The 90,651-nt window shown below is 68.3% G+C and carries 77 protein-coding genes, 2 tRNA genes and 1 riboswitch; of the genes, 22 read left to right on the top strand and 57 right to left on the bottom strand.

Annotated elements, in window-relative coordinates:
• The first annotated feature begins 163 nt into the window (after window positions 1–163).
• From A9976_RS03515 to A9976_RS03505, 3 genes are all read left to right on the top strand, one after another.
• Window positions 164–661, top strand: coding sequence for a hypothetical protein (locus A9976_RS03515; protein WP_183017831.1), 498 nt, complete (start codon window positions 164–166; stop codon window positions 659–661).
• 55 nt (window positions 662–716) lie between these two features.
• The gene (locus A9976_RS03510; protein ID WP_183017830.1) at window positions 717–863 is read left to right on the top strand and encodes a hypothetical protein; all 147 of its coding nucleotides are present in this window, start codon (window positions 717–719) and stop codon (window positions 861–863) included.
• Window positions 864–984: 121 nt separating this feature from the next.
• A complete protein-coding gene (locus A9976_RS03505) occupies window positions 985–2,439 on the top strand; it encodes a SulP family inorganic anion transporter (RefSeq protein WP_409049529.1) in 1,455 nt (484 codons plus the stop codon).
• Between the two features lie 30 nt (window positions 2,440–2,469).
• On the opposite strand, the gene paaE is transcribed toward A9976_RS03505, so the two are convergent.
• The 9 genes from paaE to A9976_RS03460 form a co-directional block, all read right to left on the bottom strand.
• On the bottom strand, window positions 2,470–3,567 hold the full coding sequence (gene paaE / locus A9976_RS03500) for a 1,2-phenylacetyl-CoA epoxidase subunit PaaE (RefSeq protein WP_183017828.1): 1,098 nt from the start codon (window positions 3,565–3,567) through the stop codon (window positions 2,470–2,472).
• Window positions 3,564–4,133, bottom strand: a complete 570-nt coding sequence (gene paaD / locus A9976_RS03495) for a 1,2-phenylacetyl-CoA epoxidase subunit PaaD (protein WP_047218903.1) — start codon at window positions 4,131–4,133, stop codon at window positions 3,564–3,566. The genes paaE and paaD overlap by 4 nt, the downstream gene beginning before the upstream one ends.
• Complete coding sequence (gene paaC / locus A9976_RS03490) at window positions 4,133–4,915, bottom strand: 1,2-phenylacetyl-CoA epoxidase subunit PaaC (protein WP_183017827.1); 783 nt, start codon at window positions 4,913–4,915, stop codon at window positions 4,133–4,135. Before paaC ends, paaD begins: the two co-directional genes overlap by 1 nt.
• A 13-nt stretch (window positions 4,916–4,928) precedes the next feature.
• Entirely contained in the window at window positions 4,929–5,234 is a 306-nt protein-coding gene (paaB, locus tag A9976_RS03485; RefSeq protein ID WP_012202743.1) for a 1,2-phenylacetyl-CoA epoxidase subunit PaaB, read from the bottom strand.
• Window positions 5,231–6,253 carry a 1,2-phenylacetyl-CoA epoxidase subunit PaaA gene (gene paaA / locus A9976_RS03480; protein ID WP_183017826.1) on the bottom strand — a complete coding sequence of 341 codons (1,023 nt, stop codon included), beginning with the start codon at window positions 6,251–6,253 and terminating at the stop codon, window positions 5,231–5,233. The genes paaB and paaA overlap by 4 nt, the downstream gene beginning before the upstream one ends.
• 45 nt (window positions 6,254–6,298) lie before the next feature.
• Window positions 6,299–7,615, bottom strand: coding sequence for a phenylacetate--CoA ligase PaaK (paaK, locus tag A9976_RS03475; RefSeq protein WP_183017825.1), 1,317 nt, complete (start codon window positions 7,613–7,615; stop codon window positions 6,299–6,301).
• A gap of 11 nt (window positions 7,616–7,626) precedes the next feature.
• Entirely contained in the window at window positions 7,627–8,094 is a 468-nt protein-coding gene (gene paaI, locus A9976_RS03470) for a hydroxyphenylacetyl-CoA thioesterase PaaI (protein WP_183017824.1), read from the bottom strand.
• An 11-nt stretch (window positions 8,095–8,105) separates the two neighbouring features.
• Window positions 8,106–8,888 carry an enoyl-CoA hydratase-related protein gene (locus A9976_RS03465; RefSeq protein ID WP_013800319.1) on the bottom strand — a complete coding sequence of 261 codons (783 nt, stop codon included), beginning with the start codon at window positions 8,886–8,888 and terminating at the stop codon, window positions 8,106–8,108.
• 253 nt (window positions 8,889–9,141) lie between these two features.
• Window positions 9,142–10,131, bottom strand: a complete 990-nt coding sequence (locus tag A9976_RS03460; RefSeq protein WP_183017823.1) for a tripartite tricarboxylate transporter substrate-binding protein — start codon at window positions 10,129–10,131, stop codon at window positions 9,142–9,144.
• Between the two features lie 177 nt (window positions 10,132–10,308).
• Here A9976_RS03460 and hemE point away from each other — a divergent pair, with 177 nt between their 5' ends.
• Window positions 10,309–11,421: a uroporphyrinogen decarboxylase gene (hemE, locus tag A9976_RS03455; RefSeq protein WP_183017822.1), complete on the top strand. Its 1,113-nt coding sequence runs from the start codon at window positions 10,309–10,311 to the stop codon at window positions 11,419–11,421.
• Window positions 11,422–11,454: 33 nt separating this feature from the next.
• Here hemE and A9976_RS03450 read toward each other — a convergent pair whose 3' ends face one another.
• Window positions 11,455–12,282, bottom strand: a complete 828-nt coding sequence (locus tag A9976_RS03450) for a hypothetical protein (protein ID WP_183017821.1) — start codon at window positions 12,280–12,282, stop codon at window positions 11,455–11,457.
• A gap of 747 nt (window positions 12,283–13,029) precedes the next feature.
• On the opposite strand from A9976_RS03450, the gene priA reads away from it, so the two are divergent.
• Window positions 13,030–15,201, top strand: a complete 2,172-nt coding sequence (gene priA / locus A9976_RS03445; protein WP_183017820.1) for a primosomal protein N' — start codon at window positions 13,030–13,032, stop codon at window positions 15,199–15,201.
• A 222-nt stretch (window positions 15,202–15,423) separates the two neighbouring features.
• Window positions 15,424–16,560, top strand: coding sequence for an asparaginase (locus A9976_RS03440; RefSeq protein WP_183017819.1), 1,137 nt, complete (start codon window positions 15,424–15,426; stop codon window positions 16,558–16,560).
• 198 nt (window positions 16,561–16,758) lie between these two features.
• Here A9976_RS03440 and A9976_RS03435 read toward each other — a convergent pair whose 3' ends face one another.
• From A9976_RS03435 to A9976_RS03395, 9 genes are all read right to left on the bottom strand, one after another.
• Window positions 16,759–17,622 (bottom strand): ChbG/HpnK family deacetylase, encoded by an 864-nt coding sequence (locus A9976_RS03435; RefSeq protein ID WP_183017818.1) that lies wholly within the window; start codon window positions 17,620–17,622, stop codon window positions 16,759–16,761.
• Entirely contained in the window at window positions 17,619–18,041 is a 423-nt protein-coding gene (locus tag A9976_RS03430) for a GtrA family protein (RefSeq protein ID WP_012202494.1), read from the bottom strand. The genes A9976_RS03435 and A9976_RS03430 overlap by 4 nt, the downstream gene beginning before the upstream one ends.
• A 2-nt stretch (window positions 18,042–18,043) precedes the next feature.
• On the bottom strand, window positions 18,044–19,048 hold the full coding sequence (locus A9976_RS03425) for a glycosyltransferase family 2 protein (RefSeq protein WP_183017817.1): 1,005 nt from the start codon (window positions 19,046–19,048) through the stop codon (window positions 18,044–18,046).
• Window positions 19,045–20,667: a glycosyltransferase family 39 protein gene (locus A9976_RS03420; RefSeq protein ID WP_183017816.1), complete on the bottom strand. Its 1,623-nt coding sequence runs from the start codon at window positions 20,665–20,667 to the stop codon at window positions 19,045–19,047. Before A9976_RS03420 ends, A9976_RS03425 begins: the two co-directional genes overlap by 4 nt.
• Before the next feature lie 58 nt (window positions 20,668–20,725).
• Entirely contained in the window at window positions 20,726–21,676 is a 951-nt protein-coding gene (locus A9976_RS03415) for an AEC family transporter (RefSeq protein ID WP_012202491.1), read from the bottom strand.
• A 207-nt stretch (window positions 21,677–21,883) separates the two neighbouring features.
• Window positions 21,884–22,243, bottom strand: coding sequence for a hypothetical protein (locus tag A9976_RS03410; RefSeq protein WP_183017815.1), 360 nt, complete (start codon window positions 22,241–22,243; stop codon window positions 21,884–21,886).
• An 88-nt stretch (window positions 22,244–22,331) separates the two neighbouring features.
• Window positions 22,332–22,733 carry a roadblock/LC7 domain-containing protein gene (locus A9976_RS03405; protein WP_183017814.1) on the bottom strand — a complete coding sequence of 134 codons (402 nt, stop codon included), beginning with the start codon at window positions 22,731–22,733 and terminating at the stop codon, window positions 22,332–22,334.
• Entirely contained in the window at window positions 22,730–23,293 is a 564-nt protein-coding gene (locus A9976_RS03400; protein WP_183017813.1) for an ATP/GTP-binding protein, read from the bottom strand. Before A9976_RS03400 ends, A9976_RS03405 begins: the two co-directional genes overlap by 4 nt.
• Window positions 23,290–24,036, bottom strand: coding sequence for a hypothetical protein (locus A9976_RS03395; protein WP_183017812.1), 747 nt, complete (start codon window positions 24,034–24,036; stop codon window positions 23,290–23,292). Before A9976_RS03395 ends, A9976_RS03400 begins: the two co-directional genes overlap by 4 nt.
• Window positions 24,037–24,320: 284 nt before the next feature.
• On the opposite strand from A9976_RS03395, the gene A9976_RS03390 reads away from it, so the two are divergent.
• The 4 genes from A9976_RS03390 to A9976_RS03375 all read left to right on the top strand — a co-directional run bounded on the left by A9976_RS03390 (window position 24,321) and on the right by A9976_RS03375 (window position 28,799).
• Window positions 24,321–26,390, top strand: coding sequence for an ATP-dependent helicase (locus A9976_RS03390; RefSeq protein ID WP_043780446.1), 2,070 nt, complete (start codon window positions 24,321–24,323; stop codon window positions 26,388–26,390).
• A 17-nt stretch (window positions 26,391–26,407) separates the two neighbouring features.
• A complete protein-coding gene (locus A9976_RS03385; protein ID WP_183017811.1) occupies window positions 26,408–26,896 on the top strand; it encodes a hypothetical protein in 489 nt (162 codons plus the stop codon).
• 70 nt (window positions 26,897–26,966) lie between these two features.
• A complete protein-coding gene (locus A9976_RS03380; protein WP_183017810.1) occupies window positions 26,967–28,187 on the top strand; it encodes a phospholipase A in 1,221 nt (406 codons plus the stop codon).
• Between the two features lie 168 nt (window positions 28,188–28,355).
• A complete protein-coding gene (locus A9976_RS03375; RefSeq protein WP_183017809.1) occupies window positions 28,356–28,799 on the top strand; it encodes a hypothetical protein in 444 nt (147 codons plus the stop codon).
• Between the two features lie 23 nt (window positions 28,800–28,822).
• Here the strand turns inward: A9976_RS03375 and A9976_RS03370 are convergent, their stop codons facing one another.
• The gene (locus A9976_RS03370) at window positions 28,823–29,293 is read right to left on the bottom strand and encodes a universal stress protein (RefSeq protein WP_183017808.1); all 471 of its coding nucleotides are present in this window, start codon (window positions 29,291–29,293) and stop codon (window positions 28,823–28,825) included.
• Between the two features lie 138 nt (window positions 29,294–29,431).
• Here A9976_RS03370 and tgt point away from each other — a divergent pair, with 138 nt between their 5' ends.
• The gene (gene tgt / locus A9976_RS03365; RefSeq protein ID WP_012202481.1) at window positions 29,432–30,604 is read left to right on the top strand and encodes a tRNA guanosine(34) transglycosylase Tgt; all 1,173 of its coding nucleotides are present in this window, start codon (window positions 29,432–29,434) and stop codon (window positions 30,602–30,604) included.
• Window positions 30,605–30,667: 63 nt separating this feature from the next.
• Here tgt and A9976_RS03360 read toward each other — a convergent pair whose 3' ends face one another.
• Window positions 30,668–31,618, bottom strand: a complete 951-nt coding sequence (locus A9976_RS03360) for a LysR family transcriptional regulator (protein ID WP_183017807.1) — start codon at window positions 31,616–31,618, stop codon at window positions 30,668–30,670.
• A 111-nt stretch (window positions 31,619–31,729) separates the two neighbouring features.
• Between A9976_RS03360 and A9976_RS03355 the strand changes: the two genes are divergently transcribed.
• Both A9976_RS03355 and A9976_RS03350 read left to right on the top strand, forming a co-directional pair.
• The gene (locus A9976_RS03355) at window positions 31,730–32,860 is read left to right on the top strand and encodes an aryl-sulfate sulfotransferase (RefSeq protein WP_183017806.1); all 1,131 of its coding nucleotides are present in this window, start codon (window positions 31,730–31,732) and stop codon (window positions 32,858–32,860) included.
• Complete coding sequence (locus A9976_RS03350; protein WP_183017805.1) at window positions 32,857–33,855, top strand: tripartite tricarboxylate transporter substrate binding protein; 999 nt, start codon at window positions 32,857–32,859, stop codon at window positions 33,853–33,855. Before A9976_RS03355 ends, A9976_RS03350 begins: the two co-directional genes overlap by 4 nt.
• Before the next feature lie 76 nt (window positions 33,856–33,931).
• On the opposite strand, the gene A9976_RS03345 is transcribed toward A9976_RS03350, so the two are convergent.
• The 7 genes from A9976_RS03345 to A9976_RS03315 form a co-directional block, all read right to left on the bottom strand.
• A complete protein-coding gene (locus A9976_RS03345) occupies window positions 33,932–34,624 on the bottom strand; it encodes a hypothetical protein (RefSeq protein WP_259649092.1) in 693 nt (230 codons plus the stop codon).
• A 209-nt stretch (window positions 34,625–34,833) separates the two neighbouring features.
• Window positions 34,834–35,964, bottom strand: coding sequence for a diguanylate cyclase (locus A9976_RS03340; RefSeq protein WP_232245702.1), 1,131 nt, complete (start codon window positions 35,962–35,964; stop codon window positions 34,834–34,836).
• 160 nt (window positions 35,965–36,124) lie between these two features.
• Window positions 36,125–37,339 (bottom strand): GGDEF domain-containing protein, encoded by a 1,215-nt coding sequence (locus A9976_RS03335; protein ID WP_183017802.1) that lies wholly within the window; start codon window positions 37,337–37,339, stop codon window positions 36,125–36,127.
• A 157-nt stretch (window positions 37,340–37,496) separates the two neighbouring features.
• On the bottom strand, window positions 37,497–38,630 hold the full coding sequence (locus A9976_RS03330) for a zinc ribbon domain-containing protein (RefSeq protein ID WP_183017801.1): 1,134 nt from the start codon (window positions 38,628–38,630) through the stop codon (window positions 37,497–37,499).
• Window positions 38,631–38,697: 67 nt separating this feature from the next.
• Complete coding sequence (locus tag A9976_RS03325) at window positions 38,698–39,516, bottom strand: DUF2145 domain-containing protein (RefSeq protein WP_183017800.1); 819 nt, start codon at window positions 39,514–39,516, stop codon at window positions 38,698–38,700.
• An 8-nt stretch (window positions 39,517–39,524) separates the two neighbouring features.
• On the bottom strand, window positions 39,525–39,995 hold the full coding sequence (locus A9976_RS03320; protein ID WP_013800299.1) for a hypothetical protein: 471 nt from the start codon (window positions 39,993–39,995) through the stop codon (window positions 39,525–39,527).
• 37 nt (window positions 39,996–40,032) lie between these two features.
• Entirely contained in the window at window positions 40,033–40,506 is a 474-nt protein-coding gene (locus A9976_RS03315; protein ID WP_183017799.1) for a YiaA/YiaB family inner membrane protein, read from the bottom strand.
• Window positions 40,507–40,816: 310 nt separating this feature from the next.
• Here A9976_RS03315 and A9976_RS03310 point away from each other — a divergent pair, with 310 nt between their 5' ends.
• Window positions 40,817–42,001: a trans-acting enoyl reductase family protein gene (locus A9976_RS03310; RefSeq protein ID WP_183017798.1), complete on the top strand. Its 1,185-nt coding sequence runs from the start codon at window positions 40,817–40,819 to the stop codon at window positions 41,999–42,001.
• Here the strand turns inward: A9976_RS03310 and A9976_RS03305 are convergent.
• Window positions 41,998–43,962: an MFS transporter gene (locus A9976_RS03305; RefSeq protein ID WP_183017797.1), complete on the bottom strand. Its 1,965-nt coding sequence runs from the start codon at window positions 43,960–43,962 to the stop codon at window positions 41,998–42,000. The genes A9976_RS03310 and A9976_RS03305 overlap by 4 nt on opposite strands.
• 11 nt (window positions 43,963–43,973) lie before the next feature.
• Window positions 43,974–44,798 (bottom strand): hypothetical protein, encoded by an 825-nt coding sequence (locus tag A9976_RS03300; protein WP_183017796.1) that lies wholly within the window; start codon window positions 44,796–44,798, stop codon window positions 43,974–43,976.
• Window positions 44,799–44,912: 114 nt separating this feature from the next.
• On the opposite strand from A9976_RS03300, the gene A9976_RS03295 reads away from it, so the two are divergent.
• The 5 genes from A9976_RS03295 (at window position 44,913) to A9976_RS03275 (ending at window position 50,107) form a co-directional block, all read left to right on the top strand.
• On the top strand, window positions 44,913–45,653 hold the full coding sequence (locus A9976_RS03295; RefSeq protein WP_012202467.1) for a helix-turn-helix transcriptional regulator: 741 nt from the start codon (window positions 44,913–44,915) through the stop codon (window positions 45,651–45,653).
• 182 nt (window positions 45,654–45,835) lie between these two features.
• Complete coding sequence (locus A9976_RS03290; protein ID WP_183017795.1) at window positions 45,836–46,219, top strand: YXWGXW repeat-containing protein; 384 nt, start codon at window positions 45,836–45,838, stop codon at window positions 46,217–46,219.
• A gap of 162 nt (window positions 46,220–46,381) precedes the next feature.
• The gene (locus A9976_RS03285) at window positions 46,382–47,392 is read left to right on the top strand and encodes a tripartite tricarboxylate transporter substrate binding protein (protein WP_183017794.1); all 1,011 of its coding nucleotides are present in this window, start codon (window positions 46,382–46,384) and stop codon (window positions 47,390–47,392) included.
• Between the two features lie 65 nt (window positions 47,393–47,457).
• Window positions 47,458–48,939, top strand: coding sequence for a SidA/IucD/PvdA family monooxygenase (locus tag A9976_RS03280; RefSeq protein WP_183017793.1), 1,482 nt, complete (start codon window positions 47,458–47,460; stop codon window positions 48,937–48,939).
• A 7-nt stretch (window positions 48,940–48,946) separates the two neighbouring features.
• Window positions 48,947–50,107: a peroxidase-related enzyme gene (locus A9976_RS03275; RefSeq protein WP_012202463.1), complete on the top strand. Its 1,161-nt coding sequence runs from the start codon at window positions 48,947–48,949 to the stop codon at window positions 50,105–50,107.
• Window positions 50,108–50,259: 152 nt separating this feature from the next.
• Here A9976_RS03275 and A9976_RS03270 read toward each other — a convergent pair whose 3' ends face one another.
• Entirely contained in the window at window positions 50,260–52,878 is a 2,619-nt protein-coding gene (locus A9976_RS03270) for a sulfite reductase flavoprotein subunit alpha (protein ID WP_183017792.1), read from the bottom strand.
• A gap of 374 nt (window positions 52,879–53,252) precedes the next feature.
• Window positions 53,253–53,363: riboswitch (glycine riboswitch) on the top strand.
• 92 nt (window positions 53,364–53,455) lie between these two features.
• Here A9976_RS03270 and A9976_RS03265 point away from each other — a divergent pair.
• Entirely contained in the window at window positions 53,456–54,787 is a 1,332-nt protein-coding gene (locus A9976_RS03265) for a D-amino acid dehydrogenase (RefSeq protein WP_183017791.1), read from the top strand.
• A gap of 41 nt (window positions 54,788–54,828) precedes the next feature.
• Here A9976_RS03265 and A9976_RS03260 read toward each other — a convergent pair whose 3' ends face one another.
• The 4 genes from A9976_RS03260 to A9976_RS03245 all read right to left on the bottom strand — a co-directional run bounded on the left by A9976_RS03260 (window position 54,829) and on the right by A9976_RS03245 (window position 58,231).
• Window positions 54,829–56,064: an FIST N-terminal domain-containing protein gene (locus A9976_RS03260; protein ID WP_183017790.1), complete on the bottom strand. Its 1,236-nt coding sequence runs from the start codon at window positions 56,062–56,064 to the stop codon at window positions 54,829–54,831.
• A gap of 98 nt (window positions 56,065–56,162) precedes the next feature.
• Window positions 56,163–57,119, bottom strand: coding sequence for a PhaM family polyhydroxyalkanoate granule multifunctional regulatory protein (locus A9976_RS03255; protein WP_183017789.1), 957 nt, complete (start codon window positions 57,117–57,119; stop codon window positions 56,163–56,165).
• Window positions 57,120–57,261: 142 nt separating this feature from the next.
• Window positions 57,262–57,774 carry a copper chaperone PCu(A)C gene (locus A9976_RS03250; RefSeq protein WP_013800288.1) on the bottom strand — a complete coding sequence of 171 codons (513 nt, stop codon included), beginning with the start codon at window positions 57,772–57,774 and terminating at the stop codon, window positions 57,262–57,264.
• Window positions 57,775–57,871: 97 nt separating this feature from the next.
• A complete protein-coding gene (locus A9976_RS03245; RefSeq protein WP_183017788.1) occupies window positions 57,872–58,231 on the bottom strand; it encodes a hypothetical protein in 360 nt (119 codons plus the stop codon).
• A 119-nt stretch (window positions 58,232–58,350) separates the two neighbouring features.
• On the opposite strand from A9976_RS03245, the gene A9976_RS03240 reads away from it, so the two are divergent.
• Window positions 58,351–59,013, top strand: coding sequence for a glutathione S-transferase family protein (locus A9976_RS03240; protein ID WP_183017787.1), 663 nt, complete (start codon window positions 58,351–58,353; stop codon window positions 59,011–59,013).
• Window positions 59,014–59,031: 18 nt separating this feature from the next.
• Here the strand turns inward: A9976_RS03240 and recD are convergent, their stop codons facing one another.
• The 6 genes from recD to A9976_RS03210 all read right to left on the bottom strand — a co-directional run bounded on the left by recD (window position 59,032) and on the right by A9976_RS03210 (window position 70,742).
• Window positions 59,032–61,206, bottom strand: coding sequence for an exodeoxyribonuclease V subunit alpha (recD, locus tag A9976_RS03235; RefSeq protein WP_183017786.1), 2,175 nt, complete (start codon window positions 61,204–61,206; stop codon window positions 59,032–59,034).
• The gene (gene recB, locus A9976_RS03230; protein ID WP_183017785.1) at window positions 61,203–65,030 is read right to left on the bottom strand and encodes an exodeoxyribonuclease V subunit beta; all 3,828 of its coding nucleotides are present in this window, start codon (window positions 65,028–65,030) and stop codon (window positions 61,203–61,205) included. The genes recD and recB overlap by 4 nt, the downstream gene beginning before the upstream one ends.
• Complete coding sequence (gene recC, locus A9976_RS03225; RefSeq protein WP_183017784.1) at window positions 65,027–68,551, bottom strand: exodeoxyribonuclease V subunit gamma; 3,525 nt, start codon at window positions 68,549–68,551, stop codon at window positions 65,027–65,029. The genes recB and recC overlap by 4 nt, the downstream gene beginning before the upstream one ends.
• Before the next feature lie 70 nt (window positions 68,552–68,621).
• On the bottom strand, window positions 68,622–69,074 hold the full coding sequence (locus tag A9976_RS03220; protein WP_183017783.1) for a CopD family copper resistance protein: 453 nt from the start codon (window positions 69,072–69,074) through the stop codon (window positions 68,622–68,624).
• A complete protein-coding gene (locus tag A9976_RS03215; RefSeq protein ID WP_183017782.1) occupies window positions 69,071–69,535 on the bottom strand; it encodes an Rrf2 family transcriptional regulator in 465 nt (154 codons plus the stop codon). The genes A9976_RS03220 and A9976_RS03215 overlap by 4 nt, the downstream gene beginning before the upstream one ends.
• Window positions 69,536–69,548: 13 nt before the next feature.
• On the bottom strand, window positions 69,549–70,742 hold the full coding sequence (locus A9976_RS03210) for an NnrS family protein (protein ID WP_183017781.1): 1,194 nt from the start codon (window positions 70,740–70,742) through the stop codon (window positions 69,549–69,551).
• Between the two features lie 121 nt (window positions 70,743–70,863).
• On the opposite strand from A9976_RS03210, the gene A9976_RS03205 reads away from it, so the two are divergent.
• Window positions 70,864–71,199: a cupin domain-containing protein gene (locus tag A9976_RS03205; RefSeq protein ID WP_065346883.1), complete on the top strand. Its 336-nt coding sequence runs from the start codon at window positions 70,864–70,866 to the stop codon at window positions 71,197–71,199.
• Between the two features lie 108 nt (window positions 71,200–71,307).
• On the opposite strand, the gene A9976_RS03200 is transcribed toward A9976_RS03205, so the two are convergent.
• The 16 genes from A9976_RS03200 to tuf all read right to left on the bottom strand — a co-directional run.
• A tRNA-Phe gene (locus A9976_RS03200) sits at window positions 71,308–71,383 on the bottom strand.
• Window positions 71,384–71,449: 66 nt separating this feature from the next.
• Window positions 71,450–72,121, bottom strand: a complete 672-nt coding sequence (locus A9976_RS03195; protein WP_183017780.1) for a response regulator — start codon at window positions 72,119–72,121, stop codon at window positions 71,450–71,452.
• 39 nt (window positions 72,122–72,160) lie between these two features.
• Window positions 72,161–74,503, bottom strand: a complete 2,343-nt coding sequence (locus A9976_RS03190; RefSeq protein ID WP_183017779.1) for an ATP-binding protein — start codon at window positions 74,501–74,503, stop codon at window positions 72,161–72,163.
• Window positions 74,500–75,183: a DUF4390 domain-containing protein gene (locus A9976_RS03185; RefSeq protein ID WP_259649090.1), complete on the bottom strand. Its 684-nt coding sequence runs from the start codon at window positions 75,181–75,183 to the stop codon at window positions 74,500–74,502. The genes A9976_RS03190 and A9976_RS03185 overlap by 4 nt, the downstream gene beginning before the upstream one ends.
• A complete protein-coding gene (gene rsmB, locus A9976_RS03180; protein WP_183017778.1) occupies window positions 75,128–76,507 on the bottom strand; it encodes a 16S rRNA (cytosine(967)-C(5))-methyltransferase RsmB in 1,380 nt (459 codons plus the stop codon). Before rsmB ends, A9976_RS03185 begins: the two co-directional genes overlap by 56 nt.
• Window positions 76,504–77,133, bottom strand: a complete 630-nt coding sequence (locus tag A9976_RS03175; protein ID WP_183017777.1) for a LemA protein — start codon at window positions 77,131–77,133, stop codon at window positions 76,504–76,506. Before A9976_RS03175 ends, rsmB begins: the two co-directional genes overlap by 4 nt.
• A gap of 135 nt (window positions 77,134–77,268) precedes the next feature.
• Window positions 77,269–81,498 (bottom strand): DNA-directed RNA polymerase subunit beta', encoded by a 4,230-nt coding sequence (gene rpoC / locus A9976_RS03170; protein WP_183017776.1) that lies wholly within the window; start codon window positions 81,496–81,498, stop codon window positions 77,269–77,271.
• Between the two features lie 23 nt (window positions 81,499–81,521).
• Window positions 81,522–85,634 (bottom strand): DNA-directed RNA polymerase subunit beta, encoded by a 4,113-nt coding sequence (rpoB, locus tag A9976_RS03165; RefSeq protein WP_183017775.1) that lies wholly within the window; start codon window positions 85,632–85,634, stop codon window positions 81,522–81,524.
• A gap of 276 nt (window positions 85,635–85,910) precedes the next feature.
• A complete protein-coding gene (rplL, locus tag A9976_RS03160) occupies window positions 85,911–86,288 on the bottom strand; it encodes a 50S ribosomal protein L7/L12 (protein WP_012202441.1) in 378 nt (125 codons plus the stop codon).
• A gap of 37 nt (window positions 86,289–86,325) precedes the next feature.
• On the bottom strand, window positions 86,326–86,853 hold the full coding sequence (gene rplJ / locus A9976_RS03155; RefSeq protein WP_012202440.1) for a 50S ribosomal protein L10: 528 nt from the start codon (window positions 86,851–86,853) through the stop codon (window positions 86,326–86,328).
• Window positions 86,854–87,079: 226 nt separating this feature from the next.
• Window positions 87,080–87,775, bottom strand: a complete 696-nt coding sequence (rplA, locus tag A9976_RS03150; protein ID WP_013800271.1) for a 50S ribosomal protein L1 — start codon at window positions 87,773–87,775, stop codon at window positions 87,080–87,082.
• Complete coding sequence (gene rplK / locus A9976_RS03145) at window positions 87,776–88,207, bottom strand: 50S ribosomal protein L11 (RefSeq protein ID WP_012202438.1); 432 nt, start codon at window positions 88,205–88,207, stop codon at window positions 87,776–87,778.
• Window positions 88,208–88,347: 140 nt separating this feature from the next.
• Window positions 88,348–88,932 carry a transcription termination/antitermination protein NusG gene (nusG, locus tag A9976_RS03140; protein ID WP_012202437.1) on the bottom strand — a complete coding sequence of 195 codons (585 nt, stop codon included), beginning with the start codon at window positions 88,930–88,932 and terminating at the stop codon, window positions 88,348–88,350.
• Window positions 88,932–89,315 (bottom strand): preprotein translocase subunit SecE, encoded by a 384-nt coding sequence (gene secE, locus A9976_RS03135; RefSeq protein WP_012202436.1) that lies wholly within the window; start codon window positions 89,313–89,315, stop codon window positions 88,932–88,934. Before secE ends, nusG begins: the two co-directional genes overlap by 1 nt.
• A gap of 86 nt (window positions 89,316–89,401) precedes the next feature.
• Window positions 89,402–89,477, bottom strand: a tRNA-Trp gene (locus A9976_RS03130).
• A gap of 9 nt (window positions 89,478–89,486) precedes the next feature.
• On the bottom strand, window positions 89,487–90,651 hold a 1,165-nt coding region (gene tuf / locus A9976_RS03125; RefSeq protein ID WP_220808491.1), incomplete at its 5' end, for an elongation factor Tu.

Below are 90,651 nucleotides of genomic sequence, written 5' to 3'. Positions count from 1 at the left end.
CTCCCTCGCCCATGGCACCCCCGCCCCAGCGCGCGGCCTCGGGCTTTGACGACATGGATGACGACATTCCGTTCTGATCCGGACCATCAAGGTTCCTGAGCATCCAGACCCGCTTTCCCCGGAAAGCGGGTTTTGTTTTTCCAGGCGCCCGACGACAAATCCCATGCCCCTGCCGCGTGCCAGAACCCTGTTGTGGAGTCTTGTCCTGTGCCTGCCGCTGGCCGCGTTCGGCTGGCTGGCTGCAGCCCTCTGCCTGATCTCGCAGGAGGACTACACGCCCGAGCCCGGCAGCTTCACCTACTACATAGGCATCTCGTCCCTGGTGCGCCATGCGCCGCTGGTGGGCGCGCTGGGCAAGGCGGAGTACTTCGGCACCGTGGGCGACGGCAGCAAGCCGCCACACGGCCTGGTGTCCTATGACGTGGAGTTCGCAAGCATTGGCCCCGCCACGCACGCCTTCGATGCCTACCTGCTCGGCAAAGGCTATTCCCGGACTGCGGACGACGAAACGCCCGGCCCCTCCTACGGCATGGGGCGGCGCGTTCGCCATGCCAGGTACGCGGCGGCTTCGGGCGAAGTCGTCTACGTGGAAGTGGTGCAGGCCTCATCGGCCGAGCAAGGCCCTGTGCGCTACCGCGCCACCATGGCGCACTACGACTGATTGCGGCCAGGTGCCTGTCCCGCGATGGGCAGCACCGCCCCGTACAATCGCGGCCGTGATGTCAGTCCACCGGCACCGTCAACCAGGGGCTCGCCATGCGCGCAGCCGCGATGCCGCACGCCTTCACAGCTTCACGCTGGCCCGCATCGCGCGCGGCTCGCAGAGCCGGCGCTCGGGCTGCACCCGCCTGGCGCCGCCGTAGCACGGTCGAACAGCAAAAGCCGCCAGGTTTCGGGCATCTCCCGACGCCCGGCATGTTCATTCCCGTCTACAAAACCCTGCCCCGCCCTGTCAAACGCAGCGCGGCGGGGCCGGCCATTTCCATGTCGAAGCATCCCCATCCCTTTCGCGCCGAGTGGGCGCCCAGCATTCCGCGCGAGCTCATGGCCGGCGCCGTGGCCACCTTTGCGCTGATCCCCGAGGTCATCGCCTTCTCCTTCGTGGCCGGGGTCAATCCCGCCGTCGGGCTGTTCGCCTCCTTCATCATCAGCATCGTCATCGCCTTCACGGGCGCGCGCCCGGCCATGGTGTCGGCGGCAGCGGGCTCGGTCGCCCTGGTGGCGGCGCCGCTGGTGCATGCGCATGGCGTGCAGTACCTTTTTGCGGCCGGCATTCTTGCGGGAGCCGTGCAGATCCTGTTCGGCGTGCTGCGCCTGGGCGTGCTGATGCGCTATGTGTCGGGCTCGGTGCGCACGGGCTTCGTCAATGCGCTGGCCATCCTGATCTTCTCGGCCCAGATGCCGCACCTGATCGGCGCCAATGCCGCCACCTGGGCCATGGTGGGCGCCGGCCTGCTGATCATCTACGGCCTGCCCCGGCTGACCACGGCCGTGCCCTCGCCCCTGGTCTGCATCGTGGTGCTGACGGTGGCGGCGCATTGGCTGGACCTGCCCCTGAAGACGGTCGCCGACCTGGGCCTGCTGCCGGACGGCCTGCCCGGCTTCGGGCTGCCGCAGGTGCCGTGGTCGCTGCAGACGCTGCGCCTGATCGCCCTGCCCGCGCTGGCGATCGCCATGGTGGGATTGCTGGAGTCCATGATGACGGCCAGCGTGGTCGATGAACTCACGGACACGCCCAGCTCCAAGAACCGCGAGTGCAGCGGCATCGGCGTGGCCAACATCGCGGCCAGCCTGTTCGGCGGCATTGCCGGCTGCGCCATGATCGGCCAGACCGTGGGCAATGTGCGCTACGGCGGCCGGGGCCGGCTGTCCACGCTGTTCGCGGGCGCCTTCCTGCTGATCCTGATGGTGCTGCTCAAGCCCTGGGTGTCGCAGGTGCCGGTGGCGGCGCTGGTGGCCATCATGGTGATGGTGTCGGCCTCCACGCTGGACTGGGGCTCGGCGCGCGCCCTGCTCAGGCATCCCAAGCTGTCCAGCGCCGTCATGCTGGCCACCGTGGTGGTCACCGTCGCCACGGACAACCTGGCAGCCGGCGTGGGCGTCGGCGTGCTGCTCAGCGGGGTGTTCTTCACCTTCAAGGTCTCAAGGCTGCTGTCCGTCGAGAAGACGCAGGACGATGCGGGCCTGACCTACCGCGTCTCGGGCCAGGTCTTCTTCGCCTCGGCCGACCTGCTGGTCGATGCCTTCGACGTGCGGGACATCGAAGGCCGGCCGGTGCGCATCGAGCTGACCGACGCCCATTTCTGGGACATCACGGCCGTCAATGCGCTGGACAAGGTCTGCCAGCGCCTGCGCAAGCACGGCAGCACGGTCGAGGTGACGGGCCTGAACGAGCACGGCCGGGCACTGGTGTCGCGGCTGGATATCGGCATCGAGTAGGCCCGCGGCCATCACCGGGCGGGACGGCCCTCACCGCTCATCGAACGACAGCACCACGCGCTCGGTCAGCGGATGCGCCTGGCAGGTCAGGACAAAGCCGCAGGCGACCTCGTTCTTGTCGAGGGCGAAGTTGCGCTCCATGCGCACCTCGCCCTCGACCACCTTGGCGCGGCAGGTGCCGCAGACGCCCGAGGTGCAGGAATAAGGCACTTCCAGCCCGGCCGAGGAGGCCGCGTCCAGGATGCTGGCCTGGCCGCGCGTGAAGGGGACTTCGCGCGAGAGGCCGTCGCGCACCAGGGTGATGCGGGCGGTGGCGGCGTCGCCGGGCTGGGCCTCGTGCACCACGGCGCCCACCGTGCCCTGGCCTGCGGCCGGCAGGGCCACGCCGAAGCGCTCGATGTGGATGCGCTCCTCGGCCACGCCGGCGGCCAGCAGGGCGGCCTCGGCCTCGTCGTTCATCTGGAAGGGTCCGCAGATGTAGACATGGTCGATGTGCGCGGCCGGCACCACGCCCTGCAGGAATTCGGCGATCTTGGCACGGTCCATCACGCCCATGTTCAGCGGCAGGTCGGTGTGTTCGTCCGAGAACACATGCTGCAGCGACAGCCGCGACATGTAGCGGTTCTTGAGGTCCTCGATCTCCTCCTTGAACATGGTGGACTGCAGCTGGCGGTTGCCGTAGATCAGCGTGAAGCGACTGGCGGGCTCGCGCGCCAGCACGGTCTTCATGATGGACAGGATGGGCGTGATGCCGCTGCCGCCGGCGATGCCCACATGGTGGCGCGCGGCCCCGGGCTCGATGGGCACGAAGAAGCGGCCCTGGGGCGCCATGACCTGCAGCGTGTCGCCGGGGCGCAGATGCTCGTTGATCCAGTTGGAGAACTGGCCGCCGCGCACCTTGCGCACGCCCACGCGCAGCTCGCCGTCATCCACGCCCGCGCAGATGGAGTAGCTGCGGCGCAGGTCCTGGCCGTCGATCTGGTGGCGCAGCGTCAGGTACTGGCCCTGGGTGAAGCCGAAGACCTCGCGCAGCGCGGGCGGCACGTCGAAGGAGACGACCACGGCCTCGGCCGTGTCGGGCGCAATGCTGCGCACGCGCAGCGGGTGGAACATCGTGGTCGTGGTCATATCGGCTTGAAGTGTTCGAAGGGTTCGCGGCAGTCCAGGCAGCGGTGCAGGGCCTTGCAGGCCGTGGCGCCGAAGGCCGACAGCCGTTCGGTGTGCACGCTGCCGCAGTGCGGGCAGGCAACGGGCTCGGGCACGGCAATGCCCTGGCGGCGGCGCACCAGGCGGATGGGCGAAGTGCCCTCCGGCAGGCCGGCATCGCCGCAGCGCCCGGGCGGCGCGATGCCGTACTCGCGCAGCTTGCGCCGGCCGTCGTCGCTGATCCAGTCCGTGGTCCAGGCCGGGGCGCGGCGCAGCACGGCGCGCGCGGGGCCCAGGCCTGCGGCCTCGATGGCGTCGAGCACGCTGCGCTCGATGACCTCGGTGGCGGGGCAGCCCGAGTAGGTGGGCGTGAGCACGATCTCCATGCCCTGGCCTTCGGGCAGGGCATGGACCTCGCGCACGATGCCCAGCTCGCAGACCGAGATCACGGGCACCTCGGGATCGGGCACGTCCTGCAGCGCGGCCCAGGCCAGGCGCTCGCGCTCGGCCGAGGCGGATGTGACGGCCACAAGCCGTGCGGCAGCCATCACCACACCCCGCCCGGATAGGCGCGCTGCAGGTGCTGCATCTCGGCCAGGATGAAGCCCATGTGCTCGCTGTGCACGCCGTTGCGGCCCGTGCTGCGGAAGGCGGATTCGGCCGGCATGTCCAGCGTGGCCTCCTGCAGCAGGGCGGCCATCTCGGCCTGCCAGGGCTCGCGCAGCTCGGACCAGGACGGGCCCAGGCCGCTGGCGCGCGCGGCGGCGTCCGTGGCGTCGTCGGTGAACAGTTCGGCCGCATAGCGCCACAGCTGGGCCAGCGCCGCCTCCATGCGCTGGCGCGATTCCTCGGTGCCGTCGCCCAGGCGCACCACCCAGTCGCCCGCGTGCTGCTCGTGGTAGCGCGCCTCCTTGAGTGCCTTGGCGGCGATGGCGGCCAGCTCGGCGTCGCTGGAGTGCACCAGCCGCTCCCACATCAGGCGCAGCCAGGTGGCGGCCATGGCGTTGCGCAGCACGGTGAAGGCGAAGTCGCCGCGCGGCAGCTCGGCCAGCGTGGCGTTGAAGTAGTCGCGCTCGTCGCGCAGAAAGGCCAACTGGTCCTCGTCGTGCGCGCGGCCTTCGAGCTGGCCGGCGCGGGTCAGCAGCGCGCGCGCCTGGCCGACCAGGTCCAGCGCCATGTTGGTCATGGCGATGTCCTCTTCGAGGATGGGCGCGTGGCCGCACCACTGGCCCAGGCGCTGGGCCAGGATCAGGCAGGTATCGCCCAGGCGCAGCAGGTACTGCACCTCGGGGCGGGCGTCGATGGAGATGGAGGAGGCGGAGGCGTTCATGGCAGCTCCCCGCTCACATGTGGTCCACCGAGGGCGGCAGCTGGTAGAAGGTCGGGTGGCGGTAGACCTTGTCCTGGGCCGGGTCGAAGAACATGTCCTTGTCGCCGGGGTCGCTGGCCACGATCTGGTCCGAGCGCACCACCCAGACGCTCACGCCCTCCTGGCGCCGCGTGTAGACGTCGCGCGCCATCTGCAGCGCCATCTGCGGGTCGGCCGCATGCAGGCTGCCGCAGTGCTTGTGGTCCAGGCCGGCCTTGCTGCGGACGAAGACTTCCCACAGCGGCCATTCGTTGGTGATGTTCTGTTCGACGGCGGTCATGCGGCCTCCTTGCGGGTCTGGTTTCTCTGTGTCTGCTTGCGGGCATGGGCCAGGGCGGCCTCGCGCACCCAGGCGCCTTCGTCCCAGGCCTTGACGCGGGCGCCCAGGCGCTCGCGGTTGCAGGGGCCGTCTCCGGCGATCACGCGCCAGAACTCGTCCCAGTCGATGGGGCCGTGGTCATGGGCCTGGCGCGCCTCGTTCCATTTCAGGTCGGGGTCGGGCAGGGTGACGCCCAGCACCTTGGCCTGGTCCACCGTGGCGTCGATGAACTTCTGGCGCAGCGCGTCGTTGGAGATGCGCTTGATGCCCCAGCGCATGGACTGCGCGCTGTTGGGCGACTGGTCGTCGGGCGGGCCGAACATCATGATGGACGGCCACCACCAGCGGTTGACGGCGTCCTGCACCATGGCCCTCTGCGCCTCGGTGCCCTGCTGCATCATGGTCAGCAGCGCCTCGTAGCCCTGGCGCTGGTGAAAGCTCTCCTCGCGGCAGATGCGCACCATGGCGCGCGCGTAGGGCGCATAGGAGCAGCGGCAGATGGGCACCTGGTTCATGATGGCCGCGCCGTCCACCAGCCAGCCGATGGTGCCCATGTCGGCCCAGGTCAGCGTGGGGTAGTTGAAGATGGAGCTGTACTTGGCCTTGCCCGTGTGCAGCGCGTGCAGCATCTGGTCGCGGCTGCTGCCCAGGGTCTCGGCGGCGGCGTAGAGGTACAGGCCATGGCCGCCCTCGTCCTGCACCTTGGCCAGCAGGATGGCCTTGCGCTTGAGCGTGGGCGCGCGGCTGATCCAGTTGCCCTCGGGCAGCATGCCGACGATCTCGCTGTGCGCATGCTGGCTGATCTGGCGCAGCAGCGTCTTGCGGTAGTTGTCGGGCATCCAGTCCTTGGCCTCGATGAATTCGCCGGCATCGATGCGCTCGTCAAAGCGCTGCTGCAGGCGCATTTCGTCGGCCGAGCGCACGGCCTTGCCGCCATCGCCCGCTTCCTTGCCCATGGTGTCCATGGCCTGGGTATACATGTGCGATCTCCTTCAGTGAAATGGTTGACGACGGCCGGCGGTGCCTCAACGCGGCCGCTTGTCGTACACGCGCCGGGCCTTGCCGGTCTGCGTGCGCTCGATGGTGTCGGGATCGAAGACGCGCACCGCCGTGGAAATGCCCACCAGGGTCTTGATGCGCTGCTGCACCCACTGCGCGATCTCGCCGCGCTCGGCATCGCCCAGGCCGCGCCGCTGCGGCTGCAGCTCACAGTGCACCTCGACGGTGTCCAGCAGGCCTTCACGGCTGATGTGCATCTGGTACAGGCCCGTGAGGCTGGCATTGGCCAGCACGATTTCCTCGATCTGGGTCGGAAAGACGTTGACGCCGCGGATGATCATCATGTCGTCGCTGCGACCCACGATCTTGCCCATGCGCCGGAAGCTGCGCGAAGTCGGCGCCAGCAGCCGCGTCAAATCCCGCGTGCGGTAACGAATGATGGGCATGGCTTCCTTGGACAGCGACGTGAAGACCAGCTCGCCCTCGCTGCCGTCGGGCAGCACCTCGCCCGTGTCCGGGTCGATGATCTCCGGGTAGAAATGGTCCTCCCAGATCACCGGCCCGTCCTTGCTCTCCACGCATTCGCTGGCCACGCCCGGGCCCATGACCTCCGACAGGCCGTAGATGTCCACGGCATCCAGCCCCGCCTTGCCCTCGATCTCGCGGCGCATGGCCTCGGTCCAGGGCTCGGCGCCGAAGATGCCGATCTTCAAGGAGCTTGCGCGCGGGTCCATCCCCTGGCGCTGCATCTCCTCCACGATCACCTGCATGTAGCTGGGCGTGACCATGATGATGTCGGGCCGGAAGTCCTGGATCAGCTGCACCTGCTTTTCGGTCTGCCCGCCCGACATGGGCACCACCGTGCAGCCCGCGCGCTCGGCTCCGTAGTGCGCGCCCAGCCCGCCCGTGAACAGGCCGTAGCCGTAGGCCACATGCACCATGTCGCCGGGCCGCCCGCCCGCCGCGCGGATGGAGCGCGCCACCAGGTTCGCCCAGTTGTCGATGTCATTCAACGTGTAGCCCACGACCGTGGGCTTGCCCGTGGTGCCCGAGGAGGCATGCACGCGCGCCACCTTCTGGCGCGGCACGGCAAACATGCCGAACGGGTAGTTCTCGCGCAGGTCCTTCTTGGTGGTGAAGGGAAAGCGGGCCAGGTCGGACAGCGTGCGCAGATCGGACGGATGCACGCCCTTTTCGTCGAAGGCGCGGCGGTAGTGGGGCACGTTGTCGTAGGCATGCTGCAGCGACCAGCGCAGGCGCAGCAGCTGCAGCGAGGCGATCTCGTCGCGGCTGGCGGTTTCGAGGGGGTCGAGTTCGCCGGGGGCGGGGCGCTGCAGGGACATGGCGGACCTCTTCAGGCGGGCTCTGCCAGGCCGGGCACGGTGGGCCGGCCCTTGAAGCTGTGCGAGCGGCCACGGAACAGCGCGATCACTTCCTGGCGCTGGTTGATGACCTGCACGTCATAGACGCCGGTGCGGCCTGCGCGCGAGACTTCGCGGGCCTGGGCCGTGAGCACGTCGCCGGGCCGGCCGGGCGCGACGAAGTCCACGCTCAGGCCCGAGGCCACCGTCATCTCGTTGCGTGCATTGCAGGCATAGGCAAAGGCCGTGTCGGCCAGCGCCGTGATGAAGCCGCCGTGGCAGATGTCGAAGCCGTTGAGCATGTCGTCGCGCACGGCCATCTCCATGCACGCCGCGCCGGGGGCGATGTCCGTGATGCGCAGGCCCAGGCCTTGCGCTGCGCGGTCGCGCGCCAGCATGCCGTCGCGCACCTGTTCGGCCAGGCGCTGTGCGGCTTCGTCCGGGGTGTGGGTGTCTTGCATGGCGCCGCTCCTCAACGATCCGAGAACACGGCAGCCCGCTTGCCCAGGAAGGCGGCCACGCCCTCCTGGTAGTCGTGGGCCGCGCCCAGCTGGCCCTGCTGGCGCGCCTCGCGCGTGAGCGCATGTTCGTAGTCCAGCAGCTGGGCCGAGTCCATGGCCTCCCGCGTGCGCGCCAGGGCCCGCACGGGCATGGCGGCCAGGCGCTGGGCCAGGGCCTGGGCCTCGCTGCGCAAATCGGCATCCTCCACGCAGCGCCAGATCAGGCCGATGCGTTCGGCCTCGGCCGCAGGCAGCTTGTCGCCCAGCAAGGCCAGCCCCAGGGCGCGCGCACGGCCCACCAGGCGCGGCAGCAGCCAGGTGCCGCCGCAGTCGGGCACCAGGCCGATCTTGGCAAAGGCCTGGATGAAGCTGGCCGAACGCGCTGCCAGTACCAGGTCGCAGGCCAGCGCGATATTGGCGCCAGCACCTGCGGCCACGCCATTGACGGCGGCCACCACGGGCACGGGCATGGACTTGAGCCGCAGGCACAGCGGCTGGTAGCGGCGCTCGATCAGGTCGCCCAGGTTCTGGTCGGGCGCGGCCTCGGGGTCGGACAGATCCTGGCCCGCGCAAAAGCCGCGCCCCGCGCCCGTGAGCACCACGCAGCGCACCGAGGCGTCGCCGGCGGCCTGCTCCAGGGCCGAAAGCAGCTGCTCGTGCAGTTGCGCGTTGAAGCTGTTGAGCGCGTCGGGGCGGTTCAGCACCAGGGTGCGGACGGCGTCGTGCTGCTCAACCAGAACCAGCGATGGGGGCATGAAAGTCTCCGTGGCCTGTCTGCCGTCTTTATGCGGCAGATCAAACATAATTTACCGAATGGTCGGTAAATGTTAGTCGCCAGACCCTTGCCACGACAAGCGCCCAGGCACCGAGGAAACCCTAGGCCCCATGAAAAATGACCCCCACGCTGCCCTTGCTGCGCAAGGTCCGCTGCCCCCCGAGGGGGCGTTTTTCATCTTGGGGCGGCCCGGCGATGAAAAAAGGCCCGCACGGGCCATTTTTCTTGAAGATTCAGGGCTTGAAACCCGAGCGCTGCACCACCGGCGTCCACTGCGCGCGGTAGGCCTTGAGCATCTCGGCCGTCTGCGCGCTGCTGCTGGAGACCGGGGTCAGCCGGCTGGCCTCGAATTTCTGGCGCGTGTCCGGCTCCTTCATGATCTCCTGCACCATGCGCGACAGGCGCTCGGCAATGTCGGGCGCCATGCTCTGCGGCGCGAACAAGGTGTTCCAGCCCATGCCCGACAGGTTCAGCCCCGATTCCTTGAGCGTGGGAATGTCCGGCGCCATGGTGCTGCGGCGCTCGCCCGACACGGCCAGCACGCGGATCTTGCCGGCCTCGTGCTGGGGCAGCAGCACGTCGAAGGTGTCGATGGCCAGCGGCACCTGGCCGCCCACCAGGTCGGTCAGCAGCGGGGCCGAGCCCTTGTAGCCCACGGTTTCGGTCTGCACCTTGGCGGCCTCGCCCAGCATCAGCGAGAAGAAGTGCGGCAGGCTGCCCGTGGCCGGCACGCCCACGTTGGCCTGCTGCGGATTGGCGCGCAGCCAGGCCAGCAGGTGCGACAGCTGCCTGACGGGCACGGCACTGGCCACGGCCACGCCGAATTCATAGCGGTTGACCTCGCTGACCGGGCGGAAGTCCTTGTCGGGGTCGTAGCCCGAGTCGGGGAACACCAGGGGCGCCACCAGCATCACCGCCGGGTTGGCCAGCAGCAGCGCGGGCTGTGAGGCCGGCGCGTTCTTCACATACTGGGCCGACAGGCGGCCGCCCGCGCCGGGCTTGTTCTCCACCACCACGGGCGAGCCCACGCGCGCCTGCAGCTTGTCGGCCACGATGCGCGCCACGCGGTCGGTGGCGCCGCCGGGCGGGTAGCCCACGACGATGCGCAGCGGCGCCTTGCCCGGAAACAGCGGCTCGGCCGCCGTGGCGCTTCCAGCCAGCCAGCTGGTGGCCGAAACAGCCGGGGCCAGGGCCAGGATCTGGGTCAGGGTTCTTCGCTGCATCGCAAACTCTCTCCTTGCATGGACGGATTCCCGTGCGGAACGCACGCCGCACAATGTAGCGGCCAGCCAAAGCCCGCAGCGGCCCTGGTTGACAAGGGTTAACCCGAGGCAAGACGCCCTGCGCTGCTCGGGCATCGCGACAGCCCGGCGAAGCCGTCTCGGCGACAATCGCCCACCATGAGCTTCGCCCCCCTGACCAACGACACCTTCCTGCGCGCCTGCCGGCGCCAGGCCACCGACTACACGCCGCTGTGGCTGATGCGCCAGGCGGGCCGCTATCTCCCTGAATACAAGGCCACGCGCGCCCGGGCCGGCAGCTTCATGGGCCTGGCCACCAACGTGGACTACGCCACCGAGGTCACGCTGCAGCCTCTGGAGCGCTTCCCGCTGGACGCGGCCATCCTGTTCTCCGACATCCTGACCGTGCCCGACGCCATGGGACTGGGCCTGTCCTTTGCCGAAGGCGAAGGCCCGCGCTTCGCCAAGGTGGTGCGCGACGAGGCCGCCGTGGCCGAGCTGGCCGTGCCCGACATGGACAAGCTGCGCTATGTGTTCGACGCCGTGACCAGCATCCGCCGCGCGCTCGATGGCCGCGTGCCGCTGATCGGTTTCTCGGGCAGCCCCTGGACCCTGGCCTGCTACATGGTCGAGGGCAAGGGCAGCGACGACTACCGCCTGGTCAAGAGCCTGATGTATGCGCGCCCCGACCTGATGCACCGCATCCTGTCCGTCAACGCCGACAGCGTGGCCGCCTACCTCAACGCCCAGATCGACGCGGGCGCCCAGGCCGTGATGGTGTTCGACAGCTGGGGCGGCGTGCTGGCCGACGGCGCCTTCCAGGAATTCAGCCTGGCCTACACGAAGCGCGTGCTGGCCGGACTCAAGCGCACGGGCGTCGATGGGCAGGACGTGCCGCGCATCGTCTTCACCAAGGGCGGCGGCATCTGGCTGCCCGACATGAAGGACCTGGACTGCGAGGTGCTGGGCCTGGACTGGACGGCCAACCTGGCCCGCGCCCGCGCCATCGTCGGCGGCGAGGTGGGCGGACCCGGCAAGGCGCTGCAGGGCAATATCGATCCGAATGTGCTGTTCGCTCCTCCCGAGCGCATTGCCGAGCAGGTCGGCACCGTACTGGCCAGCTTCGGCAAGCCCCATGCCGACCGCAGCACCACGGGCCCCACGCACATCTTCAACCTGGGCCACGGCATCAGCCAGTTCACCCCGCCCGAGCATGTGGCGGCCCTGGTCGAGGCCGTGCACAGCCAGTCGCGCGCGCTGCGCCAGCCCTGAGCACGGGGCCGTCCAGGACCGCTGAGGCCTCTTCTAGTCGCGCCGGCCTTCACGCGGACGGCGGCGCGCGAAGAAAGCCCCCAGTGCACCCATGGCGGTGCCGGCGAGCAACAGCCCTGCACCGTCAAGCGCAGGCACTGGTGCGGGCCCCGCGCCGGACGGCACCGGCGGCTGTACGGCACATCGGTGCGAGAGGCTGATGTCGTCGAGGGCCAGGTCGGCACCCAAACCGCTGGTATTGAGCGCTTCGCGCAAGCGTATGCCCTGGCTGGCTCCGGTGGCCTTGAAGCTGAAGCTCACCTGCTGCCAGGGAAGGTCTGGCGCATCGTTGTCGGTGACATTGGCCAGCACGGGACTGGCCTGCTGCGCCACGGCCCCCGCCGCATCCAGCAATTCCACCGTCATCCGTGGCGAGTTCACATGGTAGGCACTGGCCAGCCACAGGCTCACCGTGTACTCCTGCCCGATGGTCAGGTTCGTCAATTGATTGGAGTACATCACCGCCCGGCTGCCGTTGGCGATGATGTCGAACAGCAGAAAGTAGCCATCGCGCGGCGCCCGGCCCATGGAACTGTGGTCGCCGCCCTGACTGGGCCACCACCCTGCGCGGGCCGCGTTCGGAGTCACGGCCTGCCACCACTCGCCGACGGCGCCCGGGTTGACCTGCCCTATGCCGGCCGCACCGGGCATGTGGATGCTGCCGCGGCCTCCATGGGCCGAGGCGCTGGAGAAGTCCAGCGTCGAGGTGCCGCATGGCTCCGCAGCGATCTGCGCCTGTGAAAGAGTGCTCCCGAAGCACAGCACCCACGCGGCCCAACGGGCCGGACGGTTCCAGGGGCGTATCGATTGCCTTCGTTGCATGTGTATTCCCCTCCAGTGGGATGCCTGGGAGGGAAGACGTCGACGCGCCCGTCCGATCCTTCCCGGTTACCGCCTTGTCGCTGGCCACGATGGGCAGCCAAGTCTTTCTGGAAGGGATGCTAATCTTAATAGTCAAAATAAATCTCCAATCAAAATCAATTGACATTAATTAACAGACAACATCGAAGGCTGACGAAAACAGGGGTGGCATGCCAAGTTGCCCACAGGAATGCCCATGCGCCTGTCCACTGTGGCGGCCGGCTGTCAAAAACGCCCGAATCCAGACGAAAGGCGCGGCGCACTGCGGCTTGACAGATGCCCACAAACCATCTTATGCACAGGAGCGCCAGGGCGTCGGCGGCTCCGCCTCACTTGTCGCCCGCTCTCTAATTTCGGCGACATATAGATATAAGTCTTTGTTTTTGAAGAAATTTTTTGATAGCACCACTTGCAGTAAAACCACGGCAACAAGGCCTCCAAACAGAGGGACTGCTGATAGCGCCGGATAATCCCCACAAAGTTATCCACAGAAATTGGTGATCTACCCAGAAACCCGTATCCAGCCGCCGCCACATCTGGTGTAAAGCTCCATATCAGGGCTCGGCATACCCCCGGCGGCGCCGGTACGGATGTGCAGCGCCGGCGCACCGGCGCGGCCGAAAGGCTTATGCTTGACGGCTTTGCCGCAGGCACCCGGGCGCGCACCGCACCTTGCGCCGGCCCGGGTCACCCGCCTTTTTCCCTCGCATGTCCCTCCCCCCGCATACCGTCCATGTCGCCGTGCACACGCCGGCACACAGCGCCGTTGGCGAGCTGCTGAGCTATGCCAGCGGGCAGCCGCTGGAGCCCGGCACCCTGGTGCGCGTGCCACTGGGTCGCCGGGATCTGCTGGGCGTGGTCTGGGATGCGCCGCCCCGCCCCCCCGCCATGCCCGAAGGCGTGGAGCTGCGCCCCATCGGCGCCGTGCTGCAGGGCATTGCGCCGCTGCCGCCCGCCTGGCGCCGGCTGGTGGCCTTCGCCGCCTACTACTACCAGCGCAGCGTGGGCGAAATCGCCGTGACGGCCCTGCCCCCGCAACTGCGCGAGATGACGGCCGAGCAGCTGGCGCGCCGGCTCAGGCCGTCCAAGGCCGCAACGAAGAAAGCGGCCAAGGCGGAACAGGCGCCTGGCACCGCGCCTGCATCGGCCCCGGCCGCCGCAGATATTCCCCCCATCGTCCTCAGCGCAGAGCAGGCCGACGTCTTCACGCAGATCGCCGCCCACCCCGGCCCCTTTCTGCTCTTCGGCAGCACGGGCAGCGGCAAGACCGAGGTCTATCTGAGAGCCACCCAGGCCGCGCTGGATGCCGACCCCGGCGCCCAGGTGCTGGTGATGGTGCCCGAGATCAACCTCACGCCCCAGCTGGAGCAGCGCTTCACGGAGCGCTTCGCGCCGCAGTACGGCGCCGCCTGCGTGGTCAGCATGCACAGCGCAATGACCAACCCCCAGCGGCTCAAGAGCTGGCTGGCCGCGCACACCGGCGTGGCGCGCATCGTGCTGGGCACGCGCATGTCGGTCTTCGCCAGCCTGCCGGGCCTGTCGCTCATCGTGGTGGACGAGGAGCACGACGCCAGCTACAAGCAGCAGGAAGGCGCACGCTACTCGGCGCGCGACCTGGCCATCTGGCGCGCGCGCGATACCGGCGCCAAGGTCATCCTGGGCAGTGCCACGCCATCGCTGGAGAGCTGGCATGCCAGCCGCCCGCCCAATGCCGACGAGCCGCAGGGCGGCCGCTACCTGCGCCTGCACATGCCCAGCCGCATCGGCGCGGCCGCCCTGCCGCGCGTGCGCCTGGTGGACATGGGCCAGCAGCCGCGCAAGGCCGTGTTCTCGCCGCCGCTGATCGATGCCATCACCGAGCGCGTGCAACGCGGCGAGCAAAGCCTGGTGCTGCTCAACCGCCGCGGCTTCGCGCCCGTGCTGTTCTGTGCCGACTGCGGCTGGAAAAGCGACTGCCCGCACTGCAGCGCCCACCAGGTCTTCCACAAGGCCGACCGTACGCTGCGCTGCCACCACTGCGGCTACACCCAGCGCGTGCCCATGGCATGCCCCGGCTGCGGCAATCCCGACATCCTGCCGCTGGGCAAGGGCACGGAGCAGCTGGAAGAGGAACTGGCCCGCCTGCTGCGCAATGTGCAACGCCCCGACCGCGAGCCGGCCCGCGTGGCGCGCATCGATGCCGACACCACGCGCGCCAAGGGCGCGCTGGAGGAGCAGCTGGCGCAGATGCATTCGGGCGACATCGATGTGCTCGTGGGCACGCAGATGGTGGCCAAGGGCCATGACTTCCGGCGCATCACCCTGGTAGCCGCCGTGCAGCCCGACAGCGCCCTGTTCTCCAGCGACTACCGAGCGCCCGAGCGCCTGTTCAGCCTGCTGATGCAGGCCGCCGGCCGCGCGGGGCGCGACGCGCAGTACGTGGCCGACCAGGCCAGCCATCCGGAGATGTGGATACAGACCCATGATCCGGCCAACCCCGTCTACACGGCGCTGCGCGCCCACGACTACACGGCCTTCGCGGCACGCCAGTTGCGCGAGCGGCGCGATGCCGGCATGCCGCCCTTCGCCTTCCAGGCCATCGTGCGCGCCGACGCGCGCACCCAGGAAGCCGCCCAGGCCTTCCTGGCCGCTGCGGCCGAGGCCGCCCGCCAGGCCGGCCTGCCCCATGTGGACGATGTCTTTCTCTACCCGCCCATTCCCATGTCCGTGCAGCGCGTGGCCAATGTGGAGCGCGCGCAGATGCTGATCGAGTCGGCCCAGCGGCCCGCCCTGCTGCGCTTTCTCTGGGCCTGGCAGGCGCACCTGCACTGGATCAGGGCACAGCCCGGGCACCGCGCCCTGGTGCGCTGGCTGGTGGACGTGGACCCGCTGGCCATCTGAGCGTGGCACGGCCCCGGAACAGCTCCAGAGAATCTCAAGCCTTTCAGGCCTTTGGCGCAATCCCGTAAAGCGTTCACCGCTCCTTTTTCGGAAGCGCTTTTAGCGCATTCGCTGAGCAGCTCCCATCGGGATTTGCGCTGATGCAGGCGGGGCATGTTTATTGCATCGTGCCGCATTCAGCCCACAAGGCTGGATCATTCAATGCCTTTCCAGGAGCGATACATGCCGTTCACCCCCTTCCGTATGACCTTGATGGCCGTCGCGCTTGCGCTGGCAGGCTGCGCGTCTCAACCCGGCGCCAGCCAGGCCCCCGCAGCCGCTGCGCCCGCCACGGCGACCGCCCCTGCACCCGCTCCCGCCGCCCAGGCCGGCAAGCCCAACGTGGTCGTCCTGGCCACGGGCGGCACCATTGCCGGCGCGGGTGCCAGCGCCGTCAACAGCGCCACCTACACGGCCGCCAAGGTGCCCGTGGACAAGCTGCTGGCCGGCCTGCCCGAGCTGAGCAACCTCGCCAACGTGTCCGGCGAGCAGGTCTTCCAGATCGCCTCCGAAAGCTTCACCAACAAGGAACTGCTGACGCTGGCCCGCCGCGTCAACGAGCTGGCCAAGCAACCCGGCGTGGACGGCATCGTCGTGACCCACGGCACGGACACGCTGGAGGAAACCGGCTACTTCCTGAACCTGGTGGTGCCCACCGACAAGCCCATCGTCATGGTCGGCTCCATGCGCCCCGGCACGGCCATCTCGGCCGACGGCGCGCTGAACCTGCTGGGCGCCGTGGCCACGGCCGCGTCCAAGGACTCGGCGGGCAAGGGCGTGCTGGTCAGCATGAACGACAACATCGACTCCGCGCGCGATGTCGCCAAGCTCACCAACATCAAGACCAATGCATTCGCCAGCCAGTGGGGCCCGCTGGGCATGGTGGTCGAGGGCAAGACCTACTGGTTCCGCGCCCCCGTCAAGCGCCACACCAAGGGCAGCGAGTTCAACATCGAGCAGATCACCGACCTGCCCGCCGTGGACATCGTCTATGGCTACGGCAACGTGCCCGCCACGGCCATCGACGCGCTGGGCAAGGCCGGCGTCAAGGCCATCGTGCATGCAGGCACGGGCAATGGCTCGGTGGCCGACCGCATCGTGCCCAAGCTCAATGAACTGCGCCAAAAGGGCGTGGTCATCGTGCGCAGCTCGCGCGTGCCGGCCGGCTTCGTGCTGCGCAATGCCGAGCAGCCCGATGACAAGTACGACTGGGTCGTCGCCCATGACCTGAACCCGCAGAAGGCGCGCCTGCTGGCCGCCGTGGCCCTGACCAAGACGCAGGACACGAAGCAGCTGCAGCGCATCTTCTGGGAATACTGATAGGCACCCCCTGAGGCGCTTGCGCGCCTTCCCCCCGTGGCACGGCGCCTCTCTACCCGCTTCGCGGGGGAGGGGGACGACAGCCTCGCTGCGGGGCGGCCCTTGCTTGCTGTCCCTTGCTTTGGGCCTCGTCGGTTTTTTGCGCTGCGCCCACATGGCCCGGTCCATTTTTGGCCGGGCCTTTTCTATTGCCGCTTCTTAGTTCGATGTGAACAGCGGGGTCAGGGGGCCTTGGGCGATGTGGCAGTGCGCCTGTTCGAGGGCCTGGGCGAAGGCGTCGGAGCGCAGGTAGGCGTATTCGACGGCGCGCTGGGCGCCTATGGCGTCGCCCTGGACGGGGCCGGTGGCGGGGTGGCACATCATGAGGCTGCCGGGCTGCAGCTGCGCCAGCCATTGGGCCATGTGGCGACCATAGCCTTCGGGCGTAGGCTGGTCGAAGGCGTAGACGCCGCCGAAGCCGTGGTTGAGCGGAACGCCCTGGCGGCGCAGGCGGCGGGTGGTGGTCCAGCCGCCCAGCAGGGCGATGATGGCGGCCTTGGGGTCGCGCCAGAGCTGGCCGGCCGGGGTGGTGGAGCGGACCCAGGGCAGGTCGTCGGCGTTGTCGCCATAGCGCTGGCGCAATTCCTGCACCAGCGCGGCGCGCACGCCGGGGAGCTGGTGCACGTGCTGGTGGCCGTCGATGAAGTCGGGAGCCATGCCCAGCGCGTCCTCGAAGGCGTCGAGCTGGCGGCGCCAGGCGTCGCGCATGGCGCCGCCGCCGAGTGCGCCGGCATAGGAGCGCGCAATCACGGCACCGATGCCGGCGACTGGCTGCAGGCCGTGGCCCTCGGTCAGGTTGAAGTGCAGGCCCAGCGACAGGCGCGGGCGCAGCGCAGGCAGGCGCCTGGCGGCCTGCCTCCAGTGCGGCGAGGTGGTCATGCAGCTGGTGGCCGACAGCCGGCCCTGCAGCGTGAGCTGCTCCACGGCTTCATCGACCAGGGGGTGCAGCGCATAGTCGTCGGCGCACAGGACGACGGTTCTGGCCAAGGCCTTCTCTCCGTTTTTGGCAGGTAGGGTGTTCATGAGGATTCCTTGCGGCCGGGGGCCGCAAAGGCCCAGAACTTGGCGAAGACGAAGGTGCCCACCGCCACCAGCACCAGCACCAGGGCCAGGCTCCAGAAATAGTGCCAGTGCAGCCAGTGCAGGGCCACCCAGTACAGCAGCTCGTTGGCCACGAAAGAGGCGCAGGCCACGGCGAAGTACTTGCCGGCCACGGCCCAGCCTTGCGCCCCGGCCTGCACGAAGGTGAACAGCGCGTGGCCGTTGTAGCTGACCACGAAGGCCACGAGAAAGGCCAGCACGTTGGCATGCAGCGGCGCCATGCCCACCCGTTGCACCAGCAGGGCGACCACGGCCAGGTGCGTGGCGGCCGCGCAGCCCCCTACCAGCACGAACTGCAGCGCCTGCGGCAGGCGGCGCAGCTGTGCGATCACATCGTGCATGGCTAGTCCCGTGGCGCCAGCGGGCTGCGGTCTTCGTCGCGCGCCAGCAGGTAGGTGGGGCGGCGCTTGACCTCGTCGTAGATGCGGCCGATGTACTCTCCCAGGATGCCGATGGACATCAGCTGCACGCCCGAAAACAGCATGATGCTGGCCGCCAGCGTGGGCCAGCCGTCCAGCGGGTTGCCGAAGATCAGCGTCTCCATGGTGATCCACAGGCCGTAGAGCAGGGCTGCCAGCGAGATGATCCCGCCCACCACGCTCCACACGCGCAGCGGCAAGGTGGTGAACGAGGTCAGTCCCAGCAGGGCCAGCGAGCCCAGGCGCCGGAAATTGAAGCTGGACGCGCCGGCCGTGCGGTCGGCTGGCACGAACGGCAGGGCCGCGGCCTTGAAGCCCACCCAGGCGTACAGGCCCTTCATGAAGCGGTGGCTCTCGGGCAGGGCCTTGAGCGCGTCGGCCACGCAGCGGTCCAGCCAGCGGAAGTCGCCGGCATTGGGCGGGATCTTCACCAGGTTGCCGGCATTCATGAGCCGGTAGAACAGGTTGGTGCCCACGCGCTTGGCGCCGCTTTCGGCGCCCCGGTCGGCGATCACGCCATAGACCATGTCATAGCCGGACTGCCACAGCTCGCACATCTGGGGCAGCATCTGCAGCGGATGCTGGAAGTCGGCGTCGATCAGCACCACGGCGTTGCCGCGCGCGTGGTCTATGCCTGCCGACAGCGCCGCCTCCTTGCCGAAGTTGCGCGACAGCGCCAGATAGCGCACGGGCAGTTCCTGGGCCATGCGCAGCGCGATCTCGTGCGTGGCGTCACGGCTGCCGTCGTTGACGACGATCAGCTCGTAGTCGGGCGTCAGCGTGCGCACCGTCGCGTCCAGGGCGCGCAGGAACGCCTCCAGGTTGCCCTCTTCATTGTGGGCTGGCACCACGCAGCTCAGCCGCAGCGGGGGGCGCGGCAGCATCCCCTTGGGAGCGGCCGGAGCAATGTCAGCATGCAATTCGGTCATAGGCCAGCATTGTCAGCGGGCTGGCTGCCCGCGCGCGGCAACACGTCAAAAACCGCATAGGCATAGGGACCGGGCCGAGGAAAACGCCAGCCCGAGCGTTGCACCGTAAGCACACGCGCCTCCTGCGGCAGGCCCAGCTTCGCCAGCCAGGCCTGCGCCTGCTGCTCGCAATCGCGCGATTTCGCGGTCGGGCCGGCCTCGCTGGCCACCGGGCCGCGCGGACACAGCAGCAGCCCGGGCTGCTGGCGCCAGTCCGGCAGCGCCAGCACGCGCGCATATTCGCTGTCGGGCAGGCCGGGAATGGTGCGCAGATGGGGCTGGGCATAGAAAGACAGCATGGCGTTTTCCGCCCAGTCGCCGCCCACCCACTGCAGCGGCTGCTGGGGGTGGCGCTGGTTCCAGGACAGCACGATGGCCTGCGCCGCATCGGCCGCAGGGCGGTAGTAGTCGGAGCCGCTCTTGCGCGCATTGCCCCAGCCCACGGCCAGCCCTATCACCAGCACCACGGCCATGCTCGGCCACCAGGAGCGGCGCAGCGCGGCCAGCGCGGCCTGCGTCACGGCAGGCGCCTCGGCATCCAGGTTGCGCAGCCACAGCAGCACGAAGGCATAGCCGATGGGAATGGCCCAGGGCGTGGACAGCTCCACCACGCCGGTGGCGCCAAAGCCCAGCGTCGCCAGCCAGGGCATGAGGGCCAGCCAGAACAGCGTGTCGCCGCGCCCCTGCCAGCACCAGCTGCGGCGCAGGAAACGCGCACTCCAGCGCAGCCAGCCGCCGCCTTGCTGGCGGGCCTGCATGAAGCCATACACCAGGCACACGGCCAGCCAGGCCGGCAGCCAGTAGAAGATGGGCGCCAGCGCAAAGCGCAGCACATAGCCCCACACCACCTGCCCGCCGCCCTGGTCCATGGCATAGCCCAGCGTCACCCACTGGTGGTGGGCAATCCAGGCCAGATGCGGCGCCAGCGCCAGGCCAAAGGCGGCCAGTGCCACGTAGGGCCGGGGTGTGAGCAGCCACTGGCGCCCTTCACGCACCAGGAAGATCGGCAGCAGGAAGCCGGCCAGGAACACGCCGCTGTAGTACTTGCTGAGCATGCAGGCGGCCGACACCACGCCCAGGGCCACGCTGAAGGCCACGCCGCGCGCGCCCTTTTCCTGCCAGCTGGCCAGCAGCAGGGCTGCCGCCCAGGGCCACAGGGACAGCAGCTGGCTGTTGGCGTTGAACTTGCCGGCCAGCGTCGTATACGGAAAGCACCACAGCAACAGGGCCGCGCCCAGCGGCGCCAGGCGCGCCAGCCCCAGGCGCCTGCCCAGCACGTAGACGCCCCAGATGCCCACGCCCACATTGGCATAGGACAGCAGGCGATAAAAGCCGTCGTTTTGCGGGAACACCATGAACCACAGGCCGACCACCCAGGCGAAGAACGGCGGATGCTTGTGCGTGCCCAGCTGCAGCGGCTGGGCCCAGGCATAGTTCTCCAGCATGTCGTGGTAGCCGTCCAGATTGCCATTGGCCAGCCAGGACACCAGGGCCCAGAGCAGGCAGGCCAGCGTCACCATCCACAGCAGGGCCGCGCCCGAGGGAGTGCCTGCCGGGGCAGCAGAGGAAGAGGATTTCATGCGATCCCGCCGGGGTGGTGAAAAAACATGGGCGCGATTGTAGAGAGCGCCGGGTCTCTCAGGTCATCAGCGCCACGGCGCCCGAGAAGCTCAGGAAGGCCAGCACCGTGGACACCAGGATGATGCGGGCCACGCGCCCGCCGTGCGCCCCGAAGCGCTCGGTCAGCAGCGAGACATTGCTGGCGCTGGGCAGCGCGGCCAGCAACACCAGGGCCACGAAGGCCTCCTCACCGAGCGGCAGGCCCAGCGCCATGGCAGCACGGGCCACGGCCCAGACCAGCAGCGGGTGGACCAGCAGCTTGGCCAGCGCAATGGGCACGTAGTCGCGCGCAGCCACGCGCTCGTGGCTGTTCATCTGCGAGCGCGCCAGCACGGCGCCAATGGTGAACAACGCCACGGGCGAGGCCGCACCCGCCAGCATGGCCACGGTGCGGTCGATGGGACCGGGCAGCGTCCAGCCTGCCGCCGAGGCCACGCCACCCAGCACGATGGCCCAGGGCATGGGATTGGCGGCCATGCCGGCAAACGCCCTGCGCAGCGCCACGGACACGCCATGCCCGCCCGGCAGCCCCAGGCGCGACAGCGCAATGCACAGCGAGGTGGTCACCACCATGTCGATGGCCATGGTGACGATGACCGGCCCGGCCGCACGCTCGCCCAGCAGCGCCACCAGCATGGGCACACCCATGAAGCCGGTGTTGGGAAAGGCCGCCACCAGCGCGCCAAAGGCCGCATCGTTCCAGCCCACGCGCCGCACGGTCAGCGCCACGGTGGCGCCCACCATCAGCAGCGCGCACAGCAGGTAGACCACGGAGACGCCCACGTCCAGCAGCTGGGCAATCGGCGTCTGCGCGCCAAAGCGGAACAGCATGCAGGGCAGCGCGAAATACAGCACGAAGGCGTTGAGCCCCGGTATCGCCGCCTGCGGCAGCACGCCACGCCAGGTGGCCGCAAAGCCGCAGGCCACAAGCGCGAAGAAGGGAAAGGTGATCAGCAGGACGGACAGCACGCGGCGATTCTGGCAGCAAGCCGGTGCCGCTGCTGCATGCCCGTGGCACCCCGGAGACGCAGGGCGAAAAATAGCCACCACGCTCCCATTGCCCCGCAAGGTCCGCCGCCTCCAGGGGGGGCCGCTTTTTGCCTCTGGGCGGCCCGGCGACAAAAAAAAACCTGCCGCAATGCGCTTGCGGCAGGCTGGAGCTCGGGGCGCGCGCGCTTACAGCGCCAGTTCCTTCTCGATGTCCTGCACCTTGCGGCGGGCCAGCGCCAGGTTGGAGCGGCTCTTGTCCAGCACCAGGTAGAAGAACACGCCTTCATGCGAGGCCACGGGCCGGATGATGTGGTACTGGTGCGTCAGGGTGATCAGGATGTCGTCGATGGCATCGTCGAGCTTGAGCATGCGCATGGTCTTGAGCTTGGCGCGCACCACCTCGGTGTTGCCGGCGGCGGCAAGCTCCATGTCGAGGCCGGAGCCCGCGCTGCCCATGAGCATGCCGCTGGTGCTGTCCACCAGGGCCGCGCACAGAGCGCCATCGACGCCCAGCAGGCTGTTCAGAGAATCATGTATCGAAGCCATATGCCACCTTTTTTGAAATCAAGGGTGGGCGGGACGGAGGATCCGCCACGCCCGTTCCTCGGGGAAGAAAAATGCATAGCGGACAGGATCAGGTACCGGCCATTTCGGAGGCCAGTTCGCCAGCCGCCCACAGCGCGCGCCCCAGCAAGGCGCTCTGGTCGACCACCATGCACAGGATGGCCGGATGGCTGCCGCCCACGGCCTGGAACAGCACCGTGCCCAGTTCGGTCTCGAAGGTCAGGCGCCGGCAGGACTTGTGGCCGATCTCGGTGGCCACGGCCCTGGCCATGGCCATGAGCGAGCCCGCCATGGCCGACAGGCGCTCCGTCGGCAGTTCGCTCCTGACCCGCAGGGAAGTGATTTCGAAGCCGTCAGGCGTGCACAGCAAGGCGATGTGCACGCCCTCCAGGGGCGCCACCACGCGGCGGAGCACATCGTTGCCAGCTTCGATCAGAGAGGGAGGAATCCGGGGAAGCGTTGGTGTCTTCATGCCTGACTTTGCAAGGAAAGCAAGGAAACGAGCACCCCCAGCGCATCCAGCAACTGCTGCCGGTCACGGGGGTCCGCCTGGATGACAGGCACTATACCGTGGCCTCTGTCCGCCAAGGCGCTGCTGAATGCTTCCTGCTGTTGCTCGCTGGCATCGCGGCAACTGACCACCACCACCAGGGGCTCGGATTCCAGGGAGGCGATCTCGGCCAGGCACCGCGCCGCGTAGTCCAGTGCCTGGGCATCGCCGACATCCACCATCAGCAGCACGCCCACCGAGGCATTGAGCACCCAGCGGCGCACGAAGTCGAAGCGTTCCTGCCCCGGGCTGCCCACCAGTTGCAGCCGCTCTCCCCCGCCCAGGTCGATCTGGCCGAACTCGGCACCCACCGTGGTGAATTCCTTGGAATGGGCGGCCTGGTCCAGATTGGGCACATCCGCCGCCGCCATCAACGCGCCACACAGGCTGCGCAGCGCCGTGGTCTTGCCTATGCCCATGGGCCCCACCAGGCTCACCCGTACCAACCCCGCAGCAGGCTGCGCGCTCATCCACAGGCTCATGCCACTCCTCCACGCCGTATCCAGCCGGCCAGCTTCTGCACCCACTGGCGCGGCAGCCCGGCCACCGTGGCAGGCGCCTGTGCGCGGCCGCGGCCCAGCGGCGGGAGATCGTCTTCGCGCGCAGGCCGCAGGCTGCACTCCAGCAGGCTGCGCAGCCGGGGGTGGCGCAGCAGTTGGGCCACGGCGCTGGCCTGCATGCCGCTGTGCTCGCACAGCAGGGCCACTTCCATGGGGCCACGGCACAGCATGGCCAGGGCCCTCAGGCATTCGGAGCTGTTCCACGGCGCTGGCAGCGCCACCCAGGCCTTGAGCTGGAAGCGGTAGCGGCAGTCCTCGTCCTGCTGGGACAACTCGTCCAGCGCACGCGCCAGGGTCTGGGAGGACGCCACCTGCTGGCGCACCGTCCAGTCCATGAGGAAGACCGCCGCCCGGTCCAGCATGTCGATCAGGTCGGACAGCGTGAAGTCCAAGTCCAGGTAGGTGGCCCATCGCTGGGGCGTGCGCCCCAGGTGCTGGCCCTGGGGCACGCCGCCCACATAGACCACGCAGGGCATCCACACGGCGGCTTCGGGCACGGGCAGGCTGCCATCGACGACCAGCACCTGGGCGCTGACCAGAGGCACCTGGCGCCAGCCCCGCAGCGACTTGCGCGAGGCCACGGAGAACAATGCCTCGAAGCGCTGCCTGAGTACGGGGGACCACAGTTCGGCAGCCAGGCCGATCTCCTCCTTCGCTCGAGTCATCTTCACCACCTCACCGGAGAGAAACGGGACATAGGAAAAACGTATTCACCACGGAAATTCCATTGGCTCACGCTAATATTGTCGATAGTTTTTACACATTGCTCACAAAAAACAATGTGAATTTTTATTCCGATGGTGTTAGGCCACACATCCGTGCACCGGCCCCTCACAGGGATTGGTAGCCGTTTTCCAGGGGTGCTTACATATGGCAGGGCGGCCCCGGTGCCCGAAGCGGTATGCTCCCGCTTCCCTCACTTTCACGCCTTTCCCCGCGCAACGCATCCATGTCCGCAGGACTCAATCTGGCCCAGCTCCAGGCCGTCCACTACACCGAAGGCCCCTGCCTGGTCCTGGCCGGCGCGGGCTCGGGCAAGACACGCGTGATCACGCACAAGATCGGGCGCCTGATCGAGATGGGCATGGCGCCGCGCCGCATCGCCGCCATCACCTTCACCAACAAGGCCGCGGCCGAAATGCGCGAGCGCGCGGCCGGCCTCATCGGCCGGCAGGCCAAGGACGTGCTGGTCTGCACCTTCCACGCCCTGGGCGTGCGCATGGTGCGCGAGGACGGCCATGTGCTGGGCCTCAAGCCCCAGTTCAGCATCCTGGACGCCGACGACGTGACGGGCATCCTCAAGGACTGCTCGGGCGGCACCACCGACCTGGCCACGGCACGCCAGTGGCAGTGGACCATCAGCAACTGGAAGAACGCCGGCTGGGACAGCCGCAAGGCCCTGGCCATGGCCCAGGACGACAACGAGCGCAGCACGGCGCTGATCATGCAGCGCTACGAAGAGCGCCTGACCGCCTACCAGAGCGTGGACTTCGACGATCTGATCGGCATGCCCATGCGCCTGCTCAAGAACCATATCGAGGTGCGCGAGAAATGGCAGCGCCTGCTGGGCCACGTGCTGGTGGACGAATACCAGGACACCAACGCCACGCAGTACGAACTGCTCAAGATGCTGGTGGGCAGCCGCGCCCACTTCACTGCCGTGGGCGACGACGACCAGAGCATCTACGGCTGGCGCGGCGCCACGCTGGACAACCTCAAGAAGCTGCCGGTGGAGTTCCCGCAGCTCAAGGTGATCAAGCTGGAGCAGAACTACCGCTCCACCTCGGCCATCCTGCGCGCTGCCAACAACGTCATCCAGCCCAACCCCAAGCTCTATCCGAAGACACTGTTCTCGGAGCTGGGCGAGGGCGAGCCCGTGCGCATCGTGGACTGCGACACCGAGGAGCACGAGGCCGAGCGCGCCGTCGCCCGCATCCAGAGCCTGCGCGCGGCCAGCAACCCGCCGCCGGACTGGAAGGATTTCGCCATCCTCTACCGCGCCAACCACCAGGCCAAGCCCTTCGAGAAGGCACTGCGCAAGGCCAGCATTCCCTACAAGGTCTCGGGCGGCACCAGCTTCTTCGACCGCGCCGAGATCAAGGACCTGTGCGCCTGGTTCCGGCTGTGGATCAACAACGACGACGACCCCGCCTTCCTGCGCGCCATCGGCACGCCCAGGCGCGGCATAGGCCACACCACGCTGGGCAAGCTGGGCGAGTTTTCCTCGCAGCACAAGCTCAGCATGTTCGGCGCCCTGTTCGCCCACATGCTGGAAGCGGCCCTGCCCAAGAAGGCGCATGACAGCCTGCTGGAGTTCGGCCGCTACATCAACGACCTCGAATACCGCGCCCGCCACACGCTGGGCGCCGAGCAGTCGCGCGGCTTCATGCTCGACTGGCTCAAGGAGATTGGCTACGAGCAGTACCTCTACGACAGCGAGGACAGCGAATCGGTCGCCGCCGCGCGCTGGAGCAACGTGCTGGAGTTCTGCGACTGGATGGCCCAGCGCGCCGGCGGCCAGATCGAGGATGCGGCGGGCACGACCACGCACACCGAGGTCAAGAGCCTGCTGGAAGTGGCGCGCAACATCGCCCTGCTGTCCACCATCAGCGAGCGCGAGAAGGAGCAGGACATGGTCATCCTGTCCACCCTGCACGCCTCCAAGGGCCTGGAATGGCCGCATGTGATGCTGGTCGGCGTGACCGAGGGCATGCTGCCCTTCAAGCTCGACGACGACAACGGCCGCCAGCAGAAGGTCAGCGACGAAACCGCCCAGCGCCTGCAGGAAGAGCGCCGCCTCATGTACGTGGGCATCACGCGCGCCCGGCGATCGCTGGCCGTGAGCTGGACCAAGCGCCGCAAGAAGGGGCGCGAGATGGTCTCCACCCTGCCCAGCCGCTTCATCAAGGAAATGGGCCTGGACGCCGCCACCTCGCGCGAGGACCCGCGCGAGAAGCTGCGCCAGCTGCGCGCCGAGTTCGCGCTCAAGGCGCAGCAGTCCACGCCCGCCGACTCCTGATCCCAGAAAGACACCGCATGCGTTTTTACCGCCCCGCTCTCAGCCTGGCGCTGGTGGCCGCGACCGCCGCCTGCTCCAGCACGGCCCTGCAGACCACCGTCCCGGCCACTGCTCAGGCCTCGCCCAAGGCCGCCCGCGCTGCCGCCACCCTGCCACACGCCCCATGCCCCGGGGACGAGGAGATGAAGGACAGCCAGCTGCAGGGCGAATGGACGGGAACCGTAGAAGGCCAGTCCCAGCCCGTGCGCCTGCAGCTGGGACCGCACCCCCAGTGGAAGGGCAACGTCAAGGGCACGATCGCGCGCGGCGCAGACACCCGGCCCATGGTCGGCGACGTGGCCGATGACCACATCACGCTGGAAGAAAGCGCCGACGGCAAGCGCATCACCGCCACCTGGCTGGGCGATGTCGTCGAAGGCAGCTGCGCCCGCGAGATCCGCGGCAACTTCATCGAGGGCGACGATGCGGCGCCCCGGCCCTTCGTGCTGCGCAAGCTGGCACCCTGAATGGCCTTGGCCTGCACGCAAGCCCTCTTTCCCTCCCCTTTTTCGCTCTCCCCTTCACTGGACCCAAGCCATGACGACTCCTACACACCTGGATCGCCGCAAGCGCCTGCGCCGCACGCCGAACACCCTGCAGTGGGCCCTGGCCATGGGGCTGGGCGCCACGCCCTGGCTCGGCGCCCAGGCGCAGGCCGCGCCCCGCCCCCTGTCCGAGGACGCATGGCGCCAGTGCGCCGCCACCACGGACAACCAGTCCCGCCTGGCCTGCTTCGACACCTGGGCACAGCAGCAGCAGCCGCTGACCGCGCCGCCGGCCACCGGCTGGAGTGCTCCGGCCGCCAGCGCTGCAGCCGATCCTGGCGCCCTGCCCGCGCCCGCGCCCGTGGTGACGGCCGACAGCGGCCAGGGCCTGGCCCTGCCCACCACCCCCACCAACGGCGGCTGCCGCGACCCGCGCTACAGCGAACTGTCGCGCTACTTCGAACTGGAACCGGGCAGCGACTGCGGCACCTTCAGCTTCCGCGGCTACCGGCCCATGTCCGTGTCCGTGGTGACGGCCGACCATGTCAACCGGCAGCCCACCACGCCAGGCAAGGATCCTGCGCAGTCGCAGCCCTACAAGACCGAGGAAATGCGCGTGCAGCTGTCGGTGCGCACCAAGGTCGCCCAGGGCCTGCTGACCAGCAGCACCTCGGCGGGCAAGGACTCGCTGTGGGTCGGCTACACCCAGCAGTCGTACTGGCAGCTGTTCAGCCCCGCCATCTCGCGGCCCTTCCGCAACACGGACCACGAGCCCGAGATCTTCTACGTCTACCCCACCGATGCCCGGCTGCCCTTCGGCTGGCGCTGGCGCTACAGCGGCGTGGGCCTGGTGCACCAGTCCAACGGCCAGAGCGATCCGCTGTCGCGCAGCTGGAACCGCTGGTATCTGATGACCGGCTTCGAGCTGGACAACCGCTGGCAGCTGCACGCCAAGGCCTGGCAGCGCATCCGCGAAAGCGCCGAGCACGACGACAACCCGCGCATCCAGGACTACATAGGCCGGGGCGAGGTGAAACTGGGCTGGAACGTCAATCCGCAGAACTATCTGGGCTTCACGGCACGCGGCTCGCTGGGCCAGGGGCGCGGCTCCGGCCGCATCGAATGGCTGCGCACCCTAGGCGAAGGATGGAACGGTGGCAAGAGCAATTTGCGCCTGCATGTCCAGCTTTTCAGCGGATACGGTGACAGCCTGATCGATTACAACTACAAGCGCACCGTGCTCAGCGTGGGCTTCAGTCTTCTGGACTTCTAGAAGACCGGCCTCGCGGGGCACGCTTTGCCGCTTGCCCTTCGCGGGGAAGCCCCCGCCCCGCCGGCTGCATTGCCAGCGGCCGGGGCCATGCGTCAGAATGCACCGATGCCCCGGGCCTTTTCAGGCAGGCCCGGAAACCCGCCCCAGAACGAACCGCGGAGGTCCGCCATGGATTTGCAATACCAGCTCAAGGCCGGCAGCTACTGCCTGTACGACATGCGCGAGACGCCCAGTGCCATCACGGGCGAGCGCCGCTGCCGGCTCAGGACCGAGCTGGTGGCCATTGCCTTCGACCTGGTCACGGGCCAGGTCCATGAGCATGGCTCGCCCACGCGCATCCATGCCTGGGCGCTGTGCATGCGCAGGCGGCTGCGCGCGGCCGGCGACTGGGACCAGGCCGACAGCATCGTCGTGGTCTCCGGCCCCCTGCCGGTGGACGAGATCAACAAATGCCTGGGCATACGCGGCTACTGCCGCCGCATGTTCCAGCGCCTGGCCAGCCTGCCGCACGGCAAGCTGCAACCCCACGCGCATGCGCACGCTCATGGTGCCTACGGCGCCCATGCGGGCCGGCACCAGTCCCATCAGGGCCAGCAACGGCGGGCCGCCTGAAAGCCCGCGCTCGCGGAACCACCTCACTCGGGACCGAGGTCCTCTTCCCCCTCTTCATCGCGCGGCTCGGCATGCTTGACGATGGTCACCGGCAGCCGGCTGTTGCGCGCCACCTCGCGCGAGACCGAGCCGATCAGCACGCGCCGCAGGCCGCCCTGGCCCAGTGCGCCGATGATGATCTGCTCGCAGCCCGTGCTCTCGGCAATGTCGGCCAGCGCGGCGGCGGGCTCGCCCAGGCCGATCTCCACCTCGTAGGAAATGCCGGCCGCCCGCACCAGGGCCACGGCCGGCGCCACCAGGTGCATGCCGGCGTCCACGCTGGCGGCGGCGATCATGTCCGAGTCCTGCGTGGCCAGCTCGAACAGCGAGGCCTCCTGCTGCACATGGGCCAGCACGAAATGGGCCTGCAAACCCTGGCGCACCAGCGAAATCGCGTGGTGCACGGCGTCCAGCGAGGGCTCGGACCCATCGACGGCAATCATGATCTTCAGCATGCGGACCTCCTTCTTCTGATGAATGGCGAATCACGGTCCGTTCCAGTGTAGACCCCGCCAGGCCATGCCGGACTGGCGCGGGGGGCAGTCCCGGCCCGTCCCACACGCTCACGCGGCCATCTGGGACAATGGAGGGCTATGCTGCAATTCGACCTGCTCAAGACCGATCCCTCCAGCCACGCACGCCGCGGCCAGCTCACGCTCAACCACGGCGTGGTGCAGACACCCATCTTCATGCCCGTGGGCACCTATGGCACCGTCAAGGGCGTGATGCCGCGCAGCCTGCAGGAGATGGGCGCGCAGATCATCCTGGGCAATACCTTCCACCTGTGGATGCGCCCGGGGCTGGACATCATGCAGAGCTTCGGCGGCCTGCACGGCTTCGAGAAGTGGGACAAGCCCATCCTCACCGACTCGGGCGGATTCCAGGTCTGGAGCCTGGGCGCCATGCGCAAGATCACCGAGGAAGGCGTGCACTTCGCCAGCCCGGTCAACGGCGACAAGCTGTTCATGTCGCCCGAAGTCAGCATGCAGATCCAGACCGTGCTGAACTCGGACATCGTCATGCAGCTGGACGAATGCACGCCCTACGAGACCAACGGCCACAAGACCACCGAGGCCGAGGCACGCAAGAGCATGGAGATGAGCCGCCGCTGGGCCAAGCGCTCCAGCGACGAGTTCCAGCGCCTGGGCAACCCCAATGCGCTGTTCGGCATCGTGCAGGGCGGCATGTACGAGAACCTGCGCGAGGAATCGCTGCAGGCCCTGGTCGAGATGGACTTCCCCGGCTACGCCGTGGGCGGCGTCTCGGTGGGCGAGCCCAAGGACGAAATGCTGGCCATCATGGCCCACACGCCCCACCGCCTGCCGGCCCACAAGCCGCGCTACCTGATGGGCGTGGGCACGCCCGAGGACCTGGTGCAGGGCGTGGCCGACGGCGTGGACATGTTCGACTGCGTCATGCCCACGCGCAATGCGCGCAACGGCACCATCTTCACGCGCTATGGCGACCTGAAGATCCGCAATGCGCGCCACAAGACCGACCACCAGCCGCTGGACCCCAGCTGCACCTGCCATGCCTGCGCAGGCACCAGCGGCGTGAGCTGGGAGCAAGGCGGGCGCGACGGCTTCTCGCGCGCCTACCTGCACCACCTGGACCGCTGCGGCGAGATGCTGGGCCCCATGCTCACCACCATCCACAACCTGCACTACTACCTGAACCTGATGCAGGAAGTGCGCAATGCGCTGGAGGCGGGCAACTTCACTGAAATGCGCGCACGCTTCAAGGCCGAGCGCGCCCGGGGCGTCTGACGCCCCGCAGCCGATCGTTCAGGTCACTCAGGTGGCCAGGGTCGCTCAGGTCGCCAGGGTCGCTCAGGTCGCCAGGTCCTTGAGCGACCAGGATACGCCGGTCTCGAAGCCGGCGCGCATCTCGTCGGCCACGCGCTCCAGCTCGTCCAGAAACAGCCGCATGGCGGCTGCCTTGGTGTAGCCGATGCGCTGGTACAGGCAGCCGGGCAACTGCGCACCTGCGTCGTGCAGGGGCCGCCAGAGCAGGCGGCCGGCCGCCACATCCTCGGCCACGTTGTCGGGCACCAGGAATCCCAGGGCCGTGCTGCCGGCCACCAGGCGCCGCACCATGGGCACGGAGCTGGTCTCCACCAGCGGCCGCTGCTGGTGCAGGGCCGCGCTGTCCATCTGCTCCAGCATGCTGCGCAGCTCCATGCCCGGCGCCATCAGGATCAGCGGATAGTCCACGCAATCGCGCAGACGCAGCAGGCGCGGCTCGGTGGCCAGCGGATGGCCGGGGGCCATCACCGCGCCCAGCGGCTGGGGCCAGGCGCGCACCTCCTGCACGCCGGGCGGCGGCGGGCGGCGCAGGCAATAGGCCACATCGATCTCGCCCTGCGCCACGCCGCGCAGCAATTCTTCGCCCGTGCCCGATCGCACGCTGAAGGTGATGCCCGGATAGCGCCCGTGCAGGCTGGCGATCACCAGCGGCAGCAGGTACTCGGCCGTGGCATGGGACACGCCCACGCGCACATGGCCCCGGCGCAGGGCGCGCAGGTCCTCCACCTGGACCAGCGCGTTGTCGAAGTCACGCTGGCTGCGCCGCACGGCCGCCAGCATCAGCTCCCCGGCCGTTGTCAGCTGCATGCCGCGCGGCAGGCGGTCGAACAGCGGCACGCCGACCTGGGCCTCCAGATTGAGGATTTGCTGGTTCACGGCGGCCGCCGTCAGGTGCAGCGTGACGGCGGCCTTGCGCACCGAGCCACGACGCGCCACCTCGTCAAAACAGCGAAAGGCCTGGGAGATCGCGGGCATGGCGCGGAGTGTAAATTTTTATCTGACACCTCATCCAAAACAAACAGCTATTCCTGACGCTTGCGACTGCCTAGAGTGGCACTCATTCCCGGCCTCCCTTGAAAGCAGCCCATGGCAAGCACCGTAGACCAAGTCACCCAGCGCCGACGCGGCGTCGGACTCATCGCCCACGACACCGCCCTCTCGGCCGGCGGCTACACCCTGATCGCGCCGCAGACGGCCGACGGCCATGTCTACCTGGTGGACATCGAAGGCCGCGTGGTCCATGAATGGAAGCTGCCCGTGCGCGCGGGCCGGCACGCCGTGATCCTGCCCAACGGCAACCTGGGCTACAACGGCAACCACCCACGCTCGCCCGATCGCTATGCGCCGTGGTCCATGTGGCATGGCGGTGATTTCTACGAGGTCACGCCGCAGGGCGAGATCGTCTGGCGCCACGAGGACCCGGACCACCACCATGACGCGCAGTGGCTGCCCGACGGCCACCTGCTCTATGCCGCCTGCGCACCCGTGCCTGCGGGCTTTGCCGAGCGCGTGCCCGGCGGCACCGCGCACGGGCCCGGCGAAACGATGTACGGCGACGTGATCCGCGAAGTGGACCGCAGCGGCCGCCTGGTCTGGGAGTGGAAGGCCTGGGAGCACCTGGCGCCCGAGGACTTCCCGATTCACCCGGGCTTCGGCCGCTACCACTGGCCGCTGGTCAACGGCCTGGGCACGAGGGCCGACGGCAGCGTGCTCATGAGCCTGCGCACCACCTCCGGCATCATCGCCGTGGACAAGGCCAGCGGCGCGGTGACGCTGCACATTCCGCCCTCCGTGGTCTCGCACCAGCATGCGCCCGTGGCGCTGGACAACGGCCATATCCTGGCCTTCGACAATGGCAACTTCCGCGAAGGCGCCCACGTGGCCTTCTCGCGCGTGGTCGAGATCGATCCTGCCGATCACCGCGTGGTCTGGAGCTACCAGGACGAGATGGTCAACGCCTTCTACACCGCCTTCATGGGCAATGCCCAGCGCCTGTGGAACGGCAACACCCACATCACCGAATCGGCCACAGGCCGGCTCTTCGAAGTCACGCCAGCGGGGGAAGTGGTCTGGGAATACATCCTGCCCTGGTTCGCCGAGTACCCCGATGCCGCGGCACGCCGCACCGGCCCCGGGCGGCTCAACAGCGTGTTCCAGACCTGGCGCTACCACGCGGACCAGCTGCCCTGGCTGGGCGCCGCCGGGAGGCTGGCATGAGCCTCAACCGCAGGCAACTGGCGGCCTGGATGCTGGGCACGCCCTGGCTGTCACCGGCAGCCCGGGCGTCCACGGCTGCCGCCGACGCCTGGCCTGGCCAGCCGCTGACCGTGGTCGTGCCCTTTTCGCCGGGTGGCAGCGTGGACGTGGCCGCGCGCCTGGTCATGCCGCGCCTGGCGGAGCGGCTGCGCCAACCCGTGGTCATAGAAAACACCGTGGGCGCCTCGGGCACCATCGCCACCCAGCGGGTGATCAAGGCCCGGCCGGACGGGCATACCGCGCTGTTCGGCGTGGCCAGCTGCGTGCTCATCGCGCCGCTGGTGTCGCCAGAGCGCTTCCGGTATGACGGCCTCAGGGAACTGCTGCCCGTGGCGCCCGTGGCCTCTTCGGCCTTCGTGCTGGCAGGCCGCCCCGACCTGCCGGCCACCACGGCGGCCGAGCTGGTGCAGCTGTCGCGCCAGCAGCCGGGCCGGCTGACCGTGGGCACCGATGGCGTGGGCACCAGCCTGCACCTGACCGCAGAAATGCTCCAGCAACAGGCCGGCCTGTCTTGGACGCATGTGCCCTACAAATCCGGCCCGCAGGCGCTGACCGAGCTGGCGGGCGGGCAGATCGACCTGGCCGTGCTGCCCGTGGCCCTGGTCCAATCCTTCGTGCGCGAGGGCAAGCTGCGTGGCCTGGGGGTGACTTCGCGCCAGCGGGCCGCCACCTTGCCGCACACTCCCAGCCTGTCGGACACGGCGGTCTGGCAGGCGTTCGATGTCGAAGCCTGGCAAGGCCTGCTGCTGCCGGCCCGCACCGATGCCCGCATTGCCGAGCGCCTGGCCCGCGAGACCGCCGCCGTGCTGGCCGAGCCGGATCTGGTGCGCAAGCTCGCCGAGGCCGGCTTCAAGCCCATGGCCATGGAGCAAGGCCGGTTCATTGCCCACCTGGAGCGGGAGAGAAAGCTGCTGGAGGCCACGGTGCAGGCTGCCCGCATCCACGGCACGGGCTGATGCGGCCGGCGTGGCCGCGGTGCAGCGCCGGTGCGGCCCCGGTGCCGCTGATACCGCTGGAGCAGCCGGCCAGGCCCTACTGCATGGAGCCGGGCACGGAAAATGAGAAGCGAGCCATCTGCACCAGGGTCCGGCCCCGGGTCAACAGGTAGGAATGCGAGGGGGACAGCGCGCGCGGATGCAGCCTGAAGAAGGCCTTGCCGCCCCAGCGCTGGCCAACCATCTCGAACTCCGAGCCTTCCAGGCGGCAGCCCACCTGCAGGCCGGGCGCAGGCTCATGGGTGAGGGAAGACAGCTGCGACAGGCGCAGCATCGCATCGGGCTCGGGCAACACGGTGCTTTCGGCACTGCCATCGACATGCTCCACATGCACGGACCGGCCCGCCAGGGCATTGCGCGGATAAACAATCTCCAGCCCCGCCCGTCCACCGTGCAGGCCGTGCTGAAAGCCCCCTTCAACGCCGCCCCGGGCGCGCGCCCAGGCCGTGAAATCCAAACCACGCGCCGAACCCACGATGCGCACGCGCCAGGCCAGGCCCAGGCCCTCGCAGTCCACCGCCGTTTCGTAGGAAACCTCGAAGCGGCCGGATTCCTCGCGCAGGCTCAGCTCGCCGTTGCCCTGCACGCACCGGTCCGCCTGCTCATCACGCACCACAAAGGCAAGAGAGCGCAGGATCTCCACGCCCCCGTAGCGGACCCTGCGCAGGCCGCCATCGGCCAGTTCAGCGCTGAGCGGGCCGGCCTGCAGCTGGCGGTTGCTGGACGACAAATGCCCGTTCCAGCCTTGCACGGAGCCCGCGATGCCGGTGGTGGCCGCAGGCCCGTTTGCAGCGATGTTTCCGGCAATGACCCCGGAAGTTTCAGCGATCCATTGATCCATATGCGCACCCCAAGCCCGTCCTGGGCATGGGTGCCGATGCTATGGACGATCGATGCGGATGAATAACGATGTTTTCTGGCACTCGTCGTGAGCTGCACTCACAAGCCGTCAGGCCGGCGAGCCGCTCGCCGTGCCTGTTGCGGCTCCAGCACGGTGCAGTTGCGGCCCTGGGCCTTGCCACGGTACAGCGCAGCATCGGCACGGGCAATGGTCGCCTCCACCGACTCCCCTGCGCGGTACTGCGCGGCACCCAGCGTGCAGGTGACGCGGGCGCCCTCGCCCAGGGTCTGCGCCCACGGGGCTTCGGCAATGCGCAGGCGCAGGCGCTCCAGCAGTTCGCTGGCCTGGGCCAGGTCGGTGTCGGGCAGAACCAGCAGGAATTCCTCACCGCCATAGCGGCCCACTCCATCGGCGCTGCGCAGCTGCGACTTCAGCAGCGTGCCGAAGGCGCGCAGCACGCGGTCGCCGCCCTCGTGGCCGAAGCTGTCGTTGATGCGCTTGAAGTGGTCTATGTCCAGCAGCGCCACGCACAGCACCGTGCCACGGTCGTGGGCGGCGGTGCGCACCTCGTGCAGACGCTCGATCACGCCCCGGCGGTTGCTGACGCCGGTCAGGTCGTCATGGCGCAGCAGGGCCTCGATCTGTGCCAGCGCCGTGGCCAGCTTGTCATTGGCGATGCCCAGCCGGTACTGCATGCTGCGAAAGAAGGTGGCCTGCACGCTGCAGCGCACCACGGCACCGAGCACCACGCCGAAGGCCAGCAACTGGCCTGCAGCCGTATCCGTGGTCATGCGCATCAATGGCCCACGCCAGAGAATGATGGCCGCCACGGCGATGAGCGTGCCTATCCAGGTCAGCCAGAAGCTGGTGCGGCTGCGCGCGAGGAAACCGTCGGCGCTGAAGGCGATCAGCATCACCATGGACTGGAACGCCAGCGCAGGCGCGGCCATGACCATGCCCAGCACGCCGATGATGGACACCAGCTGGTGCGTGAGGAACATGCCGGGATCGCGCAGCCTGTGGCACCAGTCGCTGGCATAGGCCCAGGTGATGAAGCCCATGCCCGCCGCCACCCACAGGCCATAGCCCAGCACCACGGCCCAGGGCGCATAGCCGGCCCAGGCATGGCCCAGGAACAGCAACAGCGCATAGATATGGCTGACCAGCACGGAGATGTGCAGTTGCCAGGTGCGGCGTTTCCAGCGCTCCAGGTGCAGCGCTTCGTCCACCAACGGCGACGCCGGCTTCGGCCCCCACAGGAGACGGTCCGGGAAATTCCGAGAAATGGAGGAAAGCACGGGCATGCGATGAAGCGCGGCGGGCCGGCGGCCCTCATGGGCGCCCATTGTGACCGCATCCGGGAAATCCCGGGGATTGCATCCTTCTCGCCTAGGAAGTCCGCGGCGGCCGCACGTCCTCGGCCACCACGATCTGGTTGCGCCCGCAGGCGCGGCCGTGCGCGAGGGCCGCTTCGGCACGCTGCACCAGCCGCTCCGAGGTTTCGCCCGCCTGGAACTCCGCCACGGCCAGGGTCAGGGTCAGCGGGTCCTTGTCGGGGTCGGGTATGGGCTTCTCGCTCCAGTGCTGCTGGCGCACGCCCTCGCGCACGCGCTGCAGCGCCCAGACGGCCTGGACGGAGGCGGTATCCGGCATCACCAGCATGAAGGTGTCATCACGGTAGCGGCCTATGCCGTCCACCGTGCGCAGGTGCGTGACCAGCAGGCCGCTGAGCATGAGCAGCACCCGGTCCTGCAGCGATGGCCCCTTGTGCGCCGGGTGCACGCCCACGCGCTCCACCCAGGGGTCCAGTTCCAGCAGCACCACGCAAAACGGTTCGGGCTTGCGCGCATGGCGCTCGCGCAGGCCATCGACGACATCCATCAATCGCGAGTAATTGGCCACGCCGGTCAGCGTGTCGCGCCCCGTGGGCAGTTGCAGCGCGCCCACGCGGGTCTGCAGCTGCTGCACATCGTCGGCCAGCTGGCCGCAGTAGCTGGACAGCTGCGCCAGTTCCTCGGTGTACTGGCGCTGCATGCGGCTCAGTGCCTGCCACAGGGCCAGCGCATGCACGGCCAGCGGCAGCAGCACGCTGGCCAGCCACAGAATGCGCACGGCGACCGAGCCGGGTGCCATCTGCGGCATGGGCCTGGCCACCACCACGGCACAGAGCATGGCCAGCATGGCGCACAGCAGCACGATCTGGCCCGCAGGCAAGTGCAGCGCCTGCTCGCGCTCGCCATCCCAGGGCAGCCAGGCGACGGCGGCCAGCCACAGCAGGGCAGAGGCCCAGGCCAGGGAGGGCTGCCAGGCCGCCAGCAGCAAGGCCATCGTGGCCTGTATCCAGCCGTGGCCGCGCAGCGTCCGGGTCAGCGGCAGGCCGGCTGCATGGCAGCGCCAGACCCAGGCCATGCCGACCAGGGCCGACAGCGCGGCATAGGCCGCCCAGGCTTTCCATGAAGAAGGGCCGGCCAGCACATGGCCGGCCAGCAGGGCAGCCCCCACGGCCCAGGCCGCCAGGGGAAGAAGATGGGCGGACGCGCCGGCCGGTGGGTGGGCGGGTTGCTCCGGCGTGTGTTGTGGGGGATCCGGCAGCTGGCGTGACATGGCATCCTCGCTGAAGACATCTGCGCCCCGGCCGAGCGCGCAAGCCATGGTGTACCACAACCCCGCGCAGCTTCAAGGGTCTTGCCGGCCCCGGCCGACACCGCCACGGCCGCCGCCAGGGCCGCTTCAGGCGGGGGTCAGGCGGGCTCAGCCAGACTCAACCCGGTGCCGGCCCGGCCTCCTGCACGGGAGGCACGGGAGGCACGGCAGGCGCAGCAGACGTGGAAGGCAGCACGGCTCCCGGCTTCCTGCGGTTGCCATCGGCCTGCGTGCCGCAGCTGTGGCAAAAGTGCACAAAGGCGCTCTTGCGGGTATTGCAACTGCCGCAGCGGTCGAACAGGCCTATGCCGCAGTGGGGGCAGAAATCGATGGCGCCGTCCTTCAGGTCCACGGGGCGCTCGCAGCCCGGGCATAAGCCCTTGGCCAGGCGGGCCAGGGCCACGTCGTAGCCCAGTTCCTGGCGCCGCTGCGTCTCGGGCAGTGACTCCTGCTGCTTTTGCCGCTCCAGGTAGCGGTTCAGGCCCAGGATGGCAGCGCGCCCCAGCAGCACCGTCACCACGATGCCGACCACATAGCGCACGTAGCCCCCGTAGTCGGGCAGGTAGGGCACGAGTTCGACGAAGAAGGCGAACAGCGCAAAGAAGATGAAGCCCCAGACAAAGGGCCACCAGGTGCTCTTGCGTTGCTTTGCGAACAGCCAGCCGGCCACCAGCAGCAGGGGCAGGGTCAGCGCCAGGCGGTAGAGGAAGACGCGCAGCTCGATGGCGCGCATCTCCTTGCGCCAGGCCTCCATGGCACCGTCGCGCAGGCCGTCCCACTGGCGGTTGGCCGCGTCCAGGCGCTGGCGTGCCTGCAGGCTGGCGTCCTGCAGCCGCTCCACGGAGGCGCGTGCGGTGTTCTCTTCCTGCTTGATGGCATCCAGCGCCTGGGTGCGCGACAGCAGCTCGCTGTCCTGCTCGGGCCGGGCCGTGGCGCGGCGCGTGGCCACCCAGTTGTCGAAGGTCTCGCGCGCCGAGCGGTAGCGCGACTGCGCGGCCTGGTACTTGAGGCGTGCGTTCTGCAGCGCCGTTTCCGCCTTGTCGTGATCGGCATCGGCGGCCTTGATCTCGGCCTTGACGGGCTCGGCCGCGGCGGGCGCGATGAAGTCCTCCACCGTGCGCGGCGACTCGACCTGGGGCAGATCCCCCACCACCAGGCCGCCCAGGCCGATGAGGAAGGACGCGAACACCACCGCCACCAGCCACAGGCCTCGGCGGAACCATTTCTCGGGCAGACGCAAGGCCTTGCTCATGGGGAAACTCCTGTTTCAGTGTCCTGCGGCCAAGGAAGACCGCAGGCGGATGAAGAGCCGGCCCGGCTCAGGGCAGGACACGCACCGGACCCGCCAGCTGGCTGCGCTGCAGCCACTGCGTCACCGATTCCACGGTCACGGTCTCTATGCGGCTGGCATAGCGCTTGTCGTTGGGATGGTCGTCGAAGGCGATGTTGGCAGCCGTCACGCGCCCGCCCAGCCGCGACAGCGCGCGAATCACCAGCACGCCAGGCTCGTAGCCCTTGAACTGCAGCCAGGCCTGGGCCTGCTCGCGCCGCTGCACCGTGGCCGGCTCCATGGCGGCGGCCAGGGTTTCGGTGGCCCACTGGTTGGACTGCTGGTAGCGCTGGCCCCAGGCATAGCTGACCATGCTGTAGGGCTCGTGCTGCAGGCGCAGCACGGTCTGGGGCTGGGTCAGAAAGGTCCACAGCGCCTGCTGCACGGCGGGCGTGGGCACCTGAACGCCGGCCTCGTAGCGCCACAGGTCGTCCAGAAAGAACTCGCCCAGGCCCTGGCGGTAGACATGGCCGCCGGCCGTGCCGCATTCGTTGAGCTTGTGCGCCACGCGCCAAGGGCCTTCGGGGGTCCTGTAGGCCCAGCCGTAGTGCGAGTAGTGCAGGTCGTACTTGCCCAGGTCCTGGCCCACGCGCGCCAGCAGCACGACGCGGGTGCCGTTCTTCGCATATTCGGCGTCCAGCGCCTGGGATGTGCGCTGGGCCAGGTCCAGCCCCTTTTGCAGGGACTGGGGGGTGAGGGGCTTGTCCTCGCAGCTGCGCCCTGCATGGGCCGTGCCCAGCGCGGCGGCCAGCAGCAGCACCAGGCAGGCGGAACGGGCCAGCGGGGAAAGGGAGAGAGACGGTTTCATGGCGGGCATCACAGGCGTTCGTTGTGCAGCAGGGCCTTGCCCATCTCGTTGGGAATGAAGGCCAGCACCTTGCCAGCCGCCGAGATGACAACGCCTGCGCCAATCACGCTGCAGGTCAGCACCGTGCCCACGGCATAGGCCGAGGCGGAGGCGCCCCGCCCCACCACTTCCACGCTGGCCTGGGCGCCGTCGGAGGCGCGCTCCAGCAGGTAGACCGTGCCCGTGGCCGAGGCCTGCACCGCCTTCACGGTCAGCACCGCGCCGCCCACCGACAGCGCGGCCGGCAAGGCCACCACGGCGCCAGCGGCCGTCGAAGCCACCGAAGCCGTGCCCACCACGGAGGCCACGGGCAGCATGGACAGCGCCACCGAGGCCTCGCTTTGCGCATGGGCAGGCGCCATGGCCAGGGCTGCGCACAGCGCGCCAGCGGCCAGCAGGGCACGCGGCAGGCGCGCGAAAACGGATTGGTTGACCATCATTGCTTGGACTCCTGGAAATGCGGGGAAGGGGTGGACATCACTCGGCATCGGCCGGTTGCGCGGCCTCGCGGCGGCCCTGCATGCGGGCCTGCGCCAGGTCGGCCTCGTGGCGGTCGCGCAGCATCTTGGCCAGCGTGAAGGCGGTGGTGATGAGATAGAGCCAGCTCACGCCCAGGAAGGCCTTGTAGGTCACGTTGATATCCATGCTCAGCAGGCCCCAGCCGGTCAGCGCCATGGACACGGCAAAGCCGCCCCACACCACCAGCTTCCACATGGGCGTGTCGCCTGCGCTGCGGCTGCCGCCCTCGTTGTCCCGCACGAACTTGGCCAGCACGAAGGCGGCCGAGAGGCAGAACACATAGCCCATCACCATGAAGGCCTGCTCCAGCTGCTCGCCGGGCAGCCAGGCCAGGCCGATGGCGCACAGCGAGACCGCAATGCCGAACGACACCCACACCTGCAGTTGCCAGGCCCGGGTATCACGCTGAACGACGATGGGAGAAGAGGACATTTGCCGAGGTGCCCCTCAAGGGCGTTGGTTGAACACGGGACGCATGGTGCCCAGACGTAACTTGCGTGTCTGCATTCAACCGTAACAGTGGCCAGGCGCAGGCCATCGAGTATCTTAAAACGGTACTTTTCAAGTTTTTGACTGTTGTTTACTCCCCAAAAAGTTCCTGCATGCGACACCAGCACACAGGACATCGGGCACGGCACCTGGGCGACAGGAGCCCTGCGGCGCGCCACAGACAATGCGCCCAACCCGGCTGCAGTGCAGCGGGCAATCGCACGTTCGCCACGCTGATTGATGGAGATCTCCCATGACCAAACCCTTCGACCTCGTCGTCCACGGCGCCACCGGCTTCACGGGCCGGCTGGTGGTGGAGTACCTTCTCAGGCGCTACCCCGCAGGCAGCGGCCTGCGCTGGGCCATGGGCGGGCGCAATGCCGCCAAGCTCGCGGCCGTGCGCGACGAGCTGGGCGCGCCTGCCGATACCCCGCTGGTGGTGACCGACACCGGCAATCCCGCCAGCCTGCAGGCGCTGATGGAGCAGACCCGCCTGGTGCTGACCACGGTGGGCCCCTACCAGCTCTACGGAAACGAACTCGTGGCCGCCTGCGCCAGCGCCGGCGTGGACTATGTGGACCTGTGCGGCGAGCCAGCGTGGATGCGCCAGATGATCGATGCCCACGAGGCCGCAGCCAAGGCAAGCGGCGCGCGCATCGTGTTCTCCTGCGGCTTCGATTCCATTCCCTTCGACCTGGGCGTATTCATGCTGCAGCGAGAGATGCAGGCCCGCTTCGGCCAGCCCGCCCAGCGCGTGCGGGGCCGGGTGCGCAAGATGAAGGGCACGTTCTCGGGCGGCACGGCGGCCAGCCTCAAGGCCACCATGGCGGCGGCCGCCGCCCAGCCGGGCGTGCTGGAGCTGCTGCGCAATCCGTTCTCGCTCACGCCGGGCTTCGAGGGCCCGCGCCAACCCTCCGGCAGCAAGCCCATGGTGGACGAGGTGCTGGGCCTGTGGGTGGCACCCTTCGTGATGGCGGCCATCAACACGCGCAACGTGCACCGCTCCAACTTTCTGCTGGGCCATGCCTATGGCGCCGACTTTGTCTACGACGAGATGATGGTCACAGGCGCGGGCGAAAAGGGCGAGGCCCTGGCCAACGCCGTGGCGGCCGACAAGTCGCTGGGCGCAGACGACGGCCCCAAGCCTGGCGAGGGGCCATCGCGCGAAGAGCGTGAATCGGGCTTCTACGACGTGCTCTTCATCGGCGCCGATGCAGCGGGAAACAGCCTGCGCGTGGGCGTCAAGGGCGACCGCGATCCGGGCTACGGCTCCACGTCCAAGATGATCACCGAGGCAGCCGTCTGCCTGCTGCAGGACGCCCCGGACACGCCCGGCGGCATCTGGACCACGGCGCCCGCCATGGGCAACGCGCTCATCGCCAGGCTCAAGGCCAATGCCGGCCTGAGCTTCACGGTAGAGGAACAGAACCCCTCTTAAGCCGCCAGCAGCCGCTGCACACGCTCGCGCAGCAGCGCGGGCTGCACCTCGGCCTGGGCCATGGGCTGGCCCACGTTCAGGCCCACACGGTTGAACAGGCCACGGCGGAAGGGCCGCACCATGGCGCCGCCCTGCTCGATACGGCTGAAGTACGAACCCCAGAGATTGGTCAGCGCCATGGGGACCACGGGCACCTGCAGGCCATCGGCCTGGGCACGCTCGATGATCTTCATGATGCCGCCTCGGAACTCCTGCAGCTGCCCGTCGCGCGTGATGCCGCCCTCGGGGAAGATGGCCAGTAGGTCGCCCTCGCGCAGCACCTGGGCGGCGCGCTCGAACGCAGCCTCGTAGGTGGCGGGATCTTCCTTCTGGGGCGCGACGGGGATGGCCTTGGCCAGGCGGAACAGCCAGCCCAGCACGGGCACGCGGAAGATGCGGTGGTCCATCAGAAAGTAGATGGGCCGGGGGCTGGCGGCCATGAGCAGCACGGCATCGACAAAGCTCACATGGTTGCAGGCCAGGATGGCCGCGCCGGTGGCAGGAATGTGCTCGTCGCCCTGCACCTTGAAGCGGTAGACGAAGCGCGAGGCCACCCAGGCCACGAAGCGCAGCAGGTACTCGGGCACCAGCAAAAAGATGTAGGCCGCCACCACGGCATTGGCAATGCCCGTGATCAGGAATACCTGGGGAATGCTGAAGCCCGCCGCCAGCAGCGCGCCGGCCAGCACGCTGGAGGCGATCATGAACAGCGCGTTGAGAATGTTGTTGGCCGCGATGATGCGCGCGCGGTGCGTGGGCTGGCTGCGCATCTGGATCAGCGCGTACATGGGCACGCTGTAGATGCCGGCCGACAGGGCCAGCATGCCCAGGTCGGCCATCACACGCCAGTGCGCGGGCTGGGCAAAGAAGGCACCCACGCCCATCAGCTCGGAAGCCGGCAGCGCGCGCGAGGCAAAGAACAGGTCCACGGCGAACACGCTCATGCCGATGGCGCCCAGCGGCACCAGGCCGATCTCCACATGGCGGCGGCTGAACACCTCGCACAGCAGCGAGCCCGTGCCGATACCCACAGAGAACACCACCAGCAGCAGCGAGGCCACATGCTCGTCGCCATGCAGCACCTCCTTGGCAAAGCTGGGGAACTGGGCGAGGAACACGGCGCCGAAGAACCACATCCAGCTGATGCCCAGCAGCGAGCGGAACACGGCGGGCTGCTCGCGGGCCAACTGCAGGTTGCGCCAGGTTTCGGTGAAGGGGTTCCAGTTGATGACCAGGTGCGGATCGGTGGCCGGTGCATTGGGGATGAACTGCGCAAAGATCCGCCCGATCACCGCCAGCGCCAGGCAGGCCACGGCCACCTGCATATGGCCCACCTCGGGCACGGCCACCAGCAGGCCGCCTGCCACGTTGCCCAGCAAGATGGCCACGAAGGTGCCCATCTCCACCATGCCGTTGCCGCCCGTCAGCTCGCGCTCGCTGAGCACCTGGGGCAGGTAGGCGAATTTCACGGGGCCGAACAGCGTGGAGTGCAGGCCCATCAGGAAGACGCAGCCCAGCAGCAAAGGCACATTGGCCTGGATGAAGCCCCAGGCGGCCAGCGCCATGATGGCGATCTCCAGGTTCTTGACCAGGCGGAACATGCGCGTCTTGTCCCACTTGTCCGTCAGCTGGCCCGAGGTGGCCGAGAACAGCAGGAACGGCAGGATGAACAACGCCCCGATCACCAGCCCCGCCATGGCCGAAGGCAGCCAGGAGACGCTGAGCTGGTAGGTCACCATCACGGTGAGCGCGAACTTGAACAGGTTGTCGTTGGCCGCCCCCGAGAACTGGGTCCAGAAGAACGGCGCAAAGCGCCGCTGGCCCAGCAGGGCGAACTGGTTGGGGTGCTCGTGCGCGGCCGATGGCACGGCGCCGGCCGTTGCGGCGGGGGCAGACGGGCTGCCGGTCTCTTGCTGGAACATCTTGTCTTCCCTCAACGGTTGGTGGCGCTGCCGTGGCCGCACGCATCGGCGCACATTGTGCCCGTACTGCCCATGCGCGCCGTGCCGGCCGCACGCAGCGCGGTGATCACGGGCAGGGCGGCGGCCGCCGCCACCACATGCTTGAGGCTGTGGCCGGACACCAGCCCGGCCGTGGCCTCGAAGACGGCCGCATCGCCCCACTCCAGCAGCTTGGCCGCGCCATACCAGGCGATCACCACGCCCAGGCGCAGCGCCAGCGCGCCATGGCGCGGCGCCACGCAGGCCAGGCCCAGCACCGCCAGCATGCCGCCGCCCTGCACCAGCGCCCAGGGCAGCAGGTTGCCGCCATGCAGCCAGACCAGCACCGAGGCCACGGCGGCGACCAGCATGGCCACCGCGGCGCGCACGGCCACGCGGTCGGCAATGCGCGATTGCAGCGCCAGCCCCAGCATGCCGGCAAAGGCCATGGACATGCCCAGCCGGTCGCCGGCCAGGGTGGCATCGTGGGGTGCCCAGTGGTAGACGGACGAGCCTATGGCCGAACACGCCAGCCCCGTGAAGAACAGCGCGGCCAGCCAGCGCAGGGCCGGCGCCAGCGCCTGGCTACGCCGGTCCAGCAGCAGGCGCGCGCCCGCCACGGCGGCCCAGGCAAAGCCCAGGTTGCTGAGCACATCCAGCGCATGGGGCAGCGCCCCCCAGGTACGCTGATCGGCAAACGCGTGAAAGTCCTGCGGCTGCGGCACGGCGGGGCCAAGCCAGGCGGCCAGCAGCAGCAGGGCAGCGCCCCAGTACAGCGCGCGCAGGGCGGCGGCCGGTGAAATCGATGTGGATGGCATGTGTTGCTCCTCGTGGAAAGTGGGGCGGAGTGTGGCGAGACACCGGCCCTTCAGGCATCGTTTTTCTGCACCCGCCGCGCAAACCAGCACCTCGGGTATCGATAATCGCTACCCATGAGCACCACTGCCGACCTCGTCATCGCCCTCAAGAAGGAACTCAAGGCCGCCCAGATGACCTATGCGGACCTGGCGCGCGCCCTGGGCATGGCCGAGTCCAGCGTCAAGCGCATGCTGGCCAAGGGCGACATGCCGCTGTCGCGCATCGATGCCATCTGCCGCGCGCTGAGCCTGGACTTCGCCGACCTGGCCCGCCGCGTGGCCGACAGCCAGCCGCTGCTGCAGGAGATGACGCCCGAGCAGGAGAACGCCGTGGTCGCCGACCGCAAGCTGCTGCTGATGGCCATCTGCGTGCTCAGCCAGTGGACGCTGGAGCAGATCGTGGCCACCTACCGCATGACCGAGGCCGAAGGCATCCGCTACCTGGCCCAGCTGGACCGCATCGGCATCATCGAGCTGCGCCCCGGCAACCGCTACCGGCTGCGCCTGGCCAAGACCTTCCGCTGGCGCGCGCGCGGGCCGGTGATGGAGTACTTCCGCGAGAACGCCGTGCTCGACTACTTCGGCGGCGGCTTCGACCAGCCGGGCGAAGGCATGCTGATGGTGCACGGCTCCATCGGCCGGCATCTGGCGCCCAGCTTCGTGGAACGCATACAGCGGCTGGCCCATGACTTTTCCCAGCAGCACCTGCAGGACCAGCGCCTGCCGCCCGGCCAGCGCGAGGGCTACACCCTGGTGCTGGCCATGCGCAGCTGGGAATTCACGGCGTTCACGGCGCTTCGAAGAGGCACTGTCTGACGGCGGCTGCAGGACGGCAGCCTGCGCTGCAGCGCCTGGCAACAAGGCTTCACCAAGGCGATACACAAGATTGCAAGACTTCGCGGCGCGGCAACCCGGGATTGACGATGGACCTGCACCATGCAGTCATGGATTCCTTTCACCAGGACTCCAGCCCGATGAACCAAGGACAAGGAGCCGCCATGATTTCCCTTCGCACACCGCTGATCGCCGCCACCCTGGCCCTGGCCGGATGGGCCGGGACCGCGCAGGCCCAGGCCAACGTGACCTATGCGGCGCCGGGCGCCGCCATCTCGGTCCAGTTCGGCGCGCCGCCTCCCATGCGCTACGAGGCCGTTCCGGCACCGCGCCGCGGCTATGTCTGGGCACCCGGCTACTGGCGCCCGCAGGGCCACCGCCATGCCTGGGTGGCCGGCCACTGGGTCAAGGCGCGTCCCGGCTATGTGTACCGCCAGCCCGTGTGGTCGCAGCACGGTGGCCGCTGGGGCTACGCACCCGGCCGCTGGGACCGCGACGGCGTGCCGGACCGCCATGACCGCCGCCCCAACAACCCCTACCGCCATTGATGGGCGCTTGCGCCCGGCATGAAGCCCGCCCCATCGGCGGGCTTTTTGCTGGCAGCGCCGGGCATGCCCACACTGGCTTCATACCAACATATGCATATAAAAGTGGCTCATTAAGTTCCCAGGAAAATATGGGAATTGATTCACCGGATACCCCTGCACACCATGCGCCCCTCGCTTTTCCGCTCCTGGATTCCCGCCGCCGCCGCCGCGGCCCTGGCCGTCTTCGGCTCCACCGCAGCGGTGGCAGCCGATTCGGCGGCTTCGTGGCCGCACCAGCCCGTGACCATGATCCTGGGCTTCCCGGCAGGCTCGGGCGTGGACGTGATCGCGCGCGGCGTGCAGGAGCCACTGTCCCAGCGCCTGGGCCAGCCCCTGATCATTGACTACAAGTCGGGTGCGGCCGGCAACATCGCCAGCGAGATCGTGGCGCGCGCCAAGCCGGACGGCTACACGCTGGCCTTCGGCACGGCCGCCACGCACGGCAGCAATGCCGCGCTGTACAAGAAGCTGCCCTTCGATGTGGAAACCGACTTCGTGCCGGTGGCGCCGCTGATCGATGTGTCCAACGTGCTGACCATCAATCCCAACGTGATCAACGTCAAGAACCTCAAGGAGTTCGTGGACGAGATCAAGGCCAACCCCGGCAAGTACAACTACGCCTCCACCGGCAACGGCGCAGGCACGCACATGGCCTTTGCCGAGTTCAATGCGCGCCTGGGCCTGAACATGGTCCACGTGCCCTACAAGGGTGGCCCCGAGGCCATCACCTCGGTGCTGCGCGGCGAGACCTGCTGCATCATGAACCAGGTCCAGACCGTGCTGCCTCACTACAAGAGCGGCAAGGTGCGCCTGCTGGGCGTGACCACGGCCAAGCCCGTGGAAGTCATCAAGGAAGTGCCCACCATCGCCTCCAGCGGCCTGGCCGGCACCAAGGGCTTCGACAGCTCGATCTGGTTCGGCATCTTCGCGCCCAAGGGCACGGACCCGGCCATCGTGGCCAAGCTCGGCCAGGCCGTGCGCGAGGTGCTGGAGCTGCCCGAGGTGCGTGCACGCTTCGAGTCCCAGGGCAATGCCATCCGCATCGAGACGCCCGAGCAGTTCAAGAAAACCGTGCACAGCGACCGCCTGAAGTGGGCACAGGTGGTCAAAGACGCGAAAATCAGCATCGATTGATGCCGTGCGCGCCCGCAGGCCCTGCCCCGCTGGCGCGCCTTTCCTCGTGAGTTCCTGGTGAGTCTATGTCCCTGACCGAACCGGCAGCCCCGGCCCCTGCGGGCCTGGCTGCCCTTGAAGAACGCCTGCGCGACGACCTCGTCGCCCTGGGCTGGCCTGCCAAGGCCTGGATCCCTCCCTCCACCCGCGACGGCCAGCCCGTGCACGATGTCCTGGTCATCGGCGCCGGCCAGGCCGGCCTGGCCCTGTCGGCCGCGCTGTCCCAGCTGGGCATCGCGGCCGTTTTGCTGGACAAGGCCCCGCTGGACTTCGAAGGCCCCTGGGCCACGACGGCGCGCATGGAAACCCTGCGCTCGCCCAAGGAGCTGACCGGCCCCGCGCTGGGCCTGCCCTCGCTGACCTTCCGCGCCTGGTTCATCGCCCAATGGGGCCGCGAAGCCTGGGCCGCGCTGGACAAGATCCCGCGCCTGCAATGGATGGACTACCTGCGCTGGTACCGCCGCGTGATGCGCTGCGACGTGCGCAACGGCCACCAGGTCACGGCCATCCGCCCGCAGGCCGACGGCACGGTCGAGGTCGATGTGACGGCCGATGGCGCCTCGCGCACCTGGCTGGCACGCCGCGTGGTGCTGGCCACGGGCCGCGACGGCCTGGGCGGCCCGCAGATCCCCGCCTTCATGCAGGGCGTGGACCGCAGCCGCTGGGCGCATTCCTCCGACGTGCTCGACTACGGCCGCCTGGCCGGCCTGCATGTGGGCGTGGTGGGCGCGGGCTCGTCGGCCATGGACAGCGCGGCCACCGCGCTGGAGAACGGCGCCGCCAGCGTGGACCTGCTGGTGCGCCGCAGCGACCTGCCACGCATCAACAAATCCAAGGGCTCGGGCACGCCCGGCCTCACGCACGGCCAGTTCCTGCTGCCCGACACCTGGAAATGGCGCATACGCCACTACATCAACGTGCAGCAGGTGCCACCTCCGCACGGCAGCACGCTGCGCGTCTCGCGCCATGCCAACGCCCACTTCAACCTGGGCTGCGCCGTGCAGAAGGTGGAGCAGGACGGAGACCGGCTGCGCGTGGACACGCCGCGCGGCGTGTTCGTGCTGGACTTCCTGATCGTCTCCACCGGCTTTGCCATCGACTGGCGCCAGCGCCCCGAGTTCGCCGACCTGGCGCCCCATGTGCGCATCTGGAGCGACCGCTTCGTGCCCGAGGCGGGTGCCGAGGACCAGGAGCTGTCGGACTCGCCCGACCTGGGCCCGCTGTTCGAGTTCCAGGAAAAGACGCCCGGCGCCCTGCCCGGCCTGGACCATGTGCACTGCTTTTGCTATCCGGCCGCGCTGTCGCACGGCACGGTGTCGGGCGATATCCCCGCCATCAGCGACGGCGCGCGCAAGCTGGCCCAGGGCCTGGCCTCGCTGTTCTACCGCGAGGACCTGGAACACCACTACGCCCAGCTGCAGTCCTATTCCGAGCCTGAGCTCGACGGCAGCGAATGGACGCCCGCCGACCCCGAAGCCCGCGTGCGGGCCCTGGCAGACAAGACCTGAGATACCCATGACCACCGCCAACGACACCATCGACCGCCTGGCCGGCCTGACCGACCAGTCCCCCGTTTTCGCCACGCGCCGCCAGCGCGACAAGGTGGCCATTGCCACCCAGGCCTGCGAGGACCTGCTGCTGGGCGACGGCCTGGCCGACAGCCTGTCGCGCGCCGAGCGCCTGGTGCTGGCCAGCGAGCAATGCCGCGTCAGCGGCGTGCAGGCCCTGGCCGATGAATACCGCCAGCGTGCCGAATCCCTGGGCGATGCCCTGACGCCCGCGCTGCGCACCGTGCTGGCCCAGCCCGGCGCCCAGACCGGCAATGCGCGCCTTGATGCGGCCCTGCACTTTGTGCGCACCCTGGCCCTGCACCCGGCCGAGAGCGACCGCGCCGCGCTGCTGGCCATGCCCGAGTCCGGCCTGTCCATCGACGACACTGTGCTGGTGGCCCAGCTGGTGGGCTTCATCGCCTACCAATTGCGCCTGTTCGCGGGCGTGCAGGCCATGGACGCGCTGGGCGGCCAGGCCAGCGCACCGGCTGCCGAAGCCGCCGCCGCACCCTTCGTGCACCCCGCCAACCTGCCGCCACCGGGCGAGCCGCTGCGCCGCAACGGCTACACCAGCGAGACGCTGGACTGGACGTCCTGGCTGCCCGTGCTCGACCCCGCCACGGCCACGGCCGAGCAGCAGGCCGTGCTGGACCTGAGCCACCCCAAGGCGCGCACGTCGGACTTCTACCTGCTGCTGGCCCGCCAGCCGCGCGTGCTGTCGGAGCGCTCGCAGGCCTTCAACGCCATCATGTATGCACCCGGCGGCCTGTCGCGCGCCGAGCGCGAGGTGGCGGCCACGGCCGTCTCGCGCTCCAACGGCTGCGTGTACTGCGCATCGGTCCACGCCCAACGCTTCGAGCAGCTGGCCAAGCGCAACGATGTCATGGCCCAGATGTTCGATGACCCCGACACGGCCGGCACCAATGCGCGCGAACGCGCCATCATCCAGTCCTCGCTGGCCCTGACGCGCGCGCCCGGCAGCTTTGGCGCAGCCCAGCTGCAGCCGCTGCGCGATGCCGGCCTCACCGACCAGGAAATCCTGGACATGCTGCATTCGGCCGCGCTGTTCGGCTGGGCGAACCGGTTGATGCTCAATCTCGGCAAGGAGAGGTACATCACCCCCTGAGGCGCTTACGCGCCTTCCCCCGTATGCACGGCGCCCTCTCTCGCTACGCGGGAGGGGGACGACACTCTCGCGGCGGGGCGGCCCTTGCTAGGTGTCCCTGACTTGGGCCGCGCCAGTTTCATGCGCTGTGCATTAAGACGCGGCGCTTCACCTCAGTACACATCCCTGCGGTAACGGCCTTCGACGATCAGGTCTTCGACGGCGGTAGTGCCCAGGATGTCGGCCAGCGCGGCATCGACGCCTGCGGCCATGCCGTCGGCGCTGCCGCAGACGTAGAGCACGGCGCCGTCGGCGATCCAGTCGCGCAGGGGTTCGGCGGCTTCGCGCAGGGCGTCCTGCACGTAGCGGCGCCGGGCCTGGTCGCGGGAGTAGATGAAGTCGGCGCGCTGCAGCTTGCCTGCGGCCAGCCAACCGGAGACCTCGGCCTCGCAGTACCCGTCATGGGCCCGCTGACGTTCGCCGAACAGCAGCCAGTTGCGGTGGCGGCCTGCGTGCATGCGCGCCAGCAGGTGGCCGCGCAGGCCGGCATAGCCGGAGCCGTTGCCGATGAAGATGGCCGGCGCATCGGGCTCGGCACCTGCCTCGTCGCGCGGCTCGAAGGCGCGGTTTTCCACCAGTCTCATGGCCACGGACGTGCCCTGGGCCGCATGCGCCGTCAGCCAGCCCGACGCCACGCCCAGGCCGCCGTCATGGCGGGCCTGGCGCACCAGCAGCCGCACATGGCCGTCCTGCGGCAGCGAGGCGACCGAGTAGCTGCGCGGCAGCAGCGGCAGCAGCGCATCGGCCACGGCCTGGGGCGCGGTGCCGGGGGCGATGTCGCCCGGGGCCGGCAGCACGCTGGCGGCCAGTGCCTCGCCCAGCATGCAGCTCTGCTGGCGCCATTGCACGGGGGCCGAGCCGTCGCATTCCTGGGCAGCCAGCCAGGCCTGCACGGTGGCTGCGCCATGGCGTGGCAGCACCTCGGCCAGCGCACCAGCCCGCCACAGCGGGGCCACGCCTTCGGGCGGTGCCAAGTCCAGCACATAAAGCCCTGCGCCCTGGCTGCCCGCGTTGCACAGGCTGCGCGCCTGCAGCGGCCAGGCAGCAAAGGCCGTGGCGTCGGCAAGCGGCTCCGCCGAAGACGCAGGCAGGGCATCGCACACGGGCAGCACGGCGCCGAAATGCCCTGCCAGCGCCTGCTGCCAGGCATGCCAGGCCTGGGGTTCCTCGCCATCCATCTCGATCAGCGGAAACACGGGCTGCGCGCCCAGGCGGCGCAGTTGGTGGTCCAGCGCATGGCCAAAGCCGCAGAAGGCCGCGTACTGCCGGTCGCCCAGCGCCAGCAGGCCGTATTGCAGATGCGGCAGGGCCGAGCCCGAGGCCGCGCCCAGCAGGCGCGCAAAGCGGCGCGCGGCATCCGGCGGATCACCTTCGCCGAAGGTGCTGGCCACGAAGAGCACGCGCCGATGGTGGCGCAGCTGCTCGGCATCCAGCCTCGCCACGGATTGCAGGCTGGCCGCCATGCCTGCGCCGCGCAGCACAGCCACGGTGGCCACGGCCAGGTGCTCGGCACGGCCGGCCTGGCTGGCGAAGGCGACCAGCACGGTGTCCTGGCCCGCAGGCGCGGACGGTGGCGGGTCCTCCAGCAGCGCCTGGCGCTCCTTGGCCAGGGCGCGCGCCTTGCGCCGGCGGTCCAGGTAGAGCATCCAGCCCGTGATGGCGAACAGGGGCATGATCAGCGAGGCCAGCGTCATGAAGATGCGCCCCGGCATGCCGAAATAGGTGCCCATGTGCAGCGGGTAGATGGCGCCCACGGCGCGGCGGCCCGTGGGCAGGTCGGCATAGCGCTCGTCGCGCTGCACGGCGCCGTCGGGCAGCAAGGCCATCTGGTTGCGCGCGCGCTCATGGGCGGCGTCGGCATCCAGCCAGCTGATCTGCAGGGGCTGGCCCGCACGCTCGGGCAGACGCAGCTGGGCGAACTGCCAGCCATGGGCGATGCGCTCGAAGGCGGCCCAGCCGGGCGCGATGTCGATGGGCTGCTGCACGCCAGCCGGCTCAGGCCGGCCGCCACCGGGTTTCGAGGACGGCGCCGCGGGAGCGGCCACGCGCGGCGGCACGCCGGCCCAGCCGTCCACCGTGCTGCGCACCACGCCAAAGGCCCAGTACATGCCAGTGCAGGTGAACACCACATAGGCCACCAGGGCCCAGGTGCCCGCCACCGAGTGCAGGCCCCAGAGGAAGGAGCGGCCCTTGAGCGCCGGGTCGAAGCTCAGCCAGGTGCGCCATGACAGCGGCCGGCGCGGCCAGCGCAGGTACAGGCCCGACAGCGACAGCATCAGCAACAGGCCGGCCAGCGTGCCCGTGATGGGCTTGCCGTCATCGCGCGACAGCAGCAGCCAGCGGTGCAGGCGCTCCACCCATTCGAAGAACTCCGTGCCGTGCTGCTCAGGCAGCTGCGCGCCCGTGTAGGGATCGACAAAGACCGTCTGGCCCCGGCGCTGGCCGGCCGGCGGCTTGAAGGCCACCTGGGCCGAGCGGCCGGGCTCGGCAAAGACGGTGATGCGCTGGACCACGCGCTGCTCGCCGGCCTCGCGCAGCGCCTGCGCAATCTGTGGCGGCGCCAGCGGCGCGGCATCGCGCGCGGGCACGGTTGCCGTGCCGGGGTTCATCCAGCCCAGGATTTCCTCGTGGAAGGAGAACACCGCGCCCGACAGCCCGATGACGATGAGCACCGTGCCGGCCGTGATGCCGAAGAACCAGTGCAGCTGGAACCAGATTTTCTTGAAAGTCATGGGGGCGGACGAAGGCAGTCAGATGTCCATCGGTGCGCAACGGAGCATCAGTACGGAGCGGTGCATGGGAGGCGGGCAGAGGGTAGCTGGCAGCAGGCAGTGGTCGTGCATGGCGGCCGTTCGCCAGCCCCGGGCGGCGTCGGCCGGGGCCAGGGAGGGAGGGCGCCATCAGCGCGAAATTCTAAATTGTTCTCATTTACCGCATGTTGCGCGCAGGCGATGGCCCGCAGACCGACCTGGGGTTTACGCCTAGCGGCAGCAGCACGGGCCGCCCCCTAGAATCGCCATCTGCAGGAGAGCAGGCGGGCGCCACGGTGCCGGCCTCACCGAAGGCGCAAACTCCCATACACGCTCAGGTTCCGTACTGCAAACTCATCATGCCGTCTGGAGAGCCGCCGCGCGCAAGGCGCGGCGCACCGAAGGAGCAAGCCCCGTCCCCATGGACGGCGGTGAATCTCTCAGGTACCAAGGACAGGGGGAGCGGCAGCTGCGTCACGACGGACGCCGGCTGCTTGCTATTGAATCCATAGCTACCAGCTTCCGCGTGACCGGCACATGCCTTTGAAAGGGCATTGTCATGCGCGTCATCGTTCTCGGAGCCGGCCTGATCGGCACCGCCTCGGCCTACTATCTGCAATCCCTGGGTCACGAAGTGACCGTCATAGACCGCCAGGCTGCGCCCGGCGCCGAAACCAGCTTTGCCAACGGCGGGCAGATCTCGGTCAGCCATGCGGAGCCCTGGGCCAACCCAGGCGCACCGCTGAAGCTGCTCGGTTGGCTGGGCCGGCAGGACGCACCGCTGCTGTTTCGCCTGCGTGCCGACATGCGCCAGTGGCTCTGGGGCCTGTCCTTCCTGCGCAACTGCACGCCCGCGCGCACGCGCCACAACATCCAGCAGATCGTGCGCCTGGGCACCTACAGCCGCGAGGCGCTGCAGCAGCTGCGGTCGGACACCGGCATCCAGTACGAGCAGCGCATGCAAGGCATCCTGCACTTCTACACGAACGCCCGCGAGTTCGAGGGCGCGCTCAAGCCCACCGAGCAGATGCAGGCCCTGGGCTGCGACCGCCGCCTGATCGATGCCGACGAAGCCGTGCGCCTGGAGCCGGCCCTGGCCCATGTGCGCGGGCAGATAGCGGGCGCCACCTTTACGGCCGAGGATGAATCGGGCGACGCCAACCTCTTCACACGCGAGCTGGCGCGCATCGCTGCCGCCACAGGCGTGCAATTCCGCCATAGCCACCATGTGACGGCGCTGCGCACCACGGGCGCGGGCGCCAGCCGCCATATCGACCATGTGGAGATGACCAATGCCGAGGGCCGCTACGAACGCATCCAGGCAGACGCCTATGTGCTGGCCATGGGCTCGTTCAGCCCGCTGCTGGCCCAGCCGCTGGGGCTGCGCCTGCCCATCTATCCGGCCAAGGGCTACTCCGTGACCCTGCCGGTACTGGACCCCGCCAAGGCCTATCAGGTCAGTCTCACGGACGACGAGTTCAAGCTGGTGTTCTCGCGCTATACGGGCGCTCAGGGCGACCGGCTGCGCATCGCGGGCACGGCGGAGTTCAACGGCTACGACCGCAACCTGGACCCCGTGCGCTGCGAGGCCATCGTGCGGCGGGTGCAGCAGCTGTTCCCCGGCGCCGGCGATGCCGAACGCGCGCAATTTTGGAGCGGCCTGCGCCCCGCCACGCCCAGCAATGTGCCGCTGATCGGACGCTCGCCCATCGCCAACCTGTTCCTGAACACCGGCCACGGCACGCTGGGCTGGACCCATGCCTGCGGCTCCGGCATGGCGCTCGCCGACCTGGTCAGCGGCAGACAGCCGGCCGTGGATTTCGATTTTCTGGGAGCTGCAGTCATGGACCCGGATCGCAGCGCAGGCACGGTGCGCCCGCGCGCGGTCTGAGGTGCAGACGGTGTGTACCGTGTGTACGGCGTGTACGACGCCTAAGCAGTGAACACCGTCAACACTCCGGCGAAGCGGTGCAGGCGGGCGTCCATGATCTCGGCTTCGGCGACGAAGCCGATCAATGGCACATCGCCCAGTGCGTGGCGCAGGGTGCGCAACTCGGCATCGGGTCCGCCGAACAGGCCACCGCCGCGCCCCCGGCAACTGATGTAGATGGCGCCCCGGATGCGGGGCTGTGCCTCGCCTTCCGGAACTGGTTCTTCAGGCTCCGCCGCATCGCGCAATGCGGCGCCCAGTTGCAGCAGTTCCTGGCGCGCCACCTGGGCCTGGCGGCGGCAGAAGATCACCGAGTGCCCGGCCTCCACGGCCGAGGACAGGGCCACGCCCTGGCGCAGCGGGTCCAGGCCGACCAGGGTCAGTACCTGGGCCTCTTCGGTCAACACGCCGTGGGCCAGGCCCCGGCCCGGCGGCGCAATGGCCGCCAGCGTGGTGCGTACCGTGGTCAGCGCGGGCTGCCAGTCGCTGCCTTCCAGCTCCACGCCCAGCAGTTGCAGCAGGCGCTGCAGGGCCGGATCGCCATCGAGCCCGGTGACCAGGGCGCCACGCGCCTCGGTGATCTCCAGCCCCTCGCCCAGCGGCACACAGCCCTGGGCCATGCCCGTGAAGCAGGGCACGCCCGCACCGAAGGCCACGCCTGAAAAGCCTCCGCTAAAAATGCCGCGCGCATCCGCATGCTGCGCATGCAGGTCCTCGGTACGGCAGGCGATCTGCACGCCCTCCACGCCATCGTCCCCGTCATCGCCCACGCCGCCGAACAGCAGGCCGGACTCGGTGCGCTCGGACAGCTCGTACAGCAGCTCGGCCAGCTCGGGCTGGCCACCTCCGGCATGGACCAGGGCCGAATGGGCCGTGAAGCCGGCCTCGCCGCCAGGCGCATGCAGGGGCGCCAGGCCCGAATACAGGCGGTAGTGGGCAGCCGGTACATCGAGCAGCATCACCGCGAGTGCGGAGCCGGACAGGTATTCATGCGACATGGCCAGTACGCCGCCGGCCGAGCAGCCGGCCCAGTCCGCCACATGGGGCAGGGCCCTGGCCAGATGCTGCAGCAGCGGCCGTGCGCAGGCGGCATGCGCATGGGACAGATACACCAGTCCCAGACGGGGCCGCTGCGCGTGGCCGGGCCCGGCCATCTGCGAGCGCAGTTGCTGCAGCACCGCGTCGGCCGCGGTACGCCAGTCGGAATGGCTGGCATGGCCTACAGGAAACAACGACATACCAACCTTCCTTCTAGCCCTGCCAGCGCCCGGCTTGCGGGGGGCACGGGCCTAGAGCGTGTTATGCACTAGACCATCCATGGGTGCCACCGTCCCGCTCAGCGCGGTGGCCGACTCTTGACCGGCGCCTTGCCTGCGGCCGGAGCCTTGGCTGCTGTCTTTGCGCTGGTCTTTGCCGCCGTCTTCCTGGCCGCTGCCTTGGCTGGCGCCTTGGAGGGAGCCTTGGCTGGTGCTTTCGCAGGCGCCTTGGCGGCCTCGACCGGAGCCTTGCCCGCCGGTGCAGCCGCCGCCTTGCCTGCCTGCGCAGCAAAGGCGCCCGCCTGGGCCGTCATGCGGTCCATGGCGGCCTTGGCGATGTCGCCGGCCATGCCGGTGGCGCGCTGTGCGGCAGCCACGGCCTCGGGGGCCATGGGTTCGGCCATGGCCTTGGCGGCGATCTGCTGGAATTGCTGGGTCAGTGCGCCCCACCATTGCATGGCCTGGCCCATGGCGGCGGCCTGGGCCGGCCCATCCTTGGGCGCAGAAGCCCCAGGGCCGGAGGCCTTGCCGCCGGCATCCGCGGATGCAGCGGCCGCGGCAGCAGCAGGCGGCTCGGCAGGGGGCTGTGCGGGCGCGGCCTGCGGCTTTTCCTGCTTGCCGGCCTTGCCGGCGGAGGACATGGGCCAGTCCGAGTGGTCGGACTGCCCCGCGCTGGCGGTGCCTTTGCCCGCAGTGGCAGCAGCGGTTGCGGCCGCAGCGGCGGGGAACTGGAAGGCCTGCGCCAGTTCGCCCATGCTGACGTTCATGCCCTGCAGGGTGGACAGCGTCATGCGCTGCACTTCCAGGGCCTGGATGGTGGCGGCCAGCGCCTTGCCGTTCTGGTCGAGCCAGAACTGCACGGCCTTGAGTTCGGTGATGCGCTTGTCCACCTCTTCGATGCTCACCGTGGGCGCCACCCATTCGGGCAGTCGCCCCAGGGGCCGGGCGGTGGCCGATCCTGCGCTCTGGGCCAGGCCCTGCAGGAAGTCGAAACCGGGGATGAACTTGCCGAAACCGAAGGAGGACGCGTCACTCATGGCAGCACTCGCTAGGACTGGGTTGGAAGAGCATGCCGGCGAAGGATGCCGGCCATGCTCCCAGCTTAACCCAGGCACACGCCAAGTCCACGGCAAGTCATGCGCATGCGGCTGCGCACAAACCCGGTGCAATGGCGCTGGCTCAGTGCGAATGGCCGGCGTGGCCGCCGCCGTGGCCCGCTGCCGGGGCAGCCGCCGCGCCGGGCGCCATCGCGCGCACGGGGACCTGCAGGCTCAGGCGCGAGGTCTCTCCCTTGGCGTCCTTGAACACCAGGGTGATGGGCACCTGGCTGTCCTTGAGCAGCGGGCTCTTGAGCTGCTGCAGCATGACGTGGTAGCCGCCGGGCTTCAGATCCACGGCCACGCCCTTGGGCAGGTCCAGGCCGTCGATGGCGCGCATGCGCATCACATCGCCTTCCATCTTCATTTCATGCACCTCGGCCACGCCGGCTGCGGGCGATTCCACGCCCACCAGGCGCAGCGGCTCCTCGGCCGTCAGGCGCATGAAGGCGCCCGTGGCCTGCTGGCCCGGCACGCTGGCACGCGCCCAGGCGGCGTCGGCCTTGACATGGGCGGCATCGGCATGGGCATGGGCCAGGCCCATGGACAGGGAGGCGGCGATAAGGAAAGGGGTGGTCCATTGACGCAGTGTCATCACGGTTTCTCCAGAAATTTCAATTCATTGCAGCACGGTCTTCGTGCATTGCAAAAAGGGTTGGCCAGGCGAAAGAGGCAGGGATTGAATCCGGGAGTCACCGGGGCGGTGCGCGGGCCTGGGGCAAGGCCGGCATGGCCACGCTGTGGACGGAGGCCGGGTACGCCAGTGGCTGCGCATCTGCCGCCAGCGGCGCCGGGACCGCCATGCACAGGCCCGGCGGCGGCGCCAGCGGGGGCAGGCACAGCGGGCAGTCGATGCCGTGGCTGCCGGCCAGGGCATTGTCCTGACCGGCCGGCGAGGGCACCCAGACCGATTCGCCAGCGGCCGAGCACAGGCGCTCCCAGCCCGAGGCGCGCGCCAGCGGCGCAAACGCCGATGCCAGCGCCACGCACAGCCACAGCCCCAGCACCCAGCGGGCGCAGGCAGCCAAGGTGGAGGGCAGGCGAAGCGGCATGGCGCCATTCTAGGGGTCTGCCCCAGTCGTCATCTCCGGGACCGCGCCATGCCCTGCCCGCCCCTACCATCGCAGGCGCGCACCCTCGCCTTCACCACAAACAACCCAAGGAGACACCCATGCTCACCCTGTGCGGATTCGCGGCCAGCAACTACTACAACAAGGTCAAGCTGGCCCTGCTGGAAAAGCAGCTGCCCTTCAACGAGGAACTGGACTGGCTGGGCGAGACCGACACGGCGCTGTCGCCGCTGGGCAAGGTGCCGTACCTGCGCATCGACGACGGCCGTGGCCTGTGCGAATCGGCCGCCATGGTCGAGTACGTGGAGACGCTGTCGCCCTCGCCGGCCCTGCTGCCGGCCGACGCCTTCGAGGCCGCCAAGGTGCGCGAGCTGTGCGTGTACCTGGACCTGCACCTGGAACTGGTGGCGCGCATCCTCTACCCGCAGGCCTTCTTCGGCGGCCAGGTCAGCGACTCCACCAGGGAGCGCACGCTGGCCCAGCTCGACAAGAACGTGGCGGCCTTCGCCAGACTGGCGCGTTTTTCCCCCTTTGTGGCAGGCGACAGCTTCACGCTGGCCGACTGCTGCGCCATCGTCCACCTGCCCCTGGTCAGCGCGGCCAGCAAGATCGTTGGCGGCCGCGACGTGCTGGCCGACCTGCCCGTGCGCGAGTACCTGGCACGCATGGCCGAGCGGCCCACGGTGCAGCAGGTCAATGCCGACCGCAAGACCAATACGGCGCTGATGATGTCCCGCTACGCCAGCGACAAGACCCCGGCCTGAGCCACCGCCCTGTCCGCCTCATTCCTGCAGCCAGCGCAGCAGCCCGCTGGCGCGCTGCGTGGGGCTGCCAACGGCCGAGGCCAGCAGGCCAGGCACCTCGGAGAACAGTGAGAAGGCCTGGCGGGCGCGCGTGATGCCGGTGTAGACCAGCTCGCGCCCCAGCACGCTGCCGCCGCGCGAGGGCAGCACCAGGGCCGTGTGCTCGAACTCCGAGCCCTGGCTTTTGTGCACCGTCATGGCAAAGGCAGTCTCCACATGGGCCATGCGGCTGACGCCGACCGAGCGCAGTTCGTCGCCCTGCAGGAAGTAGACGCGCAGCAGTGGCCCTGGCTGCCCCTGGTGCACTCCCGGCAGCGCAATGCCGATGTCGCCGTTGAACACGCCCAGCTGCGCATCGTTGCGCGTGACCATGACGGGCCGGCCCGCATACCATTCGCCGCCGCGGCGGATCACGCCCTGCGCATCCAGGGCCTGTTCCACCGCCCGGTTGAGGCCGGACACGCCCCAGTCCCCCTCGCGCACGGCGCACAGCAGCCGGAAGCGCTCGAAGGCCTGCAACACATCGACCACCCAGGCCCGGTGCACACCCGGGTCGGCACAGGCCGCATCCGGCCGGCCCTGCAGGGCCTGGGCATAGAGGGCATAGCTGGCCAGGCCGCCGCGCCCGCGCACGGCCAGTTCGGTCACGGCCTGCACGCCGCCGCCCTGGCGTTCCCAGAGTTCGGAGTGCGTACCGCCTTGCGTGCCGGCATCGAGCAAGGCCTGGGCCTGCGCGGCGTGGCCGGCATTCACGGCACGTGCCAGCTGGCCGATGGGGCCGCCGAAGCGCCGACTTTCGCGCAGCATGACGGTGTGTTGCGCCAGCGCAGGCGCACGGTCGCCTGCCGGCGCCGCGAACTGCGGCGGCAGCTGCTGGCCCGCCACGCGCAGCGCGTAGTCCAGCGTGTCGGGCAGATAGCGCCCGGCCTGGGCATCGCGGCACAGGTCCCCCAGCACGGCGCCCGCCTCCACCGAGGCCAGCTGGTCCTTGTCGCCCAGCAGCACCAGGCGGGCGCCGGCCGGCAGCGCCTCCAGCAGCGCCGCCATCATCTCCAGGTGGACCATGGAGGCCTCATCGACGATGAGCACGTCCACGTCCAGTTGCCGGCCCGCATGGAATCCCCAGTGCCGCGTATCGGGACGCGCGCCCAGCATGGAGTGCAGGGTGCGGGCCGCACCCATGCGCTGCACCAGGGCGGCCAGGTCGATCTCGCCCGCCATGCTTCCCTGCAGCTGCAGCAAGGCCCCGTCGATCGATTGCTTCAGGCGCGCGGCGGCCTTGCCCGTGGGAGCGGCCAGGGCCACGCGCAACTGGCTGGCATCGGATGCCGTGGCAAACAGCAGGGCCAGCAGCCGTGCGGCGGTATAGGTCTTGCCGGTGCCGGGGCCGCCCGTGATCACCGACAGCCGGCCGCGCAGCGCCAGGGCGCAGGCCAGCTTCTGCCAGTCCACGGTGCCGCCGTCCGCCGCAGGCGGAAACAGCTGGTCCAGCCAGCGCCGGGCCTGGGCTTCGTCCAGTGGTTGTCCCGCCACGGCCTGTGCCGCCGTGCGCTGGATGACGTGGGTGGCCACGGCGCGCTCGTAGCCCCAGTAGCGGCGCAGGTACAGCAGCGGCGCGGGGCCGTCGGCACCGGCCAGCACCAGGGGCTGGCCGAGGTCTTCGCCGCCCTCCCGCCCATCTACCGGCTCCCCGTGCTTGCCATGCACCACGCGCACCACGGCGCTGGCGCTCAACGCCGCAATCCAGCCGGACAGGTGCGCGGGCAGCATCTGCCACAGGGCCTGCTGCGCGGGCAGCGCCTCGGCCGGCCAGGCCAGCACGTCGTTGGGGTTGCCGGCCAGCGGCGCCAGGGGCAGGCAGCTGTGGCCGCGCCCTTCCATCTGCGCCAGCAGCGCGGCCGCCACCAGCAAGGCGGGCCCGGCCTGCGCATCCTGCCCGGCGACGAAGGAGGCCAGCGCCGCATCCAGCCGGCGCAGCAGGCCCGCGTCGGCCCAGCGGCGCAGCAGGGCCAGCACCTCGTCGGTGCCCGGCGATGCTTCGCTCGGCGATACGTCGCCCGGCGATACGTCGCCCGGCGGTTTGCCGCCCAGCCGTTCATCGAACAGGTCCAGCGTGTCCGTATCGACGGTGCGCGAACGGGGGCGTGGGCTCATGGCAGTTCCTCCGCGTTGGCGCGGCCAGGACCGAGCAGTTCATCGAGCGCATCAAGCAAAGGCAGCTCGGGCGCCATGGCATGCATGCCGCCGGCCGGGCCATCGATGCCGCGCAGAAAGTAGTACAGCGCGCCGCCCAGCTGGTGCTGCGGCTCGTAGGCGGCGCCCAGCCGGCTGCGCAGCAGCCGGTGCAGGGCCAGCAGGTAGAGGGCGGCCTGGACGTCGTAGCGGTGGTGGAGCATGGCACGTGCCAGGGCTTCCTGGCCGTAGGCGGCACCGTCCGGCCCCAGGTGGTTGCTTTTGTAGTCGAGCACCCAGTAGCGGCCCTCGTGGCAGAACACCAGGTCGGCAAAGCCCATCAGCATGCCGTGCAGCGAGCGCTGGGGCAGCGCGGGCCGCTCCTGCCCCGGCAGGATGAAGCGCCGGCACAGCTGGTCGATGCGCTCGGCCGGCAGTTGGCGGGCGGGCAGCCAGAATTCCATCTCGGACAGTTGCGGGCCCAGCGTGGCCAGCGTGACATCGAGTGGCGCCAGCGGCTGGTGGACCACGGCCGTGAGCCAGGCCAGCAGGTCGCGCGCCTGTTCGCCGCGGCCCGCACGCTCGCAGCGGCGCACCAGGCGATCGGCGAGCGCACCCTGCCCGTCCACGGGCAGTGCAAAGTCTTCACCGCCCAGCCATTCGAGCTGGTCGTGCACGAAGTTGCCGACCACGGGCCCGCGCAGAAAGCGGTGCCAGACCGCAGGCCCGCCGGCCGGTCCATCCTGCAGGGGCTGCAGGCCCGCCAGGCCGGCGATGTCCGCCCGTTCCGGCGATGGGGGCGGCTCCAGCGCCTGCTCATCCTCGGCCGGGCGCTGCACGGCCACGGGTAGCACGGGCAGGCTGGGCGCGGCCATGGCGCGCACCAGGGCCGAGAAGCTGCCGATGCCCCAGCGGGTGTCGAAGCGCGCGTCGTAGGCCGGGGCATCGTGCAGCGGGGTGGCGCCGGCCGGGGGCTGCCAGCGCGTGCGCTGCAGCGGCCCGGCGTCCAGGTCGCGCCAGGCCATGTGCGGGTCTTCGCCGCACAGCTGCTGCAGGCCGTCGTGCCAGCCCTGGGCCGAGCGCGGCTCGGTGCCGCCCAGCAGGTAGCCGGCTGCGCCCTGCTCGTTCACGCAGGCCTTGCCGTTGCCGCGCTTGAGCGGGGCCAGGCCCAGCCACAGCGCATGGCGCGGGCGGGTAAGCGCCACGTAGAACAGGCGCAGGTCCTCGCGCAGCCGCTCGCGGTCGGCCTGGGCCAGATCCTCGTCACTGAAGTCCAGCAGCAGCCTGCGGGCCGGGGCGGCATCGTCTTCCCCCCCATCCTGCGCGGACAGGGTCAGGAAGGGCGTCCTGGCCCGCTCCATGGGGCGGAAGCTGCCTGCAAACGGCAGGCAGACCAGCGGGTACTCCAGGCCCTTGCTCTTGTGCACGGTGACGATCTTGACCAGATCGGCGTCGCTTTCCAGCCGCACCACCTGTTCTTCGCTGCCGCTGCCCGGCGCCTCGATCTGCGTGGCGAGCCAGCGGATCAGGGCCTGCTCTCCCTCCAGCTGGGCGCTGGCGGTCTGCAGCAACTCGGCCAGGTGCAGGTAGTTGGTCAGGCGCCGCTCGCCGCCCAGGGCCGGGTCCTGCAGCCAGCGTGCGGGCAGGTCCAGGCGGTACAGGGTCTGGCGCAGCATGGCCAGCACGCCCAGGCGCAGCCAGATGCCGTGCAGCTCGCGCATTTGCTCGCTGCGTGCGTCAAAGGCTTCTTCGTCGGCGGCCAGCCAGGCCAGTTCGTCCAGCGACAGGCCGATGAGCCGCGTGGCCAGGCCTGCGCGCACGGCCTGGGCGTCCAGCGGCGCGGCGACGGCGCGCAGCCAGTACAGCAGGTCATGGGCCTCGTCGCTGGCAAACACCGAATCCTGGTCCGACAGGTAGACCGAGGCCACGGCGCGTGCCTGCAGTTCGCGGCGCACGGTGGCCGCCTCGCGGCCCGTGCGCACCAGCACGGCGATGTCGGCGGGCCGCAGGCGCACAAAGCCGCCATCGGGCTGCACAAAGCCGGCCTGCGGATCGGCCAGCCACTGCACGATCTGCTCGGCGCAATGGGCAGCAAAGCGCCGCCGCACCTCGTCGGCCGACAAGGGCAGGGGGATGCCGGTGTCCTCGTCACGGCCCGCACTCCAGGCCACGGTGAGGGCGGGCATGGTGCCGTCGCGCGTGTGCAGCAGCTCGCGCCGGCCCTGGGCCGCCACGGGCTCGAATGGCAGCGGGTTGTGGCTGCCGCGCCGGAACATGAAGGCGCCCTCGCCCGGGCGTTGTTCGGCCTGCGCGAACCAGCGGTTGACGGCACCCACCAGCGCCTGGGTGGAGCGGTAGTTGGTGCCCAGCACGTAGTGGCGGCCCTCGGTGGCGCGGCGCGCCTGCAGGTAGCTGTGGATGTCGGCGCCGCGAAAGCCGTAGATGGACTGCTTGGGGTCGCCGATCAGCAGCAGGGCGCTGTGCGGGTCGTTGGCCGCCGTGCGATAGATCTGGTCGAACAGGCGGTACTGCAGCGGCGAGGTGTCCTGGAATTCATCGATCAGCGCCACCGGGTACTGGGCCAGGATGCGCTCGCGCAGCACAGCGCCGTTGTCGCCGGCCAGGGCCGTGTCCAGGCGCTGCAGCATGTCGGCAAAGCCGAAGCTGCCGGCCTGGCGCTTGAGGTGGGCCAGCCGCTGCGCCACGCGCGCGGCCGCATGCAGGCGCACGGCCACGCTGACGGGCGGCAGTTGCTCCAGCTGCTGCAGCAGCGCCTGCAGCTCGGCCAGCTCCAGCGGCATGAGCACATCGCCGGCCGATCCCTTGAAGGCCTCGGCCAGGCCTTCGGGGCTGAGGCGGTGGCGCGCGGCCTCGGTCAGCGCCAGCGGGCCGTCCAGCGGCGCGCGCGACCAGTCGGCCAGGGCGGCCAGCCAGCCGGTGTAGCGCGCGGGCTGCAGCTTGCGCTTGTCCCACAGCGCGCCATGGCCGTCGAGCTGTCCATCCAGCCACCGCTGCAGGCGCTGCGCCTTGTCGTCCCAGCCGGCCGCCAGGGCCAGCAGGCGGCTGCGGCGCTGCTCCATGGCGCACTGCAGGCAGTCGGCCAGGCTGCCCTCGCCCGCGCCAGGCACGGGGGGCTCGCGCAGCAGGGCGCGCATGTCATCGACCAGGGCGCCGACGTGGGGCCAGATCTTCAGGGCCTCGTCCAGCAGTTCGTCGGACAGCGGATAGCACTGCTGGCGCCAGTAGTCCTGCGCGGCCTCGGTCTGGCGCTGGCTTTCGTCGGGCTCCAGCGTTTCGTCGAAGAGGTTGCCGCTGTCGAAGGCATGCTCGCGCAGCATGCGCTGGCACCAGGCGTCGATGGTGTGGATGGCCGCGTCATCCATGCATTCGGCCGCCATGGCCAGGCGCCAGGCCGCGCGTTCGCGTGCCGCACCTTCAGGGTAGGCCTCGCGCAGCGCGTGCAGGAAGGCGTCGTGGGGCGCGGGCTCGGCCTCGCCACGAAAGCACTGCACGGCCTCGATCAGGCGCTTGCGTATGCGGTCGGACAGCTCGCGCGTGGCCGCGCGCGTGAAGGTCATGACGAGGATGTCGGGTGGCATCAGCGGGCGCTCGAAGGCCGTGCTGCTGATGCCGTCCAGGCTGCCCTCGCCATGCCCCAGCACCAGACGCAGGTAGAGCGCGGCGATGGTCCAGGTCTTGCCGGTGCCGGCGCTGGCCTCGATCAGGCGGCTGCCCCACAGCGGGAAGCGCTGTGCGTCGAGCACATGGCTGGTCACGGCTCCGATCATTTCTTCGCTCGCGCTCATTGCGCATCCCCCTGGTACGGCAGGACCTGCACCTGCGCGGCCACCCAGTCGAGCAGCGGCGCGTGGGCGGCATGGGCCAGGGCCTCGAAACGGCCATCGGCACTCAGGCGTTCGAAGTCCGGGTAGCAGCGCGCCCAGGACGGGTCCTCGCCTTCGCCGCCGACCAGATGGCCTCCTTCATAGGCCTGCTGGGCCGCCGCGGGAAAGCCTTCGGCCATGGCCAGGCCGCTGCGCAGCGGCAGGGGCAGCGGGCCGTCCTGGCCTTCACGCCACAAGGCCATCAACTCACCCAGCCGGACCAGCGCCTCGGACGGCTCCATGGGCAGCACCTGGACCACAGCGTCGCGCGCCACCACGCCCAGCTGGGCCCGCGAGCCGCTGGCGGACAGCGCCAGGCTGCGCAGGTAGACCGGCATGAGCTTGTCGGCATGGGGCAGTCCCTTGGCGTTGAGCAGGTTGCGCGGGTCCAGCAGCAGCCAGCACTGTGCGTCGTCCGCATCGGGGGACTCTTCGGTTTCGCAGGACTGGCGCAGCCCGTCGATCCAGTCGTCGAACACCAGGCCGTCCCGCTCGATCAGCAGCCGCCTGCGCGGCGCGGGATGGGCGTACAGGGCCAGTTGCTGGCGCCATTCGCGCAGCGAAGGCGTGACCGAGGACTGCAGCGCCCGCGCGCCGCGCTCGCCCAGCCCCGCCAGCGGCAGCCGCCCCGAGCGCGTGAGGCGCGCGACGGCCGCACGCACGCTGTCTTCCATGGCCTGGGCCACCTGCCCGGGCTCGTCCAGGCCGGCCGCCACCTGCTGCTGCAACTGCTGCACCAGCAGGTATTCGGTCAGGCCGTCGAGCTGGAACAGCTCCTCGTCCACGACCGGGTTGTCCTCCTGCTCGAAGCGCACCTGCAGGCGCTGGCGCAGGTAGGCGCGCGCCGGATGGCGCAGGAAATCGGTGAGCCTGGCCAGCGTCAGCGGCGCCGATGCGTCGGGCACAAAAGGCGGGCGCGGTTGCCCGGGCAATGCAGGCGGCTCGCTCGCACCATCGGGCTGTGCATGCGCTGCCCGCCATTCGCGCGCATAGGTGGTCCAGGGCGAACCCTCTTCGAAATAGCGGCGGCTGAACGGCTGCAGCAGGTGCTGCTGCGTACGCTGCGCCAGCAGCGACTGGCCGCCTTCGCCGCGCCAGCCGGCCTCCAGGTAGTCGCGCAGCTGGGAGACCAGGACCGAGGGCGGCTGCTCGCTGTTGTCGCGCACATGGTGGCCGGTCCAGCTGATGTAGAGCGCGCGGCGTGCGGACAGCAGGGCTTCGAGCATGAGCTGGCGGTCATCGTCGCGGCGCGCGCGGTCGCCGGGGCGCTGCTGGCCGGGCAGCGCCATCAGGTCGAAGTCGCTGCGCGTGGCGCGGCGCGGATAGTCGCCATCGTTCATGCCCAGCAGGCAGACCACCTCGAAGGGAATGGCGCGCATGGGCATCAGCGTGCAAAAGGTCACGCCACCGGCCCGAAAGCGCTGCGACAGCGAGGGTTGCTCCAGCGCCTGCATCCAGGCCTCCTGGGCCACGCCCAGTTCCACGGCATCCGCATAGCCGGCCTGCTCGCAGGCGCGCTGCCAGGCCGTGAGGGCCGCGTCCAGCGCGGCCAGCATGGCCTCGTCCTCATCGTCCTGCGCCTCGAAAAAATCCTGCAGCAGCGCGCGAAAGCGCTGCGCCCAGGCCTCGGGCGTGGCGGACTGCTCGGCCGCGCGCCACCAGGCCAGCATGCGATCCAGCAGCGCGGCCAGCACGCCGGCCAGCTCGGCCGACAGGCCGCCCACCTCGTCATAGGGCTCGATGCCACCAAAGGCCTGGCCGTCCTGCGCCACGCCGCTGGCATAGCCCAGCAGCATGCGCTGCAGGCCGAACCAGGCGCTGTTGTGTTCGCCACAGGCCTGCAGGCCCAGGGCGCCACGCTGCGGCGCATTGAGTCCCCAGCGGATGCCGGCTCCGGCCATCCAGCGCGTGAGCTGGGGCAGGTCGTCGGCCGCCAGCCCCATGCGCGCGGCAATGGCCGGCACATCGAGCAGGTCGCACAGCTCGCTGAGCCGGCAGCGCTGCTGCGGCAGGCGCAGCAGCCATTGCAGGGCCACGGCCAGCGGGCTGCTGGCGCGCGCACCCAGGTCGGCGATGTCGAAGGGAATGTGGCGCGGGTCATGCCGGCCGTACTGGCCGAACACGGCGCGTATGGAGGGTGCGGCGGTCTCTATGGACGGCAGCATGACCACCACATCACGCGGCGCCAGCGGCACCTGCCCTGGCTGGGCAGGATCCTGGGGCCGGGCCAGCATCTGCAGCAGCTGGTCGTGCAGCACCTCCAGCTCGCGCACCACGCTGTGGGCGCTGTGAAAGACGATGGAACGGTCGGCCCGTGCCACCTCCAGCGGCGGGTGCTCGGCCAGCGGCACCAGGTCGCGGATGCGCTGCTGCACCTGGGCCAGCAGCGGCGCGGTGCGCAGGTCCTCGGCATCGGTTTCGTCGAACAGGTCCACGCGCGGCATCTGCAGCTGCGCTGCGGCACCCGTGGTGTCGAAGGCGTCGAGCTGGCGCACATAGTCGCGGCTTTGCCGGCCCCAGGCGGCCAGCAGCGGATGGGCGTGGGCGTGCATGGCCTCCAGTGGCAGCTGCGCCAGATCACGCCCTCCGCGCAGCGGCTGGCGGCGCCGCGCCATGCGCAGCAGCTCGCGCCCGTCGATGGCGTCGGCCCAGTGAAAGCGGCAGGGATTGGGCACGGCCAGCAGGACCTGGCTGTAGCTTGCAATGGCGGCCAGGAATTCCAGCAGGCTCAGCGGCAACTGGCTGATGCCGAACACCACCACGCGGCGTGCCAGCGGCGCGGCCGGCGCCTCGCCCGACTGCAGCGCGGCCAGCACCCTGCCCTGCAGGCGCGCGCGCGTGGCGCCGCGCTGGTCCTCATCCAGCTCGGCCAGCACGGCGCGCCACAGGCGCGGCTGCCACAGCTGGCCTTCCGGCACCGCGGTGTCGGCCGCATCGGGGCGCAAAGGCATGGGCAGCAGGTCGCTCCCGGCCTCCCAGGCATCCAGCCAGTCGGCGCGGTAGATCTGGTATTGGTCGAAAAGGTCAGCCAGGCGCTGGGCCAGCTGCAGCAACCGCTCGGGCTCGCCGGGGCGCAGAAAGCCTGCAATGGGGGCGAAGGCCGGGTCATGCAGGCACTGCGGCAGCAGGCGCATCAGCCGCCAGGTCATGGGCGTCTTGTCCAGCGGCGATTCGCGCGGCACGGCCTGGCGGCCCAGCACCTGGCGGTAGCTGCGCCACACAAAGCGCGCGGGCAGTTCCACGCGCGCGGCGGCGCACACGCCCAGCTGCTCGGCCATGCGCATCTTGAACCACTCGGCCATGCCGTTGCTCTGCACCAGCACCACCTCGGGCTCCAGCACATCCAGCGGGTGCGCAGCCAGCCATGCCAGCACCGTGTCGGCCAGCACCTCCGTCTGATTCCCGTGCAGGGCGATCAAGCCCGGCTGCCAATGCAATGCCACCTCTGCGCCCCCGTGCTCCAAGCCATGCGAGCAGCGAGCTTAACGCGGCCAGGGCCTGCCTGCAGGCTGTTTACCAGTGCAGGTAGAACATGGCCTTGGCCAGCAGCGCGATGGCCAGCACATGGAAGAACACGCTCAGGTGCAGGCGGTGCGAGCGGCGCCCGCCCAGCACACCGCGCCGGCGCCACCACATGGCCGCCAGAAAATGCCCGAACACGCTGAACGCCAGCATGATCTTGAGCGCCAGCAGCAGGCCGAAGCTGCTGGCCAGCGGAGCGGCAAAGGCGGCAGCCAGCGCAGCGCGGTGCTGCCAGGCCAGGCCCAGCCCCGCGCCGTACAGCACCATCAGCACCCAGGGCATGACGGCCACTGCGCGGTCGCCCAGCGCCTGCTCGGTGGCGCGCGCCACGGCGGCGGGCAGGTGGCGACGCGCCCCGGCCAGCAGCACGACTTCGAAGAACACCGTGCCGGCAAAGGCAATGGCCGCCAGCAGGTGCAGGGTCAGCAACAGTCCGTAGCTCATGCGCGGCTCCTGTGCGACAGCGACAGCGGCAGGGGCAGGGACAGAGGAAGGGATGCGGAAGCCGGCAGCAGATCGGCCAGCGTGAAGCCGTCCAGATGGGCCATGAAGCTGTCCAGCGCCCCGCCCAGCACGCCGGCCAGCCGGCAGTCCTGCGCAAGCGTGCAGGCCGGCGGGCTGGTGCCCGTGAAGCATTCGACGATGGCAAGGTCCGGCTCCATGCCGCGCACCACGTCGCCCAGGCCGATGTCGGCCGGCGCATGGGCCAGGCGCATGCCGCCGCCCTTGCCGCGCACGGTGACGATCCAGCCGCGCAGCGCCAGCTGGTGCGTGACCTTCATGAGGTGGGCTTCGGAGATGGCATGGGCCTGGGCGATCTCGGCAATCGTGCACAGCCGCCCGGGGTGGCGCGCCACATGCATGAGCAGGCGCAGCGCGTAGTCGGTCATCAGGGTCAGGCGCATGGCAGGTCTGCTCTCATGCCTGCCGGTCGGCACGCGGGCGCACCAGCAGGGGGGCGAAACGCCACAGGTACAGCGCAAAGGCCAGTACCCAGGCAGCGGCCGAGGCATGCAGCGCCGCCAGCGACAGCACCGTGGGCAGCAGGGCCGCCAGGCGCAGGACGACAGCGGCAATGACCAGGGCATAGGCGGCGACGATGCTGCGGTCGGTGCGCAGCGGCAGGCCCAGGTGGCCCATCGACGTCCGTGTGCACATGCCGATGATGAGCAGGGCAAAGCCGCCCGCACCGATCACATGCACGGGCCAGGCGGGGCGCAGCACCCATCCGGCTGCATGTGCGCCGGCCACCAGCAGACCCGCACCCAGCGCCGCGTGGCCCAGGTAGAGAATCCACAGCAGCGGCACGCGGCGCACGGCCTGGGGCTTCCAGGCCAGCACCTGCCACAGGGCGATCAGGCCCGCCACGGCCAGGCCGGCGGCCAGGCCCGGCCACCAGCCCGCCAGCAGGCAGGCGATAGCCACCACGCCAGCGGCCAGCTGCCACTGGCCGCTGGCCGTGTGCATGGGGATCTGCAGGCCGGTCACAGCGCGCATGGCGAAGAAGGGGATCACGCGCCGCGCGATCAGCAGCGCGATCACGGCCATGCACAGCAGGCCTGCGTTGAAGCGCTGCATGAGCGCGCCGTAGTCGCCTTGCCAGATGGACCACAGGTACAGCGCATCGGCCACGCCCAGGCCCGCCAGCAGCAGGGGCAGCCCGTAGTTGCGCCGGCTGCGCGCCACCTGGATGGCACGGCCCAGCGCCAGCGCGGCCCAGCAGAAGAAGGCCGTCTCGCACAGCGCGGCGACCGCAAAGGCCTGCGGCCCCGGCAGCAAGAAGCCTGCGCGGGCCACCAGCCACAGCAGGCACAGCGCGCCCAATGCCCGGCCCTGCAGGGGGTTGCGCCCTGTCCAGTTGCTGCCTGCCGTGAACAGAAAGCCCACGGCAATGGTGGCCACGAAGGCCCACAGCATCTCGTGCGCATGCCAGAACACGCCGGGCATGCGCCCCGCGATCCACTGCGGCGCATGGACCCACAGCGCCACCGACAGTGCAGCCCAAAGGCAGCCCAGCAGGTACAGCGGCCGGAATCCCAGCTCCAGGAAAGCCTTCCATTGCGGAGCCTCCCGGGTTCGCAGGGGTTCCTCCAGTTCCAGCCATTGCGCCATGATGTCCACTCCTTCCGGCCCGCCGTGCGCCTGCATAAGATGTATTCAGCGTACATCTTCAGGCGCGCGGGCGGGGCCGCTGCGGCACCACCTTCTGACCCACATCAAGCAGGAGCCAAGCATGGCACTCGAACACGCAAAGCCACTGGATGTCATCGCCCTGCACGCCCGCGACGGCATGCACATCAGCACCAGCCTGATCAGGACCCCGCAGCTGCAGCTGCTTCGGCTGGTGCTGCCGCCCGGCCATGCACTGCCGCGCCACCAGGTGCCGGGCGAGGCCACCATCCATTGCCTGGCGGGCGAAGCCGGCATCGCCACGCGCGTGGCCAGCCTGCGGCTGGTGGCCGGCTCGGTGGTGCTGGTGCCCGCTGGCGAGCCCCATGACGTGCACGCCCGGGGCGAACAGGGCTGCGTGCTGCTGGTGACCGTGACAATGCAGCCGCCCCCCGCCTGAGTGACTGGAGCATGTGGCCCGGGCGTCCTGAACAACGGCAGGCTTTTCAGCAGCACAAAGAAAAACGGACTGCTCCTTGCGAAGCAGTCCGTAATTTTTTACTGAATTTGGTGGCCTGGGACGGAATCGAACCGCCGACACAAGGATTTTCAATCCTCTGCTCTACCGACTGAGCTACCGGGCCGAGAACTAGATTATATGCAGGATTTTTTGGCCCAAAAACGAAAAAGCCAAAATTCCTTCAAAAAGTCTATCCGCGCTTGTTGCGGCCCAGGTCCACGCCCAGCTGGCGCAGCTTGCGGTACAGGTGGGTGCGCTCCAGGCCGGTCTTCTCGGCCACGCGTGTCATGGAGCCGCCTTCGCGTGCCAGGTGGAATTCGAAGTAGGCCTTCTCGAAGCCGTCGCGCGCCTCGCGCAGCGGGCGGTCCAGGTCGAACCCCTGGTGTGCATGCGGCACGTTGTTGTCCACCGGCACGCGGCTGGCCGCAGGCGCGACCACGGCCGCAGTGTCCGGCTCGACCACCGCCACGGGTGCTGCAGCCGGTGCCTGGCTGGCGGCGTTGCGCGCCAGGCCCTGCTCCACGGCCTTGAGCAGCTTTTGCATGGTGATGGGCTTTTCGAGGAAGGACAGTGCGCCGATGCGCGTGGCCTCCACGGCCGTCTCGATGGTGGCGTGGCCGCTCATCATGATCACGGGCATGGTCAGCAGGCCTGCCGAGGCCCATTCCTTGAGCAGCGATACGCCATCGGTGTCGGGCATCCAGATGTCGAGAAGCACGAGGTCGTAGGTGTTGGAGGCGCGCGCCGAGCGTGCCTGACCGGCGTTCTCGGCCACGTCCACACTATGACCTTCGTCGTTGAGGATTTCCGACAACAAATCCCGGATCCCCAGTTCGTCGTCGACCACCAGTATGTTTGCCATGTGTCTTAAGCCTATGTGCTGAGGCGCGGGGCGTCAGGCCTATCCTGTGCGCTCAGGCGCAAATGATAGCGACACTTGTGCGCCTTGAATCACCCCGTCATCCACCCTGTTGCCCAGGTCGATGCGGGCGCCATGCTCGTCTGCGATTTTCTTGACCACGGCCAGGCCCAGGCCGGTGCCTCGCACCTTGGTCGTGACGTAGGGCTCGAAGGCCCGTTGAAGGATGTTGGCGGCAAAGCCCGTGCCGCTGTCACTGATGCTCAGGCGCACGCGGCGCGTGGACTCGTTCCAGCGCGTCTCTAGGGTCACGGGGCCGGGGGGCTGGCCGCTTTCCTGCGCGCGCTGGGCCGTGGCGTCCTGGGCGTTCTGCAAAAGATTGTGAATGACCTGGCGCAGCTGCTGGCCATCGCCGGAAATCGGCGGGCACTGCGGGTCCAGCGCGCAGTCCACGCGCACTTCGGCATTCTCTTCCCCATACAGCTGGAGCACATCGGTGACCAGCGCGTTGAGGTCCAGCGACTGCAGGTTGGCGGCGGGAAGGCGCGCGTAGTCACGGAATTCATCGACCAGGCGCTTCATGGCGCCGACCTGATCGACGATGGTCTTGACGGACTTGGCCAGCAGCGCCTGGTCAGCCGGCTGCAGCTTGTCGGTCAGCCGCATGGCCATGCGCTCGGCCGACAGCTGGATGGGCGTGAGCGGGTTCTTGATCTCGTGGGCCACGCGGCGCGCCACCTCGCCCCAGGCCTGGGCACGCTGGGCCGAGACGATTTCCGAGATGTCGTCGAAGACCAGCAGGCGCTGCGCATCGGGCAGTTCTGCACCGCGCATGACCAGGGTGGTGGTGTGCTGGATGACGCCGCCATCGGTGGAGGCATGCAGCTCATGCACCAGTTGCCAGCGATCGCGCCCCTGCTCGCCCAGGAAGAGCGCGAACTGCTCCTGCACGACTTCGCCGAACTGCTCCAGCCCCGGCACCTGGGACAGCAGCCGGCCTTCATGGACCGCCATGGGCGCGCGCAAAATGCGCGTGGCGCCGGGATTGCTCAGCACGATGGCGCCCCGCGCGTCCAGCACGATGACGCCCGAGGTGAGGTTGTCGAGGATGGTCTGCAGGTTGCCGCGCGCCGCATCGAGCTGGCCCATGCTGCGGTTGGCTTCGGCGCGGGCGTCGGCCAGTTGCTGGGTCATCAGCGCAAAGGAGCGCGTGAGCCCGCCGATCTCGTCGCGCGTCTGCAGCGCGGGCTTGGGCCGCAGGTCGCCACGCGCCACGTCGCGCATGCCCTGGGCCAGCAGCAGCAGCGGCCGGGCCAACTGGTTGCCCAGCACGATGGCCAGCACCACGGCGCCGAACACGGCCAGGAACAGGCTGAGCGTGAGCGTGCCTATGTACATGCGCTGCAGGCCCGCGCGTGCCAGCGCGCGTTCCTGGTATTCGCGGTTGGCGGCCTGCACTGCCAGGGCATTGGTCACCAGGGCCTGCGGCAGCGCGATGGTGGCCTGCAGGTAGCGCGGCTCGGCCAGCAGGCCCACGCTGGGGTTGGGCACCAGGGCCAGGGTGCGGACCTGGGCGCCGGGCGCGGTGGCACCGGGCTGGGCCGTGCCGTCGTCGTCCAGGCCTTCGATGCTGGCCACGGCGCGCTGCTCGCGCAGCGAGCGCAGCATTTGCGCGCTGGGGCGTTCGGGCTGCAGGTTGAACCGCGACTGGCCTGCGCTGGCCACCGCGCGCAAGCCAGCCAGCTCGCCACTGCGCGGCACCGGCGCCGGACCCACGACGGCGATTTCGGAGGCGCTCCACAACACGACATCGGTGGCACCCAACTGGTCGCGCACGCGCTCCAGGATCAGTGCCGCGCCCGCGTCGGAGACCTGGGTCAGCTGGGCGCCTGCGGTGCGCGTGTTGTTGGCCATGTCATTGGCCACGGTCTCCAGCGTGGCACTGGCCAGGCTGACGCCTGCCGACAGCGCGCCCTCGACCTGCACGTCGAACCAGCTTTCGATGGAGCGCGAGACGAACTGGTAGGAGACGATGTAGATCAGCAGGCCCGGCACCAGGCCCACCAGCGTGAAGATGCCGGCCAGCTTGAGCAGCAGGCGGCTGCCGAAGCGCCCGCGCTGCAGCCGTATGGCCAGGCGGATGCCGCCCCAGACCAGGATGGCCAGCAGCAGGCCGGCCACGACCACATTGGCGGCGAACAGCCAGTTGTAGTTGCGTTCGTAGTCCAGGCGATTGTTGGTGGCCAGGGTGAGCAGGAACAGCAGCAGCACGCCGACCAGGCCCATGAGGCCGGCGCCCACGCCCACCGCCCAGCGCGTGCCGCGCGACAGGCCGGCCGAGGCCGGCAGGGCCCCGCGTTCGTCGTCGGCTGCGGCCCTGCTCATGGGGCGTCTTCCAGCATCTGGGTGCGCGACAGCTGCAGGTTCCAGCCCGAGCGGCCCAGCGCGCCGATCTGCAGCGGCCTTGGCAGTTGGGACAGGTCGATGCGAAAGCGCAGTTGCACCGATACGCCCGATTGCGTGGGCGCCGTATCCATGATCTTCCAGCGCGAGATGCGCTGCATGGAGGCCAGCGCATCGTCCAGGCTTTCGAAGGTCTGGCCCAGCGCCAGCCCCAGGCCGCTGCTGGAGAACGGAGTGCTGGAGATGTGCAGGCGCCAGCGGCGCGTCAGCGGCTGGTGGCTGAGGCGGTAGTGGCGGCTGGCGGTGGCCAGTTGCTGATCGGACCAGTACCAGCGCTCGCGCTGGATCTGGGCATCGGCCACGAAGTACATGGGAATGCCCTGGCGCAGCGCATCGTCGATCTGGTAGGGCAGCTCGAAATGGAGGTTGGTCGACAGCAGCAGGCCGTCGTCGGAGCGATCGAGCTGCATGGGGCCGATCTCGGCCGTCAGGGCATCGGCCCTGGCCTGCAGGCCCAGGCCCGCCAGCACGCCGGCCAGCAGCAGCGCCCCGGCCAGCCGCGCCAGCAGGCGCAGCCAGGCTGGCGACCAGGCCCGATGGGGGAGGTCAGCGCGTCTTTTGCAGCAAGGCGTAGAAGAAGCCGTCGTGGTCACCCAAAGCATTGTCAGCCAGCATGCCGGCTTTGTCGGCGTTGCCCGGGATTAAATGCCCCGGTGCCGCCAGGGTTCGCGCCTCACTGTTGCGTGTAACAAACGCTTGAACCTGTGCCTCGCCCTCCTCCCTGAAGACCGAACAGGTGCAGTAGAGCAGGCGTCCACCGGGCTGCAGCAGGGGCCACAGGGTGTCCAGCAGGCGCGCCTGGATCTCGGCCAGTTGGCGCACATCGCTTTCACGGCGCAGCCAGCGCACGTCGGGCTGGCGCCGCACGATGCCCGAGGCCGTGCAGGGTGCGTCCAGCAAGATGGCGTCGAACCGCTGGCCGCCGCATTGCGCATCGAACCACTGGTCGGGCCGGGATGCGTCGGCCACCACCACGCGGGCCTGCAAGTGCAGCCGCCCCAGCGTGTCTGCGATGCGCGCGGCACGCTCGGCATCTATCTCCAGCGCCGTGACCTCCAGGGTCTGCGGGGCGGCGTACTCCAGCAGGTGGGCCGTCTTGCCGCCCGGGGCGGCGCAGGCATCGAGCACACGCAGCGCGCGGCCGGCGGGCTGCTCCAGCCCCTGCAGCAGCAACGGTGCGGCCAGTTGCGCAGCCGCATCCTGCACCGAGGCCAGGCCCTCGTCGAAGCCCGGCAGGGACTGCACCGGCAGGGCCTGCTGCAGTTGCAGGCCGCTGTCGGCCACGGCAAGGGAAGGCACGTCCATGGCCTGCAGCGCCGCCTGGTAGGACTGGCGGTCCGTTTGCTGGCGGTTGACGCGCAGCGTCATCGGCGGCTGTTCATTGTTGGCCTGCAGGATGGCCTGCCAATGCACGGGATGGTCCTTGCGCAGGCGGGCAATCCACCAGGCGGGATGGTTCCAGACGGCCTGCGGCTGGTCGTCGGTGGCTGCGACCAGGGCATTGCGCTCGCGCAGAAAGCGACGCAGGCAGGCGTTGACGAAACCGGACTGGGCGCGCGTCGGCCCCTGCTTGGCCGCCTCCACCGTCTGGTTGACCAGGGTAAATGGGGGGTACGGCGCCCGGGATTCATCCCAGGCCAGGGCCAGGGCCGTGTTCAGCAATGCGCTGACGCGGGGTGGCGGATTGCGCGAGGCCAGCTGCCTTTGCAGCGCCTGGGCACGGCCCAACTGGCGCAGCACCTGGAACAGCAGCGCCTGGACGCCGGGGCGCAGCGGCTGCGCCACGCGCGCCAGCACACTGCGGCTGGACTGGCCTTCAAGCACGGACTGCAGGCATTGGGCGACGGCATCGAGCTGCTGCCACAGGGCCGGTCCTTGCGAGGGCGCCGCAGCGCGGCGCGGGGAAGAATGCGTGCGTTGGTTCATGTTCCACTTTCCTGTGCCTTGCTGGCCACAGGTTCGATCAGCAGGCTGCGCACCGGGCGAAAGCCCAGCAGCCAGGCCAGCAGCCTGGCCGGATATTGCGCGATGGCGGCGTTGTAGCGCTCGGCCGCGGCATTGAATTGCTGCAGTCCCAGGCGGTTGCGCACCTGGTGCTCGGTCCAGCGCTGCTGCCACGGCTGCAGCGGATCGGGGTCCGGCGATGGGGCGTCTGGTGGCGCAGCACCGGTGACTGCGGCGCCGGCACCGGTATCAACGGCGACCTTGGTCATGGCCTGCCAGGCCACGTCCAGCGCCGAACAGGCGTGCTCCAGCGAGGCCAGCGCGGTCTCGCGCAGCGGCCGGCCACGGGCATCGACCAGGGCCGCCTGCAGCTGTGCGGCGGTCTGGTGCAGTGCGGCCTGTGCATGCACAAGGGCGGGACTTTGGCCTTCGGCCTTGGGCTGGGCCTCGAAGGCCTGCAGCATCGCATGCCACTGGCCCAGGTGGGCATCGAGCGCGCCGAACTGCTGCACGCAGCCGCTGCGCAGCCGGGCCAGCCGGCTGTATGCGCCAACGGCCCAGAACACGAGCAGGGCCAGCAGCATCCATTCAAGAGACAAGGACCACATCGTCTGCAATGGCCCGGCCGGAGGCTGGTCCGGCCGAACCCTGGTTATTCCCAAAAGAAAAACGCTCCCGCCTGCGCAGGGCAGGCCGGGAGCGTCGCGTCACTTCACGGGCTCGCTCTCGCTCGCCCGGGCGTGTCAGTCGGCAGAGCCGTCACCGGCGACAGCGATGGCACCGATGTCGTCCTCGGCCGTCACACCTGCCAGTTCGGCGGCTTCGGCGTCGGCGATGGCACGGCGCTCTGCGTCGTCCATGGCGTCCTTGGCCTTGCGTGCCTGATGGTAGGCCAGACCCGTACCAGCGGGGATCAGGCGACCCACGATGACGTTTTCCTTCAGGCCACGCAGCTCGTCGCGCTTGCCCATGATGGCAGCCTCGGTGAGCACGCGGGTCGTTTCCTGGAACGACGCGGCGGAGATGAAGGAGTCGGTCGACAGCGAGGCCTTGGTAATACCCAGCAGCACGTTGGAGTACGTGGCGGGGATCTTGCCTTCGCGCTGCAGGGCCTCGTTGGTATTGAGGATTTCCGAGCGCTCGACCTGCTCGCCAGCGATGTAGGTCGAATCGCCGGTGTTCTCGACCACGACGCGGCGCAGCATCTGGCGAACGATCACCTCGATGTGCTTGTCATTGATCTTCACACCCTGCAGGCGGTAGACGTCCTGCACTTCATCGACGATGTAGCGCGACAGCTCCTCGATGCCCAGCAGGCGCAGGATGTCCTGCGGATCGGCGGGGCCGTCGACGATGGACTCGCCCTTGTTGACCACCTGGCCTTCGTGCACCAGGATGTTCTTTTCCTTGGGCACGAGTTCTTCCCAGACCTTGCCATCCAGATCGGTGATCTGCATGCGCACCTTGCCCTTGGTTTCCTTGCCGAAGGAGATGGTGCCGGTCATCTCGGCCAGCGTGCCCTTGTCCTTGGGCGTACGGGCTTCGAACAGCTCGGCCACACGGGGCAGACCGCCGGTAATGTCGCGGGTCTTCTGGCCTTCGACAGGGATACGGGCCAGCACTTCGCCGGGGCCCACGTCCTGGCCGTCACGCACCTGGATCAGAGCGCCGACCTGGAAGCCGATCGTCACCGAGTGGTCGGTGCCGGGGATCTTGACTTCCTGGTTGTTGGCATCGATCAGCTTGACCTGGGGACGCACGACCTTGGCAGAGCCACGGCGCTTGGGATCGATCACCACCAGCGTGGACAGGCCGGTCACTTCATCGACCTGCTTGGCCACGGTCAGGCCCTCTTCCACATTCTCGAAGCGCACCTGGCCGGCGTACTCGGTAATGATGGGTCGGGTCAGCGGATCCCAGTTGGCCAGGATCAGACCGGCCTTGACCTGCTGGTCGGGCCTGACGGTCAGCACGGCACCATAAGGCACCTTGTGGCGCTCACGCTCGCGACCGTTGTCGCTGATGACGATTTCGCCCGAACGCGAAATCACGACCAGCTCACCCTTGGTGTTGCTGACGTAGCGCATCGTGCTGTTGAAGCTGATGGAGCCGTTGGACTTGGCTTCCACGCTCGATGCGATGGCAGCGCGCGAAGCGGCACCACCGATGTGGAAGGTACGCATCGTCAGCTGCGTGCCGGGCTCGCCGATGGACTGGGCGGCGATCACACCCACGGCTTCGCCGAGGTTGATCTGGCCGCCGCGGCCCAGGTCGCGGCCGTAGCACTTGGCGCACAGGCCGTAGCGGGTCTCGCAGTTCAGCGCCGTACGGACCTTGATCTCGTCCACGCCCTGCGATTCCAGCTCGTCGATCACGTCTTCGTTGAGCAGCGTGCCTGCGGACAGCAGGACAGCCAGCGTCTCGGGATGCACGACGTCCTCGGCCGTGGTGCGGCCCAGCACGCGGTCGCGCAGCGACTCGATCACTTCACCGCCTTCGACGATGGCGCGCATCAGTGCGCCATTGGTCGTGCCGCAATCGTCCTCGTTGACCACCAGATCCTGCGTCACGTCCACCAGGCGACGCGTCAGGTAGCCGGAGTTGGCCGTCTTCAACGCCGTGTCGGCCAGACCCTTTCGGGCGCCGTGGGTGGAGATGAAGTACTGCAGAACGTTCAGGCCTTCACGGAAGTTCGCCGTAATGGGCGTCTCGATGATGGAGCCGTCAGGCTTGGCCATCAGGCCACGCATGCCGGCCAGCTGGCGGATCTGCGCGGCCGAGCCGCGGGCGCCGGAGTCGGCCATCATGTAAATGGCGTTGAACGATTCCTGCTCGACTTCGTTGCCGTGGCGGTCGATGACCTTTTCCTTGGCCAGCTGGGCCATCATGACCTTGGAGACTTCGTCGCCGGCCTTGCCCCAGATGTCCACCACCTTGTTGTAGCGCTCGCCAGAGGTCACGAGACCGGAGACGTACTGCTGCTCGATCTCCTTCACCTCGGCTTCGGCACGGCCGATGATCTCGGCCTTTTGCGGCGGCACCAGCATGTCGCCGATGGCGATCGAGATACCGGCGTGCGTGGACAGGCGGAAGCCGTTTTGCAGCAGCTTGTCAGCGAAGACCACCGTGGCCTTGAGACCGCACTTGCGGAACGAGGCGTTGATGAGCTTGGAGATTTCCTTCTTCTTGAGCGCCTTGTTCATGTGGCTGAACGGCAGGCCCTTGGGAAGGATCTCGGACATCAGGGCGCGGCCCACGGTGGTTTCCACCAGGCCGGTCGAAGGCTCGAACTCGCCGGAGTCCTTGTTCTTGGTCCACTCGGTCAGACGCACGCTGATCTTGGCGGCCAGTTCGACCTGGTCGGAGTCCAGCGCGCGCTGCACTTCACCGATGTCGGCGAAGATCATGCCTTCGCCCTTGCCGTTGATGCGCTCGCGCGTTGCGTGGTACAGACCCAGCACCACGTCCTGCGAAGGAACGATGGAGGGCTCGCCCGATGCGGGGAACAGCACGTTGTTGGAGGCCAGCATCAGCGTGCGGGCTTCCATCTGTGCTTCCACCGACAGCGGAACGTGGACAGCCATCTGGTCACCGTCGAAGTCGGCGTTGAAGGCCGCGCAGACGAGCGGGTGCAGCTGGATGGCCTTGCCTTCGATCAGGATGGGCTCGAAGGCCTGGATGCCCAGGCGGTGCAGCGTGGGAGCACGGTTCAGCATGACCGGGTGCTCCTTGATGACCTCTTCGAGGATGTCCCACACCACGGGCGTGCCGGATTCGACTTCCTTCTTCGCCGCCTTGATGGTGGTGGCGATGCCGCGCTGCTCGAGCTGCGCGAAGATGAAGGGCTTGAACAGTTCCAGCGCCATCAGCTTGGGCAGGCCGCACTGGTGCAGCTTGAGGTACGGACCCACCGTGATCACGGAACGGCCCGAGTAGTCCACGCGCTTGCCCAGCAAGTTCTGGCGGAAACGACCGCTCTTGCCCTTGATCATGTCGGCCAGCGACTTCAGGGCACGCTTGTTGGCGCCCGTCATGGCCTTGCCACGGCGGCCGTTGTCCAGCAGCGAGTCCACGGCTTCCTGCAGCATGCGCTTTTCGTTGCGCGCGATGATTTCCGGAGCCTTCAGCTCCAGCAGGCGGCGCAGACGCGAGTTGCGGTTGATGACGCGGCGGTACAGGTCGTTCAGGTCGGACGTTGCAAAGCGGCCGCCGTCCAGCGGCACCAGCGGACGCAGGTCCGGGGGCAGCACGGGCAGCACTTCCATGACCATCCAGCCCGGCTTGATGCCGGACTTCTTGAACGCTTCCAGCAGCTTCAGGCGCTTGGCGTTCTTCTTGACCTTGACTTCGGAGCCGGTCAGATCGCCGCGCAGACGCTCGGTCTCGACATCGATGTCGATGCCTTCGAGCAGGTCCTTGATGCCTTCGGCGCCCATCTTGGCTTCGAACTCGTCACCATATTCGGTGCGCTTGGCCTCGTAATCGTCCTCGGTCATGATGCTGAACTTCTTCAGCGGGGTCATGCCGGGGTCGGTCACCACGTAGGCTTCGAAGTACAGCACGCGTTCGATGTCGCGCAGCGTCATGTCGAGCACCAGGCCCAGACGCGACGGCAGCGACTTCAGGAACCAGATGTGGGCGCAAGGCGCAGCCAGATCGATGTGGCCCATGCGCTCGCGGCGCACCTTGGTCTGGGTCACTTCGACGCCGCACTTCTCGCAGATCACACCGCGGTGCTTGAGGCGCTTGTACTTGCCGCACAGGCACTCGTAGTCCTTGATGGGGCCAAAGATCTTGGCGCAGAACAGACCATCGCGCTCGGGCTTGAACGTGCGGTAGTTGATGGTCTCGGGCTTCTTCACCTCGCCGAAGGACCAGGAACGGATCTTCTCGGGAGAAGCCAGACCGATCTTGATGGCATCGAAATGCTCATCAGGCGTGAATTGCTTGAACAGGTCGAGTAGAGATTTCATAAGACTCTTTCCCTTTTCAATATTTAAGAACGCTCAAGCTCGATGTCGAGGCCCAGGGAGCGGATTTCCTTGACCAGCACGTTGAACGACTCGGGCATGCCTGCCTCGATGGCGTGCTCGCCCTTGACGATGGATTCGTACACCTTGGTACGGCCCACCACGTCGTCGGACTTCACGGTCAGCATTTCCTGCAGCACATAGGCGGCGCCGTAAGCTTCCAGCGCCCACACTTCCATTTCCCCGAAACGCTGGCCACCGAACTGGGCCTTGCCGCCCAGCGGCTGCTGCGTCACCAGAGAGTACGGACCCGTGGAGCGGGCGTGCATCTTGTCGTCCACCAAGTGGTGCAGCTTCAGGTAATGCATGTAGCCGATGGTGGTCGGACGCTCGAAGCGGTCGCCGGTGCGGCCGTCATACAGGTAGGCCTGCGTGCGCGACTCGGTCAGCCCCTTGCGCTGGGCCAGCTCCTCCGGATATGCCAGATGCAGCATGTCCTGGATTTCCTGCTCGGAAGCGCCATCGAACACCGGCGTGGCAAACGGCACGCCCGTGGTCAGCGCCTGCGCCATGGACACGATCTCCTTGTCCTCGAGCTGCGTCAGGTCTTCCTTGCGGCCGCGCGAGTTGTAGATCTCTTCCATGAAGGAGCGGATCTCGGCAGCGCGGGCTTCCTGCTGCAGCATGTCGCCGATGCGCTGGCCCAGGCCCTTGCCGGCCCAGCCCAGATGCACTTCCAGCACCTGGCCGATGTTCATACGCGAAGGCACGCCCAGCGGGTTCAGCACGATGTCGGCAGTGGAGCCGTCGGCCATGTAGGGCATGTCCTCGACCGGAACGATCTTGGAGACCACGCCCTTGTTGCCGTGGCGGCCGGCCATCTTGTCGCCGGGTTGCAGGCGGCGCTTGACAGCCAGGTAGACCTTGACCATCTTGAGCACGCCAGCGGGCAGCTCGTCGCCCTGGGTGAGCTTCTTGCGCTTTTCTTCAAAAGCCAGGTCGAAGCTGTGGCGCGTCTGCTCCAGCGAGTTCTTGATGGACTCGAGCTGGGTGGCGACTTCGTCCTCTGCAGGACGGATGTCGAACCAGTGGAACTTCTCCACGCCGTCCAGGTACGCCTTGTCGATCTTGGCACCCTTGGCCAGCTTCTGCGGGCCGCCGTTGGCCACGCGGCCATTGAGCAGCTTTTCGATACGGTCGAAGGCGTCGGCCTCGACGATGCGCAGCTGGTCGTTCAGGTCCAGGCGGTAGCGCTTGAGCTCATCGTCGATGATCTGCTGGGCGCGCTTGTCACGCTGGATGCCTTCACGGGTGAAGACCTGCACGTCGATCACAGTGCCTTGCGAGCCCTGGTCCACGCGCAGCGAAGTGTCCTTCACGTCGGAAGCCTTCTCGCCGAAGATGGCGCGCAGCAGCTTCTCTTCAGGCGTCAGCGTGGTCTCGCCCTTGGGCGTGACCTTGCCGACCAGCACATCGCCGGGCTGCACTTCCGCACCCACGTAGATGATGCCGGACTCGTCCAGGCGGTTGAGCTGCTGCTCGGACAGGTTCGGGATGTCGCGCGTGATTTCCTCGGCACCGAGCTTGGTGTCGCGGGCCATCACCACGAGTTCTTCGATGTGGATCGAGGTGTAGCGGTCCTCGGCCACCACGCGCTCGTTGATCAGGATCGAATCCTCGAAGTTGTAGCCGTTCCAGGGCATGAACGCGATCAGCATGTTCTGACCGATGGCGATTTCGCCCAGGTCGGTCGATGCGCCGTCGGCCACCACATCACCCTTGGCCAGCTTGTCGCCACGCTTGACGATGGGACGCTGGTGGATGTTCGTGTTCTGGTTGGAACGCTGGTACTTGATGAGGTTGTAGATGTCCACGCCGACTTCGCCGGCCACGGCTTCAGCGTCGTTCACGCGGACCACGATGCGGGTTGCATCGACATAGTCCACGATACCGCCGCGGGTAGCCGTCACCACGGTGCCGGAGTCCACTGCCGCCACGCGCTCGATGCCCGTGCCCACCATGGGCTTTTCGGGACGCAGCACAGGCACGGCCTGACGCGACATGTTGGCGCCCATCAATGCGCGGTTCGCGTCATCGTGCTCCAGGAACGGAATCAGCGAGGCAGCCACCGACACGATCTGTGCGGGCGACACGTCCATGTACTGAACGCGCTCGGCCGACACCAGGGTCGAATCACCCTTTTCGCGGGCCGACACCAGGTCGCCGGTCAGGCGGCCTTCGGCATCCAGATCGGCATTGGCCTGGGCGATGATGTACTTGCCTTCCTCGATGGCCGACAGGTAGTCGATCTCCATCGTGACCTTGCCGTCCGCCACCCGGCGGTACGGCGTCTCGATGAAGCCGTACTCGTTCAGGCGGGCGTACAGGGCCAGCGAGTTGATCAGGCCGATGTTCGGGCCTTCAGGCGTTTCGATGGGGCAGACGCGGCCGTAGTGGGTCACGTGCACGTCGCGCACTTCGAAGCCCGCACGCTCGCGGGTCAGACCGCCCGGGCCCAGGGCCGAGACGCGACGCTTGTGCGTGATTTCGGCCAGAGGGTTGGTCTGGTCCATGAACTGCGACAGCTGCGACGCACCGAAGAATTCCTTCAGGGCGGCCGAAATCGGCTTGCTGTTGATCAGGTCATGGGGCATCAGCGGCTCTTGCTCGGCCTGGCCCAGACGCTCCTTCACAGCCTTCTCGATACGTGCCAGGCCCGTGCGGTACTGGTTCTCGGCCAGTTCGCCCACGCAACGCACGCGGCGGTTGCCCAGGTGGTCGATATCGTCGACTTCACCCTTGCCGTTGCGCAGATCCACCAGGATCTTGACCACGGCCAGGATGTCCTCGTTGGACAGCACCATGGGGCCGGTGGCGCCATCGCGGCCGACCTTGGCGTTGAACTTCATGCGGCCCACGCGCGACAGATCGTAGGTGTCGGCGTTGTAGAACAGGCGCTGGAACAGGGCCTGGACGGCGTCTTCGGTCGGCGGCTCGCCGGGGCGCATCATGCGGTAGATGGCCACGCGTGCGGCGAACTCGTCCACGGTTTCGTCGGTGCGCAGGGTCTGCGAGATGTAGGCGCCCTGGTCCAGCTCATTCGTGTAGATGCACTGCAGATCCTGGATGCCGGCGCTGCGCAGCTTCTTGAGCAGGGACTCGGTCAGCTCTTCGTTGGCCTTGGCGATGATCTCGCCCGTATCCGGATCGACGATGTTCTTGGCGACCACACGGCCGATCAGGAAATCTTCGGGGACGCTGATGAACTTGGTGCCCGACTGCTCCAGCTCACGCGTGTGGCGAGCGGTGACGCGCTTGTCCTTGGCGACCACGACCTTGCCCGACTTGTCGGTAATGTCGAAGCGCGCAACTTCGCCGCGCAGGCGCTCGGAGACGAACTCCATCTGCGCGCCCGAATCCATGAGGCGGAAGTTGTCGTTGACGAAGAAGTTGGCCAGGATCGATTCCGGCGTCAGGCCGATGGCCTTCAGCAGAATGGACACGGGCATCTTGCGGCGACGGTCGACGCGGAAGAACAGCAGGTCCTTGGGGTCGAACTCGAAGTCCAGCCACGAGCCGCGGTAAGGAATGATGCGTGCCGAGAACAGCAGCTTGCCCGAGCTGTGGGTCTTGCCCTTGTCGTGCTCGAAGAACACGCCGGGCGAGCGGTGCAGCTGCGAGACGATGACGCGCTCGGTGCCGTTGATGATGAACGAGCCCTTTTCGGTCATCAGGGGCACTTCGCCCATGTAGACCTCTTGCTCCTTGACTTCCTTGACCACCTTGGACTGCGAGGTCGAAGACTCACGGTCATAGATGATCAGCTGGACCTTGGCGCGCACGGCGGAGGCGAACGTCAGACCACGGGTCTGGCACTCGCGCACATCGAAAGCAGGCTTGGCGAGGTTGTACTCGACGAACTTCATCTCCACAAAACCGTTGTGGGAGACGATGGGGAAGGCGGAGTTGAAGGCCGCTTGCAGGCCTTCGATGGTGCGTTTTTTGGGGGCTACATCTGACTGCAAGAATGCGGTATATGCATCTTTTTGCATCTGCAGCAGGTAAGGCACTTCGAGCACGCTGTCGCGGCTCCCGAAGCTTTTGCGGATTCGCTTGCGTTCGGTGTAAGAATAGGCCATGAGATCTCCGGGCAAAGACATGAGTCCTGGGTCTGCGACGACTGCCCCACATGGAAAGCTCCCTGCGGGCTTGGCGGTTGGCCACTACCAACCATGGCTGACGGCGATGCGTTGCACATCGCCCGAACCAAGGCATCTTCTGCTGTCGGGTTGTCAGAAGACACTAAAAAACAGACTGTGCTGACTGCTTTTTAGTGTGCTCTATGGATCAGCGCTCCACAAGCGCCAAAGGCTGGAGGCCCTTTTTCGGAGCCTCCAGCCCTTGAGGGGACTGAATTACTTCAGTTCAGCCTTGGCACCGGCTTCCACCAGCTTCTTCACAGCGGCTTCAGCGTCAGCCTTGGCAACGCCTTCCTTGACGTTCTTGGGAGCGCCGTCGACCAGGTCCTTGGCTTCCTTCAGACCCAGGCCGGTGATTTCACGCACGGCCTTGATGACGGAAACCTTGTTCGCGCCGGCTTCGGTCAGCACAACGTTGAACTCGGTCTTTTCTTCTGCAGCAGCAGCGCCGCCAGCAGCGCCGCCAGCAGCGGGAGCAGCCATAGCGGCAGCGCTCACGCCAAACTTCTCTTCAATGGCCTTCACCAGGTCATTGAGTTCCAGGACCGTCATGCCGTCGAGCGCGGTCAGAAATGCGTCTTTATCGAATGCCATTTTGATTTCCTAACAATATTGGTTAACTGCCGCGCGCTCAGGCTGCGACTGCTTCGGCTGCCGGTTCTTCGGCAGAGCCTTCGCTCTTCTTTGCCGCCAGGGCGCCCAGCACAACGGCCGTACGCGAGATAGGCGACATCAGCAAGCCACACAGTTGTGCCAGCAGAACTTCCTTCGAGGGGATGTTCGCCAGTTGCTTCACACCGTTCACGTCCAGGGCCTTGCCTGCAAACGCACCACCGCGGATCACCAGCTTGTCGTTGGTTTTCGCGAAGTCGGCCACCACCTTGGCGGCGGCCACTGCGTCTTCAGAGAAGCCATAGATCAGAGGGCCGGTCATCTGGTCGGCGACAACGTCAAACTGGCTGCCAGCCACAGCACGGCGGGCCAGCGTGTTCTTCAACACGCTCAGGCTCACACCCTTGCTGCGAGCATCAGAACGCAGTTTGGTCATGTCGGCGACCGTGATGCCGCGGTATTCCGCGATCACAAGCGTTTGAGCTTTTGCGGCGAGGCTGGTCACTTCATTGATGACCGCTTCTTTCTCACTGCGATTAAGACTCAAGGTCTACTCCTTCAAATGCGCACTCGGGGCAAGCCCCTCATGCGCGCTCTTGTTGCAGCGACCAACTGTTTTGGAAATGCATCCATCTGCAGCGGGATCGCCATCTGCGTTGGCCCCGGGGGTTTAAGTGCCGCAAGGCACACCAACGGTCTTGGATGACCCGGCGCATCGCTGCACCGGCCCACCACTGAGACACCCCGGAAGGTGTCTCAAGATTTCTTGGCTATCAGGCCGAGATGGTCTGCGTGTCGACGCGAACGCCCACACCCATGGTCGACGAAACAGCGACCTTGCGCAGGTACAGGCCCTTGCTCGAAGCGGGCTTGGACTTGTTCAGGGCGTCGATCAGCGCAGCCAGGTTGCCTTGCAGCTTCTCGTTGTCGAACGAGCGGCGGCCGATGGTGGCGTGGATGATGCCGGCCTTGTCGACGCGGTATTGCACCTGACCAGCCTTGGCGTTCTTCACAGCCGTGGCCACATCGGGAGTCACCGTGCCAACCTTGGGGTTGGGCATCAGGCCGCGCGGGCCCAGGATCTGGCCCAGCGTACCGACGACGCGCATGGCGTCGGGGGCAGCGATGACCACGTCGAAGGGCATGTCGCCAGCCTTCACGCGGGCAGCCAGGTCGTCCATGCCGACCACGTCGGCGCCGGCAGCCTTGGCTTCTTCAGCCTTGGCGCCTTGGGCGAACACGGCCACGCGGGCAATCTTGCCGGTACCATGGGGCAGCACGACAGCGCCGCGAACCACTTGGTCAGACTTCTTGGCGTCCACGCCCAGTTGCACGGCCACGTCGATGGATTCATCGAACTTGGCGGTGGCAGCGTCCTTCACCAGCGCGACTGCGTCAGCGAAAGCGTACAGCTTGGTGGACTCCACCTTGCCCTGGAGAGCCTTTTGCTTCTTGGTCAACTTGGCCATTTACACGCCCTCCACAATCACGCCCATCGAGCGAGCCGAACCAGCCAGCGTGCGCACGGCGGCGTCAACGTCAGCAGCGTTCATGTCCTTCAGCTTGGTGTTGGCGATCTCTTCCAGCTGAGCGCGGGTGATCTTGCCGACCTTGTTCTTCAGGGGGTTGGAAGAACCCTTGTCCAGCTTGATGGCCTTCTTGATCAGCACAGTCGCCGGAGGCGTCTTGATGATGAAGGTGAAGCTCTTGTCCGCGAAGGCCGTGATGACCACGGGCAGGGGCAGGCCGGGCTCGACACCTTGGGTCTGGGCGTTGAACGCCTTGCAGAATTCCATGATGTTGAGGCCGCGCTGACCCAGCGCAGGACCGATCGGAGGAGAGGGATTGGCCTTACCAGCTGGCACTTGCAGCTTGATGAAGCCGACGATTTTCTTCGCCATTGAATGCTCCTTGCGGGTATAGCGCCGCCGGCCCAACCAACAATAGTTGCAGCCGACAGCTCCCCGGGGGTTAAAAGACTCTTGTGAGAACGCCCTGCACCAAGCCTAAAAATGCAGAGCCAGAGATTGTAAGCGGTAACTCAGGTTTTTTCAACCTGGGCAAATTCAAGCTCGACCGGCGTGGAACGACCGAAGATCATCACGGAGACGCGCAGACGGCTCTTCTCGTAGTTGACCTCTTCGACGGAACCATTGAAGTCCGTGAACGGACCTTCCTTGACACGCACCAGCTCGCCGGGCATGAACTCGACCTTGTGGCGCGGCTTTTCCGTGCCTTCCTGCATCTGGCTGACGATCTTGCGCACTTCCTCTTCGGAGATGGGCGCAGGACGGTTCTTGGCACCGCCCACGAAACCCGTCACCTTGCTGGTGTGCTTGACCAGGTGCCAGGTATCGTCGTCCATGACCATCTCGACGAACACGTAGCCAGGGAACAGACGGCGCTCGGTGGTGCGGCGTTGGCCATTCTTCATTTCCACCACTTCTTCAGTGGGGACAAGAATGCGACCGAACTTGGACTGCATGTCAGAGCGCGCGATGCGCTCGATGATGTTGCGCTCAACCGCCTTTTCCATGCCGGAGTAGGCATGGACGATGTACCAGCGCAGATCCGGATTGGCAGGCGCTGCCCCTCCGTCGTTCACACCTGTTTCGACAGCATCCATTACTTCCTCCAGCCCAAAATCAGGTCGTACAAGACCCACTCAAGCGTCTTGTCCGTGAACCACAGGAACAAGGCCATGATGACGACAAAGCCGAAGACGTACAAGGTCATCTGCATGGTTTCCTTGCGCGTCGGCCAGACGACCTTCTTGACTTCGCGCCAGGCATCCTGGGCAAAGCTCACGAAACGCTTGCCGGGCTCGGAAACAAGGAACGTGCCAGCAGCTGCAGCCAAGCCGACCAGCAGCACCAGCCACTGGACGATGGGCCCTTGCTTGCTCAGCAGATAGAAACCTGCGATCGCAGCAACGACTAAAGCCGCGACTGCGGCAAGCTTGGCTTTGTCAGCTCCGGAGCTGACCGTTTCAACCTGAGTAGTGGCCATAATCCATTTCTAATGCGCATCTTTTGCGCAACGCCAAGACACCGAAGCCCGCTTTGGGGCGGGCTCGTTGCGATTCCACCATCAGGTGGCAGGGGCAGTAGGAATCGAACCTACAACCTTCGGTTTTGGAGACCGACGCTCTGCCAATTGAGCTATACCCCTACGAATCAATTAGGCAATGATCTTGGCAACCACGCCAGCGCCCACGGTACGGCCACCTTCGCGGATAGCGAAGCGCAGACCTTCTTCCATGGCGATGGGGGCGATCAGCTTGACGGTGATCGACACGTTGTCGCCAGGCATCACCATTTCCTTGTCGGCGGGCAGCTCGATGGAGCCGGTCACGTCGGTCGTACGGAAATAGAACTGGGGACGGTAGTTGTTGAAGAACGGAGTGTGGCGACCACCTTCGTCCTTGGACAGCACGTACACCTCAGCCGTGAAGTGGGTGTGGGGCTTGATGGAGCCGGGCTTGCACAGCACTTGGCCGCGTTCCACGTCTTCACGCTTGGTGCCGCGCAGCAGCAGGCCCACGTTGTCGCCAGCCTGGCCTTGGTCCAGCAGCTTGCGGAACATTTCCACGCCGGTGACGATGGTCTTCTGGGTGTCGCGGATACCGACGATTTCGATTTCTTCGCCGACCTTGATGATGCCGCGCTCGATACGGCCAGTCACCACGGTGCCACGGCCAGAGATCGAGAACACGTCTTCCACGGGCATTGCGAAGGCACCGTCCACAGCGCGCTCGGGCGTGGGGATGTAGCTGTCCAGGGCTTCAGCCAGGCGCAGGATGGCGGGTTCACCCTTGTCGGACTGGTCGCCTTCCAGGGCCAGCTTGGCCGAGCCGCGGATGATGGGGGTGTCGTCGCCGGGGAAGTCGTACTTGGCAAGCAGCTCGCGCACTTCCATTTCGACCAGTTCCAGCAGCTCTTCGTCGTCCACCATGTCGCACTTGTTCAGGAACACGATGATGTAGGGCACGCCCACCTGACGGGCCAGCAGGATGTGCTCGCGGGTCTGGGGCATGGGGCCGTCAGCGGCCGAGCACACCAGGATGGCGCCGTCCATTTGAGCAGCGCCGGTGATCATGTTCTTGACGTAGTCGGCGTGGCCGGGGCAGTCAACGTGAGCGTAGTGGCGACCGGCCGTTTCGTACTCGACGTGGGCGGTGTTGATCGTGATGCCGCGCGCCTTTTCTTCAGGTGCTGCGTCGATCTGGTCGTAAGCCTTGGCTTCGCCGCCGAACTTCTTGGACAGAACGGTAGCGATAGCAGCCGTCAGGGTCGTCTTGCCGTGGTCCACGTGACCGATGGTGCCAACGTTGACGTGCGGCTTG

It is taken from the genome of Delftia sp. UME58, assembly GCF_014170385.1.
Taxonomy (GTDB): domain Bacteria; phylum Pseudomonadota; class Gammaproteobacteria; order Burkholderiales; family Burkholderiaceae_C; genus Comamonas; species Comamonas acidovorans.
The sequence above is the reverse complement of the archived record's forward strand: the minus strand, read 5'-3'. Positions and strand labels throughout refer to the sequence as shown.

Excerpts from the sequence above, each read along its gene's own strand:
- A9976_RS03250 (WP_013800288.1), bottom strand. The coding sequence starts at position 57,774 with ATGACACTGCGTCAATGGACCACCCCTTTCCTTATCGCCGCCTCCCTG.
- A9976_RS03380 (WP_183017810.1), top strand. The coding sequence starts at position 26,967 with ATGACGACTCCTACACACCTGGATCGCCGCAAGCGCCTGCGCCGCACG.
- A9976_RS03255 (WP_183017789.1), bottom strand. The coding sequence starts at position 57,119 with ATGAGTGACGCGTCCTCCTTCGGTTTCGGCAAGTTCATCCCCGGTTTC.
- A9976_RS03210 (WP_183017781.1), bottom strand. The coding sequence starts at position 70,742 with ATGGCGCAATGGCTGGAACTGGAGGAACCCCTGCGAACCCGGGAGGCT.
- rpoB (WP_183017775.1), bottom strand. The coding sequence starts at position 85,634 with ATGGCCTATTCTTACACCGAACGCAAGCGAATCCGCAAAAGCTTCGGG.
- A9976_RS03395 (WP_183017812.1), bottom strand. The coding sequence starts at position 24,036 with ATGACTCGAGCGAAGGAGGAGATCGGCCTGGCTGCCGAACTGTGGTCC.
- A9976_RS03370 (WP_183017808.1), bottom strand. The coding sequence starts at position 29,293 with ATGCTGAAGATCATGATTGCCGTCGATGGGTCCGAGCCCTCGCTGGAC.
- rplA (WP_013800271.1), bottom strand. The coding sequence starts at position 87,775 with ATGGCCAAGTTGACCAAGAAGCAAAAGGCTCTCCAGGGCAAGGTGGAG.
- A9976_RS03270 (WP_183017792.1), bottom strand. The coding sequence starts at position 52,878 with ATGACTTTCAAGAAAATCTGGTTCCAGCTGCACTGGTTCTTCGGCATC.
- nusG (WP_012202437.1), bottom strand. The coding sequence starts at position 88,932 with ATGGATGCTGTCGAAACAGGTGTGAACGACGGAGGGGCAGCGCCTGCC.
- A9976_RS03400 (WP_183017813.1), bottom strand. The coding sequence starts at position 23,293 with ATGAGCCTGTGGATGAGCGCGCAGCCTGCTGCGGGGTTGGTACGGGTG.
- A9976_RS03175 (WP_183017777.1), bottom strand. The coding sequence starts at position 77,133 with ATGTGGTCCTTGTCTCTTGAATGGATGCTGCTGGCCCTGCTCGTGTTC.
- A9976_RS03185 (WP_259649090.1), bottom strand. The coding sequence starts at position 75,183 with ATGCTTTGGGTGACCACGACGGCTTCTTCTACGCCTTGCTGCAAAAGA.
- paaC (WP_183017827.1), bottom strand. The coding sequence starts at position 4,915 with ATGAACGCCTCCGCCTCCTCCATCTCCATCGACGCCCGCCCCGAGGTG.
- A9976_RS03285 (WP_183017794.1), top strand. The coding sequence starts at position 46,382 with ATGCGCCCCTCGCTTTTCCGCTCCTGGATTCCCGCCGCCGCCGCCGCG.
- A9976_RS03430 (WP_012202494.1), bottom strand. The coding sequence starts at position 18,041 with ATGCACGATGTGATCGCACAGCTGCGCCGCCTGCCGCAGGCGCTGCAG.
- A9976_RS03275 (WP_012202463.1), top strand. The coding sequence starts at position 48,947 with ATGACCACCGCCAACGACACCATCGACCGCCTGGCCGGCCTGACCGAC.
- A9976_RS03240 (WP_183017787.1), top strand. The coding sequence starts at position 58,351 with ATGCTCACCCTGTGCGGATTCGCGGCCAGCAACTACTACAACAAGGTC.
- rplL (WP_012202441.1), bottom strand. The coding sequence starts at position 86,288 with ATGGCATTCGATAAAGACGCATTTCTGACCGCGCTCGACGGCATGACG.
- A9976_RS03290 (WP_183017795.1), top strand. The coding sequence starts at position 45,836 with ATGATTTCCCTTCGCACACCGCTGATCGCCGCCACCCTGGCCCTGGCC.
- A9976_RS03460 (WP_183017823.1), bottom strand. The coding sequence starts at position 10,131 with ATGCAGCGAAGAACCCTGACCCAGATCCTGGCCCTGGCCCCGGCTGTT.
- A9976_RS03205 (WP_065346883.1), top strand. The coding sequence starts at position 70,864 with ATGGCACTCGAACACGCAAAGCCACTGGATGTCATCGCCCTGCACGCC.
- A9976_RS03420 (WP_183017816.1), bottom strand. The coding sequence starts at position 20,667 with ATGAAATCCTCTTCCTCTGCTGCCCCGGCAGGCACTCCCTCGGGCGCG.
- A9976_RS03305 (WP_183017797.1), bottom strand. The coding sequence starts at position 43,962 with ATGTTCCAGCAAGAGACCGGCAGCCCGTCTGCCCCCGCCGCAACGGCC.
- tgt (WP_012202481.1), top strand. The coding sequence starts at position 29,432 with ATGCTGCAATTCGACCTGCTCAAGACCGATCCCTCCAGCCACGCACGC.
- A9976_RS03390 (WP_043780446.1), top strand. The coding sequence starts at position 24,321 with ATGTCCGCAGGACTCAATCTGGCCCAGCTCCAGGCCGTCCACTACACC.
- rpoC (WP_183017776.1), bottom strand. The coding sequence starts at position 81,498 with ATGAAATCTCTACTCGACCTGTTCAAGCAATTCACGCCTGATGAGCAT.
- A9976_RS03195 (WP_183017780.1), bottom strand. The coding sequence starts at position 72,121 with ATGGCAAACATACTGGTGGTCGACGACGAACTGGGGATCCGGGATTTG.
- recD (WP_183017786.1), bottom strand. The coding sequence starts at position 61,206 with ATGAGCCCACGCCCCCGTTCGCGCACCGTCGATACGGACACGCTGGAC.
- A9976_RS03385 (WP_183017811.1), top strand. The coding sequence starts at position 26,408 with ATGCGTTTTTACCGCCCCGCTCTCAGCCTGGCGCTGGTGGCCGCGACC.
- A9976_RS03190 (WP_183017779.1), bottom strand. The coding sequence starts at position 74,503 with ATGAGCAGGGCCGCAGCCGACGACGAACGCGGGGCCCTGCCGGCCTCG.
- A9976_RS03310 (WP_183017798.1), top strand. The coding sequence starts at position 40,817 with ATGACCAAACCCTTCGACCTCGTCGTCCACGGCGCCACCGGCTTCACG.
- A9976_RS03280 (WP_183017793.1), top strand. The coding sequence starts at position 47,458 with ATGTCCCTGACCGAACCGGCAGCCCCGGCCCCTGCGGGCCTGGCTGCC.
- A9976_RS03325 (WP_183017800.1), bottom strand. The coding sequence starts at position 39,516 with ATGAAACCGTCTCTCTCCCTTTCCCCGCTGGCCCGTTCCGCCTGCCTG.
- A9976_RS03220 (WP_183017783.1), bottom strand. The coding sequence starts at position 69,074 with ATGAGCTACGGACTGTTGCTGACCCTGCACCTGCTGGCGGCCATTGCC.
- A9976_RS03355 (WP_183017806.1), top strand. The coding sequence starts at position 31,730 with ATGGCAAGCACCGTAGACCAAGTCACCCAGCGCCGACGCGGCGTCGGA.
- recB (WP_183017785.1), bottom strand. The coding sequence starts at position 65,030 with ATGAGCGCGAGCGAAGAAATGATCGGAGCCGTGACCAGCCATGTGCTC.
- A9976_RS03215 (WP_183017782.1), bottom strand. The coding sequence starts at position 69,535 with ATGCGCCTGACCCTGATGACCGACTACGCGCTGCGCCTGCTCATGCAT.
- paaI (WP_183017824.1), bottom strand. The coding sequence starts at position 8,094 with ATGCAAGACACCCACACCCCGGACGAAGCCGCACAGCGCCTGGCCGAA.
- A9976_RS03350 (WP_183017805.1), top strand. The coding sequence starts at position 32,857 with ATGAGCCTCAACCGCAGGCAACTGGCGGCCTGGATGCTGGGCACGCCC.
- rplK (WP_012202438.1), bottom strand. The coding sequence starts at position 88,207 with ATGGCGAAGAAAATCGTCGGCTTCATCAAGCTGCAAGTGCCAGCTGGT.
- rsmB (WP_183017778.1), bottom strand. The coding sequence starts at position 76,507 with ATGAACCAACGCACGCATTCTTCCCCGCGCCGCGCTGCGGCGCCCTCG.
- A9976_RS03330 (WP_183017801.1), bottom strand. The coding sequence starts at position 38,630 with ATGAGCAAGGCCTTGCGTCTGCCCGAGAAATGGTTCCGCCGAGGCCTG.
- A9976_RS03505 (WP_409049529.1), top strand. The coding sequence starts at position 985 with ATGTCGAAGCATCCCCATCCCTTTCGCGCCGAGTGGGCGCCCAGCATT.
- A9976_RS03300 (WP_183017796.1), bottom strand. The coding sequence starts at position 44,798 with ATGCCATCCACATCGATTTCACCGGCCGCCGCCCTGCGCGCGCTGTAC.
- A9976_RS03320 (WP_013800299.1), bottom strand. The coding sequence starts at position 39,995 with ATGATGGTCAACCAATCCGTTTTCGCGCGCCTGCCGCGTGCCCTGCTG.
- A9976_RS03405 (WP_183017814.1), bottom strand. The coding sequence starts at position 22,733 with ATGAAGACACCAACGCTTCCCCGGATTCCTCCCTCTCTGATCGAAGCT.
- priA (WP_183017820.1), top strand. The coding sequence starts at position 13,030 with ATGTCCCTCCCCCCGCATACCGTCCATGTCGCCGTGCACACGCCGGCA.
- secE (WP_012202436.1), bottom strand. The coding sequence starts at position 89,315 with ATGGCCACTACTCAGGTTGAAACGGTCAGCTCCGGAGCTGACAAAGCC.
- A9976_RS03435 (WP_183017818.1), bottom strand. The coding sequence starts at position 17,622 with ATGAACACCCTACCTGCCAAAAACGGAGAGAAGGCCTTGGCCAGAACC.
- A9976_RS03450 (WP_183017821.1), bottom strand. The coding sequence starts at position 12,282 with ATGCAACGAAGGCAATCGATACGCCCCTGGAACCGTCCGGCCCGTTGG.
- A9976_RS03375 (WP_183017809.1), top strand. The coding sequence starts at position 28,356 with ATGGATTTGCAATACCAGCTCAAGGCCGGCAGCTACTGCCTGTACGAC.
- A9976_RS03360 (WP_183017807.1), bottom strand. The coding sequence starts at position 31,618 with ATGCCCGCGATCTCCCAGGCCTTTCGCTGTTTTGACGAGGTGGCGCGT.
- A9976_RS03265 (WP_183017791.1), top strand. The coding sequence starts at position 53,456 with ATGCGCGTCATCGTTCTCGGAGCCGGCCTGATCGGCACCGCCTCGGCC.
- A9976_RS03295 (WP_012202467.1), top strand. The coding sequence starts at position 44,913 with ATGAGCACCACTGCCGACCTCGTCATCGCCCTCAAGAAGGAACTCAAG.
- A9976_RS03315 (WP_183017799.1), bottom strand. The coding sequence starts at position 40,506 with ATGTCCTCTTCTCCCATCGTCGTTCAGCGTGATACCCGGGCCTGGCAA.
- paaB (WP_012202743.1), bottom strand. The coding sequence starts at position 5,234 with ATGACCGCCGTCGAACAGAACATCACCAACGAATGGCCGCTGTGGGAA.
- A9976_RS03465 (WP_013800319.1), bottom strand. The coding sequence starts at position 8,888 with ATGCCCCCATCGCTGGTTCTGGTTGAGCAGCACGACGCCGTCCGCACC.
- A9976_RS03335 (WP_183017802.1), bottom strand. The coding sequence starts at position 37,339 with ATGTCACGCCAGCTGCCGGATCCCCCACAACACACGCCGGAGCAACCC.
- paaD (WP_047218903.1), bottom strand. The coding sequence starts at position 4,133 with ATGGCTGCCGCACGGCTTGTGGCCGTCACATCCGCCTCGGCCGAGCGC.
- A9976_RS03410 (WP_183017815.1), bottom strand. The coding sequence starts at position 22,243 with ATGGCTTCGATACATGATTCTCTGAACAGCCTGCTGGGCGTCGATGGC.
- paaE (WP_183017828.1), bottom strand. The coding sequence starts at position 3,567 with ATGACCACGACCACGATGTTCCACCCGCTGCGCGTGCGCAGCATTGCG.
- hemE (WP_183017822.1), top strand. The coding sequence starts at position 10,309 with ATGAGCTTCGCCCCCCTGACCAACGACACCTTCCTGCGCGCCTGCCGG.
- A9976_RS03260 (WP_183017790.1), bottom strand. The coding sequence starts at position 56,064 with ATGTCGTTGTTTCCTGTAGGCCATGCCAGCCATTCCGACTGGCGTACC.
- paaK (WP_183017825.1), bottom strand. The coding sequence starts at position 7,615 with ATGTCCCTGCAGCGCCCCGCCCCCGGCGAACTCGACCCCCTCGAAACC.
- A9976_RS03440 (WP_183017819.1), top strand. The coding sequence starts at position 15,424 with ATGCCGTTCACCCCCTTCCGTATGACCTTGATGGCCGTCGCGCTTGCG.
- paaA (WP_183017826.1), bottom strand. The coding sequence starts at position 6,253 with ATGTATACCCAGGCCATGGACACCATGGGCAAGGAAGCGGGCGATGGC.
- A9976_RS03515 (WP_183017831.1), top strand. The coding sequence starts at position 164 with ATGCCCCTGCCGCGTGCCAGAACCCTGTTGTGGAGTCTTGTCCTGTGC.
- A9976_RS03245 (WP_183017788.1), bottom strand. The coding sequence starts at position 58,231 with ATGCCGCTTCGCCTGCCCTCCACCTTGGCTGCCTGCGCCCGCTGGGTG.
- A9976_RS03425 (WP_183017817.1), bottom strand. The coding sequence starts at position 19,048 with ATGACCGAATTGCATGCTGACATTGCTCCGGCCGCTCCCAAGGGGATG.